Annotated in this window: 106 protein-coding genes and 1 pseudogene (1 of these 107 running past the window's edge); 55 read left to right on the plus strand and 52 right to left on the minus strand. The window is 60.9% G+C overall.

Going from position 1 to position 113474, the window contains the following annotated elements:
- Nucleotides 1-73: 73 nt before the first annotated feature.
- Both D8U70_RS21405 and glsB read right to left on the minus strand, forming a co-directional pair.
- Entirely contained in the window at nt 74-1576 is a 1503-nt protein-coding gene (locus D8U70_RS21405) for an aldehyde dehydrogenase family protein (protein ID WP_130929668.1), read from the minus strand.
- A gap of 180 nt (nt 1577-1756) precedes the next feature.
- A complete protein-coding gene (glsB, locus tag D8U70_RS21410; RefSeq protein WP_024013269.1) occupies nt 1757-2665 on the minus strand; it encodes a glutaminase B in 909 nt (302 codons plus the stop codon).
- A gap of 139 nt (nt 2666-2804) precedes the next feature.
- Between glsB and D8U70_RS21415 the strand changes: the two genes are divergently transcribed.
- Nucleotides 2805-3293: a GFA family protein gene (locus tag D8U70_RS21415; RefSeq protein ID WP_130929669.1), complete on the plus strand. Its 489-nt coding sequence runs from the start codon at nt 2805-2807 to the stop codon at nt 3291-3293.
- A 99-nt stretch (nt 3294-3392) separates the two neighbouring features.
- Here D8U70_RS21415 and D8U70_RS21420 read toward each other — a convergent pair whose 3' ends face one another.
- The 3 genes from D8U70_RS21420 to miaE form a co-directional block, all read right to left on the minus strand.
- Complete coding sequence (locus D8U70_RS21420) at nt 3393-4679, minus strand: ATP-binding protein (RefSeq protein ID WP_130929670.1); 1287 nt, start codon at nt 4677-4679, stop codon at nt 3393-3395.
- Nucleotides 4680-5387: a winged helix-turn-helix domain-containing protein gene (locus tag D8U70_RS21425; protein ID WP_110645593.1), complete on the minus strand. Its 708-nt coding sequence runs from the start codon at nt 5385-5387 to the stop codon at nt 4680-4682.
- Between the two features lie 141 nt (nt 5388-5528).
- Nucleotides 5529-6131 carry a tRNA isopentenyl-2-thiomethyl-A-37 hydroxylase MiaE gene (miaE, locus tag D8U70_RS21430; RefSeq protein ID WP_122507980.1) on the minus strand — a complete coding sequence of 201 codons (603 nt, stop codon included), beginning with the start codon at nt 6129-6131 and terminating at the stop codon, nt 5529-5531.
- Between the two features lie 159 nt (nt 6132-6290).
- Between miaE and D8U70_RS21435 the strand changes: the two genes are divergently transcribed.
- Nucleotides 6291-7154: a universal stress protein gene (locus tag D8U70_RS21435; protein WP_076562374.1), complete on the plus strand. Its 864-nt coding sequence runs from the start codon at nt 6291-6293 to the stop codon at nt 7152-7154.
- 100 nt (nt 7155-7254) lie between these two features.
- On the opposite strand, the gene D8U70_RS21440 is transcribed toward D8U70_RS21435, so the two are convergent.
- The gene (locus tag D8U70_RS21440) at nt 7255-7725 is read right to left on the minus strand and encodes a DUF1289 domain-containing protein (RefSeq protein ID WP_024013275.1); all 471 of its coding nucleotides are present in this window, start codon (nt 7723-7725) and stop codon (nt 7255-7257) included.
- A gap of 467 nt (nt 7726-8192) precedes the next feature.
- On the opposite strand from D8U70_RS21440, the gene acnB reads away from it, so the two are divergent.
- The gene (gene acnB, locus D8U70_RS21445) at nt 8193-10802 is read left to right on the plus strand and encodes a bifunctional aconitate hydratase 2/2-methylisocitrate dehydratase (RefSeq protein ID WP_024013276.1); all 2610 of its coding nucleotides are present in this window, start codon (nt 8193-8195) and stop codon (nt 10800-10802) included.
- Nucleotides 10803-10968: 166 nt separating this feature from the next.
- Here acnB and D8U70_RS21450 read toward each other — a convergent pair whose 3' ends face one another.
- The 3 genes from D8U70_RS21450 to D8U70_RS21455 all read right to left on the minus strand — a co-directional run bounded on the left by D8U70_RS21450 (nt 10969) and on the right by D8U70_RS21455 (nt 12918).
- Nucleotides 10969-12249, minus strand: coding sequence for an HAAAP family serine/threonine permease (locus D8U70_RS21450; RefSeq protein WP_024013278.1), 1281 nt, complete (start codon nt 12247-12249; stop codon nt 10969-10971).
- A gap of 254 nt (nt 12250-12503) precedes the next feature.
- Entirely contained in the window at nt 12504-12674 is a 171-nt protein-coding gene (locus D8U70_RS27790) for a hypothetical protein (RefSeq protein WP_163032915.1), read from the minus strand.
- Between the two features lie 49 nt (nt 12675-12723).
- On the minus strand, nt 12724-12918 hold the full coding sequence (locus tag D8U70_RS21455; protein ID WP_056789207.1) for a hypothetical protein: 195 nt from the start codon (nt 12916-12918) through the stop codon (nt 12724-12726).
- A gap of 249 nt (nt 12919-13167) precedes the next feature.
- On the opposite strand from D8U70_RS21455, the gene D8U70_RS21460 reads away from it, so the two are divergent.
- From D8U70_RS21460 to D8U70_RS21475, 4 genes are all read left to right on the plus strand, one after another.
- Nucleotides 13168-13551 carry a tautomerase family protein gene (locus D8U70_RS21460; RefSeq protein WP_110645592.1) on the plus strand — a complete coding sequence of 128 codons (384 nt, stop codon included), beginning with the start codon at nt 13168-13170 and terminating at the stop codon, nt 13549-13551.
- Between the two features lie 156 nt (nt 13552-13707).
- On the plus strand, nt 13708-14676 hold the full coding sequence (locus D8U70_RS21465) for a 2-hydroxyacid dehydrogenase (protein WP_071172790.1): 969 nt from the start codon (nt 13708-13710) through the stop codon (nt 14674-14676).
- A gap of 163 nt (nt 14677-14839) precedes the next feature.
- On the plus strand, nt 14840-15907 hold the full coding sequence (locus D8U70_RS21470) for a phosphotransferase family protein (protein ID WP_110645591.1): 1068 nt from the start codon (nt 14840-14842) through the stop codon (nt 15905-15907).
- Between the two features lie 37 nt (nt 15908-15944).
- Nucleotides 15945-16712, plus strand: a complete 768-nt coding sequence (locus tag D8U70_RS21475; RefSeq protein ID WP_024013283.1) for an SDR family oxidoreductase — start codon at nt 15945-15947, stop codon at nt 16710-16712.
- 1076 nt (nt 16713-17788) lie between these two features.
- Here D8U70_RS21475 and D8U70_RS21485 read toward each other — a convergent pair.
- The 5 genes from D8U70_RS21485 to D8U70_RS27795 form a co-directional block, all read right to left on the minus strand.
- A complete protein-coding gene (locus D8U70_RS21485; protein WP_024013284.1) occupies nt 17789-18046 on the minus strand; it encodes a DUF1652 domain-containing protein in 258 nt (85 codons plus the stop codon).
- A gap of 140 nt (nt 18047-18186) precedes the next feature.
- The gene (locus D8U70_RS21490) at nt 18187-19683 is read right to left on the minus strand and encodes a helix-turn-helix transcriptional regulator (protein ID WP_071172794.1); all 1497 of its coding nucleotides are present in this window, start codon (nt 19681-19683) and stop codon (nt 18187-18189) included.
- 201 nt (nt 19684-19884) lie between these two features.
- Nucleotides 19885-21168 (minus strand): Zn-dependent hydrolase, encoded by a 1284-nt coding sequence (locus tag D8U70_RS21495; protein WP_130929671.1) that lies wholly within the window; start codon nt 21166-21168, stop codon nt 19885-19887.
- Nucleotides 21169-21304: 136 nt separating this feature from the next.
- Nucleotides 21305-22789, minus strand: a complete 1485-nt coding sequence (locus tag D8U70_RS21500; protein ID WP_130929672.1) for an NCS1 family nucleobase:cation symporter-1 — start codon at nt 22787-22789, stop codon at nt 21305-21307.
- A 286-nt stretch (nt 22790-23075) separates the two neighbouring features.
- Nucleotides 23076-23228: a hypothetical protein gene (locus tag D8U70_RS27795; protein ID WP_163018901.1), complete on the minus strand. Its 153-nt coding sequence runs from the start codon at nt 23226-23228 to the stop codon at nt 23076-23078.
- 185 nt (nt 23229-23413) lie between these two features.
- On the opposite strand from D8U70_RS27795, the gene hydA reads away from it, so the two are divergent.
- The 3 genes from hydA (at nt 23414) to preA (ending at nt 27660) form a co-directional block, all read left to right on the plus strand.
- Nucleotides 23414-24853: a dihydropyrimidinase gene (hydA, locus tag D8U70_RS21505; protein ID WP_130929673.1), complete on the plus strand. Its 1440-nt coding sequence runs from the start codon at nt 23414-23416 to the stop codon at nt 24851-24853.
- Between the two features lie 164 nt (nt 24854-25017).
- Nucleotides 25018-26385, plus strand: a complete 1368-nt coding sequence (locus D8U70_RS21510) for an NAD(P)-dependent oxidoreductase (RefSeq protein WP_122612559.1) — start codon at nt 25018-25020, stop codon at nt 26383-26385.
- Nucleotides 26386-27660 carry an NAD-dependent dihydropyrimidine dehydrogenase subunit PreA gene (gene preA / locus D8U70_RS21515; RefSeq protein ID WP_110601010.1) on the plus strand — a complete coding sequence of 425 codons (1275 nt, stop codon included), beginning with the start codon at nt 26386-26388 and terminating at the stop codon, nt 27658-27660. It begins immediately after the preceding gene.
- A 221-nt stretch (nt 27661-27881) separates the two neighbouring features.
- On the opposite strand, the gene D8U70_RS21520 is transcribed toward preA, so the two are convergent.
- Nucleotides 27882-28502 carry a TetR/AcrR family transcriptional regulator gene (locus D8U70_RS21520; RefSeq protein WP_130929674.1) on the minus strand — a complete coding sequence of 207 codons (621 nt, stop codon included), beginning with the start codon at nt 28500-28502 and terminating at the stop codon, nt 27882-27884.
- A gap of 90 nt (nt 28503-28592) precedes the next feature.
- Nucleotides 28593-29615, minus strand: a complete 1023-nt coding sequence (locus D8U70_RS21525; RefSeq protein WP_130929675.1) for a hypothetical protein — start codon at nt 29613-29615, stop codon at nt 28593-28595.
- Between the two features lie 279 nt (nt 29616-29894).
- Between D8U70_RS21525 and D8U70_RS21530 the strand changes: the two genes are divergently transcribed.
- Nucleotides 29895-30176, plus strand: a complete 282-nt coding sequence (locus D8U70_RS21530) for a hypothetical protein (protein ID WP_110601006.1) — start codon at nt 29895-29897, stop codon at nt 30174-30176.
- A gap of 51 nt (nt 30177-30227) precedes the next feature.
- Here the strand turns inward: D8U70_RS21530 and D8U70_RS21535 are convergent, their stop codons facing one another.
- Nucleotides 30228-30434, minus strand: a complete 207-nt coding sequence (locus D8U70_RS21535) for a hypothetical protein (protein WP_016775135.1) — start codon at nt 30432-30434, stop codon at nt 30228-30230.
- A 244-nt stretch (nt 30435-30678) separates the two neighbouring features.
- On the opposite strand from D8U70_RS21535, the gene D8U70_RS21540 reads away from it, so the two are divergent.
- The 4 genes from D8U70_RS21540 to paoC all read left to right on the plus strand — a co-directional run bounded on the left by D8U70_RS21540 (nt 30679) and on the right by paoC (nt 36475).
- Entirely contained in the window at nt 30679-32433 is a 1755-nt protein-coding gene (locus D8U70_RS21540; RefSeq protein ID WP_125918696.1) for an L-lactate permease, read from the plus strand.
- A gap of 270 nt (nt 32434-32703) precedes the next feature.
- A complete protein-coding gene (paoA, locus tag D8U70_RS21545) occupies nt 32704-33327 on the plus strand; it encodes an aldehyde dehydrogenase iron-sulfur subunit PaoA (protein ID WP_130929676.1) in 624 nt (207 codons plus the stop codon).
- Nucleotides 33324-34280, plus strand: coding sequence for a xanthine dehydrogenase family protein subunit M (locus tag D8U70_RS21550; protein ID WP_130929677.1), 957 nt, complete (start codon nt 33324-33326; stop codon nt 34278-34280). Before paoA ends, D8U70_RS21550 begins: the two co-directional genes overlap by 4 nt.
- Entirely contained in the window at nt 34277-36475 is a 2199-nt protein-coding gene (paoC, locus tag D8U70_RS21555) for an aldehyde oxidoreductase molybdenum-binding subunit PaoC (RefSeq protein WP_130929678.1), read from the plus strand. The genes D8U70_RS21550 and paoC overlap by 4 nt, the downstream gene beginning before the upstream one ends.
- 338 nt (nt 36476-36813) lie before the next feature.
- On the opposite strand, the gene D8U70_RS21560 is transcribed toward paoC, so the two are convergent.
- Nucleotides 36814-37290 (minus strand): cupin domain-containing protein, encoded by a 477-nt coding sequence (locus tag D8U70_RS21560; RefSeq protein WP_130929679.1) that lies wholly within the window; start codon nt 37288-37290, stop codon nt 36814-36816.
- Between the two features lie 96 nt (nt 37291-37386).
- On the opposite strand from D8U70_RS21560, the gene D8U70_RS21565 reads away from it, so the two are divergent.
- Nucleotides 37387-38280, plus strand: a complete 894-nt coding sequence (locus D8U70_RS21565; RefSeq protein ID WP_071172803.1) for a LysR family transcriptional regulator — start codon at nt 37387-37389, stop codon at nt 38278-38280.
- Nucleotides 38281-38286: 6 nt separating this feature from the next.
- Here D8U70_RS21565 and D8U70_RS21570 read toward each other — a convergent pair whose 3' ends face one another.
- On the minus strand, nt 38287-39246 hold the full coding sequence (locus tag D8U70_RS21570; protein ID WP_177433990.1) for an aldo/keto reductase: 960 nt from the start codon (nt 39244-39246) through the stop codon (nt 38287-38289).
- Nucleotides 39247-39357: 111 nt separating this feature from the next.
- On the opposite strand from D8U70_RS21570, the gene D8U70_RS21575 reads away from it, so the two are divergent.
- Nucleotides 39358-40128 carry an alpha/beta fold hydrolase gene (locus D8U70_RS21575; RefSeq protein ID WP_130929680.1) on the plus strand — a complete coding sequence of 257 codons (771 nt, stop codon included), beginning with the start codon at nt 39358-39360 and terminating at the stop codon, nt 40126-40128.
- A 179-nt stretch (nt 40129-40307) separates the two neighbouring features.
- Here the strand turns inward: D8U70_RS21575 and D8U70_RS21580 are convergent, their stop codons facing one another.
- Complete coding sequence (locus D8U70_RS21580; RefSeq protein ID WP_241664678.1) at nt 40308-41072, minus strand: OBAP family protein; 765 nt, start codon at nt 41070-41072, stop codon at nt 40308-40310.
- A gap of 141 nt (nt 41073-41213) precedes the next feature.
- Nucleotides 41214-41381, minus strand: coding sequence for a hypothetical protein (locus D8U70_RS27800; RefSeq protein ID WP_024013301.1), 168 nt, complete (start codon nt 41379-41381; stop codon nt 41214-41216).
- Between the two features lie 177 nt (nt 41382-41558).
- Between D8U70_RS27800 and D8U70_RS21590 the strand changes: the two genes are divergently transcribed.
- The gene (locus D8U70_RS21590) at nt 41559-41987 is read left to right on the plus strand and encodes a nuclear transport factor 2 family protein (protein WP_110645576.1); all 429 of its coding nucleotides are present in this window, start codon (nt 41559-41561) and stop codon (nt 41985-41987) included.
- A gap of 68 nt (nt 41988-42055) precedes the next feature.
- Here D8U70_RS21590 and mqo read toward each other — a convergent pair whose 3' ends face one another.
- The gene (gene mqo, locus D8U70_RS21595; protein ID WP_130929682.1) at nt 42056-43702 is read right to left on the minus strand and encodes a malate dehydrogenase (quinone); all 1647 of its coding nucleotides are present in this window, start codon (nt 43700-43702) and stop codon (nt 42056-42058) included.
- A gap of 528 nt (nt 43703-44230) precedes the next feature.
- On the opposite strand from mqo, the gene D8U70_RS21600 reads away from it, so the two are divergent.
- Nucleotides 44231-44662, plus strand: a complete 432-nt coding sequence (locus tag D8U70_RS21600; RefSeq protein ID WP_130929683.1) for a nuclear transport factor 2 family protein — start codon at nt 44231-44233, stop codon at nt 44660-44662.
- Between the two features lie 167 nt (nt 44663-44829).
- Here D8U70_RS21600 and D8U70_RS21605 read toward each other — a convergent pair whose 3' ends face one another.
- The gene (locus tag D8U70_RS21605) at nt 44830-46443 is read right to left on the minus strand and encodes a methyl-accepting chemotaxis protein (protein ID WP_130929684.1); all 1614 of its coding nucleotides are present in this window, start codon (nt 46441-46443) and stop codon (nt 44830-44832) included.
- Nucleotides 46444-46686: 243 nt separating this feature from the next.
- Between D8U70_RS21605 and sodC the strand changes: the two genes are divergently transcribed.
- Nucleotides 46687-47208, plus strand: a complete 522-nt coding sequence (sodC, locus tag D8U70_RS21610; protein ID WP_016775149.1) for a superoxide dismutase family protein — start codon at nt 46687-46689, stop codon at nt 47206-47208.
- A 4-nt stretch (nt 47209-47212) separates the two neighbouring features.
- Here sodC and D8U70_RS21615 read toward each other — a convergent pair whose 3' ends face one another.
- On the minus strand, nt 47213-47866 hold the full coding sequence (locus tag D8U70_RS21615; RefSeq protein WP_073471213.1) for a DUF2238 domain-containing protein: 654 nt from the start codon (nt 47864-47866) through the stop codon (nt 47213-47215).
- A gap of 161 nt (nt 47867-48027) precedes the next feature.
- On the opposite strand from D8U70_RS21615, the gene D8U70_RS21620 reads away from it, so the two are divergent.
- Together D8U70_RS21620 and D8U70_RS21625 are read left to right on the plus strand one after the other, a co-directional pair.
- Nucleotides 48028-48342, plus strand: coding sequence for a DUF2388 domain-containing protein (locus D8U70_RS21620; RefSeq protein WP_071172812.1), 315 nt, complete (start codon nt 48028-48030; stop codon nt 48340-48342).
- 80 nt (nt 48343-48422) lie between these two features.
- A complete protein-coding gene (locus D8U70_RS21625) occupies nt 48423-48824 on the plus strand; it encodes a hypothetical protein (protein WP_071172813.1) in 402 nt (133 codons plus the stop codon).
- On the opposite strand, the gene ligD is transcribed toward D8U70_RS21625, so the two are convergent.
- Nucleotides 48825-51458, minus strand: coding sequence for a DNA ligase D (gene ligD, locus D8U70_RS21630; protein WP_130929685.1), 2634 nt, complete (start codon nt 51456-51458; stop codon nt 48825-48827).
- 195 nt (nt 51459-51653) lie between these two features.
- Here ligD and D8U70_RS21635 point away from each other — a divergent pair, with 195 nt between their 5' ends.
- Nucleotides 51654-52112, plus strand: a complete 459-nt coding sequence (locus tag D8U70_RS21635) for a transposase (RefSeq protein WP_130929686.1) — start codon at nt 51654-51656, stop codon at nt 52110-52112.
- A 92-nt stretch (nt 52113-52204) separates the two neighbouring features.
- Here the strand turns inward: D8U70_RS21635 and D8U70_RS21640 are convergent, their stop codons facing one another.
- A complete protein-coding gene (locus tag D8U70_RS21640; RefSeq protein ID WP_130929687.1) occupies nt 52205-52942 on the minus strand; it encodes a tellurite resistance TerB family protein in 738 nt (245 codons plus the stop codon).
- Between the two features lie 260 nt (nt 52943-53202).
- Here D8U70_RS21640 and pcsA point away from each other — a divergent pair, with 260 nt between their 5' ends.
- Entirely contained in the window at nt 53203-53925 is a 723-nt protein-coding gene (pcsA, locus tag D8U70_RS21645) for a phosphatidylcholine synthase (RefSeq protein ID WP_016775154.1), read from the plus strand.
- Nucleotides 53926-54058: 133 nt separating this feature from the next.
- Here the strand turns inward: pcsA and D8U70_RS21650 are convergent, their stop codons facing one another.
- From D8U70_RS21650 to D8U70_RS21665, 4 genes are all read right to left on the minus strand, one after another.
- Nucleotides 54059-54871 (minus strand): class I SAM-dependent methyltransferase, encoded by an 813-nt coding sequence (locus tag D8U70_RS21650; RefSeq protein WP_130929688.1) that lies wholly within the window; start codon nt 54869-54871, stop codon nt 54059-54061.
- Nucleotides 54872-55034: 163 nt separating this feature from the next.
- Nucleotides 55035-56246: a cytochrome c biogenesis protein DipZ gene (locus tag D8U70_RS21655; protein ID WP_130929689.1), complete on the minus strand. Its 1212-nt coding sequence runs from the start codon at nt 56244-56246 to the stop codon at nt 55035-55037.
- Nucleotides 56247-56334: 88 nt separating this feature from the next.
- Complete coding sequence (locus D8U70_RS21660; protein ID WP_110600975.1) at nt 56335-56715, minus strand: hypothetical protein; 381 nt, start codon at nt 56713-56715, stop codon at nt 56335-56337.
- Nucleotides 56716-56748: 33 nt separating this feature from the next.
- Nucleotides 56749-57012, minus strand: a complete 264-nt coding sequence (locus D8U70_RS21665; RefSeq protein WP_016775158.1) for a DUF2790 domain-containing protein — start codon at nt 57010-57012, stop codon at nt 56749-56751.
- Between the two features lie 296 nt (nt 57013-57308).
- On the opposite strand from D8U70_RS21665, the gene D8U70_RS21670 reads away from it, so the two are divergent.
- The 4 genes from D8U70_RS21670 (at nt 57309) to D8U70_RS21685 (ending at nt 61450) form a co-directional block, all read left to right on the plus strand.
- Entirely contained in the window at nt 57309-58049 is a 741-nt protein-coding gene (locus tag D8U70_RS21670) for a response regulator (RefSeq protein WP_039762337.1), read from the plus strand.
- A complete protein-coding gene (locus tag D8U70_RS21675) occupies nt 58046-59356 on the plus strand; it encodes an ATP-binding protein (protein WP_071172820.1) in 1311 nt (436 codons plus the stop codon). The genes D8U70_RS21670 and D8U70_RS21675 overlap by 4 nt, the downstream gene beginning before the upstream one ends.
- A gap of 150 nt (nt 59357-59506) precedes the next feature.
- Entirely contained in the window at nt 59507-60553 is a 1047-nt protein-coding gene (locus D8U70_RS21680) for a class I SAM-dependent methyltransferase (protein ID WP_130929690.1), read from the plus strand.
- A gap of 54 nt (nt 60554-60607) precedes the next feature.
- Entirely contained in the window at nt 60608-61450 is an 843-nt protein-coding gene (locus D8U70_RS21685) for an NAD-dependent protein deacetylase (protein ID WP_130929691.1), read from the plus strand.
- Nucleotides 61451-61600: 150 nt separating this feature from the next.
- On the opposite strand, the gene D8U70_RS21690 is transcribed toward D8U70_RS21685, so the two are convergent.
- The gene (locus D8U70_RS21690) at nt 61601-63217 is read right to left on the minus strand and encodes a L,D-transpeptidase family protein (RefSeq protein ID WP_130929692.1); all 1617 of its coding nucleotides are present in this window, start codon (nt 63215-63217) and stop codon (nt 61601-61603) included.
- Between the two features lie 152 nt (nt 63218-63369).
- Here D8U70_RS21690 and D8U70_RS21695 point away from each other — a divergent pair, with 152 nt between their 5' ends.
- The gene (locus D8U70_RS21695; protein WP_016775166.1) at nt 63370-64083 is read left to right on the plus strand and encodes a murein L,D-transpeptidase catalytic domain family protein; all 714 of its coding nucleotides are present in this window, start codon (nt 63370-63372) and stop codon (nt 64081-64083) included.
- Here the strand turns inward: D8U70_RS21695 and D8U70_RS21700 are convergent.
- Nucleotides 64080-64700, minus strand: a complete 621-nt coding sequence (locus D8U70_RS21700; protein ID WP_130929693.1) for a cell wall hydrolase — start codon at nt 64698-64700, stop codon at nt 64080-64082. The two genes, D8U70_RS21695 and D8U70_RS21700, sit on opposite strands and share 4 nt — an antisense overlap.
- A 198-nt stretch (nt 64701-64898) precedes the next feature.
- Here D8U70_RS21700 and D8U70_RS21705 point away from each other — a divergent pair, with 198 nt between their 5' ends.
- The 5 genes from D8U70_RS21705 (at nt 64899) to D8U70_RS21725 (ending at nt 71153) form a co-directional block, all read left to right on the plus strand.
- On the plus strand, nt 64899-65750 hold the full coding sequence (locus D8U70_RS21705) for a CAP domain-containing protein (protein WP_073471223.1): 852 nt from the start codon (nt 64899-64901) through the stop codon (nt 65748-65750).
- Nucleotides 65751-65869: 119 nt separating this feature from the next.
- Entirely contained in the window at nt 65870-66868 is a 999-nt protein-coding gene (moaA, locus tag D8U70_RS21710) for a GTP 3',8-cyclase MoaA (protein WP_016775169.1), read from the plus strand.
- Nucleotides 66869-66893: 25 nt separating this feature from the next.
- A complete protein-coding gene (locus tag D8U70_RS21715) occupies nt 66894-67793 on the plus strand; it encodes a bestrophin family protein (protein ID WP_122508013.1) in 900 nt (299 codons plus the stop codon).
- A gap of 563 nt (nt 67794-68356) precedes the next feature.
- Nucleotides 68357-69721, plus strand: a complete 1365-nt coding sequence (locus D8U70_RS21720) for a glutamine synthetase family protein (protein ID WP_122508014.1) — start codon at nt 68357-68359, stop codon at nt 69719-69721.
- Between the two features lie 148 nt (nt 69722-69869).
- A complete protein-coding gene (locus tag D8U70_RS21725) occupies nt 69870-71153 on the plus strand; it encodes an FAD-binding oxidoreductase (protein ID WP_130929694.1) in 1284 nt (427 codons plus the stop codon).
- A 111-nt stretch (nt 71154-71264) separates the two neighbouring features.
- On the opposite strand, the gene D8U70_RS21730 is transcribed toward D8U70_RS21725, so the two are convergent.
- The 3 genes from D8U70_RS21730 to D8U70_RS21740 form a co-directional block, all read right to left on the minus strand.
- Nucleotides 71265-72050: a DeoR/GlpR family DNA-binding transcription regulator gene (locus D8U70_RS21730; protein WP_130929695.1), complete on the minus strand. Its 786-nt coding sequence runs from the start codon at nt 72048-72050 to the stop codon at nt 71265-71267.
- Between the two features lie 186 nt (nt 72051-72236).
- Nucleotides 72237-73292, minus strand: coding sequence for an AbrB family transcriptional regulator (locus D8U70_RS21735; RefSeq protein ID WP_130929696.1), 1056 nt, complete (start codon nt 73290-73292; stop codon nt 72237-72239).
- A 167-nt stretch (nt 73293-73459) separates the two neighbouring features.
- On the minus strand, nt 73460-73882 hold the full coding sequence (locus tag D8U70_RS21740; protein WP_071172831.1) for an HD domain-containing protein: 423 nt from the start codon (nt 73880-73882) through the stop codon (nt 73460-73462).
- Nucleotides 73883-74041: 159 nt separating this feature from the next.
- Between D8U70_RS21740 and D8U70_RS21745 the strand changes: the two genes are divergently transcribed.
- Nucleotides 74042-74473 carry a hypothetical protein gene (locus tag D8U70_RS21745; RefSeq protein WP_076563430.1) on the plus strand — a complete coding sequence of 144 codons (432 nt, stop codon included), beginning with the start codon at nt 74042-74044 and terminating at the stop codon, nt 74471-74473.
- 70 nt (nt 74474-74543) lie between these two features.
- Here the strand turns inward: D8U70_RS21745 and D8U70_RS21750 are convergent, their stop codons facing one another.
- The 5 genes from D8U70_RS21750 to D8U70_RS21770 form a co-directional block, all read right to left on the minus strand.
- Nucleotides 74544-74828, minus strand: coding sequence for a hypothetical protein (locus D8U70_RS21750; protein WP_110645556.1), 285 nt, complete (start codon nt 74826-74828; stop codon nt 74544-74546).
- A gap of 143 nt (nt 74829-74971) precedes the next feature.
- Nucleotides 74972-75520, minus strand: a complete 549-nt coding sequence (locus D8U70_RS21755) for a cupin domain-containing protein (RefSeq protein WP_011333561.1) — start codon at nt 75518-75520, stop codon at nt 74972-74974.
- 341 nt (nt 75521-75861) lie between these two features.
- Nucleotides 75862-77145 carry an FAD-binding oxidoreductase gene (locus D8U70_RS21760; RefSeq protein WP_122508018.1) on the minus strand — a complete coding sequence of 428 codons (1284 nt, stop codon included), beginning with the start codon at nt 77143-77145 and terminating at the stop codon, nt 75862-75864.
- A 49-nt stretch (nt 77146-77194) separates the two neighbouring features.
- Nucleotides 77195-78685 carry an aldehyde dehydrogenase gene (locus tag D8U70_RS21765; protein ID WP_130929697.1) on the minus strand — a complete coding sequence of 497 codons (1491 nt, stop codon included), beginning with the start codon at nt 78683-78685 and terminating at the stop codon, nt 77195-77197.
- A 254-nt stretch (nt 78686-78939) separates the two neighbouring features.
- Nucleotides 78940-80316: a glutamine synthetase family protein gene (locus D8U70_RS21770; RefSeq protein ID WP_007918694.1), complete on the minus strand. Its 1377-nt coding sequence runs from the start codon at nt 80314-80316 to the stop codon at nt 78940-78942.
- A gap of 282 nt (nt 80317-80598) precedes the next feature.
- Here D8U70_RS21770 and D8U70_RS21775 point away from each other — a divergent pair, with 282 nt between their 5' ends.
- The 5 genes from D8U70_RS21775 (at nt 80599) to D8U70_RS21795 (ending at nt 85945) form a co-directional block, all read left to right on the plus strand.
- Nucleotides 80599-81360 (plus strand): gamma-glutamyl-gamma-aminobutyrate hydrolase family protein, encoded by a 762-nt coding sequence (locus D8U70_RS21775; RefSeq protein ID WP_130929698.1) that lies wholly within the window; start codon nt 80599-80601, stop codon nt 81358-81360.
- A 369-nt stretch (nt 81361-81729) separates the two neighbouring features.
- The gene (gene potA / locus D8U70_RS21780; RefSeq protein WP_024013333.1) at nt 81730-82872 is read left to right on the plus strand and encodes a polyamine ABC transporter ATP-binding protein; all 1143 of its coding nucleotides are present in this window, start codon (nt 81730-81732) and stop codon (nt 82870-82872) included.
- Nucleotides 82869-83783 (plus strand): ABC transporter permease subunit, encoded by a 915-nt coding sequence (locus D8U70_RS21785; RefSeq protein WP_024013334.1) that lies wholly within the window; start codon nt 82869-82871, stop codon nt 83781-83783. The genes potA and D8U70_RS21785 overlap by 4 nt, the downstream gene beginning before the upstream one ends.
- Nucleotides 83780-84652 carry an ABC transporter permease subunit gene (locus D8U70_RS21790; protein ID WP_071172836.1) on the plus strand — a complete coding sequence of 291 codons (873 nt, stop codon included), beginning with the start codon at nt 83780-83782 and terminating at the stop codon, nt 84650-84652. The genes D8U70_RS21785 and D8U70_RS21790 overlap by 4 nt, the downstream gene beginning before the upstream one ends.
- Nucleotides 84653-84847: 195 nt before the next feature.
- Nucleotides 84848-85945: a polyamine ABC transporter substrate-binding protein gene (locus D8U70_RS21795; protein ID WP_130929699.1), complete on the plus strand. Its 1098-nt coding sequence runs from the start codon at nt 84848-84850 to the stop codon at nt 85943-85945.
- 244 nt (nt 85946-86189) lie between these two features.
- On the opposite strand, the gene thpR is transcribed toward D8U70_RS21795, so the two are convergent.
- Nucleotides 86190-86729, minus strand: coding sequence for an RNA 2',3'-cyclic phosphodiesterase (gene thpR / locus D8U70_RS21800; RefSeq protein ID WP_130929700.1), 540 nt, complete (start codon nt 86727-86729; stop codon nt 86190-86192).
- 107 nt (nt 86730-86836) lie between these two features.
- Here thpR and D8U70_RS21805 point away from each other — a divergent pair, with 107 nt between their 5' ends.
- The gene (locus D8U70_RS21805) at nt 86837-87031 is read left to right on the plus strand and encodes a hypothetical protein (RefSeq protein WP_024013337.1); all 195 of its coding nucleotides are present in this window, start codon (nt 86837-86839) and stop codon (nt 87029-87031) included.
- Between the two features lie 63 nt (nt 87032-87094).
- On the opposite strand, the gene D8U70_RS21810 is transcribed toward D8U70_RS21805, so the two are convergent.
- The gene (locus D8U70_RS21810; RefSeq protein WP_071172839.1) at nt 87095-88237 is read right to left on the minus strand and encodes an HlyD family secretion protein; all 1143 of its coding nucleotides are present in this window, start codon (nt 88235-88237) and stop codon (nt 87095-87097) included.
- Nucleotides 88234-89889, minus strand: coding sequence for an MFS transporter (locus tag D8U70_RS21815; RefSeq protein ID WP_071172840.1), 1656 nt, complete (start codon nt 89887-89889; stop codon nt 88234-88236). Before D8U70_RS21815 ends, D8U70_RS21810 begins: the two co-directional genes overlap by 4 nt.
- A 309-nt stretch (nt 89890-90198) precedes the next feature.
- Between D8U70_RS21815 and D8U70_RS21820 the strand changes: the two genes are divergently transcribed.
- From D8U70_RS21820 to D8U70_RS21845, 6 genes are all read left to right on the plus strand, one after another.
- Nucleotides 90199-91494 carry an OprD family porin gene (locus D8U70_RS21820; RefSeq protein WP_024013340.1) on the plus strand — a complete coding sequence of 432 codons (1296 nt, stop codon included), beginning with the start codon at nt 90199-90201 and terminating at the stop codon, nt 91492-91494.
- Nucleotides 91495-91766: 272 nt separating this feature from the next.
- Entirely contained in the window at nt 91767-92591 is an 825-nt protein-coding gene (locus D8U70_RS21825; protein WP_130929701.1) for an NAD(P)-dependent oxidoreductase, read from the plus strand.
- Between the two features lie 43 nt (nt 92592-92634).
- Entirely contained in the window at nt 92635-93528 is an 894-nt protein-coding gene (locus tag D8U70_RS21830) for an SMP-30/gluconolactonase/LRE family protein (protein WP_130929702.1), read from the plus strand.
- Nucleotides 93529-93589: 61 nt separating this feature from the next.
- The gene (locus tag D8U70_RS21835; protein WP_024013342.1) at nt 93590-94561 is read left to right on the plus strand and encodes a TRAP transporter substrate-binding protein; all 972 of its coding nucleotides are present in this window, start codon (nt 93590-93592) and stop codon (nt 94559-94561) included.
- Nucleotides 94562-94636: 75 nt separating this feature from the next.
- Entirely contained in the window at nt 94637-95164 is a 528-nt protein-coding gene (locus D8U70_RS21840) for a TRAP transporter small permease (protein WP_130929703.1), read from the plus strand.
- Complete coding sequence (locus D8U70_RS21845) at nt 95164-96444, plus strand: TRAP transporter large permease (RefSeq protein ID WP_071172844.1); 1281 nt, start codon at nt 95164-95166, stop codon at nt 96442-96444. The genes D8U70_RS21840 and D8U70_RS21845 overlap by 1 nt, the downstream gene beginning before the upstream one ends.
- A gap of 93 nt (nt 96445-96537) precedes the next feature.
- Here D8U70_RS21845 and D8U70_RS21850 read toward each other — a convergent pair whose 3' ends face one another.
- The 3 genes from D8U70_RS21850 to D8U70_RS21865 form a co-directional block, all read right to left on the minus strand.
- Nucleotides 96538-97338, minus strand: a complete 801-nt coding sequence (locus D8U70_RS21850) for a sulfite exporter TauE/SafE family protein (protein WP_130929704.1) — start codon at nt 97336-97338, stop codon at nt 96538-96540.
- Nucleotides 97339-97348: 10 nt separating this feature from the next.
- Entirely contained in the window at nt 97349-98593 is a 1245-nt protein-coding gene (locus D8U70_RS21855) for an FAD/NAD(P)-binding oxidoreductase (RefSeq protein ID WP_130929705.1), read from the minus strand.
- Between the two features lie 166 nt (nt 98594-98759).
- The gene (locus tag D8U70_RS21865) at nt 98760-99101 is read right to left on the minus strand and encodes a metalloregulator ArsR/SmtB family transcription factor (protein ID WP_016775194.1); all 342 of its coding nucleotides are present in this window, start codon (nt 99099-99101) and stop codon (nt 98760-98762) included.
- A 92-nt stretch (nt 99102-99193) separates the two neighbouring features.
- Here D8U70_RS21865 and D8U70_RS21870 point away from each other — a divergent pair, with 92 nt between their 5' ends.
- Nucleotides 99194-100057: an MBL fold metallo-hydrolase gene (locus D8U70_RS21870; RefSeq protein WP_016775195.1), complete on the plus strand. Its 864-nt coding sequence runs from the start codon at nt 99194-99196 to the stop codon at nt 100055-100057.
- 177 nt (nt 100058-100234) lie between these two features.
- On the opposite strand, the gene bkdR is transcribed toward D8U70_RS21870, so the two are convergent.
- Nucleotides 100235-100723 carry a Bkd operon transcriptional regulator BkdR gene (gene bkdR / locus D8U70_RS21880; protein ID WP_039762201.1) on the minus strand — a complete coding sequence of 163 codons (489 nt, stop codon included), beginning with the start codon at nt 100721-100723 and terminating at the stop codon, nt 100235-100237.
- Between the two features lie 185 nt (nt 100724-100908).
- Here bkdR and D8U70_RS21885 point away from each other — a divergent pair, with 185 nt between their 5' ends.
- The 5 genes from D8U70_RS21885 (at nt 100909) to D8U70_RS21905 (ending at nt 107128) form a co-directional block, all read left to right on the plus strand.
- Nucleotides 100909-102144: a 3-methyl-2-oxobutanoate dehydrogenase (2-methylpropanoyl-transferring) subunit alpha gene (locus D8U70_RS21885; protein ID WP_071172847.1), complete on the plus strand. Its 1236-nt coding sequence runs from the start codon at nt 100909-100911 to the stop codon at nt 102142-102144.
- Nucleotide 102145: 1 nt separating this feature from the next.
- Nucleotides 102146-103204, plus strand: coding sequence for an alpha-ketoacid dehydrogenase subunit beta (locus tag D8U70_RS21890; protein WP_003224000.1), 1059 nt, complete (start codon nt 102146-102148; stop codon nt 103202-103204).
- Nucleotides 103205-104479 (plus strand): dihydrolipoamide acetyltransferase family protein, encoded by a 1275-nt coding sequence (locus D8U70_RS21895; protein ID WP_130929706.1) that lies wholly within the window; start codon nt 103205-103207, stop codon nt 104477-104479.
- Between the two features lie 4 nt (nt 104480-104483).
- Nucleotides 104484-105857 carry a dihydrolipoyl dehydrogenase gene (lpdA, locus tag D8U70_RS21900; RefSeq protein WP_130929707.1) on the plus strand — a complete coding sequence of 458 codons (1374 nt, stop codon included), beginning with the start codon at nt 104484-104486 and terminating at the stop codon, nt 105855-105857.
- A gap of 251 nt (nt 105858-106108) precedes the next feature.
- Entirely contained in the window at nt 106109-107128 is a 1020-nt protein-coding gene (locus D8U70_RS21905; RefSeq protein WP_016775201.1) for a branched-chain amino acid aminotransferase, read from the plus strand.
- Nucleotides 107129-107412: 284 nt separating this feature from the next.
- Here the strand turns inward: D8U70_RS21905 and D8U70_RS21910 are convergent.
- From D8U70_RS21910 to D8U70_RS21925, 4 genes and pseudogenes are all read right to left on the minus strand, one after another.
- Nucleotides 107413-108231, minus strand: a pseudogene (locus tag D8U70_RS21910) (TIGR03915 family putative DNA repair protein); the annotation flags it as partial.
- Nucleotides 108228-109448 carry a putative DNA modification/repair radical SAM protein gene (locus D8U70_RS21915; protein WP_130929708.1) on the minus strand — a complete coding sequence of 407 codons (1221 nt, stop codon included), beginning with the start codon at nt 109446-109448 and terminating at the stop codon, nt 108228-108230. The gene D8U70_RS21915 and the pseudogene D8U70_RS21910, both read right to left, overlap by 4 nt.
- A 166-nt stretch (nt 109449-109614) precedes the next feature.
- Nucleotides 109615-110934: an Nramp family divalent metal transporter gene (locus D8U70_RS21920; RefSeq protein WP_130929709.1), complete on the minus strand. Its 1320-nt coding sequence runs from the start codon at nt 110932-110934 to the stop codon at nt 109615-109617.
- An 80-nt stretch (nt 110935-111014) separates the two neighbouring features.
- Nucleotides 111015-111551 carry a chalcone isomerase family protein gene (locus D8U70_RS21925; protein ID WP_024013354.1) on the minus strand — a complete coding sequence of 179 codons (537 nt, stop codon included), beginning with the start codon at nt 111549-111551 and terminating at the stop codon, nt 111015-111017.
- A 146-nt stretch (nt 111552-111697) separates the two neighbouring features.
- On the opposite strand from D8U70_RS21925, the gene D8U70_RS21930 reads away from it, so the two are divergent.
- Both D8U70_RS21930 and D8U70_RS21935 read left to right on the plus strand, forming a co-directional pair.
- Nucleotides 111698-112471: a hypothetical protein gene (locus D8U70_RS21930; protein WP_122508030.1), complete on the plus strand. Its 774-nt coding sequence runs from the start codon at nt 111698-111700 to the stop codon at nt 112469-112471.
- Between the two features lie 85 nt (nt 112472-112556).
- Nucleotides 112557-113114, plus strand: a complete 558-nt coding sequence (locus D8U70_RS21935) for a hypothetical protein (RefSeq protein WP_122508031.1) — start codon at nt 112557-112559, stop codon at nt 113112-113114.
- Here the strand turns inward: D8U70_RS21935 and D8U70_RS21940 are convergent.
- Nucleotides 113104-113474: the 3' portion of a dienelactone hydrolase family protein gene (locus D8U70_RS21940; protein ID WP_122508032.1), read on the minus strand. 346 nt of this gene lie beyond the right edge of the window; the window shows 371 of its 717 coding nt (coding positions 347-717); its start codon lies beyond the right edge, outside the window; the stop codon is at nt 113104-113106. The two genes, D8U70_RS21935 and D8U70_RS21940, sit on opposite strands and share 11 nt — an antisense overlap.

Below are 113474 nucleotides of genomic sequence, written 5' to 3' on the forward strand. Positions count from 1 at the left end.
GGACGCTCTGCGTCCAGTGACGCGGAGCGTCACGGGCTGCATTCCCACGCGGAGCGTGGGAACGATCAACAGATCAGCGTTTCACCGTGAGATCAACCTGAGTCATCCGGCTACGCACGGTAAACACGCCATCCCCGGAAAGAATCGCACTGCGCGCAAACAGGCGCCCGCTCTCCCAGTTCGAAAGACCCAGCTCAGGCTTGTTCAACGCGTACTGACCATCGACCCATCGGGTGATGCCGTTGCCTACGAACGGCGCATTCACTGCGTTGTAGAAACGTTCCTGAACCGCCGCCGCCTCGCTGATCAACGACACGGTGAATTGCGGGCTGTAACGGTTGAAGAGCACAATCGCCTGATCCAGATCGTCGACAATCATCAGGCTGACTTCCGGGGTTTCTTCCCATTCCCACTCGCGGCCCAGCTCCGACTCGGGCAAAGACTCGGCCAGCGCTTCGGTCTGGTAACCCTCGGCGCGATAAACCTCGACTGTTGCGTTCTGCCATTCGCTTGGCAGGCAACTTTCACTGCCCGCGACGATGTGCAATTTGCAGCCTTGGCCGCGCGCAGTACCGGCGTCTTTCAAAGCTTCAAGGAACAGCGGCACCAGCTCATCGGCACGTTCGCGCTGAATCAGGCAGACGTTCAGGGTATTGCAGACCTTGCGGTCCAGCGAGTTGCGCACCACTGCCGCGAAGCGAGTGGCGTCGGCGTCACGGTCGGCGATCAGCCACGCGCCGCCGGTGCCGTGCAGGCTGACGGCAGTGCCGGCCTGCTGGGCGATGCTGCCCAACTGACTGACCGCACGGCCCGAGCCGCGCGCCACCGCCAGCGACAGACGCCGATCGGCAAACATCGCCCAGCCGGCAGCATGATTGACACTTTCGACCAACGACACCGCTCCAACCGGCAAGCCGGCTTCGGCCAGTGCCGGGTTCAAGGCGTGAGTGACGATGGTTTGCGCAGTGCCCAACGCATCGCTGCCGATGCGCAGCACAGCCGTATTACCAGTGCGCAACACCCCGGCGGCGTCGGCAAATACGTTGGGCCGGCCTTCGAAGACAAACGCGACGATGCCCAGCGGCGAGACCACTTGCTCAACCTTCCAGCCATCGTGCTCGACACTGCTGATCACTTTGCCCCGGGTCGGTGGCGCATCACGCCAGGCGCGCAGCCCGGCGATCATGTCGCGGCGCATGCGTTCATCAGCGAGCAAGCGTGTGGTCGAGCGGCCGCGCGCCTTGGCCCGTTCGATGTCGGCGCGGTTGGCGGCTTCGATCTGCGTCCAGCATTCAGGACTTTCCAGGCGCTGAGCGAATAGATCGAAGAACCGGCTGATGGCTTCATCGGACACCGCCGACAACGCGGTGAATGCCGCAGCCGCACGCTCGATTGCCACCGAGGCGGCCTGTTGATCGGCCACGGGGATCAGCAACAACTCGCCACTGACCTGCTCGACCAGCAAATGGTCACCGGGCTGAAACCGCGCGGCCAGTTCGGGGCTGACCACAGTGACGCGGTTACCGGCGAAAGGGATCGGCGTGCCAGCGACTAGACGTTCGAGCGCAAGAGACATGAAGCGGATTCACCATGCAGAGGGCGGCCGGAAAATGTATAGAACACGATCCTGCAAAGCAACACTGCACCCGGTGGGAGCGAGCCTGCTCGAAAGCGTCCGACCAGACGACATCGATGCTGAAGGTGCCGACCTCTTCGCGAGCAGGCTCGCTCCCACACTGGAAATCGTGGTGTGTCTTCAGAAGACGGACCAGCCAATCCGCGAGCTCAGCAGTTCCAGCGCCGCCATCCCCGCCAGCGAGTTACCGGCGGCATTTAGCTCGGGCGACCACACGCACACGCTGAACTGCCCCGGCACCACCGCAACGATGCCGCCGCCGACCCCGCTCTTGCCCGGCAGGCCGACGCGATAAGCGAAGTTGCCCGCCTCGTCATACAGACCGCTGGTGGCCATGATCGAGTTGACCTGTTGGGTCTGGCGGCGCGTCAGGATCTGCTCGCCGCTGTGCTTGCAGAACCCGTCATTGGCCAGAAAGCAGAACGCCCGGGCCAGATCGATGCAGTTCATGCGCAGCGCGCAGTGGCTGAAATAGCTGCGCAGCACCGCTTCGACATCGTTGTGGAAATTGCCGAACGACTGCATCAGATAGGCCATCGCCGCATTGCGCGCGCGGTGCTGGTATTCGGAGTCGGCGACCTTGCCGTCGATCATGATTTGCGGATTGCCGGACAGACGTCGGACGAAGTCGCGCATCGACAGTGTCGGCGCAGCGAATCGCGACTGGTTGATGTCGCAGATCACCAGCGCCCCAGCATTGATGAACGGATTGCGCGGGCGGCCGCGCTCGAATTCCAGTTGCACCAGCGAATTGAACGGCTGGCCGGACGGCTCGTGGCCAAGCCGTTCCCAGATCGCTTCGCCGGAGTGATCGATGGCCTGCACCAGGCTGAATACCTTGGAAATACTCTGCACCGAGAACGGCGTTTCAGCGTCGCCGGCGCAATACATTTCGCCGTCGTTACTGTACACGGCGATGCCCAACTGGTTGGCCGGCACCGTGCCGAGGGCGGGAATATAGTCAGCAACTTTGCCCTGCCCGATCAGGGGCCGGACGGCGTCAAGGATCTCGTTCAACAGCGCTTGCATGCCGGGTTCCGAAAGTCTCGCCCCATGGGATCGCGGGGACACTGGGGCTAGACGCTGCGCCCGCCGGTCGCATCACACCGGCAAGCATCAGGCAGAATGTTCTAGGCTGAAGCGGACCATTCAGACACAGGAGAGCACCATGCACCTCGAAGGCTCCTGCCATTGCGGCGAAGTCACGTTCAGCCTCGACAGCGCCCATCCTTATCCCTATCAACGCTGCTATTGCTCGATCTGCCGCAAGACCCAGGGCGGCGGCGGTTATGCGATCAACCTTGGCGGCGACGCGACCACTCTCAAGGTTCGCGGACGCAAAAACATCAGCATCTATCACGCGAAGATGAAAGCTGACGGCGATAAGCGCGCCCATCGCAGCAGCGCCGAACGCCACTTCTGTGCGCTGTGCGGCAGCGGCCTTTGGCTGTTCAGCCCGGAGTGGCCAGAGCTGATTCATCCATTCGCCTCGGCGATCGACACGCCACTGCCGGTGCCGCCGGAACACACGCACCTGATGCTTGGTTCGAAAGCGCCGTGGGTTGAGGTCGAGGCGAAGCCGAAGGATCAGCAGTTTGATGAATATCCCGAAGAATCAATCGCCCAGTGGCATGAGCGACTCGGTGTAACTCGCTGAACACCGCGCCCTTCGCGAGCAGGCTCGCTCCCACATTTGGAATGCCATCACCTGTGGGAGCGAGCCTGCTCGCGAAGGGGCCGGGTCAGGCAATATCAATCAGTCCAGATGCGCCCAGGTCATCCTGAACAACGCCCCGCCCCACACCGATTCGCCAACCTCAACCTGCCCGCCATGGGACTGCGAAACCCGCCGCACCAGCGCCAGGCCCAGTCCGAAACCCCCGGTGCGCCGGTCGCGGCTGGCATCCAGTCGCGAAAACGGCTCGAAGATTTTCTCCCGTCCCTCCAGCGGCACACCCGGGCCGTCATCGCTGACCCGCACTTCATAGTCATCGCCATTGCGCAGCAGCGACACCTCGACGCGCTGCTCGGCGTAGCGAATGGCATTGCGTAAAAGGTTGATCACCGCCCGCGCCATGAAGCGCGGTTCGATGCTTACAGTGTCGACCTGGCAATCGGTGATCGACAGCTGCACGCCCACTGCTTCGGCCTCAAGCGCCACACTGCCGACAACGCTGTCGAGCCAATCGGCTGCGTGAATATTCTCCCGTTTGATCACTGTCGCGCCGTGTTCAAGGCTGGCGTACGTCAGCAGCTCCGAGACCATCTCCTCCAGCTCACCGAGGTCGGCGTACATGTCGGCGATCAGCTCGCGATTCTGGCTCGCGTCCGGTTGCTGTTTGAGCTGATCGAGCTCAAAAGAAAGCCGCGCAATCGGTGTGCGCAATTCGTGGGACACCGCGTTGGTCAGTTCGCGCTGGTTGGCGATCAAGCCCTCGATGCGCGCCGCCATCAGATTGAAGTGCTCGGCCAGATCGCGGATGTTCGAGCGCCGCGACAACTGAATGCGCACCGACAGATCGTTGTCGCCGAAACGCTCGGCCGCCAGCCGCAGCTTTTCCAGGTCGCGCCAGTGTGGACGCACCCAAAAAAACAGAACGATGCCGATCAACACCGCGAGCATCATGTACGCCGCGGTGATGTAGAACGGCATCAGGCTCGGCTCTGGCGGCAGCTTGATGCTGAGCAACTGCGAGCCGCCATCGATGTTGCTGATGAACTGCGTGTAATCGTCGCGGATCACCAACAGATTCCGCGCGAGCTCGGCTTTTTCCTGCGGTGTGAGGGCCAGTTGATCGGCCTCGACCAGACTCAGCGACAGACCATAGTGCGCGCGCAATGAATCGAGTTTCTGTTCACGCTCGGCGCCCTGGCGGCCTTGCAGATGATCGACCAGCGACCACGCCTGACCACGCACGGCTTCACGGTTGTAATCCTGCGTCTGGCTGTCGAGCAAGGCGTTGAAGGTGTGCTCGACCGCCTGCAAGGCCAGCACCAGACCCACCGTCATCACCAGAAACAGGCCGAGGAACAAGCGCAGCATCTACAACTCCCACGCGAACGGATTGAACAGATAGCCCTTGCCCCACACGGTCTTGATGCACACCGGCTCGCGAGGGTTGTCCTTGAGTTTGTTGCGCAACTTGCTGATGTAGACGTCAACGCTGCGATTGAGGCCGTCGAAGGCAATGCCGCGCATGCGATTGAGAATGTCATCGCGGGAAAGAATCTTGCCTGCCGCGCTGGCGAGCAACCAGAGCAATTCGAACTCCATGGTGGTCAGCTCGATCAGCTCACCGGTCAGGCGCACTTCCCGGCAACTGCGGTCGATGCTCAATTGCCCGAACTCGAGAAAACTCACCACGCTGCTGTCCGGCGTCTGCCGCCGTTGCAACGCCCGCAGCCGCGCGAGCAGTACCGGCGGCTTGATCGGTTTGATCACGTAATCGTCAGCGCCGGACTCCAGACCGAGAATGTGATCGAGATCATCTTCCTTGGCCGTGAGGATCACGATCGGCGTGTCCGAGACACTGCGAATTTCCCGGCAGACCTGCAAACCGCTCTGCCCCGGCAACATCAGGTCGAGCACCAGCACTTTCGGCTTGAATTCCAGGAACGCAGCCATGGCCAGATCACCGCGATGCACCGTGCGCACCTCGTAGCCGTGCTGTTCTAGAAAGTGTGCGATCAGTGCGGCGAGACGCTCATCGTCTTCGACCAGCAGAACTTTGCCGAAACCCAGGTTATCCATAACAACCGTTGCCAAGCCAAACGTGGAAGGGCCGATATTATGCTGGCATTCATCGAACAGGCGATGACGGCGGACAGCAAAAACCGGCCACTCGGGCCGGTTTTCGGTGATGTTTCATACTCTTAAGAGTTTTTAACAAATTCAGGCGGGCACACCGCTGTGGAAGCGGAATTCCTCGTCCGGCGATTCGATCAGTTCCTGCTCGGCCGCACGGACGCGCTCGATCACCTGCGCGACATCCTTGGCATCACCATACTGATAGGCCAGTTTCAGATAACCCTGAAAGTGCCGCGCCTCGCTTTTCAGCAAACCGAAATAGAACTTGCCCAGTTCTTCGTCCAGATGCGGCACCAATGCTTCAAAGCGTTCGCAACTGCGCGCTTCGATGAAAGCGCCAACCACCAGCGTATCCACCAGTTTCACCGGTTCGTGGCTGCGCACCACCTTGCGCAGGCCCGAGGCGTAGCGGCCGGCGTGCAGCTGACGCAACTCGATCTTGCGCCGCTTCATGATGCGCATGACTTGCTCGTGGTGCACCAGTTCTTCCCGGGCCAGGCGCGACATCATGTTGATCAGATCGACATGGGCGTGGTACTTGGCAATCAGGCTCAGCGCCGTGCTGGCGGCCTTGAACTCGCAGTTCTTGTGATCGATCAGCAGGGTTTCCTGGTCGACCAGTGCCGCCTGGACCCAGGCGTCGGGCGTGCGGCAGCCAAGGAATTCGTGGATTTCGGGAAGGATCATGGGGCTCACGGTAAAAGGTGTTCGAGCGAAGGGCGCCGATTATACCGGCCTGCCCGCAGACCACCAGCGGCGGCTGTTGATATGCATCAAGTCGCAGACGTTCGGGTAGCAACTATAGTTGTGCAACGCCGTGCCTTTTCTTTGCTGGAGACTCCGCTCATGCAAGCCATTCGCAGCATTCTGGTGGTCATCGAACCTGAACATGCAGAAAGCCTGGCGCTCAAGCGCGCCAAGCTGATCGCCGGTGTCACCCAGGCCCATCTGCATCTACTGGTGTGTGACAAGAAGCATGACCACGCCGGCCTGCTCAGCGTGCTCAAGGCGGCATTGCTCGCCGAAGGCTACAGCGTGACCACCGAACAGGCGTGGAACGAGAGCCTGCACGAAACCATCATCGATGTGCAGCAGGCCGAGGGTTGCGGCCTGGTGATCAAACAGCATTTCCCCGACAGTTCCCTGAAAAAAGCCCTGCTGACCCCGGCCGACTGGAAGCTCCTGCGCCACTGCCCTACCCCGGTGCTGCTGGTAAAAACCGCCGGTTCGTGGAAGGACAAAGTGATCCTGGCTGCGGTCGATGTCGGCAATGCCGACGGTGAGCATCGGCATTTGCACAGCACCATCATCGATCACGGCTATGACATCGCCAGTCTGGCCAAAGCGCACCTGCATGTAATTACCGCGCATCCGTCGCCGATGCTCTCGGCGGCGGACCCGACGTTTCAGCTGAAATCGACCATAGAAGCCAAATACCGCGAGCAGTGCCGGGCGTTTCAGGCGGAGTTCGATGTCGATGACGAGCACCTGCACATCGAGGAAGGCCCGGCAGATGTGCTGATCCCGTTCATGGCGCACAAGCTCCAGGCGGCAGTAACGGTAATTGGCACGGTGGCGCGCAGTGGTCTGTCAGGCGCGTTGATCGGCAATACCGCTGAAGCGGTGCTGGATACGCTGGAAAGCGATGTGCTGGTACTCAAGCCGCAGGAGGTTGAGGATCATCTGGTGGAATTGACGGCAAAACACTGAGGATTGCCATGTCTGACTGGCGCTTTCGCGAGCAGGCTCGCTCCCACATCTGGAATGCATTTCCCTGTGGGAGCGAGCCTGCTCGCGAAGCTTTTGCTGTTCAGGCGCCGAAGGCGTCTTTCAGAAAGCCCGGGGCGATGTAGCGCTGATAATGCGCTTCCGACAGCAGGAAGAATTCCCGATCAATGGCATCGCGCAGTTCCGGCAGGTTCCAGTCGCGGAACTCCGGCAGCAATACCATCCCGTACGCCTCAAGATTAATGATCACCCGCGCGCCCCGGGCAATCAGCTGATAGGCCCAGCAATATTCCGACTGATGCGGTACGAAGCGGATCTTGCGCTGTTCGAGCTGCTCGCGCAGGCGCGCCGGATCGAAGATCTCGACTTTGCTCGCCATCACTTGTGACAGCAATTGCTCCAGACGCAGCCACACCGCACGCTTTTCCTCCTCGTTGTACCCGTTCCAATGGATCACCTCGTGGTGAAAACGCTTGCAGCCACGGCACACCAGGTCACCGTAAACGGTGGAGCAGAGGCCGACGCAGGGGGTCTTGATGGTCTGATTGGGCATAAATGGGCAGAACACTGAAACGCGGAACAGGCCGGCATGTTAGCCCTTTGTCGGGCATTGATCACCCCTCAAACAGCAAGGTCTCGCCAGCGTCGCAGGTTTGCTCCGGCCGCGCTGATTGCCACGAAAGTCCAATAGAGCGCGACTTACCTTTAAATTTTTTTTGCCGTAGAATCAGCCAGCCTTTTAAGGCGCCAATGTCCGTTAGAAGCTGTTTTCAAAGCGTCACGAGCACAGTCGTTCCTTCAGAGCGGTGTTGGCGAAGGGTTTTTCCAGCGGGGAAAAGCCCAACGCCAACCCTCATCAGCTCCCCGTTCTGCAGGCGTAAAACTTTGAAAGCAGCTTCTGTAAGGAATTGCCGGTAATTCTGGCCGAACGACCCACAACGTCGTGAGGCGCATGAGTACGGCAATTTCGGGATGAGCGTCCCGGACACCCATTTGGGACCACTGATGAGGGTAATAACTGTGCTTGAAGCCTACCGCAAACATATCGAAGAGCGTGCAGCCCTGGGTATCGTTCCCCAGCCGCTTAACGCCGAACAAACAGCAGGCCTGATCGAGCTGCTGAAGAACCCTCCGGCTGGCGAAGAAGCTTTCCTCGTTGACCTGATCACCAATCGCGTACCACCTGGAGTGGACGAAGCCGCCTACGTCAAGGCCGGCTTCCTGTCTGCCCTGGCCAAGGGCGAAGCCACCTCCCCTCTGCTGGACAAGAAACGCGCTGTAGAACTGCTCGGCACCATGCAGGGCGGCTACAACATCGTCACCCTCGTTGAACTGCTGGACGACGCCGAACTGGCGCCAGTCGCCGCCGAAGAACTCAAGCACACCCTGCTGATGTTCGATGCCTTCCACGACGTCGCTGAAAAAGCCAAGAACGGCAACGTTCACGCCAAGGCCGTGCTGCAATCCTGGGCTGACGGCGAGTGGTTCAAGAAGCGCCCGGTGCTGGCCGACAAGATCAGCCTGCGCGTATTCAAGGTTACCGGCGAAACCAACACCGACGACCTCTCCCCTGCGCCAGACGCCTGGTCGCGTCCTGACATCCCGCTGCACGCCCTGGCCATGCTGAAAATGGCCCGTGACGGCATCGTTCCGGACGAGCAAGGCAAGACCGGCCCGATGAAGCAGATCGAAGAAATGCGCGGCCAGGGTTTCCCGATCGCCTACGTCGGTGACGTGGTCGGTACCGGTTCCTCGCGTAAATCGGCGACCAACTCGGTGCTGTGGTTCTTCGGCGACGACATCCCGTACGTGCCGAACAAGCGCGCTGGCGGTTTCTGCTTCGGCAGCAAGATCGCTCCGATCTTCTACAACACCATGGAAGATGCCGGCGCCCTGCCGATCGAGTTCGACGTGTCGAACATGAACATGGGCGACGTGATCGACCTGTACCCGCACGCCGGCAAAGTCTGCAAGCACGGTACCGACGAAGTCATCACCACTTTCGAAATGAAAACCCCGGTGCTGCTGGACGAAGTCCGTGCCGGCGGTCGTATCCCGCTGATCATCGGCCGTGGCCTGACCGAGAAGGCTCGCGCCGAATTGGGTCTGCCAGCGTTCGATCTGTTCAAGAAGCCGGAAGCTCCGGCTGAAAGCACCAAGGGTTTCACCCTGGCGCAGAAAATGGTCGGCAAGGCTTGCGGTCTGGCAGAAGGCCAGGGCGTGCGTCCCGGCACCTACTGCGAACCGAAGATGACCACCGTGGGCTCTCAGGACACCACCGGTCCAATGACCCGTGACGAACTGAAAGACCTGGCGTGCCTGGGCTTCTCCGCTGATCTGGTGATGCAGTCGTTCTGCCACACCGCGGCCTATCCAAAGCCGATCGACGTGACCACCCACCACACCCTGCCTGACTTCATCATGACCCGCGGCGGCGTTTCCCTGCGTCCGGGCGACGGCATCATCCACTCGTGGCTGAACCGCATGCTGCTGCCGGACACCGTCGGTACCGGTGGTGACTCGCACACCCGTTTCCCGATGGGCATCTCGTTCCCGGCCGGTTCCGGTCTGGTCGCGTTCGCTGCGGCCACTGGTGTAATGCCACTGGACATGCCGGAATCGATCCTGGTGCGCTTCAAAGGCAAGATGAAACCTGGCATCACCCTGCGTGACCTGGTTCATGCCATTCCGTACTTCGCTATCCAGAACGGTCTGCTGACCGTCGAGAAGAAAGGCAAGAAAAACGCCTTCTCCGGCCGCATCCTGGAAATCGAAGGCCTGGAAGGTCTGACCCTGGAGCAGGCGTTCGAGCTGTCCGACGCCTCGGCCGAACGTTCGGCTGCCGGTTGCACCATCAAGCTGTCGAAAGAGTCGATCACCGAGTACCTGCAGTCCAACATCACCCTGCTGCGCTGGATGATCGGCGAAGGCTACGGCGATGCGCGCACCCTGGAACGCCGCGCTCAAGCGATGGAAGCCTGGATCGCCAATCCTGAGCTGATGGAAGCCGATGCCGACGCCGAATACGCCGAAGTCATCGAAATCGATCTGGCCGAGATCAACGAGCCTGTGCTCTGCGCGCCGAACGATCCGGACGACGCCCGTCTGCTGTCCAGCGTTGCTGGCGAGAAGATCGACGAAGTGTTCATCGGTTCGTGCATGACCAACATTGGTCACTTCCGCGCTGCCGGTAAACTGCTGGATCAGGTCAAGGGTCAGCTGCCAACCCGTCTGTGGCTGTCGCCGCCGACCAAGATGGACGCTCACCAACTGACCGAAGAAGGCTACTACGGCATCTACGGCAAGGCTGGCGCTCGCATGGAAATGCCAGGCTGCTCGCTGTGCATGGGTAACCAGGCACGCGTTGAGCCGAACAGCACCGTGGTCTCCACGTCGACCCGTAACTTCCCGAACCGTCTGGGCGACGGCGCGAACGTCTACCTGGCCTCGGCCGAGCTGGCGTCCGTTGCTTCGATCCTGGGTCGCCTGCCGACCGTCGAGGAGTACATGGAATACGCTGGCAAGATCGACAGCATGGCGGCCGATGTCTACCGCTACCTGTCCTTCGACCAGATCGCCGAGTTCCGTGAAGCTGCTGCGAACGCCAAGATCCCGGTCGTTCAAGCCTAACGCTGCAAGGCAATAAAAAACGCCGCCCATCGTGAGATGAGCGGCGTTTTTTTTGATCGTTCCCACGCTCCGCGTGGGAATGCAGCCCCGGACGCTCTGCGTCCCCAAGCGTGACGCAGAGCGTCACAAGAGGCGTTCCCACGCAGAGCGTGGGAACGATCAGTCATTACACAGCCAGCTTGTAAACCAGCGCCGAAATCGCCACCAGACCCACCGCTGTAACAAACACGTTCGACGCCTGACCGCGATAGCGCGCCATCGCTGGCACTTTGCGAATCGCGTACATGGGCATCAGGAACAGGATTGCCGCAATCACCGGCCCACCGACGGTTTCGATCATGCCCAGGATGCTCGGATCAAGCGTTGCGACGATCCAGCAGATCACCAGCATGAACGCCGCCACGATGCGATCCAGCGCCTTGGCGCCCGGACGTCTGCCGCTTTTGACGATCAGACCCTTGAGGCCTTCGCTGGCCCCGATGTAATGACCGAGGAACGACTTGGAGATCGCCACAAATGCAATCAACGGCGCCGCAAACTCGATGGTCGGGTTGCTGAAGTGGTTGGCCAGGTACGACAGGATCGAAAGATTCTGCTCTTTCGCCTCAGCCAGTTGCTCCGGCGACAGGGTCAGCACGCAACTGAATACGAAGAACAGCACCAAAATGACCATCAATGCATGAGCGCGCGCGAGGATCTGTGAGCTGCGCTCGTCGGCGTGCACACCGTAACGACGCTTCTGGTCCATCGCGAACGCCGAGATGATCGGCGAATGGTTGAACGAGAACACCATCACCGTAATCGCCAGCCACAGCGTGTGCAGCAACGCTGACGGCGCCGGCACTTGCGAGGCGGTGGCGAGGATGCCGCCGTTCCAGTGCGGAATCAGGTACACGGCGAGGAACAGCAGCGCAACGATGAACGGATAGACCATCAGGCTCATGGCCTTGACGATCGCCTGCTCACCGCAACGAACCACGGCCAGCAGGCCGAGAATCAGCACGAACGACAGCAATGCGCGCGGTGGCGGCGTGATGTGCAGTTGGTGTTCGAGGAAACTGGCGACCGTGTTGGTCAGGCCGACGCTGTAGATCAGCAGGATCGGGAAGATGGCAAAGAAGTACAGCAGCGTGATCAAGGCACCGGCCTTGATACCGAAATGCTGCTCGACCACTTCGGTGATATCGGCGCCTTCGCGACCGGACAGCACAAAACGGGTCAGGCCACGGTGCGCGTAAAACGTCATCGGAAATGCCAGCAGCGCGAGGATCACCAGCGGCCAGAAGCCACCCAATCCTGCGTTGATCGGCAAAAACAGGGTGCCGGCGCCAATGGCCGTCCCAAACAGTCCCAGCATCCAGGTGGTGTCCTGGCGATTCCAGCTCGAAAGTTCAGCGGGTGCTGCTGCGTCGAAGCGCTTTTCGAGGCTATTGGCCTGATCATTCATCCGGTCGGATCTCCGCATTCCGGTCACTTGCCACTCGGTCAGGACGCGTCGGAAAAAACCGACAGACATGCTCCGGCCGAAACAGGGGCGCGATTCTCCGTGATAAATCAATGCAAGCAAAGACTTAGCTGAGGAATGGTTGTGCGGAGCAGATCCAAGGATGGTCGTTTATGGAAAAAACAAGGTCGTTTACGGATACGTCAGATGCCGCAAACGGATACGTTTTGCACCCACCCATGCGTCATCGAATGCGCCTAGAGCGATATGCCGAGCATGAAACCCAATAAAACGCAGTACAGCCCGAAGCCGAAGAGCAACCAGAGCTTGCCATTTTCGCGCTTGTCTCTATTGCGCACCGCTTCGTCATATTCTGCGAACTCTCGCTCAATTTGCTCCAGTCGTGCCTTACGGTCATATGTGCTCATACTGATTAACCTTTGAATAATGCGCCTGACGGTCGTGAAGCATGAAGACTCACAACTTGAAGAAAAACCCTGCCACTGCGGTGATTGCAGTCAAGACTCCACCAAACACTGCAATTGGATAGAGCTTCGTCTCCCTTGATAACTTTTTCTCTTCAGCCTGAAGCTTTTTCCATTCAGCCACGAGTTTCCTTGATTCGTTTTCCAGCCTGTCGAGCTCCAGATTTTCGCGATCGTTATGGAACATTTTGCCCTCCTTGGCTGCTGGCGGATCGGTGTCAGCATTTGCATGCACATCGACGGCTATCGTCATGCCCTTATCATCAAACTGTTCCATTCACGCTGACCAGCAGACGCATCTGCCATTCCCGTAGGCAAAATCCGCGAGTCACGTAAGCCGCCTCATACACGGAATTTGCGATATTCCAGACCAATTACCTGCCAGAACCCTGCCCTTGATCTAGCGTGTGAGAAGCCATAACCCAAGGAGCCTCCCATGCCACTGGTCCGCGTCGACATCCAGCAAAATCCCGATCCCACTTTCGCCAGGCGCATCGGCGCACAGATCTACGCCGCCCTGCGCAGCTGTATCGATGTCCCCGAACACGACAACTTCCAGATTCTCAATGAGCACGATGGCCAGCACTTCGTGTACGACCCTCAATACCTCGGCATCCAGCGCAGCGACGGCGTGGTGTTCATCCAGATCACCATCAGCGAAGGGCGCAGCGTGGAAAAGAAACAATTGCTGTTCAAAACCATTGCCGAGCGACTGCATGCGCAACTGGGCATTCGCCTGGAGGATGTGTTCATCAATCTGCTGGAGGTGAAGAAAGAGAACTGGTCGTTCGGTAATGGTGTTGCGCAATACGTCAGCTGATGGGTCGTGCGCCATGCCTGCGTACTTGCTTGTTCCACGAACCCGTCCAGAATCAAAGCACCACTGCGTGAATGCAACGATTGCCAAGCCGCTGCGGATTCAGCACTCTGAGTCGACTTTCGCGACCCACCCGCCGCCAATCACAGGAGCCGCGCAATGCCCGCAACCGTTCTGGTACTGGTTGAAACGATCAATGACTATCTGCCGATTCTCGAGCATCAGGGTTTCCACCTGATTCTTGCACCAACGCCAGCCGAACGCGCGCAAGCCATCGCCACTCATGGTAGTCGCATCGATGCCGTGCTTACTCGCGGCCCACTGGGCCTGACTGCGCAAGAGATCAGCGCCCTGCCCGCCCTGAAAATCATCACGGTGATCGGCGCCGGTTATGAACAGGTCGATCTGCAAGCAGCCAGTGACCGTGGCATCACCGTCACCAATGGCGCCGGAGTCAACGCCTCGTCAGTGGCCGATCATGCGATGGCATTGCTGCTGGCATTGGTCCGCGACATCCCGCGCTGCGATGCCGCCGTGCGCCGCGGTGAATGGCCGAAAATCATGCGCCCGTCGCTGGCCGGCAAGCGTCTGGGCATCCTCGGACTGGGCGCGGTGGGCATGGCGATTGCCAAGCGTGCGGAGCTGGGTTTCGACATGCAGATCAGCTACCACAACCGCCAGGTGCGCAGCGACGTCGCTTATGCGTTCTGCTCGACACCGACCGATCTGGCGCGAGCCTCGGACTTTCTGGTCGTTGCCACGCCCGGTGGCATTGCTACTCAACATCTGGTGACGCGAGCCGTGCTCGATGCCCTCGGCCCCAAGGGATTTATCGTCAACATCGCCCGCGCCAGTGTTATCGCAACGGCAGACCTGATCACTGCACTCGAACAACGTCGTATCGCCGGCGCAGCGCTGGACGTGTTCGATCACGAACCGGAAGTGCCCGACGCCCTGAAACACCTCAGCAACGTTGTGCTGACTCCCCACGTCGCCGGGCTTTCCCCCGAAGCCACCCAAGGCACCGTTGAACTGGTGGGGAAAAACCTGATGGCGTTTTTCTCCGGACAACCGGTGCTGACGCCTGTCGCCCTGCCGCCCAAGTTGAACAACCAACGCGTGCATTAACTCGCACGGGATCCTCGGTCTGCGCCGATCTTTGTCCCATTCTCAAAGTTGATTATCCAGCAACACGCTAACCTATAAGACCGACTCGCGCTTGTGAGCACCCGAGCGCACCATTAGATTAGCCAATGATGTCTGGCCTCCAAAATAAGCAGAAGGGATAAGCATGGCGCTTACTGACCAGTCCACCCGGATCCGCGCGGGCGAAGAACTCGATGCCAGCCTGATCGATCCGTACCTCAAGGCGCACATTCCCGGCCTGACCGGCACGCCGCAGATCAGCCAGTTTCCCGGCGGCGCGTCGAACCTGACCTACCTGCTGGAATACCCCGAGCAAGAGTTCGTTCTGCGCCGTCCGCCGTTCGGCCACAAGGCCAAATCCGCCCACGACATGGGCCGTGAGTTCCGCATTCTCAACCAACTGCGCGACGGCTTTCCGTATTGCCCGAAGGCCTACGTGCATTGCACTGACGAAGCCGTCATCGGCGCCGAGTTCTATGTGATGGAACGGGTCAAGGGCATCATCCTGCGCGCCGAACTGCCGCCGGAACTGGGCCTTGATTCGGCGAAAACCGAAGCGCTGTGCAAAAGCTTCATCGACCGGTTCGTCGAACTGCATCGGGTCGATTACAACGCCTGCGGCCTCGGCGATCTGGGCAAGCCTGAAGGCTACGTCGCCCGGCAGATCAAGGGCTGGAGCGAGCGCTACGAAAAAGCCCTGACCCCGGACGCGCCGCACTGGGAAGCAGTCAAAGCCTGGCTCAACGACAAGATGCCGGCCGACCACCCGACCTCGAGCATCGTCCACAACGACTATCGCTTCGACAACGTCATCCTCGACCCGGCCAATCCGATGCAGATCATCGGTGTGCTCGACTGGGAACTGACCACTCTCGGCGACCCGCTGATGGACCTGGGCAACACACTCGCCTACTGGATCGAAGCCGGCGACCCGGCACCGGTGCAACTGATGCGCCGCCAGCCAAGCCACGCACCGGGCATGCTGACCCGCCGCGAATTCGTCGACTACTACGCCGAGCGCTCGGGCATCCGCATCGACAATTTCGACTTCTACTACACCTACGGCCTGTTCCGCCTGGCCGGCATCGTGCAGCAGATCTACTACCGCTTCTACCATGGCCAGACGCAGGACAAACGCTTCGCGCAGTTCATTCACATGAACAAACTGCTGGAGCAGATGAGCCTGCAGGTCATCGAGAAATCCAGCCTCTGATCCGGGCCAATAACAAGACTTCCAACAAGGGAAACCCATGTCCAAGACTCAGTTGTTCGACCTCGACGGCAAAATCGCTTTCGTCTCCGGTGCCAGCCGTGGCATCGGTGAAGCCATCGCCAAACTGCTGGCCCAGCAAGGCGCCCATGTAATTGTTTCGAGCCGCAAGCTCGAAGGCTGCCAACACGTCGCCGACGCCATCACCGCCGCCGGCGGCAAGGCGACAGCCGTAGCCTGCCACATCGGTGAGATGGAGCAGATCAGCCAGGTCTTCGCCGGGATCAAGGAACAATTCGGCCGCCTCGACATCCTGGTCAACAACGCCGCGACCAACCCGCAATTCTGCAACGTGCTCGACACCGATCTCGGTGCGTTCCAGAAGACCGTCGATGTGAACATTCGTGGCTACTTCTTCATGTCGGTCGAAGCCGGCAAGCTCATGCGCGAAAACGGTGGCGGCAGCATCATCAACGTCGCCTCGATCAACGGCATCTCGCCGGGCATTTTCCAGGGCATCTATTCGGTAACCAAAGCGGCGGTCATCAACATGACCAAAGTCTTCGCCAAGGAATGCGCGCAATTCGGCATCCGCTGCAACGCCCTGCTCCCTGGCCTGACCGACACCAAATTCGCCTCGGCGCTGGTCAAGAACGATGCGATTCTGAAACAGGCATTGACCCAGATCCCGCTCAAACGCGTAGCCGACCCAAGCGAAATGGCCGGCGCGGTGCTGTACCTGGCCAGCGATGCGTCGAGCTACACCACTGGCGTTGCGCTGAATGTGGATGGCGGATTCCTGTCCTGATTTCCAGGGCAAATTGCTCACCCGTGTGGGAGCGAGCCTGCTCGCGAAGGCGTTGTGTCAGTCAGCTATGTTTTGACTGATACCACGCATTCGCGAGCAGGCTCGCTCCCACAGGGTCACTGCTGGGTTTCAGGCTTCGTGCAATCGAGGAATCGAGGAATCGCGAATCTTATTGGGTTATGCAACGGGTAGTGGTGATGTGGCGCGTTACTTGCCCATCGACATACATATCCCCGGCAACCTCAGTATTCTCCAACACCTCACACCGACGTTCCGGCGGTGGCGGCGGCGCGACAGGCGCAGGCGGTGGAGGACTGGAACAACCGGCCAACAGCACAGCAAGAAAAGCCAACGGCAATACGCGTTTCCCAGGATTATTCATAGGACGACCCGCGGTAAAGGGAGACAAACTCCCGCAACCCAACCGGCCGCGGAAGACCTGACCACTCATTCTTTATAGCTGAGCGCCTTGTTAGCGCCAGTGGATTGGGGAGATTGGGTGGGATTGGCTGTCGGTTTTGCGGGGTGTTTCCGGTAGAGGGCTGGATTGGGATTATGGTCGTCGGCGAGGGCCTCATCGCGAGCAGGCTCACTCCTACAGTTTTGATCGAGTGAGTTCGGTAACAACCAGGTCGGCTGTCAGGCCGCCTTCGCGAGCAAGCTCGCTCCCACAGAAAAGCAAAAAGCAAAGCTCATCCGCTTTTCATCACTCAAAACAATGAGCGTTAGCTCGAGTACCGCTTTTGATCTTGATTCACAGGCGACGTCGGAAGGCTGAGTGGAGGGATTGATCCGGGCGTGGGAGCGCAGCGACCGTACGACGCAGTCGTACACAGCGGAAGGAGGTGCAGCGAAGCAAACCGTAGCCGCTGCGCCCGGATCAGTCCCGGAGCGAAGGAACCCGAGCCTGCGAGGGCCGAACGCAGGAGCAAGCCTTTTCGGTTACCTTTTCGGCGTTTGGAAAAGGTGACTCGCCGTAAGGGCGAAACCGCCAGCCGCAACACCCGCAGAAACGGATATTCACCCCAACCACCCAGAGCATGGCCGGCCCAAAGGCCGCCAAGACCAAAGCGCGCTTAAGCCAAATCCGGATCCCGCGAAGAACGCAAGGAATTGCTCTCAAGCTCATACCGCAACTCATCCACCAACGCCTCGACCGCCCCAGGCGTACGCAGCGAAGCCAGATCCAGCCCGCTGATCACCAGATCCACCTGCCCCGAATCCCGGTGATACAACTTGACCGTCAGCGAATGATCACCATCCACCGAACACTCACAAGCCAGCGGCGCAAAACTGTGCTCGAGCCGAGCGCGCAACTGCGCAAGATTCATCATTGACGTTGTTCCTATGACTGTTTCAAAAGGGGCACGATCGCAAACCCGAAATGGTCTACACCGCACCCCACCAGCCTAAGAACACAACGCCTTGGCCAATACATGAATTTGCACCCTTGTAACTAGTGCATTTGCACCCCTCAACGCTGGCCCTTGGTGCCCCACTCTCCCGAAAACAAACCGCGCTCCCGAGCCCAGACGATCGCCTCGCTGCGGCTATGCACATCGATTTTCGAGTACACGGTGGCCACATGATTGCGCACGGTATTGGGCGCCAGCTTCAACCGCGCAGCGATCTCCTTGTCTGCCAGACCTTCACAGATCAAGCCCAGGACATCGCGCTCACGGGCCGTCAGGTCAGTGAATGAGGCACTGGGCAGCTGCGGCGAGTTGATCTTCTTCACGTTGGCCAGCTTCTCGATCAGCGTTCGGCTGAACCACGACGCATCCTTCATCACCTCTTCAATCGCCGCGACCAGCTCCAGCTCCGTGCGCTTGCGCTCGGTCATGTCCATCAACACCAGCAAATAGCAGGACGTGTCGTGAATGTTCACGGTGTCGGCCGAGACCGCACACTCCAGCAACTCCTCGTCCTTCTTGCGCACCGGCACGTCGACCCGATCGACCCGACCGTTCTTCGCCAACGCCGACAATAACCGGGTGCGCGCGCCGTCATCGTGGATGAAGCTCAATTGCGTCACGGTTTTGCCGAGTACGTCATCGCTGTCATAGGCCAGGGTATCGAGGAACGCCTGATTGACGTCGATGACCTCCTGCTTTTCCGCGGTGCAGATCAGAATCGGTACCGGAGTCAGACGAAAAGCCTTGGCAAAGCGCTCCTCGCTCTGACGCAAGGCCACTTCGACCCGGCGCCGAGGCTCCATGTCGACGAAAGAGAACAGCATGCAATTCTCGTCATTGAGCAGCAGCGGCTGACCGGCAACGATCACCTGTTTACTGCCACCGTCGGGGAGGCGCAACTCCGCCTGCATCTGCGGAATGGTCGCGACATCGCGCAAGCGCTGAACGGCCAGATCGCGCTGATCGGCCTGTTCGAAAATATCGATTTCATACGCCGAGGTGCCGATCACCTGATCGCGGGTATAGCCGGTCATTTCCAGAAAGCCCGGGTTGACCTTGATGTAACGCAAATCGCTGAGACGACAGATCACTGCCGGCGCAGGGTTGGCGTTGAAGGTTTTTTCGAAACGCAGCTCGGCGTTGGCCCAGTCGGTAACGTCGCTCATGATCAGCACCAGCGACTCGGGCTGGCCGACGCGGTCGGTCAGCACCATGCTGCGCACGCTGTGCACCCAGACCCGCTCCGGGTCGTCCACGGACGAAACTTCGATCAGCACATCATTGAACGCCTCGCAGCGGGCGACGCGGCTGATCGGGTAGTTGTCCGGCGGCAAGACATGATTGTTGCGATAGCGCAGCGTGAAGCGTTTGGCATACTCGTCGGCGTTGCTGCCCAGATCACCGATGGTGCTGACACCGTGCATGGTCAGCGCCGCTTCGTTGGCCCAGAGAATGCTTTTGTCGAGTTCCAGCAGAATCACCCCGTCCGACAGCCCGGCAATGATCTGCTGCAACTGGCGACGGTTGGTTTCGGTGGTCAGGACTTCCTGGCTCATTGGATCTCCACACTGTGATGCGGCTAGGTGAAGAGTACGACCGCAGCGGCTCGGGATCGTGCCACAGCGTCAAAATCGCCAAAAATCCCCTGTGGGAGCGAGCCTGCTGGCGAAAGCGCTGGCTCAGATGGACCATTCGGTGACTGACCCGGCGCATTCGCGAGCAGGCTCGCTTCCAAAGGTTTGCTTGGTGTGTTTACCTTAGGCGGCACGCTCGCTGGCCGCCACCATCGCCGAAGCCGCGAGCATCGCCCTTAGTAACACCGCACACCCTGCCGCGAGATCATCCGGTGCGGCATTCTCGATTTCGTTGTGGCTGATCCCACCCTCGCACGGCACGAAGATCATCCCGGCCGGACCGAGCTCGGCGAGAAAGATCGCGTCATGCCCGGCGCCACTGACAATGTCCATGTGCGACAGACCCAGCCCTTTCGCGGCGCCGCGCACCGCCTCCACACAGCCCTTTTCGAAGTACAGCGGCGGGAAGTCGGCGGTCGGGGTCAATTCGTAGGTAAGGCCGTGCTCTTCGCAGGTCGCCTCGATCACTTGTTTCACTTCGGCAATCATCGAATCCAGCCGCGCCGGCTCCAGATGCCGGAAGTCGAGGGTCATGCGCACTTCGCCGGGGATCACGTTGCGCGAGCCGGGATAGGCTTGCAGGCAGCCGACCGTGCCGCAGGCGTGGGGCTGATGGCCGAGGGCGGCGCGGTTGACGGCGCCGACGATCACCGAGGCACCGACCAGGGCGTCCTTGCGCAGGTGCATCGGCGTCGGGCCGGCGTGGGCTTCGACGCCGCGCAATTTCAGGTCGAACCACTTCTGCCCGAGCGCGCCGAGTACCACGCCGATGGTTTTCTCTTCGTCCTCGAGAATCGGGCCTTGTTCGATGTGCGCTTCGAAATACGCGCCAACCGCATGCCCGCTGACCTTGCGCGGGCCGGCGTAGCCGATGGCGTTCAGCGCCTCGCCAACGGTGACGCCGTCGGCATCGACCTTAGCGAGGGTTTCTTCGAGGGTGAATTTCTCGGCGAAGACTCCGGAGCCCATCATGCACGGGGCGAAGCGCGAGCCCTCTTCGTTGGTCCAGACCACCACTTCCAGCGGCGCTTCGGTTTCCACGCCGAGGTCGTTGAGGGTACGCAGCACTTCGACGCCGGCGAGCACGCCGAAGCAACCGTCGAACTTGCCACCGGTGGGCTGGGTGTCGATGTGGCTGCCGGTCATCACCGGCGGCAGGCTCGGGTTGCGCCCGGCGCGGCGGGCGAAAATGTTGCCGACGGCATCGACCGTGACGTTGCAACCGGCGTCCTTGCACCACTGCACGAACAGGTCGCGGGCCTGGCGGTCGAGGTCGGTCAGGGCCAGGCGACAGACGCCGCCCTTGATCGTGGCGCCGAGTTTCGCCAGTTCCATGAGCGAGGCCCAGAGGCGATCGCGGTTGATGTGCTGATGGGTGGACTTCAGAACGTCTACGGCTGCGTTCATGGGGATCTCCTCAATGCTGATGCCGATAGTGCCCATGCTCTGCGTGGGCATTCATCCACGGACGCTCTGCGTCCGCTGTTGGGACGCGGAGCGTCCCGGGCTGCATTCCCACGCAGAGCGTGGGAACGATCATGTGTTACACCGCTGTTTTCACGGCAGAAGGCTGCGCCCGCATCACGCACAACCCGTAATAAATAATCCCGCCCAGCGCCGAGCCGGTGAACCAGCCATAGATGTAGAACCAGCTGAACGCGTCGCTGCCCAGCGACAGCAAGGTCAGCGCCACCGGCACGCCAAAGGCGAGAAAACCGGCCCAGTTCCACGCCGGATACACGTCATCGCGGTACAGCCCGGCGAGGTCCAGTCGCTGTTTCTTGATCAGGAAATAATCCACCACCATGATCCCGGCGATCGGCCCGAGCAGGCTTGAGTAGCCCAGCAGCCAGTTCGAATACACGGTTTCCAGGCTGATGTCGGAAACGATCAGGCCAAGCTTTTTCATCAGTTCATGGCCCATCAGCACCAGCCCGACCAGACCGGTGAGCAACACCGCTTTGGTGCGGTTGATCACCTTCGGCGCGATGTTCTGGAAGTCATTGGTTGGCGAGACGATATTGGCGGCGGTGTTGGTCGACAGTGTGGCAACGATGATCAGCGCCATGGCCACAGCGACCCACACCGGGCTCTGGATATGGCCGATCAGCGTGACCGGGTCGGACACGGTGACGCCGACCAGTTTCACCGATGCGGCGGTCATCACCACGCCCAGCGCGGCGAAGAGGAACATGGTCAGCGGCAGGCCGAAAATCTGCCCGAGGATCTGATCCTTCTGGCTCTTGGCGTAGCGGCTGAAGTCGGGAATGTTCAGCGACAGCGTGGCCCAGAACCCGACCATCGCCGTCAGCCCTGCCGCGAAGTAACTGACCACGCTGGCGCCTTCCGGACGCTTGGGCGGGATCGCCAGCAACTCAGTCATCGACACATTGGGCATCGCCCACACCAGCAGGCCGATGCCCACCGCCACCAGCAACGGCGCCGACAAGGTTTCCAGCCATTTGATCGACTCGGCACCGCGAATCACCACCCACAGATTCAGCGCCCAGAACACCATGAAACCGATCACCTCGCCGGTGCCGCCGAGGGATTTCCAGCCCTCGAACACCGAGCCGAGAAACAGGTGAATCGCCAGTCCGCCGAACATGGTCTGAATGCCGAACCAGCCACACGCCACCAACGCGCGGATCAGGCACGGCACGTTGGAACCGAGAATGCCGAACGACGAGCGCAGCAGCACCGGAAACGGAATGCCGTACTTGGTGCCGGGGAAGGCATTCAGGGTCAGCGGAATCAACACGATGACGTTGGCAAACAGAATCGCCAGCAGCGCTTCGCCAACGCTCAAGCCGAAATAGGCGGTGAGCACGCCGCCGAGGGTGTAGGTCGGCACGCAAATCGACATCCCGACCCACAGCGCGGTGATGTGCCATTTGTTCCAGGTGCGTTCGCGCACCTTGGTCGGTGCCATGTCGTGGTTGTAGCGGGGACTGTCGAGGACATCACTGCCCGCTTCGAGCTCGTACAAGCCGTCGCGCTCGGTCACTTGTGATCTGGTCTGTTGCATGGCCGCTCCACTGTTCTTCTGATTATTTTTTGCTCATCAGGCGGCTGGCGCATACGGCGCCAGCCGGACGATGGCCGGAGGAACTGACAACTTTCATGCACCGGCCATGGTGTCAGCGGCGGCATCAATAAACGTGCCGGGTCTGGCGCTTAACGCTTGGGCGGTGCACTGCACGCTTTGCAACTTTCTGATATTCATCAGTTTTAATTGAATATTCGATGAGTCCGGGAAAACTTGTCTGAACGCTCAGGCTAAACGTCGGGCAAGTTGTCCGAAGTGTCAGGACTCAAACTGGTGCACTGCATTTATTTTTGTCGGTGAACCCGCAACCGCAGCACAACTTCAAGCGGCTGATTTCACATAGGAAATCTTGCTCATATTTCCATCCTGTCAAGTGCGTCAAAATGGTGAGCAGCCTCACCATTTTGGTGATTTTCATTATTTATCCTTATTTATCAATAGCTTGAAAGAGCTATAAGCTTATAAAAAATATTCTTGATCATTCTTGAAATCGCGACTAGTTTCTATTCCTGACAGCGATGACAGGAATAAGAACTGCGCCGCTGTACTTCAATAAAACATCTAGAACCGACACAAGTCGGTCATGCCTGCGAGGAATCCGGAATGTCTCTGTTGATCCGTGGCGCCACCGTTGTTACCCATGATGAAAGTTACCGCGCCGACGTCTATTGCGCTGACGGCTTGATCAAAGCCATTGGTGAAAACCTCGACATTCCCGCCGGCGCAGAAATGCTCGACGGCAGTGGCCAGTACCTGATGCCCGGCGGCATCGATCCGCATACGCATATGCAACTGCCGTTCATGGGCACCGTTGCCAGCGAGGATTTTTACAGCGGCACCGCTGCCGGCCTGGCCGGCGGCACCACCTCGATTATCGATTTCGTGATTCCCAATCCGCAGCAATCGCTGATGGAAGCGTTTCATCAGTGGCGCGGCTGGGCGCAAAAGTCTGCGTCGGACTATGGCTTCCACGTCGCGATCACTTGGTGGAGCGAGCAGGTGCGCGAGGAAATGGCCGAGCTGGTCAGCCACCACGGCATCAACAGCTTCAAGCATTTCATGGCCTACAAGAACGCGATCATGGCCGCCGACGACACTCTGGTGGCGAGTTTCGAGCGCTGCCTGGAACTTGGTGCGGTGCCGACCGTGCACGCGGAAAATGGCGAGCTGGTCTATCACCTGCAACGCAAGCTGATGGCCCAGGGCATTACCGGGCCGGAAGCGCATCCGCTGTCGCGGCCTTCGCAGGTCGAAGGTGAAGCCGCGAGCCGGGCGATCCGCATTGCCGAAACCATCGGCACGCCGTTGTATCTGGTGCACGTTTCCACCAAGGAAGCTCTGGACGAAATCACCTACGCACGCAGCAAGGGCCAGCCGGTTTACGGCGAGGTGCTGGCCGGGCACTTGCTGCTCGACGACAGCGTCTATCAACACCCGGACTGGCAGACCGCCGCCGGCTACGTGATGAGCCCGCCGTTCCGTCCGCGCGGCCATCAGGAGGCGCTGTGGCACGGGCTGCAGAACGGCAATCTGCACACCACCGCCACCGACCACTGCTGCTTCTGCGCCGAGCAGAAAGCCGCCGGCCGCGACGACTTCAGCAAGATTCCCAACGGCACCGCCGGTATCGAAGACCGCATGGCAGTGTTGTGGGATGAAGGCGTCAACTCCGGACGATTGTCGATGCAGGATTTCGTCGCGCTGACCTCCACCAACACCGCGAAGATATTCAATCTCTATCCACGCAAAGGTGCGATCCGCGTGGGCGCCGATGCCGATCTGGTGCTGTGGGATCCGCAAGGCACTCGGACCATTTCCGCCAAGACCCACCATCAGCAGGTGGACTTCAACATCTTCGAAGGCAAGACCGTGCGCGGCGTGCCGAGCCACACCGTCAGCCAGGGCCGCGTGGTCTGGGCCGACGGCGACCTGCGCGCCGAACGCGGCGCCGGACGCTACATCGAACGGCCGGCCTACCCGGCGGTGTTTGATTTGTTGAGCAAGCGGGCGGAGTTGCATAAGCCGACTGCCGTCAAACGCTGACCCCTAGTGATCGTTCCCATGCTCTGCATGGGAATGCAGCCCGGGACGCTCTGCGTCCCATTGGAACGCAGAGCGTCCCTTGAGGCATTCCCACGCAGAGCGTGGGAACGATCAACCACTGCCCACCAGAGGCAGCACCTCAATTAGCCATGAGGCCATAAACCGTGATCGAGACCCTGAACCACCTTCCCCACCCGCACGAAAGCGCGGCCGCCCTCGCCGGCCATTTCACTGATCTGGCGCCGCCGCTCAATGCCCGGCAGGCGCATCTGGAAGCCTCGCGCTGCCTGTATTGCTACGACGCGCCTTGCGTCAACGCATGCCCCAGCGAAATCGATATCCCGTCGTTCATCCGCAACATCCATCAGGACAACGTTCAGGGCGCGGCGCAAAAGATCCTCTCGGCAAACATCCTCGGCGGCAGTTGCGCGCGGGTCTGTCCGACGGAAATCCTCTGCCAGCAGGCCTGCGTGCGCAACAACGCGCAGGAATGCGCGCCGGTGCTGATTGGTCTGCTGCAACGTTATGCCGTGGACAACGCGCATTTCGCCGAGCATCCGTTCCAGCGCGCCCCGGCCACAGGCAAACGTATCGCCGTGGTCGGCGCCGGGCCGGCCGGGTTGTCCTGCGCCCATCGCAGCGCGATGCACGGGCATGACGTGGTGATTTTCGAAGCACGGGAAAAGGCCGGCGGGCTCAACGAGTACGGCATCGCCAAGTACAAACTGGTCGATGACTACGCGCAGAAGGAGCTGGACTTTCTCCTGCAGATTGGCGGGATAGAAATCCGCCACGGCCAGAAACTCGGTGCAAATCTTACTCTCAGCGAACTGCATCAACAGTTTGACGCGGTATTCCTCGGCCTCGGCCTGAATGCCAGCAAGCAACTCGGTCTGGCCCACGAAGACGCGCCGGGCCTGCTCGCCGCCACCGACTACATCCGCGAACTGCGCCAGGCCGATGACCTCACGCAACTGCCCTTGGCCGAACGCTGCATCGTTCTCGGCGCCGGCAACACCGCGATCGACATGGCCGTGCAAATGGCCCGCCTCGGCGCGCGCGACGTTAATCTGGTGTATCGCCGTGGTGCGGCAGACATGGGCGCCACCCACCATGAGCAGGACATCGCCAAAGCCAATCAGGTGCGATTGCTGACCTGGGCCCAGCCGGAGCAAGTGTTGCTCGATGATCAGGGCCGCGTGCGCGGCATGCGTTTCGCCCGCACCGATCTGGTTGAAGGCCGTCTGCAAACCACCGGAGAAACCTTCGAGCTGGCTGCCGATGCGATCTTCAAAGCCATCGGCCAGAGCTTCGATGACAGCGCTCTCAGCGATCCGTTGGCGCGCGAGCTCAAACGTCAGGGCGAACGCATCGAGGTCGATGAACACCTGCGCACCAGCGTCCCCGGCGTGTATGCCGGCGGCGACTGCACCAGCCTCGATCAGGACCTCACCGTGCAAGCAGTGCAGCACGGCAAACGCGCCGCCGAGGCGATCAACGCTCAACTGATGCTCAACGTGGAGGCTGCGTAAATGGCCGATCTCTCGATAGTCTTCGCCGGTATCAAAGCGCCCAACCCGTTCTGGCTGGCTTCCGCGCCGCCCACCGACAAGGCCTACAACGTGGTCCGCGCGTTCGAAGCGGGCTGGGGTGGCGTGGTCTGGAAAACCCTGGGTGAGGATCCGGCGGCGGTCAACGTTTCCTCGCGTTATTCGGCGCATTACGGTGCCAATCGCGAAGTGCTGGGCATCAACAACATCGAACTGATCACCGACCGCTCGCTGGAAATCAACCTGCGCGAAATCACCCAGGTGAAGAAGGACTGGCCGGATCGCGCGCTGATCGTGTCGCTGATGGTGCCGTGTGTCGAGGAGTCGTGGAAACACATTCTGCCGCTGGTCGAAGCCACCGGCGCCGACGGCATCGAACTCAACTTCGGCTGCCCCCACGGCATGCCCGAACGCGGCATGGGCGCGGCGGTCGGCCAGGTGCCGGAGTATGTCGAACAGGTGACGCGCTGGTGCAAGACGTACTGCTCGCTGCCGGTGATCGTCAAACTCACCCCGAACATCACCGACATCCGCGTCGCTGCCCGGGCGGCGCATCGTGGTGGCGCCGATGCGGTGTCGCTGATCAACACGATCAACTCGATCACCAGCGTCGACCTGGACCACATGGTCGCCCTGCCCACCGTCGGCAGCAAAAGCACCCACGGCGGTTATTGCGGTTCGGCGGTCAAGCCAATTGCGCTGAACATGGTCGCGGAAATCGCCCGTGATCCGCAGACCCAGGGCTTGCCGATCTGCGGCATCGGCGGCATCGGCAGCTGGCGCGACGCGGCGGAGTTCATGGCGCTGGGCAGCGGCGCGGTGCAGGTGTGCACGGCGGCGATGCTGCATGGTTTTCGCATTGTCGACGAGATGAAGGACGGCTTGTCGCGGTGGATGGACAGCCAGGGTTACGCCAATATCGCCGAGTTTTCCGGGCGCGCCGTGGGCAACACCACGGATTGGAAGTACCTCGATATCAACTACCAGGTGATCGCGAAGATCGACCAAGAGGCGTGCATCGGTTGCGGGCGTTGCCACATTGCTTGCGAAGACACGTCACACCAGGCGATCGGCAGTTTGAAACAGGCCGACGGTACGCATAAATATGAAGTGATCGATGAGGAATGTGTGGGCTGCAATCTGTGCCAGATCACCTGCCCCGTGGCCGACTGCATCGAGATGGTGCCGATGGACACGGGCAAGCCGTTTCTGGACTGGAATCATGATCCGCGCAATCCCTATCACGTCGCGGTTTAATTGATCGTTCCCACGCTCCTGCGTGGGAATGCAGCCCGGGACGCTCTGCGTCCCATTGGAACGCGGAGCGTCCCTGGAAGCATTCCCACGCGGAGCGTGGGACCGATCAAATCCATAATCGACACGGTCTTTCAGGTCGATGTACCTTTCAATACACCTCGGTCGGCCCCCTCTCCCTCTGGGAGAGGGCTGGGGTGAGGGTAAGCCCTTGATGGTGCTCTTCAAGGCTCCAGCCCGATCCCGCGCAAAATCACAGCTGTCACGGTCTGCACCGCACGCTCGAACTGCATATCCGACAACGGCTGGTGATCATTGAGAATATTCACCTGATGATCAAAGTCGGCGTAGTGCTGGGTCGACGCCCAGATCATGTACAGCAAACCCGACGGCTCCACCGGCAGGATCCGCTTGTCCTCGACCCACTGGCGAATCTTCGCCTCCTTCATCTTCGCCCAGTCATACAGGCTCGCATCCAGCGCTTCGCCCAGGGTCGGCGCGCCGTGGATGATCTCGTTGGCCCAGACTTTCGAGCCATAGGGCCGGCTGCGCGAATGATTCATCTTGGCGCGGATGTAACTGCTCAGCACCACGCGCGGGTCGTCGAACATCTCGAAGCACAGCGCGTCCTGCTTCCACACTTCCAGCAGATCGAACAGCACTGCGCTGTACAGCTCGCTCTTGGTGCTGAAGTAGTAATGCAGATTGGAACGCGGCAACTGCACTTCGGCAGCGATGTCCGCCATGGCGGTGCTGCCGAAGCCTTTTTCGGCGAAAACCTTTTCCGCCGCCAGCAGGATTTTCTCGACGTTACTGCGGCGAATCTCGATCTTGTGATTGCCCATGTGGGCTCCCTGACAACAGCGTTGCGCAAGACTAGCATCCGCTCTGATCCGGGCGCGACCGCCGCCAACAAAACTTCACAGGTGCAGGCGCTATGGCACAGCGCTCACACCGATAGGCGTTGGTTCACTCACGCCCAAATTGCCTTCGACCTGCCCGGCCATGTGCAACGTGCCGGCCATTACCCCCGTGGTCGGATTTTGCAGCAGCTTCTGCCAGGCCTTGTCGAAGGTGTTGCCCAGGCTGCTGCGAATCAGCGCTTCACTGTCGGGGCGGTCGTTGGCCTGGATGATTGCGCGTATGCCGGCCACGCCGACCGAAATCATCGCCCCGGCCAGTTTCCCGGCTGCTGCCGCCACCGCACTGGCGGCGCCGCGCGGGGCCATTTCGGCTTCGATGCGCTGGCTGGCGCGCTTGGCCACCGGGGCCATGGCTGCTTCGGTGGAAGAGATGCCCTTGGCGCCGCCGTCGGTGTGGATCTTATCGATCAGCGCGGCGTACGCCGGGAGGGTGTTCAGCGGCTCGGTGCTGATGACTTTGAACAGCGAAGCATCCCGCGCCGGCGGCGGGCCGAGGGCGATGGCCGGGATCTTCTGCAAACGCCCGTTGAGCTGCGCCATCGGCACACCGTGACGCTGGGCGATGAGCGGCATCTGCTGCGCCATCAACTGCGCGTAGAACGCCGTGGCCTGCGCCAGGATCGCATCCGGATCGATCTCCACTGCTACCGGCGCGAGGACTTTTTCCTGATATTGCTCAAGCAGATACGCCGCCAGCCGTTTCGCCGAAGCATCCTGCTCACCGCCGGCGCTGATCGTGTACCAACTGACCTTCATCGACAGCCATTCCTGGGTCCAGTAGCTGCTGAACCAAGGGATGAAATTTTCTTCAGTTTGCTGATAGACCCGAGTGCGCCAATGTTCCATCGAGCCACGGGCGAACAGCTTGACCTGCTCGGTGGCCTGTTGCGATGCGCTGAGGATCTCGCGGTCGATCTGCTGCCAGGTTTGCGCCGACACCACCACCGCCTGCGGCGCGCTCACCGGCGCCCGAGCCGAGGAGGCGCAGCCGGCCAGCAGAAACAGTGCGGCGACGACCAGCGCGCGTGGGTTCACGGTGGTGGTGTCCTTTGGCTTGGGGAGGTGCAGGTTTGAGTATAGGCAGGTCAGTCGATTTCGATGCTGAAGGTTCCGGCCTCTTCGCGAGCAGGCTCGCTCCCACATCTGAATGCCTTGCACCTGTGGGAGCGAGCCTGCTCGCGAAGGCGCCAACAGCAGCACCACAAACCTCAACCATCACCACCATCGATATCCACCATCGCCACGATTGCCTTCCGCCCTCCCATGATGAAAGGCACGATTGACTCATCCGAAACACAACGAGGCGTTCACACCATGATCCACACCCAAGTCACCCTCTCCGTGAGTTTCCCGGTGTTCGGCAGCAACTACTACCAACAGCACGTCGTGCCGCGCAAGGCGCAGACGCTGGTGTTCAACAAGGATTTCGACGATCTGCTGATGCCCGCCGCCAGCAACCATTTCAGCAATGAAGTGGTCGGCCTCAACGATCAGTTCCGTTTTCTGAGCGACATACTCGCCACCCATTTGCTCGATCACGAGGCCTCGGTGCCTGCGCGATCCCGCGTCCAGGCGAACGCTCGTTTTTTCAACTGAAGGCTGATGCACAGAGGGCGTTCCTTTAACGGGAACGCCCTCTTCATTCAATCAGTCATCATCGCGATCACGGTGATAACGACGGCCATCGCGGCGGTCGTCATCGCGGTCATCCCAGCGCCGGTCATGGTCGTAATAGCGGCCATGGTCGCGGTCGTAGTGCCGGCCATGGCGGTGGTCATCATCAAAATCCGCAATACAGCCGCTCAGCAATACGGCGGCGGTCACAGTGAGCAGCATGGTTGTCGCTTGCTTCATTCAACACTTCCCTAAAACCCAAGGTCTTGACGACGGAAATCGCCACGCTGCCCGCGTCTTCGGGACGCAGTGCGCGCAGCCGCAGATACGACCGGGCAAAAGCGCGTTGATTCAGTGGCCACTATCGACCGTTTGTCGGCTTGTTCGTCGCAGCCAAACAGCGGCGTAACGCCACCTATACTGCTTGCAACCTACCCCCATGCAATGGATCTGCGCCCTCAATAACAATAAGCAGAGGTGGATCATGGTCTGGCAGCAAATCTACGACCCGTTCGGCAACCCGGTACTCTCCACGCTGATGGCCGCAGTGCCGGTGGTGGTGATGCTCGCGGCGCTGGCGTTCTTTCACGTCAAGGCGCATCTGGCGGCGCTGTTGGCGCTGGCGTCGGCCCTGCTGATCTCGATTTTCGCCTTCGACATGCCGGCGGGCATGGCCGGTTCGGCGGCGTTGTTCGGCGCGGCGAACGGCTTGCTGCCGATCGGCTGGATTGTGCTCAACATCATCTTTCTGCATCGCCTGACCACCGAAAACGGTTCGTTCAAAGTGCTGCAGGATTCTCTAGCGCGCATCACCGATGACCGACGTTTGCAATTGCTGCTGATCGCCTTCTGTTTCGGTGCGTTCTTCGAAGGTGCGGCAGGCTTTGGCACGCCGGTAGCGGTGACCGGGGCGATTCTGATCGGCCTGGGTTTTTCGCCATTGGCCGCATCGGGTCTGGCGCTCATCGCCAATACCGCGCCCGTCGCTTTCGGTGCGCTGGGCACACCGATCATCACCTTGGCCAAAGTCACCGGGCTGGATGAGATGGAGCTGTCGATGATGGTCGGCCGGCAGTTGCCGTTCTTCTCGGTGCTGGTGCCGTTCTGGTTGATCTGGGCGTTTGCCGGGTGGCGCAAGATGCTGGAGGTGTGGCCGGCGATTCTGGTGGCTGGGGTGAGTTTCGCCATCCCGCAATTTCTCGTGTCGAACTACCACGGGCCGATGCTTGTTGACGTGATCGCTGCGCTGATTTCCATGGCGTGTCTGACGCTGTTCCTCAAGGTATGGAAACCGGCGACCATCCACACCTCGGCAGCGCTGTCCGGGCGCGTCGACAACTCGAAAGTCGATGAAGAAACAGTCACCGCCAGCGCTGCGTTCAGCGATCAGGCGCGCCCGGCAGTGATGCGTGCGTGGATGCCGTGGATCATTCTCACGGTGTTCGTGTTTGCCTGGGGCACCCAGGGTTTCAAGAACATGTTCGATACGCGCCCAGTGATCGACCCGGTCACGCAATCGGCCAAGCTCGACCCGCAAGGCAAACCGATGCGCGAGGCCAATCCGATCTTCGCCCCGGCGGTGACCTTCACCGGTCTGCATCTGCAAATAGAAAAAGTGCCGCCCGTGGTCGCGGCGCCGAAAGCCGAGGAAGCGATTTACAAGTTCACCTGGCTGACCGCGACCGGCAGCGGGATTTTGCTGGCGGCGATTGTTGGCGGTCTGCTGATGGGGTATTCGATCCCGCAACTGATCAAGCAGTACCTGCGCACGTTGTGGGTGGTGCGATTTTCGTTGATCACGATTGCGGCGATGCTCGCGCTGGGCTTCCTCACGCGCTATTCGGGGCTGGATGCGACCATGGGCCTGGCGTTCGCGGCGACGGGGATTTTCTATCCGATGTTCGGCACGCTGCTCGGCTGGCTGGGGGTGGCGCTGACCGGCTCGGACACCGCTTCGAACGTGCTGTTTGGCGGCTTGCAACGGGTGACCTCGGAACAGCTGGGTATCAGTCCGGTGCTGATGGCGGCAGCGAACAGTTCCGGTGGGGTGATGGGCAAGATGGTCGACGCGCAGTCGATCGTCGTCGCCTCCACCGCGACCCGTTGGTATGGGCATGAGGGCGAGATTCTGCGTTATGTGTTCTTCCACTCGATCGTGCTGGCGATCCTGGTCGGCGGGCTGGTGACGTTGCAGGCGTATGTCGCACCGTTTACCTCGATGGTGGTGGGTGGGCCATAACTGCAAAACACAGCTCCACTGTGGGAGCGAGCCTGCTCGCGAAGAGGTCGGCACATCCAGCAGCGGCTGGGTCTGACCCGACGCTTTCGCGAGCAGGCTCGCTCCCACAGGTCAATTGATGAGCTCAGCACATAACTCTTTAGCGCAAATCCGACAAAACCTTTTCCCTCCCGCTGCGGTCACTCCTTTTACGAGACTGGCATGCATGCCGGCGCGCCCGTTTGGGCCTTTTGCAATCCTGCCGCCCGATGAGAGAAAAGGAATCGAACCATGCCGATTTCCCGACGCAATTTCATGATCCTCGGCGCCGTAACCGCGACGGCGTTCGCCATGCCCCCCTTTATCAGCCTCAAGGCCTACGCGGCCAGTCTGGAGCAACCGGCCATGAGTCAAGTGACCCTGCAAGTCAACGGTAAACCGCAAACCCTCGAAGTAGACACCCGCACTACCCTGCTCGACGCCCTGCGCGAACACCTGCACCTGACCGGCACCAAAAAAGGCTGCGACCACGGCCAGTGCGGCGCCTGCACGGTGATCGCCGACGGTCGGCGGATCAATTCCTGCCTGACCCTCGCAGTCATGCACGACGGCAGTGACGTGACCACCATCGAAGGCCTCGGCATGCCGGACAAGCTGCACCCGATGCAGGCCGCGTTCATCAAGCACGACGGTTACCAGTGTGGCTATTGCACTCCAGGGCAGATCTGCTCGGCGGTCGCCGTGCTCAAGGAAATCCGCGACGGCATTCCCAGCCACGTCAGCCCGAGCCTGACCGAGCCGCCGAAACTGATCGCCGCCGAACTGCAGGAGCGCATGAGCGGCAATATCTGCCGTTGCGGCGCTTACTCGAACATCATCGAAGCCATCACTGAAGTTGCGGAGGTGCCGGCATGAGAGCCTTCAATTACAGCCGCGCCGACTCACCTGCGGCAGCCGCTTCCCAGGCTGCGCACGTCGAAGGCGCCAAGTTCATCGCCGGCGGCACCAACCTGCTCGACCTGATGAAACTCGACATCGAAACCCCAGTCCACCTGATCGACATCAACCACCTCGGCCTGGACCAGATCGAAGCCACACCCGAAGGCGGACTGCGCATCGGCGCGCTGGTGCGCAACACCGATCTGGCCGCCGACGCGCGCGTGCGCAAGGACTACGCCCTGCTCTCCCGCGCCTTGCTCGCCGGGGCTTCCGGGCAGTTGCGCAACATGGCGACCACCGCCGGTAACCTGCTGCAACGCACCCGCTGCCCGTACTTCTACGACACCCACCAGGCCTGCAACAAACGCAATCCGGGCAGCGGCTGCGCGGCGATCGGCGGGGTCACCCGGCAGCTGGGGATCATCGGCATCAGCGACGCTTGCATCGCCACCCACCCGAGCGACATGGCCATCGCCATGCGCGCGCTGGATGCGCAGATCGAAACGGTCAAGCCTGACGGCAGCACGCGCAGCATTGCCATGGCCGATTTCCATCAGTTGCCGGGCAGCACGCCGCACATCGAAACCAGCCTCACGCCCGGCGAATTCATTACCGCCGTGACCCTGCCGGCGCCGGTTGGCGGCACGCACATTTATCACAAGGTGCGGGATCGCTCGTCTTACGCGTTTGCCCTGGTCTCGGTCGGTCTGATCCTGCAAAAGGACGGCACGGGTCGCGTCGCTGTCGGCGGCGTTGCGCCGAAACCGTGGCGGGTCGAAGCCGCTGAAGCGTTGCTGCCCAAGGGTGCCAAAGCAGTCAGTGAACGCCTGCTTGAAGGCGCGACGCCCACCGATGACAACCAATTCAAACTGACACTGGTCGAGCGCACACTGGCCTCGGTGTTGGCGCAAGCGAGGGAAACCGCATGAAATTCGACACGCCCGCCACCACCAATCCCATCGACCGCCTGAAGGTCGTCGGCCAGCCCACCGAGCGCGTCGAAGGCCCGCTGAAAACCAGCGGCCAGGCCACTTACGCCTACGAACAACATGAAGCGGCGGCCAATCAGGCCTACGGCTTCATGGTCGATTCGGCGATCGCCAAAGGCCGGATCAAAGCCATTCATCTGGGCGAGGCCAAAGCGGCGCCCGGCGTGCTCGCGATCGTTACTGCCGAGAATGCCGGCAAGCTCGACAAGGGTGATTACAACGCTGCGCATCTGCTCGCTGGTCCCGAAGTGCAGCATTACCAGCAAGCCGTTGCATTGGTGGTTGCCGAGACCTTCGAACAGGCCCGCGCCGCCGCGCAATTGGTCAAGGTCGATTACGAAACCACCGAGGGCAAGTTCGATCTGGCCAGCGTCAAAGACCTCGGCGTCGAGCCGAAAGACGAGCTGCCCGACGTCAATCACGGCGACTTCGACAAGGCCTTCACCGCCGCACCGGTGCAGTTCGATCAGACCTACACCACGCCAGACCAGTCCCACGCGATGATGGAACCGCACGCCACACTGGCCGCGTGGAAAGGCGATCAGCTGACCGTGTGGACCTCGAACCAGATGGTCGCCTGGAGTGTCGGCGACATTGCGAAAACCCTCGGCCTGCCGAAGGAAAAAGTCCGCTTGATCTCGCCGTACATCGGCGGTGGTTTCGGCGGCAAGCTGTTTATTCGCGCCGACGTGATCCTCGCCGCTCTCGGCGCGCGCATGGCGGGGCGGCCGGTGAAAGTCGCCCTCGCCCGCCCGCAGATGGCCAACAACACCACCCATCGCCCGGCTACGATTCAGCGCATCCGCATGGCCGCCACGGCGGACGGCAAGCTGACCGCCATCGCCCATGAAGGCTGGTCAGGCAACCTTGCTGACGGCAAGGTCGAACTGGCCGCGCAACCGAGCCAGTTGCTCTATGCCGCAGAAAACCGCCGCGTCAGCATGCGCCTCGCCCCGCTCGACCTGCCCGAAGGCAACGCCATGCGCGCGCCGGGTGAAGCGCCGGGGCTGATGGTGCTGGAAATTGCCATGGACGAAATGGCCGAACAACTGAAGATGGACCCGGTACTGTTCCGCATCGCTAACGACACTCAAGTCGACCCGGTGAAAACCGAGCGGCCGTTCTCCCAACGCCAACTGGTCAAATGCCTGCAGATCGGCGCCGAGAAATTCGGCTGGGATCAGCGCAAGACGCAACCGGGCACCCGTCGTGAAGGCCGCTGGCTGATCGGCATGGGCGTGGCGGCGGCGTTTCGCAACAATTTGCTGGTCAAGTCCGGCGCCCGCGTGCGCCTGGAGCGTGACGGCAAGGTCGTTGTAGAAACGGACATGACCGATATCGGCACCGGCAGCTACACGATCATCGCGCAGACCGCTGCCGAGATGATGGGCGTTGGTCTCAATGATGTGGTGGTGCGTCTGGGCGATTCGGACTTCCCGGTCTCGGCCGGTTCCGGTGGCCAGTTCGGCGGCAACTGCTCGACCGCCGGGGTCTACGCTGCGTGCGTGAAATTGCGCGAAGCGGTGGCGGCCAAGCTCGGGCTGGCGGCGGATCAGGCGGAGTTCGCCGATGGACAGGTGCGGGTCGGCAGCAAGAGCCTGCCGCTGCGCAACGCGGCTGAAGGCGGCGCGCTGGTCGGCGAGGACAGCATCGAGTTCGGTGATCTGGCCGAGAAATATCAGCAATCGACCTTCGGCGCGCACTTCGTCGAAGTCGCCGTCGATGCCGCCACTGGCGAAGTTCGCGTACGGCGCATGTTGGCGGTTTGCGCTGCGGGGCGAATTCTCAACCCGACGTCGGCGCGCAGTCAGGTGATCGGCGCGATGACCATGGGCGTCGGCGCGGCGTTGATGGAAGAACTGGCGGTGGATAAGCGTCTGGGCTTTTTCGTCAACCATGACCTCGCCGGGTATGAGGTGCCGGTGCACGCCGACATCCCGCATCAGGAAGTGATTTTCCTCGAAGAAACCGATCCGATTTCATCGCCGATGAAGGCCAAGGGCGTGGGTGAATTGGGGATTTGCGGCGTGAGTGCAGCGGTGGCCAATGCGATCTACAACGCCACCGGCGCGAGGGTGCGGGAGTATCCGATTACGCTGGACAAGATTCTTGATTCGTTGCCGGAGATGATCTGAAGCGAAAAGCCCCTCATCGGAACGCCGCCCGCCTAGCCCTCTCTCAAAGGGAGAGGGGACCGATCCGGGTATATTCAGGATGTGCAGCGACGTGAAAGTCTTTCTGTGTATCCATAATCGCAACGGCAAGTTCAGGTCGATGCACATCGCAAGACACCTCGGTCGGCTCCCACTCCCCCGGGAGACGCTTGGGGTGAGTCGCATGCTGTTAGCGCACCTGCATGGGGTGCTAGGGGTCGAGTGGATTCACCACCACGTTTGCAGAATGCCGAACGTCTCGAGCATCCCCCAATCGGCTCCCTCTCCCTCGGGAGAGGGCTGGGGTGAGGGGAACGGTTTCACTCGGTCTTCGGATATTGCTCATCACCGACCTGCTCCATCCAGTCCACCACCTTGCCATCCAGCACTTCGGCAATCGCGATGTGACTCATCGCCGTCGTCGGCGTTGCCCCGTGCCAATGCTTGGCGCCCGGAGCAATCCACACGGTATCGCCCGGCCGGATTTCCCGCACTGGCTGACCCCACTCCTGCACGAAGCCTGCCCCCGAGGTAACGATCAATGTCTGCCCCAGCGGATGGGTATGCCATGCAGTGCGCGCGCCCGGCTCGAACGTTACGGTCGCACCACTGACCCGCGCCTCATCGGTGCCTTTGAACGGCGCATCCACCCGCACCGTGCCGGTAAACCAGTCAGCCGGGCCTTTGGCCGACGGTTGCGAGCCATTCGGTGTGACCGTGACACGGGGATTTTCGGTGGCCTGCACCTCACCAGCCAGCAGCGAGAGCGTCAGTGCGGAAGCAGCAATCGGGTTCATGGCATTTCCTCCAATAAATGATGCAACCACTGTAGCGATCCGCACTCTTTGGATAATCGACTAGAATCCGAAAAAACTTATGCAGGACAATCATCAATGCTTCGGGAAAACGCCACCGACCTGCTCGCCTTTCTCGCCGTCGCCCGTGAACGCAGTTTCACCAAGGCTGCGGCCAAACTCGGCGTGTCGCAATCGGCGCTCAGCCACACCATTCGCAGCCTCGAGGCGCGACTCGGCCTGCGCCTGCTGACCCGCACCACGCGCAGCGTGTCGCCGACCGAGGCCGGCGAACACTTGCTGCAAACCATCGGCCCGCGCTTCGAGGAGATCGAGGTGGAACTGGCCGCCCTGAGCAACCTGCGTGAAACCCCGGCGGGCAAGATCCGCATCAGCGCCACCGACCATTCGCTGAACTGGATCCTGCGTCCGGTGTTGCAGGATTTCCTGCCGCAATACCCGGATGTGTCCGTCGAGGTTTGCTGTGACTATGGTTTCGTCGACATCGCCGGCCAGGGCTTCGATGCCGGTGTGCGCCTGGGCGAGGACGTCGCCCAAGGCATGATCGCCACCCGTATCGGTCCGGACATGCGCATGGCGGTGGTCGGCTCCCCCGCCTATTTCGCCCGGCGCCCTGCGCCGCAAACCCCGCGCGACCTGACCGACCACGCCTGTAACAACCTGCGCCTGCCAACCAATGGCGGACTGTATTCGTGGGAGTTCGAAAAGGACGGTGAAAGCCTGAAAGTGCGCGTTGCCGGGCAGGTCACCCTGAATGGCGTGTATCCATTGCTCGACGCTGCGCTGGACGGTTTCGGGCTGAGCTACATCCCGGAAAACGTCGTTGCGCCGTTTCTGGCGGACGGTCGCCTGGTCCAGGTGCTGGGTGACTGGTGCCCGGCATTTTCCGGTTATCACCTGTACTACCCGAGCCGGCGCCAGGCAGCGCCAGCGTTTGCGTTGTTGCTGGAGGCGTTGCGCTATCGCGATTGACCCGGTTCAACCCAGCAACGCAATCAACTGATGCCGCTGCGCATCGGTCAGCATCGGCCCAAAACCGGCTCCGGCGTTGTCAGCCATGTAGCGCGGATTGCTGGTCCCGGGAATCACACAGGTCACCGCCGGGTGCGCCAAGAGAAATTTCAGTGCCAGTTGCGGCCAACTGTTGACCTGTACATCCGAGACCCACGCCGGCAGCGGCTTGCCTTTGAGCCGGGCGAGCAAATCGCCGCCGCCAAACGGCCGATTACAAATCACCGCGACCCCACGCTCGCGGCACAGCGGCAGGATGCGTTTCTCGACCGCACGATCATCCAGAGCGTAGTTGATCTGCAGAAAATCCAGCTTCTCGGCTTTCAGCACGGCCTCGACATCGTCATAGGCCGACGAGGTGTAATGGGTGATGCCGATGTAGCGAATCCGCCCCTGCTCCTGCCATTCGCGCAGGGTCGGCAAGTGGGTTTGCCAGTCGAGCAGGTTGTGAATCTGCATCAGGTCGATGCGCTCGGTTTGCAGCAGTCTGAACGACTGCTCCATCTGCGCGATGCCCTCTTTGCGCCCGCGCGTCCACACCTTGGTGGCGAGAAACGCCGGCGAGCGCGGTTCGTGGATCGACAGCAGTTCACCGGTGGTTTGCTCGGCGCGGCCGTACATGGGTGAGCTGTCGATCAGCGTGCCGCCCTTCCTGAACAGCGCTTCGAGGACGGCGGGCAACTGACGGTAAACCGGATCGCCCGGGGCGACGTCGAAACCACGATAGGTGCCCAACCCGACCATGGGCAGTGCCTCGGAGCTGGAAGGGATGGCGCGAGTCTGCATGGTCTGGTCTCCTGCCGTGGGCGGCGCAGTGGCGGTCGGCGCTACGCTGCCGGCCAACGCCCGATCAATGGTGAGCAGCGCCGCAGCCTGGGCAGCCAGCGTGAGCAAGCGGCGACGTGAGTAACCCTCAGTGTGGCGCATGCGAGCCCTCCTGCTGCGCGGATCTGTTGCACGGTGTGTGCGCCGGCTGTCAGGAGCAGTCGCTGAACTACACTGCCACAGCCAACCTCTCTCCCCGTTAAAAGTAGCCGAATGTCTCGAACCCTGATGTCACTCGTCGTTTTCATCATTGCCGTGTACCTGGTGCTGTGCGCCGCGCTGTTCGTGTTTCAGCGCTCGCTGATCTGGTTTCCCCAGCCTGCCGCCGTGGTTACAGCGGACTCGCGAATGAAACTGTCGATGCCGGATGCCGAGGTCTGGGTGACAACTCGAGAGCGCAGCGGAACGCGCGCACTGATTTATTTCGGCGGCAATGCCGAGGACGTATCGCGAAATCTGCCGGAATTCACTGAGGCGTTTCCTGGCTACGCGCTGTATTTCCTGCATTACCGGGGTTTTGCTGACAGCACTGGCTCGCCATCGGAAGCCGCGATTGCCGAAGATGCGCTGGCGCTGTTCGATCAGGTCTATGCCAGCCATCCGCAAGTCGCTGTGGTTGGTCGCAGCCTCGGTTCGGGCGTGGCGGTGCGCCTGGCCAGTCAGCGGCCGGTGCAGAATCTGATTCTGGTGACCCCGTTCAACAGCCTCGAGGAAATCGCCGAACGGCAATACCCATGGGTGCCGGTGAAATGGTTGCTCAAGGATCGTTTTGAATCGGGCAAATACGCGGCGCATATTCGCGCACCGACGTTGCTGTTGGCGGCCAGTGATGACGAAGTGATAGGACGCAGCAGTACGCAGCGACTGTTCGAGCGTTTTCCTGCGGGCGTGGCGACGCTGAAGGTGGTGCCGGATTCGGGGCACAACTCGATATCCGAGCGGGGGGAGTATTTGCGGTGGATGGGGGATGTGTTGAATCGCTGAAAGGTTTAGCGAGCAGGCTCACTCCCACATGGGTTTTCTGCAGTTGCCAGGACTCTGGTCCAACACCGAACCCTGTGGGAGTGAGCTTGCTCACGAAAGCGCCGAGTCAGCCAATTCTTCCATGGCTGGCACACTGCCTTCGCGAGCAAGCTCGCTCCCACATGAGTGAGTGCTTGAGGCTATGGCAGGCTGCCGCTTCGCGCATTCTCATCACTTGGCGTAGCCGGACGCGGCATGACGTGTTGATGGCCGGTCGGGTCGTTGAGCTGGATGACATTACCCTTCTGCCACGCATCAGCCCCCGTTGCGACAGGCGCCGGTTTGATCTCGGCGCGGGCCTTTTTCTTCTCCGCGCTATCAATGCCCAGACGCTGATCGCGCTGGCGGACCATTTGTGCATCGGCCTGACCGTCAGCGGTAAAGCCCATCATCAACTGCGGCACGCCCAGCGGCAGTTGCTTGTCCTGATCGGTGTGCCAGGTGTGCCAGGTCTTGCCGTAGGTATTGGCGAGCTTTTCCATCAAGCGCGTTTCTGCCACTTGCGGGATGCCCGGCGCGACCAACTGGCCGGAAGTCACTTCGTGGGCATGGCTGTGCCACAAGGCTTTTTCTTGTGCCGGCAATTGCGTAAACAGGCGCTGACTGATGATGTATTCCACGCCCATCAACTTCGCTTCAGCCGTGTTGCCGTCGTAGATCACGCACTGGAACACTTCTTCGTTGAGCGCCGAGCAGTAATGGTGTGCTTCCATCTGCGCGCCGGGATGACCGTTGTAAAAATGAAAGCCATCAAGGTACATGTTCAACGCGCGGATCGGCGGCTTGTCCTGCAACCACTGCGCGCCGACTTCGAGCATCTCGGTGTCGGAGGCCTTGGCCTGGCCGGGTGTCTGCACCGGCGAATCGGTGTTGCTCATGGCGCAACCGGTCAATGCGGCGACCATCAAACCGATAGGAACCCAACGTCCCTGTGAGGTTGTCGTACGCATGTTTCACTCCTCGAACTTTCAGTGACGGGCGCGTGCTGGCCCTGTTCTGCAACTGAAAGCAGGAGAACGGCAGAGTTCGAAAAAGCTGCGTGCGGATCAGACTGGAGAGATCGTCGCCAGCACGCCGATCAGAATGGTCAAGGTCAGAAAGCCGCCGAGAAAAATCGCCATCTTGTACATGTTGCGCTCCTTGAGGCTGGGTGTGCGGTGCACCGGACGCTGCGGGATGAGGTCGGAGGGTGACTGGCCGCACTGCCGGGGCATTCTGAGCCTGTGGCTGTACTGAATACAGAGGCAGATGAAACAGAAAAATACGGATCAGATGCGCATCTGATCCGCTTCGGGCATGAAGCGGTATTCAGGCTGAGACTTGAGGATCCACTTTCGGCGCGGTTGATCTACAGTCATTGCCGACCGACAACAAGAAAAACCGGAGTGACCATGCCCGACCTCGCCTTGCAGCCCAACGTCGCCGCGTCCCTCGAGCGCTGGCACGAGATGATCCGCAGCGGCAATCTCAAAGCCCTGCCCGAACTGCTCGATCCGCAAGCTGTGTTCCGCTCGCCCATGGCCCACACGCCCTACCCCGGCGCGCCGGTGGTGGCGATGATCCTCAACACCGTGTTCGAAGTCTTCGAAGATTTCGTCTATCACCGCGAATTGGCGACGGCGGATGGCCTGAATGTGATTCTCGAATTCAGCGCCAGAGTCGGCAGCAAGGAACTCAAAGGTATCGACATGATTCGCTTCGATGAGCACGGCAAGATTGTCGAGTTCGAAGTGATGGTGCGGCCGCTGAGCGGGTTGCAGGCACTGGGCGAAGAAATGGGTCGGCGACTCGGTGCTTATCTCGCGTCCGCAAAAGCCTGAATCCACCCCGCATAAAAAAACCCACTGACCGTCGCCGGTTCAGTGGGTTTTGTGTGTCAGGGGTCTGCTTACAGAGCCATGTCACGTGCAGCGTTTTCCTTCGGCGCTACGGCTTTGTCAGCCGCAGGTGCCGCCGGAGCAGCTACCTGACCGATCACTGGAGGCGTCGGCAGTTCGAGGATTTTCGCGGTGTAAGCCCACTCAGCAGCCACTTTGGCCGGATCGCTGTTCAGCTGGGTGCCGTAGCTTGGCACGATCTGGTGCAGCTTGGTCTGCCACTCAGGGGTTGCGACTTTGTCTTTGAAGACTTTCTGCAGCACGCTCAGCATGATCGGTGCAGCGGTCGACGCGCCTGGCGATGCGCCCAGCAGGCCGGCGATCGAGCCGTCTTGCGAAGCAACGATCTCGGTGCCCAGTTTCAGCACGCCGCCAGCGGCTTCATCACGCTTGATGATTTGCACGCGCTGGCCGGCTTGCCACAGGCGCCAGTCTTCGGCTTTGGCGTTCGGGAAGTATTCCTTCAGCGCGTTCAGACGGTCTTCATCCGACAGCATCAACTGACCGGCAAGGTACTCGACCAGCGGGTATTCCTTGATGCCGACCTTGGTCATTGGCCAGATGTTGTGGGTGGTGGTGCTGGTCAGCAAGTCGAAGTACGAACCTTCCTTGAGGAACTTGGTGCTGAAGGTCGCGAACGGGCCAAACAGAATGCCGCGCTTGCCATCCAGAACACGGGTGTCCAGGTGCGGAACCGACATCGGTGGCGCGCCAACCGAAGCCTTGCCGTAGGCCTTGGCCAGGTGTTGCTCGGCAATCGTCGGGTTCTCGGTCACCAGGAACGAACCGCCAACCGGGAAGCCTGCGTATTCCTTGGCTTCAGGAATGCCCGACTTCTGCAGCAGGTGCAGGGCACCGCCGCCAGCGCCGATGAACACGAACTTGGCGTCGGTTTCGGTCTTGCTGCCGTCTTTGAGGTTTTTGTAGCTCACACGCCAGGTGCCGTCGGCGTTCTTGGTGATGTCTTCGACTTCGCTCGACAGTTTCAGATCGAAGTTTGGTTTGGTTTGCAGGTGAGCGGCGAACTGGCGGGTGATTTCGCCGAAGTTCATGTCCGTACCCAGCGGGCTCCAGGTAGCCGCGATTTTCTGGTTCGGGTCACGCCCTTCCATCATCAGCGGTACCCACTTCTTGATCACAGCCGGATCTTCGGAGTACTGCATGCCGGCGAACAGCGGGCTCGCCTGCAGGGCTTCGTAGCGCTTTTTCAGGAACTTGATGTTGTCATCGCCCCACACGAAGCTCATGTGCGGTGTGGTGTTGATGAACGAGCGAGGGTTCTTCAGCACGCCCTGCTGAACCTGCCAGGCCCAGAACTGACGGGAAACCTGGAACGCTTCGTTGATCTCGACAGCTTTCGGGATCGTTACGTTGCCCTTGTCGTCTTCCGGGGTGTAGTTCAGCTCGGCAAGAGCCGAGTGACCGGTACCGGCGTTGTTCCAGCCGTTGGAGCTTTCCAGGGCGACGCCATCGAGGCGCTCGACCATTTCCATCGACCAGGTCGGTTCCAGCTCATTGATCCACACACCCAGGGTGGTGCTCATGATGCCGCCGCCGATCAGCAGGACGTCAACTTTCTTGGCTTCGGCAGCATTGGCAGACGACATCCCCATCGCCAAAGCCAGACCGAGCAAGGCTGTGTTCACTTTCTTAAACATCTGTTGCACCTATGATAAAACGCCTTCCGCCCGTCGTTGTTATCAGTCTGCGTTGCGCTTTGCTGACGCTCAGGCTGGCGTCGCGCAATCCGGCACACTTCAATATTGACGGGTGGGCACACAAGGCCGACATGTGGCATCGACCTCAGTTAATGTCCCTTCTGAACTGACTTCTTATCGTTATTGGCTTCAGCTGCTTGAGCGACAGGGATCCCGTCGGCCCGCCCAAAGGCCAGCCAACCGAATTAAGTCAAAGAAAATTTGGCGCGGAGAATATCACGTCAGGGCGAACCCGCGCGTCTGTTCCCGACTTGAAAGTCTTTTTCCGCTCAGAGACTTATCGGCCATCGGCAACCAAACATGACTGCGATCAGGCATTGGCCTGCAAAGTTTTTTGCGCGATACGCATCGCAAGTTGATAAATCATCGCCAACGGCTCGTTGTTCATGGAGAAAATAACCTGCTAAGTTGTACGATGACTGACGAACAAAGCCAGTCATCCCAACCCAATAACAACAAGGAAACAACATGACCAAATCCCGCCTCCTCATCGGTTTATTCTGCGCCTTCAGCGCCTGCGCCATGGCCGCCCCTGCCCCGGCGGAAAGAGAAGTCGCCGAAGCAGTTGATCACCTAACTCAGGCGATGCTGCATAAAGACATCGCCGAGTTGAACGCTCTGACCGCGCCGAACCTGACCTACGGCCACTCCAGCGGGAAGATTCAGGACAAGCAGGAATTCATCGCCGACATCGAAACCGGCCGCAGCGCATTCAAGACCCTGGAGATGCAGAAGCAGACCATCACGATGTCCGGCGATACCGCATTGGTGCGCCACCACTTCTCCGCGCAGGCGTTGAAGGGGACTGAGGTGATTCCGACCGAGATCGAAAATTTCCAGATCTGGCAGAAACAGGGTGGGAAATGGTTGTTGGTGGGACGACAGGCGTTCAGGTTTTGATTAAGGGAACATTGGCCTGATTCAGTGTTGCCCGAGCTGGCCTCATCGCGGGCAAGCGCGCTCCCACAGTGGATGATGGTGTACACACCGTTGCATTCACAACATCAGACCTTGTGGGAGCTGGCTTGCCAGCGATAAGGCCGTGATAGACACCAGTCCTACCGCTATCACAACCGAAACCGATCCACCGACTGCGCCAACTGTCCCGCCAGATTCGATAATTCATCGGTAGTCGTCGCCGTCTGCCCGATCACCCGGCTATTGCCCTCGCTCATCCCCGCAATCATTTCCACCTGATGGGCGATTTCGTTGCTGGCCATACTCTGTTCGCCAATCGTGCGGGTGATGTCGTTGACCAGTTGCGTGGTGTTCAGCGTGGCGTCGAGGATCTCGCGAATCGCCCGCTCGACTTCCGCCGTCACCGCCATGCCCTTGTCGACCTGCGCCACGCCGGCCTCCATGCTGGTGACCGCCTCGCGCGTGCTGCTCTGGATGCGCGCGACCATGGCGGCGATTTCCTGGGTCGAGGCGCTGGTGCGTGCCGCCAGACTGCGCACTTCATCGGCGACCACGGCAAAACCACGGCCCTGTTCACCCGCCCGCGCTGCCTCGATCGCGGCGTTGAGCGCCAGCAGGTTGGTCTGGTCGGCGATGCTCTTGATCACCTGAATGATGTTGAAGATTGCCTCGGATTCCTGATCCAGCGTGCGGATCACCTGCGCCGACTGCTGTGCCGAGCGGGCGATGTCGTCCATGTCGCTGACCACTTGATGAATCACCCCGCCACCCTCCTTGGCCAGGTTTTCGGCCTGATTGGCCATGCTCAGGGCACGTTCGGCGTGGCGGGTGATCTCTTCGATGCTCGCAGTCATCTGGCTGGCGGCGGCCGCCATGGTGCCGGCGGCAACGCTTTGCTGCTGGCTGCTGTCGGCGACCTGATGGCAGCCGTGGCTGAGCTGCTCGCTCATGCCACTGACGCCGTGAGCGTTGCGCCGGACCACGTCGATCATGTTGCGCAGATCACGCTGCATGGTCGCCAACGTGCGGATCAAAACGCTGGCTTCGTCCTTGCCGGCGGGCTCGATAATCGGTTCGCTGAGATTGCCATGGGCAATGCTTTCGGCGATGCGGCTGGCGGACTGCAGCGGCCCGAGGATGCTGCGCATCACCCAGCGGCCCTGGACCAGCAGCAACAACAGGCTGGCGATCAGCACCACACCAAGGGCCAGATTGGCATTGCGAATGGCTGCTTCGGTGCCTTCGCTGGTCTGTCGGGTGTTGCTTTCGATCAACTCGCTGAGCGCCGCCATCTGTTCTTCGAGCTGGCTGAACGCGGTATTGAACGTGCCAAGCTGTTGCTGGGCGGCATCCGGATTGTCCAGCGCCACGCCGACGATCTGCTCGGCGGATTTGATGTAGGTATCGAGGCTCGGCTTGATCTGCTCCAGCGCCGTGCGCAACTGCGGGTTGATCGGCAGCTTCAGGTTGTCATCCAGCACTTCACGAAAATGCCCGGCGTGCTCGGTGAGCGAATCGCGCACCTCGGTGGCGGTGGCGGTGCTTTTGCCCAGGCCGACCAGCATCGCCGAATAGACATCGGCGCGCAGGGCGTCGTGCATCATGTCCGCTTCCATGTGATTGCGCAGCGCGCTCATGCTCACAGTGTTATCGCCGACCGCCGTGGCCATCCGCAGATTGCCCACGTAGCTGACCAGACTCACGATCAGCGCCGTCAGCAGGCTGGTCGCAATCAGCAACACCAAACGCAGTTTGATCGACACCGTGGAATCTCCCGTGGGCACGCTGGATTGCGCTTGTCGGATTTCAGTTAAGCCTATGTGCAGGGAACTGCCGACACAGAGCGTATCGGCTGATGTCAGCGGCGACTTGAATCCGGCAAAACTTTTCAAACGCGAACCCGGTCACACATTGCAGCGCCGCTGGATAATGCCTTCATCGCCGGTTAACCCCGGCAGGCTATCAATCCAGCGCTTCGAACATTCATGCAGCTGAAGGAAACGCTTATGAAACGCGCACTGTGGTTTGGTCTGCTCGGCACGTTGGCAATCGGCACCGCACAGGCAGCAACGGAGAAAGTCGCAATCAATCTGGTCAGCGCCGACGGCGCGCCGCAGGCGATCGGCTCGGTAACAGTCAGTGAGACGCCATATGGCCTGCTGTTCACACCCGACCTGAAATCGTTGCCGGCCGGCATTCACGGTTTCCATGTCCATGAAAACGGCAGCTGCGAAGCGGGCACGAAGGATGGCGTCAAAGGCGCCGCACTGGCGGCTGGCGGACACTTCGATCCGGCGAAAACCGGCAAGCACCTTGGCCCTTACGCCGATGGGCATCTGGGCGATCTGCCGGCGGTGTATGTGACGGCTGATGGTGTCGCCAACTACCCGGTGCTGGCGCCGCGCCTGAAGAAAATTTCCGAGATCAAGGGCCACGCCCTGATGATTCACGCTGGCGGCGACAACCATTCCGACATGCCCAAGCCACTGGGCGGTGGCGGCGACCGCATGGCCTGCGGCGTGATCTGATCCTTCAGCGCGGCGCTCGACGCCAGCGCGTCAACACCAGCAAGGACAGCCCGGCGCCGAACAGCGCCAGGGCCATGTCCTTCTGCGAATCCCACGGATCATTCTGCGCACCGACGAAGGCTTGGCCAGTGTCGTCGCCCAGGTAAGCGCCGCCGACCCATTCGATCAATTCGTACAACGCCGACGTCGCCAGCACTACATTCAGGGTCAACAGCGCCAGCCACGCGCCGCGCAACGGCGTCAGACGCAGCAGCACTTCGCGAATCGGCCAGACCAGCAGCAATCCATAGCTAAGGTGCACCAGCCGATCATAGTGATTGCGTTCAAGACCCAGCACTTTGTTGACGCTGACCCCGGTCAACAGCGTGCCCCACTGATCGTACGGCACCCGCGAATAGGTGTAATGCGCGCCGACTTCATGAATGCACAGAAAGGCGAAGAGCATCCCCAGCGACAGCGTCGATAGGCGAAAACGCCGATGCGCCAGCAGCAGGGTCAAGACCAGCGCCAACGCCAGGACATTTTCCAATAGCCAGTCGACGCGGCTGCGCGGAAACAGGCCGAGCGCGATGGTCAGGCAGACAAATCCAGCGAGCAAAAGCGCTTCGATTCGCGTATCTGCCGGTTGGGCGAAGTTGTCGCTGACTCTGACGAGCATGGGTCGATTCTCGGCAATACAGGCAAGCGGTAGACCCTTGCCGGTTTTGCCCGGTTCCTCGCCGCTACGTTTTTGCGGCCTACGGAACTCCCGCGCGCCGTTCACCTCTGAGGTTATGTAGTCCCTTCCCTTTTTGCTTAGCGCTTGTGGAGGAACACGTCATGCGCAAGTTAGTCCTGATTACTTCTTTAATGCTTTGCCTGCCGGTCGGTTCGGCGCTGGCCCGCGTTGACGCGGGTGACGTCGCCACCTCGGCAGGTGTCTCCGCGTCGCTGTACTCGACCTTCAAGGACGACAAAATGGTCATTCCGGCCCGTGACGACGTGTCTGCGTTCGTTGCCAGCGGCGGGGCCATTCGTGGGGTTTATCTTGAGTCGGTACTGCAACAGGTGCGTCAGGCCAACCCTGGCTTGAACGCCAGTGATGAAGACCTGGCTAACGCCATTCTCGTGCAATACGAAGGCGTGCAGCAGTAGTCACGAGGGACGCAGCGGCCGATGGACGGCCGCTGAGTGCGCATAGGCAAACATGTCCGACGGCCTCTATGATGGAGGCCATGACGACGACCGTGCCCTTGCGCTCACCCTGCCCTCCCGGCGCCTGCATCTGCGGGCGCGATCCGTTGCTGGAAACGCCCGGCGCGGATTTGCGCATCCTGCGCCTGACTCGTGCCGAGGAAAAAATCCTCCTGGCGCGCCTGGAACAACTCAAAGACCTCGCCGACCTCAAACGCCTGCAACAGCGCATGTACGAGCAGTTGGGCATTCGCGTCGACGTAGCCCCCGGTTTCAACGAAGTACGCACCATGCGCGGCATCGCCATTCAAATCGACGAGCTGCCAGGCCTGTGTCGCAAGACTCGCGCGGCAATTCCGGCGGCGATTCGCAAGGGCCTGGAAAACCACCCGCAAATCGCCTTCGAACTGCTCAACGCCCACGACTTGCTGCGCGACACCTGATCACTTTTTCATGCCGACGCGTTTGCGCATCTCGGCGGTGATGGTCTGACGGGTTTTCTTCATGTCCGCCCAAGGCTCATCACCGACTTCGGTCAGACGCTCGTGAACGTTGTAGATGTTCCAGTGATTACCGCCCTTGATTTCAGCGACTTCCTCTCGGTACAGCGGCACCGACACCGGCATGCCTTCCCGCGCGCGTGCGGCGTAGGCGCAAATGGTGGTGGCGCCGAGGCCGTTGCGCAGGTAATCGATGAAGATCCGCCCGACGCGGTTTTTCGGCCCGGACACCGCTGAAATACGATCCGGCAGCAACTTGGCCATGTGGCTGACGATGGCGTGGCTGAAGTCCTTCACTTCGTCCCAGCCATGCTTGCGGGTCAATGGCACCACTAGGTGAATGCCTTTGCCGCCGCTGGTTTTCAGGAAGGCTTTGAGGCCCAGCTCATCTAGCACAGTGAGGGTCAGCGCGGTGGCTTCAACCATGCTCTTCCATGGCAGCGCCGGATCCGGGTCGAGGTCGAGGACGAAGCGATCAGGCTTGTCCAGATCCACCTTCGTCGCGTTCCAGGTGTGCAGCTCGACGGTACTCATCTGCACCGCGCCGACCAGCGCTTCGGGATTGTTGATCATCATCACTGGCTGGCCGGTGATGTCCTTGTCTAGTGCAGTAATCCCCGGGATAGCCAAGCGTTCGGCGTTCTTTTGGAAAAACAATTCGCCGGCAATACCGTCCGGTGCACGCACCAACGCCACGGGGCGATCCTTGAGTTGCGGCAGGATGTATTCAGCGACACTGGCGTAGTACTGCGCCAGTTGCATTTTGGTCGTGCCGCTGACCGCGTCAATCACCCGATCCGGGTGGGTAATGCGTACTTTGCCGCCGGCCAGTCCTGATTGCGACGGCGCGGTCTCGGCTTTTTTGCTGGCGGCGGTTTTCTTTGCCGGCTGCTTGTCGGCGGTTTTGGTCTTTTCGGTTTTTTCGTTTTTTTCGGTCTTTTCGGACTTGGCAGCTTTCACAGGCTTCGCTCGCTCCTCGGTAATGTCCTTGGCCGGTTTGTCATCGCGCAAACCATGGAACACGGCGTGGCGCACCGAGCCGTCCTTGGTCATCTCGGCGAATGCCACTTCGGCCAGCAGTTTGGGTTTGAGCCAGTGCACGCCTTTGGCCTCGAAACCGCTGGGCGGATTGACCACTGCGGCGCTTTTGGTCTGCAACGGCTTGAGTTGGGCGAGGATGCTTTTCAATGTGGTTTCGTTGAACCCGGTGCCGACCTTGCCGGCATAGAGCAACTCGCCGCTGTCACGGTCGTGCAGGCCGAGCAGCAAGGCACCGAAAGCACTGCGCGCACCTTTCGGATCGGTGTAGCCGACGATGACGAATTCCTGGCGATGCTTGCATTTGAGCTTGATCCAGTCGCCGCTGCGCCGCGATACATATGGCGAACCGAGGCGTTTGCCGATCAGGCCTTCCATCTGCATCTGGCAAGCGCTGTTGAGCAGCGCGTCCGGGGTTTCTTCGAAGGCTTCGGAGAAGCGCAGCGTTGAGGATTCTTTCTGCGCGCCGAGGATGGTGCTCAGCGCGGCGCGGCGTTCTTCCACCGGCACATCGCGCAGGTCGACGCCATTCAGATACGGCACGTCGAACAGGTAATAAACAATGTTGCCGCTGCGCCCGGCATCGAAGGCATTCTGCAACGCCTGAAAATCCGGCACGCCTTGCTCATTGGCCACGACCATTTCACCGTCGAGCCATGCCGATTCCAGACCCAACGCCGCCAGTGCCTTGGCCTGCTGCGGGAGTTTGTGCGTCCAGTCGTGGCCATTGCGGGTGAACAGCTGCACCTCATCGTGATCGATCCGCGCCATGATCCGGTAGCCGTCGAACTTGATCTCGTAGCTCCACTGCCCTTCGGGTGCGCTGTCGACCAGCGTCGCCAGTTCCGGCTTGATCAGTGCCGGCAACTTGGCCTTGCGCGCGCCGGTGAGCTGCCCGGACGCCTGCTTGCGCGGCTTGGCCGGGGCCTTTTTCACCGGTTTGGCCTTATCGGCGGCAGCCGCCGATTTGCCAACAATCGTGCGCTCGCTGAGCACGCTGTCGGGCTCGGCGACCAGCACGTCGAAATCATCCTGCGGTCGCGCGGCGTTGTCCTGATGCTTGATCAGGAACCATTGTTCTTTCTTGCCCGGCATGTGCGTGCGCACCAGATTCCACACGCCGCCGAGCTTCTCGCCCTGCAGCTCGAACTTCAGTCGGCCCTTGGCATAGGCCTTGTGCGGATCCTCCAGCGGAATCCACACGCCGCGATCCCAGACAATCACATCACCGGCGCCGTAATGCCCCTCGGGAATGCTGCCTTCGAACGTCGCGTAATCGAGCGGATGATCCTCGACATGAATCGCCAGACGCTTGACCGACGGGTCCAGCGACGGCCCCTTCGGCACCGCCCAGCTCTTCAGGGCGCCGTCGAGCTCGAGGCGAAAGTCGTAATGCAGGTGCGAAGCGTCGTGCTTCTGGATGCAGAACTGCAAGGCATGATCCTTGGCCGACTTTCGGCCCGAGCGCTTGACTGCGGCCGGCTCCGACGTCGCGGAAAAATCACGCATGCGGTTGTAATCGTCGAGGTTCCTGTTCATGAGCACACCGATGGCAGACGGGTTCTGTTATGCAGAAGAGCAACTCGGCGGCGGAAAAATTCAATCGAGGTAAAAAAGCCCCGGACGGATGGAGCGGCCGGGGCTTGTAACGACACATCCAGTAATTGGCTGGGGCTGGCTAAACAGAGTGCAGACGCTAAGGTTTTTTCAAGTTCTTGAAAGGGAGGCAATGGAATGCCTGCTGCTGCAAAAGCCTGTCGTCTGAGAACGGGCCGATACTCTGAAACCGGAAGAATTTATTTACTGACCGCTGTGGTTAACCGACGTGAGCGTGTTTTTACCAGTTGGCACGACGGGAGGCTGGTGGTCAACGAGCTGAGACGTTGCAGTGAAGCCGGGTTAGCCACCTCTCTGGCTTGGGTCGTAATGCCAGACCATCTGCATTGGCTAGTTGAGCTCAACGAGGGCTCGCTTGCAGATTTGATGTGCCGCGTTAAATCCCGAAGTTGCCAGGCATACAATCGAAGGCATGGTCGCCAGGGACAATTATGGCAGCGAGGCTATTACGACCGCGCCTTGAGGCGGGATGAGGATCTTAGAGCCGCTGCGCTCTATGTAGTCAAGAATCCTGTAAGAGCCGGTCTGGTGGCGCGCCTTGGGGACTACCCTTTGTGGGATGCCATTTGGCTCTGAAAATCAAAAGATCGCAGCCTTCGGCAGCTCCTACAGGTGCACCGTATTTCAAAGGTAGGAGCTGCCGAAGGCTGCGATCTTTTGACGTTGCTTCAAGCTTGCCCTTTCGCCTGCTGTTCCAGATGCACCTGCAGATCCGGATCGATCTGTAAGGCTGCGGCCAGCTCATCGAGATAGCTGCGTTCGGCGTCCTGTTGGTCGTCCACCAGCATGACGCTGGCCAGGTACATTTCGGCGGCTACGGCAGGATCGCCGTCAGCGGATTGCGCCACTTCCCGGGGATCCAGCGGCTTGGCGACTTCGGCGTCGAGCCATTGTTGCAACTGCGGGTCGGCGGTGTGTTTGCCGATTTCGCTGCTGATGAGGTGTTTTTCCGCTTCATCGATGCGGCCGTCAGCCTTGGCGGCGGCGATCAGGGCGCGCAGCACCGCGTGGCTGTGGGTTTCGATTTGCGGGCCGGCGAGCAGGTCGGCGGTTTGTGGCAGTTCTTGCGGCGCGTTGCTGGCCTGGCTGCGTTGCCAGGCTTGGTACGCCTGGTAGGCCATCATGCCCAGCGAAGCGAGTGCGGCGTAATTGGTCCCGCCGGTACGGCTTCGGCTGCCGCCACCGAGGGCGCTTCCCAAGCCGCCACCGCCGAGCAAGCCACCGAGCAAACCACCCAGGCCGCCGAGGCCACCCGAAGCAGTCGCACCACCCGCTCCAGTCTGACTGCCGCCGCCCAACAGGCCACCGAGCAATCCGCCCAGACCGTCACCGGCCGAAGCGCCACGCTGTTGTCCCGCCGAGGCCTGGCCTCGCAGCAGTTGTTCAAGCAAATCGCTGGTGTTCATGACGTTGTCCTCCGAGGCCCCGGCCTGATTGCGTCAGGCAACGATAGACCGACGCAGCCATAGCGCCAGCACCGTTGGGCTGACGCCGGCTCACCGATGAAATCGCACCCGAGAAATTTTCCGCGAGCCAGCTAAGATTCATGGGTGGTGAACCTTATCCCGGCCAAACCGGTCGATAGCTGCAACCCGACCCGGTTTGCCGACGCCCTTTCTGACGATGGGCGATACCCGGCTTGCTTCACTTTCTGGAGAACGCCCCCGTGATATCCACCGTACACATCGCCAGGCTGAAAGCATGGGGCGCCCATGGTTTTACCGCGACTGGCGTGGTCACCGCCTTCCTCGCCACCCTCGCCCTGCTGGAAAACCAGCCGATTCATTGCCTGATGTGGCTGGGCGTGGCGCTGATCGTCGACGGCCTCGATGGCGCACTGGCGCGCAAGGTCAATGTGCAATCGGTGCTGCCGAGTTTCGACGGTTCGATCCTTGATCTGGTCATCGATTACCTGACTTATGTATTCATCCCGGCACTGTTTATCTACCGCTACATTCCCTTGCCCGATTACACCCTGTTGCTGACGGTGTCGGTGATTCTGGTGTCGTCGCTGTTCTGTTTCTGCAACGTCAACATGAAGAGCAAGGACAACTATTTTGTCGGCTTCCCGGCGGCCTGGAACGTGGTTGCGTTGTGTTTGTACATCATTGGTCCGGGGCCCTGGATTACCTTTCTCACCGTGATCGGGCTGGCGCTGCTGACGGTGACGCGGATGAAGTTCCTGCACCCGTTTCGCGTGCGGCGTTTCATGCCAATCAATATCGCGGTGACGGCGATCTGGCTGTTGTGCAGTCTGTCGCTGGTGCTCAATCACCCGGTGATCAATCCGCTGGTAATGGGCTTGTGGTTGCTGATGTCGGCTTATTTCCTGGGGATCTGCATCTGGCGCACGGCGCTGGAGTGGTTTGATCGCAGCCATTTGAAATAAGCACATCCCCTGTGGGAGCGAGCCTGCTCGCGAATGCGGTGGTTCCATCAACATAAAGGTTGGCTGGCACACCGCTTTCGCGAGCAGGCTCGCTCCCACAGAGATCTTCATCGACCAGGAAATCCGATGTGGACTAGCGCTTGGTAATCACCACCTCCAGATACTCACTCGGCACCACCAGCGACGCCTCCCCCGCCCGATTCGATCGGTTGAGCAAATCCGTCAGATCATCCTCCAGCGCCTGTCCGACCTCCGCCGACAACACCGCAAAAGCCTTGTGCACCGGCCCGTACCAGTGGCGAAAGATGTCAATGAAATGCGCCGCCGAGCGGTAGCGGAAGTTGAAGTGGCTGCGGGTCACGCGCACGACAAAATCGCGATCATCGAAATGCTTGTGCAGCCACGCATCCGAGCCCCAGTTCGATGGCGGCTGAGCAATCGCGGGCGGTGGCAGATGCTGGCCGAGAATCTTGAACATCTGCCCGACGAAGCCCTCCGGCGTCCAGTTCGCCATACCGATCCGCCCGCCCCGACGACAGACCCGCCCCAGCTCATTAGCGGCGGTGACCTGGTCAGGCGCGAACATCACGCCGAACGTCGACAACACGGCGTCATAGCTTTCATCGGGAAAAGGCAAAGCCTCGGCATCGGCCACCTGAAAAATCACCTCCAGATGTTCGGCCCGGGCGCGATCCTGACCACGCTCCAGCAGTGCCGCGACGTAATCGGTCGAGGTCACCACACAACCGCGCCGCGCCGCTGCCAGGGTGGCGTTGCCGTTACCGGCGGCAACATCCAGCACCTGTTCATCACAGCGCAGATCGCAGGCCTCGGCGAGGTTTTCCCCAACGATTTGCAATGTGGTGCCGATCACGGCGTAGTCGCCACTGGCCCAAGCGACTTTCTGACGTTCCTTCAGGGCAGTGAGATCAAGCGGGGTACTCATGACAGCGAGCTCCGTGGCAGAGAGAATGCACAGTCGGCGGCGCAGACTGCGCTTGCTCACTATCGCGCCGAGGCTGCCCGGCGTCCCTGTCAATCGTCCGGCAACCCCGTAAACCGGGCACTTTGCCGATGAGTGGTGAAGATTTGTCAAGCGCATGAAACACTCAAGCGGCCGGTGCCTTGGCCTCTTCCAGCAACTGCTTGATCATTTGCTCCTGCTCCGCATAGCGACCTTCGCCAAAGTGGCTGTAACGCATCTGGCCCTTGGCGTCGATCAGGTAATGCGCCGGCCAGTATTGATTGTCGTAGTTGCGCCAGATCGCATAGTCGTTGTCGATGGCGACCGGGTAGGTGATGCCGAGTTTTTTCACCTGATCCTTGACGTTGTTGATGATGCGTTCGTAGCCGTATTCGGGGGTGTGCACGCCGATCACTACCAGGCCGTCCTTCTCGTATTTCTTCGCCCAGTCTTTGACGTACGGCAGGGTGTGCTGGCAGTTGATGCAGTCGTAGGTCCAGAAGTCCACCAGCACCACTTTGCCGCGCAGGGATTCGGCACTGAGCTCTGGTGAATTGAGCCATTGCACAGCGCCCGACAGCGACGGCATCGAGCCCCGCGCCTCGTCCATCATCGAATCGGCGCGGACCTTGCTGACGAAGTAGTCGACCACTTTCGGCACGTTTTCCAGGACGTTTTTCTCGACGCTGGCCACGCCCTCGGAAGAGGTATTGGCGAGCAGGGTTTTGTCGGCGCCCGTCGAGATCACCGCGACCGTAGCAAGTACCGCAACCCCGGCACCGCGACGCAACCAGCCGCTGAACGGGATCGACGGTTTCAGCCGATTGACCAGACCGCGCCCGGCGAAGATCAACGTGCCCAGCGACAAGGCACTGCCGACGCCGTAAGCCAGCAGCAACAGGCTGGTCTGCGCATTGGCGCCTTGCAACATTGCGCCGGTCAGAATCACCCCAAGGATCGGCCCGGCACAGGGCGCCCACAACAGGCCGGTGGCGACGCCGAGCATGATCGAGCCCATCGGTCCGGCACGTTTACGCGTGTCCTGATCGAGACGATTGCCGAGCGCGACAAACGGCCTGGTCAGCCAGTCACCGACGCGGGCCGAGATCAGCGACAGGGCGAACAGCGCCATGACCAGCAAGGCAACGTGGCGGCCGGTGTTGCTGGCCTGAATCACCCACTCGCTGCTGACCACGGCAAGGCTGGAGATCAGCGCGAAGGTCAGCGCCATTCCGGCGAGAGTCAGGAAGATCGAGGAACGGGTACGGTTGGCGCCAGCGAACAGAAACGGCACCACCGGCAGGATGCACGGACTGAGAACGGTCAGCAGACCGCCGAGAAATGCGATGAGGTACATAAGGGGTCACCTTGGAATGGGGGCTGGGCACACAACCGGGCAGCGAGGGAAACGTCCCCTCGCTAGCTCGCTTTATTTACACCGTGGCTCATGCAGTCTGGCCGTCGAGCAACTGCCCTTGAGGCGTACGACTGGCACCGTTTTCCGCGACCAGTTGGCCTTGCGGTGTACGGCTGGAACCATCAGCGGCGACCATCTGGCCTTGCGGCGTGCGGCTCGATCCGTCAGCGGCAACCATCTGCCCCTGCGGCGTGCGGCTGGAGCCGTCAGCGGCAACCATCTGCCCCTGCGGTGTGCGGCTGGAGCCATCAGCGGCAATCAATGCATCGCTGCCCTCCTTCGCCACGGTGGTCAGCTGGAAGCAGGTGCTGCTGGCGCAACTGCTCTGCTCCACAGCACTGTTGGCGTGGGCGGCGGCACCGGTGAAGGCGAAGGCTGCTGCGGTCAGAAAGCGCGAGACGTTGTTCATGGCAAAACTCCTTGCAGAAAAAGTAGGGATGACTCAGTTCTGGTTGTTGCAGCCGTCAGCGAATTTGCTGTAATCCAGCTCGCGGGTTTTGCCAGCGGAATCGAGGTAGGTCATGCGCGCCTCGGTGATGCCGCAGGTCACCGAGGTGTCTTCGGTCATCGACAGCACTTTCTGGATATCCAGATGGGTGCCGTAGGTGTAGGTTTGCCGGCTGACGTCAGCTTCGGCGTGGGCCGACAGGGTGCAGATGTTCAGAGCGGCGAACAGGCAGGCGGCGAATACGGATTTGTTGTTCATGGTGTAGTCCTCAAGGCTTCAGTGGGTTTGAGCCGAGGCGGTCTGTGTGTGCCTCGATGGAGCCTATTTGAGGCCTTCGAGGTATCGCGTCTGTGTCAGGAAAGGACGAGAATCACTCGTTGTGTATCCATGCAGCGTGTAGATACAGAGCGATACAAAACCGCGAAAAAATCGTGATTTTGCGTCGGTGTGTATCCGCCGCTGCGGCAGATACACTGCAATACAAAGGCAGGCAGGCGTGCGGTCTACGGCGCTATAGACTGCACGGCATTCCCCTTTGACAGAGGCTTGAACCGATGGAACATGTCGATCACATTCTCATCGTCGACGACGACCGCGAGATCCGTGAACTGGTAGGCAACTACCTGAAGAAGAACGGCCTGCGCACAACAGTGGTCGCCGATGGCCGGCAGATGCGCAGCTTCCTTGATGCCAACACCGTCGACCTGATCGTGCTCGACATCATGATGCCCGGCGACGATGGCCTGCAGCTGTGCCGCGAATTGCGTGTGGGCAAACACAAGGCGACGCCGGTGCTGATGCTCACCGCGCGCAACGATGAGACCGACCGCATCATCGGCCTGGAAATGGGCGCCGACGATTACCTGACCAAACCCTTCGCCGCCCGCGAACTGCTGGCGCGGATCAACGCCGTGTTGCGCCGCACGCGCATGCTGCCACCGAATCTGGTGGTCACCGAAGCCGGACGCCTGCTGGCGTTCGGTCGTTGGCAGCTGGACACCTCGGCCCGCCACCTGCTCGACAGCGACGGCACCATGGTTGCCCTCAGCGGTGCCGAATACCGCCTGCTGCGGGTGTTCCTCGACCATCCGCAACGGGTGCTCAGCCGCGATCAACTGCTCAACCTGACCCAGGGCCGCGAGGCCGATCTGTTCGACCGCTCCATCGATCTGCTGGTCAGTCGCCTGCGTCAACGCCTGCTGGACGATGCTCGCGAGCCGGCCTATATCAAGACCGTGCGCAGTGAAGGTTATGTGTTTTCGCTGCCGGTCGAACTGCTCGGGGCGTCGGCATGAAACTCAAGCTGCAATGGCCGCGCACCCTCGCCTCGCGCCTGTCGCTGATCTTCCTGATCGGGCTGATTCTGGCGCAGGGCCTGTCGTTCGGCGCGCAGTATTACGAGCGTTACCAGAGCGCGAAAAGCACCATGCTCGGCAACCTCGAAACCGACGTCTCGACGTCGATGGCGATCCTCGATCGCCTGCCCGCCGCCGAACGCGAGGCCTGGCTGCCGCGTCTGGCCCGGCGCAATTACGGCTACCTGCTCAACGAGGGCGAACCGGGCATGCCGGTGACCTCGGCTGAAAAGTCCGTCGCGATCGCCTCGATTACGGCGGCCATCGGCGACACTTATCCCATCGTGTTTACCGAAGTTCCCGGTGGTCCGAGACAACATTTCCAGGGCCACTTGCGCCTGAGCGACGGCAGCCCGGTGACCATCGATATCCGTCCGGCGATGGTGCCGCTTTCACCGTGGCTGCCGGTGGTGCTGCTCGGGCAACTGGCGTTGCTGATCCTCTGCACCTGGCTCGCAGTGCGCATCGCCATCCGTCCCCTCACCCGCCTCGCCAACGCCGTGGAAACCCTCGACCCCAACGCGCACCCGATCAAACTCGACGAGCAAGGGCCGACCGAAGTCGTCCACGCGGCACGGGCGTTCAACGCCATGCAGACGCGCATTGCCGCCTACCTGAAAGAACGCATGCAACTGCTCGCGGCGATTTCCCACGACCTGCAAACGCCGATCACCCGGATGAAACTGCGCGCAGAATTCATGGACGACTCGGTCGAGAAAGACAAACTGAGCAGCGACCTGGGCGAGATCGAGCATCTGGTGCGCGAAGGCGTGGCCTACGCCCGCAGCGTTCACGGCGCCACCGAAGAAAGCCGGCGTACTGATCTCGACTCGTTCCTCGACAGCCTGGTCTTCGACTATCAGGACATGGGCAAGGACGTGCAGCTCGGCGGCAAAAGCAAAGCGGTAATCGAAACCCGTCCGCAGGCCCTGCGCCGGGTGCTGGTGAACCTGACCGACAACGCCCTGAAGTTCGCCGGCGCCGCGCAATTGCAGGTCGAAGCGCAGGGCAACAGCCTGTCGGTGAAAGTCCTCGATCGCGGCCCGGGCATCGCCGAGGCCGAGTTGGCGCAGGTGCTGGAACCGTTCTACCGCGTGGAAAACTCGCGCAATCGTGACACCGGCGGCACCGGGCTCGGACTGGCGATCGCCCAGCAATTGGCGTTGGCGCTCGGTGGCTCGCTGCTGTTGAGCAATCGTGAAGGTGGCGGGTTGTGCGCTGAACTGAAGTTGCCGCTGCCACGCTGAGAAAAACACCGACTAGACTCATTCATTACCCAGTCGAGGGGGCCGCAGGACGTCTGCTGTGCCCTGCCCCAATCCGTGACCACCGCCCGGTGGCGCCTGCCTCGACATTCAACGCCGCCGGACGGTGATCCTGTTTCAGGAGCACACGTGATGAATGAGGCGAAGCTCAACGAATTCATGGGCAAACTGGTCAACGACATGGGCGGCGCGGCGATGCTGGCCAATGTCATTGTCGGCGAAGAACTCGGTCTGTACCGGGCAATGGCCGACAGCCAACCAATCAGCCCCGAAGCCCTCGCAGCAAAAACCACCTGCAATCCGCGCCTGGTACGCGAATGGCTCAGCGCCCATGCCGCATCGGGCTATATGGAACACGTTGACGGTCAATTTCGCTTGCCTGAAGAACAGGCACTGGCGCTGGCCGTGGAGGATTCGCCGGTGTACGTCGCTGGCGGTCTCGGCGTGGTGGCGTCGTTTTTCCATGACAAGGACAAACTGGTCAAGGCCATGCGCGGCAATGGCGCCTTGTCGTGGGGCGATCACCATCCGTGCATGTTCAGCGGCACCGAACGCTTCTTCCGCCCCGGCTACAAAGGTCACCTGATTGCCGAATGGCTTCCGGCTCTGGACGGCGTGGTGGCGAGGCTGGAACGCGGCGCCAAAGTTGCCGACATCGGCTGCGGTCACGGCGCCTCGACGGTGATCATGGCTCAGGCGTTTCCGAAATCGCAGTTTGTCGGTTTTGACTTCCATGCGCCGTCAGTCACCGTCGCCACGCAACGGGCCGAAGAAGGCGGCGTGGGCAACCGCGCCAGATTCTTCGAGGGCACGGCGAAAAACTATCCCGGCGGCGACTACGACCTGATCTGCTTTTTCGACTGCCTTCACGACATGGGCGACCCGGTCGGCGCCGCTCGCCACGCTCATGAGTCGCTGAAAGACGACGGCACGGTGTTGCTGGTCGAACCGTTCGCCAACGACAAACTGGACGACAATCTCAACGCGGTCGGGCGCCTGTTCTACGCCGCCTCGACGTTTATCTGCACGCCCAATTCGCTGTCCCAGGAAGTCGGCCTCGGGCTCGGTGCGCAGGCCGGGGAAATGCGCCTGCGCAAAGTCTTTGTCGAGGCCGGGTTCAAGCAGTTCCGCCGCGCCACGCAAACGCCGTTCAATCTGATTCTGGAGGCGCGCAAGTAACCCGTGCGGATCGCGTGCTAACCTGCGGGCACTGCCCATTCTGGAGTGCTGAGCATGCTCGATAGCCCGATCCGCGAACATCTCGATACGCTGTTGCAGGCCATGGTCGACGATAAATTCCTGATATTGACCGGCGCCGGCATCAGCACGCCTTCGGGCATTCCGGACTATCGCGACAGCGACGGTGTGCGTCGTGGGCGGCAGCCGATGATGTATCAGGAGTTTCTCGCCGCCCCGGAATCACGCCGGCGTTATTGGGCGCGAGCGATGCTCGGCTGGCCGCGCGTGCGTCAGGCCCGACCGAATGCCGCGCATGAGGCGCTGGCGACGTTGCAGCAGCGTGACCGGATCAGCGCTTTGATCACGCAGAACGTCGATACCTTGCACGATCAGGCCGGCAGCCACGATGTGATCGAACTGCACGGCAGCCTGCATCGAGTGCTGTGCCTGGATTGCGGGCAGCGCAGCGAGCGCGACGCGATCCAGCAGCAGATGGAGACACACAATCCCTACCTGAGTGGTGTTGATGCGGTGCAGGCGCCGGATGGCGATACCTTGCTGGATCCGTCGTTTGAAGCGCGGTTTCAAGTGCCCAGGTGCCCGCATTGCGCGGGTGAGCGGATGAAACCGGATGTGGTGTTCTTCGGCGAGAACGTGGCGCCGACGACAGCGGCACGCGCGCTGGCCGCCGCCGAGAATGCGGCGGGGTTGCTGGTGGTGGGATCTTCGTTGATGGCGTATTCGGCGTTTCGCTTGTGTCGGGTGATTGCCGAGCGTGGCAAGCCGTTGATGGCGATCAATCTGGGCAAGACCCGGGCGGATGATCTGCTCGATTTGAAGATTGAAGGCTCGTGTGAGGAGCTTTTGCCGTGGTTGGTGGAGGAGCTGGGGCGGTGAGATTTTGAGTAATGGGTTCGGCTTGAAATCGGCCCCTCACCCTAGCCCTCTCCCGAGGGAGAGGGGACTGACCGAGGTGTTTGTACGGGATTCGTCGACCTGAAATCACTCATCGAACTCAGATCTTTGACTGCCGTGCTGGTGCCGGACTCAATGCGCCCGATCCAGCCCCGCCAGCAATGCGCTGTCGTGGCTGTAGATGTCCGGCGCATAACGCACCTGGCCGCTGCTGTCGACTTGCGCCGTCCAGTAGGTCATCAGGATCGGCACCGGCGCCGACAGGCGAAATTCATGGGTGGTGCCGGTTGCCAGCAAAGTCTCGGTGCGAGCTTTTTCCGCCGGGGACAACAGCAGATCGCGCAGTTGCAGCGGGTGCTCGACGCGCACGCAACCGGAGCTGAACGCCCGTGGGCCTTTTTCAAACAGCGCCTTGCTCGGCGTGTCGTGCAGGTACACCGAGAACGGGTTGGGGAAACGGATGACCATTTGCCCCAACGGATTGCGCGGGCCGGCGTCCTGACGCAGGAGGATGTTGCCCGGGTTGTCCCAGTCGATATCGGCCGCTGCCAGAGGCTGGCCGTTGGCATCGAGCACTTGCAGGTTCTGACGGCTGAGGAACGTCTGATCCTTGCGGATTTCCGGCAGCTTGTCTTCTTTCCAGATGGTCGGCGGTACGGTCCAGGTCGGATTCAGCGTCAGGCGGGTGACGCGGGATTTGAGCAGCGGCGTCTGGCGTTCGGCGCGGCCGACCTGGGTGCGGGTCTGCCACACCGGTTGACCGCCCTGATACAGCGTAAGCTCAGCGGCCGCGACATTCACCACCAGACCACTGGGCTCCATGTCCTGGGCCATCCAGCGGAAACGTTCCAGATTGACGCGCAACTGATCGCGGCGGGTCAGCGGGCTGATGTTCAGCTCGGCAATCGTGCCCGGCCCGACCACGCCGTCAGCCTGCAACGAATGGCTGGCCTGAAAGTGCTTCACTGCCTCCACCAGCACGTCATCGTAGGCGTTGTCCGGCGGCACCAGTGCGTGTGCCAGATAACCTTCGCTGTACAAACGTCGGGCCAGTTCCGGCACGCGCGGGTCTTCCATCGCCGGGCGGAGCAACGGGCCGTTGCCCACCGGCTGCCATTGCGGCAAGGCTTGCAAGCGTTGCGCGGCATACAGCTGACGCAGGCTTTGATATTGCGGCAGATGCGGACGGGCCAGGTCGAACGCCGCAGCAATATCGTTCATGCCCGGCACGGCAATGCTGAGCAGTTGCGCCTGACGATCGGTCGGCGGGCCGTCGACACGCCACAGCGGTTCGAAATGCGATTGCAACAGACGGCCGTAATGCAGATCCTGCAAGGCCTGCAGGTAGTTGCGGCTGATGTCGATGTCGGCGCACAGCTCGCCATCCTGCGGCGGTGTCGTCGCGACCGCATAGCGATTCGGATTCAACCCATCATCGGCCAACTGTTGCAATTGCGCGCGCAATGCCGGCAAGCGTGCCGACTCACTCGCCCACACCGGCATCCAGTCCTGCTGTTCATAAAACGCCTGCAATTGGCTCAACGCCGGGCCACTGAGGCGCGGAGCAATGGCCGGGCACGACTGCGCCAGGCTGATCAAAACCGCCTGCAACGGGCTGCGCGGCTCGACCGGCAATTGCGTTTCCGGCGTCGGCAGGGTTTCGAGCGGGGGCAGCGGCTCATCGGCGCAAGCGACAAACGGCGCAGCGAGCAAACAAATGCTCAAGTAGCATGCGTACTTTTTGAACAACTGCTTTACTCCAATCCATGGCCGTCCAGATGACGGTCAACCTTACATCAGGTGCGCTGAACAGTCAGGCTCGAACCGCGAGCCTGCGGGTATTGACTGGGAGTCAGGAGCCAAAGTGCCGTTTATGTAGCAAGTTGAGGACACTTTATAAAATGTTGACGTTTTTGCGCCGACTTCTGTTGAGCACCGCGACCCTTGTCGCCGTGACCAGCCCAGTATTTGCCGCCGGCAAGCCATCGCCGGTTCTCTACAACAGCCTCGCCCACGCCGCGCCGGAACTCAATCCCCAGGCGCTCAAAGGTGCATTGAACGCCATGCAATGCGCGGTCAACAACGGCGCGAAACCCTCGCGGCATCTGGCGATCATCGATTATTCGCAACCGTCCACCGAACGCCGCCTGTGGATCTTCGATCTGAGCAAAAAGAAACTGGTGCTGCGTGATCTGGTTGCCCACGGTTCCAACTCCGGGGAAAACTTCGCCACGCAGTTTTCCAATCGCGAAGGCAGCTATCAGTCCAGCCTCGGTCTGTTCCGCACTCAGGAAAGCTACGAAGGTACTCACGGCTATTCGCTGCGCATGGATGGTCTGGAGCCCGGTTTCAATGATCTGGCCCGTGATCGCGCGATCGTGATTCATGCCGCCAGTTACGTGAACCCGCTGTGGAGCAAGCGTCAGGGGCGCATCGGCCGCAGTCAGGGTTGCCCCGCCGTACGGCCGCAGATCGCCAAACAGGTGATCGATCGCCTGAAGAACGGCCAGTTCATGTTTTCCTGGTATCCGGATCAGCGCTGGCTGCAAAAGTCACCGTATCTGAACTGCCAGCCGCAACAGGTGGCGAGCATTCTCAATACCCACGCCAGTTAACGCGCGTCGCCTCCGGCGGGTTTGTAGAACAGGAACCTGCCGGTCTGCGCCGTGTTGCGATAGGCCTTGGCCCAGCTCGGATGCACGCCGCGATCATGAAAATACAGGGCACCGCGCGTGCGGTCCTTGAGCTGACGGTTCAACGCCTTGCCGGCGATTTCCTTGGCCAGCGCGTATTCGGCGTCTTCCTTGACCTGATCGGGCCTGCCATCGCACCACCAGGAAAACTGGCAATTGCCGCTTTCAGATCCTTGCTTGACCACCGCGCACACCGTGTCGGGAAAGCCGTCGTGGCCGAGGCGATTCATCACCACACTGGCGACGGCTTCCATTTCCGGGGTGTCCTTGCCCTTGGCTTCCCAATAGATACTGCGCGCCAGACAGGTCAGCGGATCGTCCAGCGGCGCGGCGCCGGCAGGGTCTACCGCCTGCGCTTCGGTGGGGGTGATGGCCTCGGATTTCGGCGCCGGAGCAGCGCTGACTTTATCCGCCGCTTTCTCCTCCAGCACCTCGGCTTTCTGTTCGGCCTTGGCCTCGATCGGCGCCTGCGCCCCGGCCCATGCCGCGCCGGTCAAAAAGATCCACAACAAACCGCCCGCCAAGCCTTTCGATCCCATGTCGGTTCTTCCGTCAGCGCCCGCCCGGGGCAAGATGTTACGTCGGTGAGACGCCCGGTTTGCGGGGTCTTCGCAGAGTGTAGCGAGCAAATGCGCGGGCACACCAGCGCAGAAAAACATCCGCCGCAAAGAAAAACACATTCACTCACCGGGGGCCTTTCGCGCATCATGGGCGCATTCAGCTCAAGGGAGATTTCCATGCGCTTCATGCCGTCCGTTTTGCGTTGTGCCGCACTGTCGCTGGGCGTGGTGTTCGCCACCTCGGCGCTGGCTGCCGATGAACTGCAATTGATCGAGTCGATCAACAGCTATCGCAGCCAGCCGCAGCGTTGCGGCACGCAGGCATCGAACGAGTTGCCACCGCTGTCGGCCGATCCACGTCTGCGCCTGCCCGCCAGCGGCGCGGTCGATCTGCAGCAGGCCATGACCAGCGCCCAGTACCCGATGGTCAACGTGCAGGCGATCACCCTCAACGGCCCGCGCGATGCAGCGGCGGCGATGCAGGCGATCAAGGAAAGCTTCTGTAAGGTGGTGCTCGATCCGCAGTTCGTCGATATCGGCGTCAACCGTGTCGACCGCGACTGGCGCATCGTTCTCGCGCGGCCGTTGCTGAGGGCGAAACTCGGCGATGCACAAAGCGAAGGGCAAAAGCTGCTGGCGCAACTCAATACCGCGCGCGGCCAGGCGCGCCAGTGCGGCGGCCAGTCCTTCGCGGCGGCAGCACCGCTGGCGTGGAATGCCACGCTGGGCACGGTCGCTCAGGATCACAGCCGCGACATGGCCAACAACAATTACCTCGACCACAAGGACCGCGACGGCCGCACGCCTGGCGACCGCGCCGAACTGTCCGGTTACAGCGGGCAACTGGTCGGTGAAAACATCGCCGCCGGGCAAGACACCGTCGGCAAGGTCGTTGACGGCTGGCTCGCCAGCCCAGGCCATTGCGCCAATCTGATGAATCCGCAATATCAGGAACTGGGCGCCGCGTACGCGACCGATCCGAAAAGCAACGCCGGCATTTACTGGACGGCAATGTTTGGCGCACCGTAAGGCATCATCGACGCCGTCAATCACTCGGTCAGCCAGAGTGATTGGACGGCATGGCGAGTGCAGCCTACCCTGCGCGATCTGCGCCCGCTGACGGCGCTCCACATCCACGAGGCGAGCCCATGACACAGCGTGAATTGATCGATGGTCACAACCGCCGCGTGGATTATCTGCGCCTGTCGGTCACCGACCGCTGCGATTTTCGCTGCGTCTATTGCATGGCCGAGGACATGCAGTTCCTGCCGCGCCAGCAGATCCTCACCCTCGAAGAGCTGTTCCAGGTGGCGCAAAGCTTCGTTGCCCTCGGCACGCGCAAGATCCGCCTCACGGGTGGCGAGCCGCTGATCCGGCCTGGTGTCGTGCAACTTTGCGAACAGATCGCCGCCCTGCCCGGCCTGCGCGAACTGTGCCTGACCACCAACGGCTCACAATTGGGCCGACTGGCCCAGCCGCTGTTCGACGCCGGGGTCAAGCGCCTCAACATCAGCCTCGACAGTCTCGATCCGCAGCGCTTCAAAGAGCTGACCCGTACCGGCGATCTGGCGCAGGTCATCGACGGCATCGATGCCGCGCGTGCGGCCGGTTTCACCCGTACCAAGCTCAATTGCGTGGTGATGCAGGGCCGCAACGATCACGAGATCAACGATCTGGTCAGTTTCGCCATCGAGCGTGATCTGGATATTTCCTTCATCGAAGAGATGCCGCTGGGCGCGATCGCCGAACACAGCCGCGCCGAATCCTTCTACTCCAGCGCGCAAGTACGCGAACGCATCGCCGAACGTTTTACCCTGATCGACTCGACCGAATCGACGCAAGGGCCGTCGCGCTACTGGCGCGTGGCCGAAGCGCCGAACATTCGCCTGGGCTTCATTTCACCGCACAGCCACAACTTCTGCGGTACCTGCAACCGCGTGCGCCTGACCGTCGAAGGTCGCTTGCTGCTGTGCCTGGGCAACGAGCATTCGATGGACCTCAAAGCGGTGTTGCGCGCCCATCCGGGCCACCCGGAACGTCTGGAGAACGCGATCATCGAGGCGATGAAACTCAAGCCGTATCGACACAACTTCGAAGTCAACGACGACGTGCAAGTGGTGCGTTTCATGAACATGACCGGCGGCTGATCCGCCGCGCAACCGGGACCGCGAGATGATCGTCAGACCGAGACCCAATCAGTTCGCCGTGCTGTTCACCCTCCGAGGCTCGATCGCCAAACGCATCGCCGTGCGCACCTTGATGCTGACACTGCTGGCGGCGGCGATTGTGCTGATCGAACTTCTGGTGCCGAGCTACTTCGCCCAGATCAATTCGACGCCGTTCACCCTGCTCGGCCTGTCGCTGTCGATCTTCCTGAGCTTTCGCAACAACGCCTGTTACGACCGTTGGTACGAAGGACGCAAGGCCTGGGGCGAGGTGCTGTTGCGGGTGCGCGCGGTGATGCGCGAAACCCAAGGCATCGATGACACGCGCCTGCGTGGACAACTGTTGCGCAACCTGTGCGGTTTCGCCCACGCGTTGAATGCGCGGTTGCGTGGAGACAGTGAGGAGCAGGCCAGTGCCGACTGGGTCAGCCCGCCGATCGATGGGGCGGCGCCGGATCACTGCGGCCAGATCCTTCATCAGGTCGGGCGCCAGTGTTCCGAGCTGGAAACGGCCGGTGTGCTGTCGCCATGGCGTTATCAATTGCTGGCCAATCACCTGACCTGCCTGAGCCAGGCCCAGGCCGTGTGCGACAGGATCAAGAACACGCCTCTGCCCTTCCCTTACACCCTGCTGCTGCACCGCACCATCTACCTGTTCTGCCTGCTGCTGCCGTTCGCCATGGCGCAATCGCTGGGTTGGTTGACGCCGCTGTTCACGGCGATTGTCAGCTACACCTTTTTCGGCTTCGACGCGATTGCCGATGAACTCGAAGACCCGTTCGGCCGCGATGAAAACGATCTGCCGACCGATGCGCTAGTGCGTACCCTGGAGCGCGATGTGCTTTACGAACTCGGCGTCTCGCCGTTGCCGCCCGCGCCGGAGCCGGACGATTACGTGCTGCGCTGAATGGCGCAGCGGCGGGCTCGGCGTGTTGACTCTGGATCGAGGTGCTGCCATTCGCGAGCAGGCTCGCTCCCACAGTTGAAATGCACTCTCCTGTGGGAGCGAGCCTGCTCGCGAAAAAGGCAACTCGGTCAAGCAGCCCAAACGCCGGAACGCGCCACCGACGAATCTTCCATTTACACGCGCGCAAATTCCCCCTTACTATCTGGGCACACCGGTCGCCGGGCCTGCCCTGCCGCCGACGCTTTCCGCCAACGGAAACACGCGTTATGAGTACGTCACCACAACAACCGCAAAGGTTGCACGTCTCTGCTGTACGCGCCCACTGCAACAGGGGCCGCGTATGAACCGCATCGTCAATCTGCCCATGGCCCTGCGCCGCTCCAAGCTGCGTCACTCCGCACGCCCGCCGGATATCGCCGTTCCTGCCTGATCGCGTGAGCTGAAACCGCGACAGTCAATTTCCCGATTTTCCTGATATCCCTGCCGGGACACTTACGCCTTTTTGTCGCGTCGTGTCCGGCCGAATCTGCGCGCCTGTGCGGCGCCACCGTGAGTGATTTGCCATGAAATTCGCAGCCATCGAAGACGCACGCCTGTTCCTCGAACAGAACCCCGATATCGACATGATCGAACTGTTCATCCTCGACGCCAACGGCGTGCCGCGCGGCAAGCTGTTGCATCGCGAAGAACTGCTCGCCGTGTACGAAAGCGGCCGACCGCTGCCGAGCACCATCCTTGGTCTGACTGTACAAGGCGAGGACGTCGAGAACTCCGGGCTGGTGTGGGACGTCGGCGACATCGACTGCCGCGCCTATCCGCTGCAAGGCAGTCTGGTACGCCTGCCGTGGCGACAGATTCCGACCGCTGCGGTGCAGGTCAGCATGCACCCGAGCGAGGGCATGCCGGCGAGCATCGCTGACCCTCGGCACCTGCTGATCAAGGTGATCGACGGGCTCAAGGCCGAGGGCTATCACCCGATCATGGCCTGCGAGCTGGAGTTCTATCTGCTCGACGCCAAACGCGACCACAACGGCCGCCCGCAACCGGCGCGGGACGCTGACGGCGGGCGACCGCGACACACGCAAGTCTACGGTTTGCGCGAGCTGGAACAGATCGAGCCGTTTCTCGCCGACCTTTACAGCGCCTGCAAACTGCACGGCATTCCGGCGCGCACGGCGATCTCCGAATACGCCCCGGGGCAAGTGGAAATCACCCTCGAACACGGCGATGCGCTGGAGGCGATGGATCAGGCGGTGCGCTACAAACGTCTGGTCAAAGGCGTGGCGCACAAGCACGGCATGCAGGCGACGTTCATGGCCAAGCCGTTCGATGATCTGGCCGGCACCGGCATGCACATGCACGTCAGCCTGGCCGATGCCGAGGGGCGTAATTTGTTCGCTTCTGAAGACCCGGCCGGCACACCACTGTTGCGCACGGCGATTGGCGGCATGCTCGCCTCGCTGCTCGATTCGCTGCTGCTGTTCTGCCCCAACGCCAACTCCTACCGGCGTTTCCAGGCCAACAGCTACGCGCCACTGGCGCCGACCTGGGGCGTCGACAACCGCACCGTCAGCCTGCGTGTACCCGGCGGCCCGGCGCCGACACGACACATCGAACACCGCATCTGCGGCGCCGACGCCAACCCGTATCTGGCAGCGGCAGCGATCCTCGCCGGCATTCATCGCGGCATCCGTGAAGAGCTGGATCCGGGGGCACCGGTCGAGGGCAATGGTTATGCCCAGGCGAAAGAACTGCTGCCGACCGATTGGCTGACGTCGTTGCAGGCGCTGGAAAATTCCGCGTGGGCACGGGAGGCGTTGGGGCAGGAATTCCTTGGGGTGTATCTGGCGGTGAAGCGTGCCGAGTATCGGCAGTTCATGGCTGAAGTGGGTGAGCAGGATTGGCGGTGGTACCTGACCGAGGCTTAACGATCCGACACCGAACCTGTGGGAGCGAGCCTGCTCGCGAAGGCGTCATCACATTCAACATTTTGGGTGACTGACACACCGCTTTCGCGAGCAGGATCGCTCCCACAGGGAATGCACTTCGAACCTGGAATTTTTTGTGGACCCTGACATGACCATTCGCTGCAATTCCTACTACACCGCCACCCTCAACCACGACACCGACTACCCGACCCTGCAAGGCCGGCACAAGGTCGATGTGGTGATCATCGGCGGCGGTTTCACTGGCGTCGCCACTGCCGTCGAACTGGCGGAAAAAGGCCTGAAAGTCGCCATCGTCGAAAGCCACAAGATCGGCTGGGGCGCCACCGGGCGCAATGGCGGGCAAGTTACCGGCAGCCTTTCCGGCGACGGCGCGATGCGCAAGCAGATGCGTGCAAAACTGGGCGATGACGTGGACGATTTCATCTGGCATCTGCGCTGGCGCGGGCATGAAATCATCCGCGAGCGCGTCGAGAAATATGCGATCCAGTGCGACCTCAAACACGGCCATTTGCACGCGGCGTACAAGCCGAGCCATATGGTCGATCTGCGCAAGGATTACGACGAAGCCGTGCGTCGCGGATTGGGCGATGAAGTGAGCCTGCTCGACCGCAGCCAGGTTCGCGACCTGCTGCAAAGCGAGCTCTACCACGGCGCCATCAAGAACACCCGCAACATGCACCTGCACCCGCTCAACCTGTGCATTGGCGAAGCACGCGCAGCCGAAAGCCTGGGCGCGCAGATCTTCGAAAACAGTGAAGTGCTGGAGATCATTCACGGCGACACACCTGGCGTGCGCACCGCTCACGGTCAGATCGACGCCAATCAGGTGATGCTCGCCGGTGACGTCTATCACAAGCTCGAACCGGGTCAGCTCAAGGGCAAGATCTTCCCGGCCATGGGCGGCATCGTCACCACCGCGCCGCTCGGTGATCTGGCGCAACAGATCAACCCCGAAGACCTCGCCGTGTACGACTGCCGCTTCGTCCTCGATTACTACCGGCTCACCGCCGACGGCCGTTTGCTGTTCGGCGGCGGCGCCAACTACAGCGGCAAGGATTCGCGCGACATCGCTGCGGAACTGCGCCCGTGTATCGAACGCACGTTCCCGGCGCTAAAAGGCGTGCCGATCGATTACCAGTGGAGCTGCGCGATGGGCATCGTCATCAACCGCATCCCGCAACTGGGCAAGCTCTCGGACAACGTCTGGTATTGCCAGGGCTACTCGGGACATGGCATCGCCACCACGCACATCATGGGCGAGATCATGAGCCGGGCGATCACCGGGCAAATGGAGCAATTCGATACCTTCGCCGCGTGCCAGCACATTCGCGTGCCAGTGGGCGACCTGCTGGGCAACCCGTTGCTGGCGGCGGGGATGTGGTATTACCAGATGCTCGAGCGGTTGCGCTGAATTTACTGGCCCTATCGCGAGCAGGCTCGCTCCCACATTGGATTTGTGCACGACACAACATCCTGTGGGAGCGAGCCTGCTCGCGAAGAGGCCCTCAAACCCCACACAAACTCAATCCGGCAACTGCTCCACGACAATCCCCAACCGCCGATAATCCTCGACATTCCCCGACCCCGGATGCCGCTCGGTAATCAACGTATGCAGGCGCGTACACGGCGCCACTATAAACGGCTCCACCGCGCCCAGCTTGTCCGCCGTGGTCACCGCAATCACCCGCGTTGCACTGTCGAGCATCGCCTGTTTGATCGGCACTTCATCGAAATGCAGCGAGGTGATCCCCACTTCGGGATGAATCGCACACACCCCGGTAATCGCCAGATCCGCCTTGATCCCCGCCAGCAGTCGCAGCGCTTCCTGACCACTGGCCGACATCGAATGCGGATTCAATTCACCACCCGCCAGAATCACTTTCACGCCTTTGTATTCCGACAGGGCAATCGCAGTCAGCGGTGAGGCGGTCACGGCAGTGATGCGGATGTCGGCGGGTAACGCGCGCGCCACCTGCAAGGTGGTCGAGCCGGAATCGAACAGCACAATCTGCCCGTCCTCGATGTGCTGCGCCGCCAATTGCGCCAGACGTACTTTGACCTCGTCGGTCTCATCCAGGCGGGTGAAGTAATCTTTGCCCGAGTCCTTCGGTCGCGGCAGCGCCCCGCCATGCACCCGCTGCACCAGTCCGGCGCTGTCCAGCTCGGCGAGGTCGCGGCGGATGGTGTCTTCGGACACTGCGAAATGCTGGCTCAGCTCGGAGGCCATGACCTTGCCGTCACGTTCGAGAAGCAAAAGGATTTTCTGCCGGCGCAGGGACGGCAATTCGGCGATGGAGTGGTCGTGCATGGTTATGCCTGTTTGTGCCTGTAGTTGCAGGTTTCAGCGACACTAGCGAAAGTCTCAGGCAAATACAAACGCAACGGCTATCAATGCTTTCGATCATTGGAATCAACACGGCGAATTTTTTCTTTGCGCTGCGCCTGTTCACAATGGCCCCACTCTCAAAAGCTCAGGATGAACAGCCCATGAATCTCAACTTCGCCTTCGCCTGCATGATTGTCGTGTCGTTCGCGATTGCTTTGGGCCACGCCTGACCTGCACCAACAACGCCGGGGCAAAATGCAGCAGCACCATCCGGCTCAGATGATGCGTCAGGATAAACACCACATTCAGCCCGCCGCCAAACGCGACAATCGCAATCGTCTCGATCGCGCCCGGCATGTACGCCAGCCACAGCGACAGCGGATCATTGCCCAGCCAGCGCGCAGCCACCTCGGCAAACGCCGCTGCAACGACGATCATCAAACCTACCGAAACCAAAGCGGTGCGCCCATGCCGCGCCAGTTCTGCGATGCCGAGGCCCTGAAAACGTGAGCCGATGCGCACGCCAAGAATCAGTGCGGCCAAGTTCAAACTCCACTCCGGCATGTGAAAGCCGTGCAGCCATCCCGTCTTCACAAACACAGCAGTGATGATGATCGCGGTGAGCATGAACGGCGCCGGGACGCCGATCAGCAACAGCAGGCGGCCGAGCAATACGCTCAGCGCGATGACAGCGATTGCGGTCAGCGCCATGCCGGTGGTCAACGGATCGCTGACCACTTCAGCCACCGCTGCTTGCCCGGGAATGAGCAAACTCACCAGCACGGTGATCAACAGCAGCCGCATCAGATGCACGATGATGACTTTGCTCGAAGCCTTTTCCGACTCAAGCAAATCGAACACTGCGGCCAATGCGCCGGGATACACCGCCAGCAGTGCATCGGTGCGGTTCCAACCGGCGCCGCGTGTCAGCCACCATCCGGCGAGTGCGATTTGTACGGTCAGGCAGATCAGCAATACGCCGAGGCTGGGCACCATCGTCGTCGCCGTTTCGCTGTCCCATGCTTCGAACATCAGCCCGGTGGCGATGCCCAGCGTGACCTGGATGTAGCCCAAGCCATAAGGAGTTGCCGGGGCGATGCCGGTTTTACTGGCAAACAATGCGGTAACGACAATCGAGCCCAGCAGCAAGCCGTGGGGCACGCCTTCAAACTGCAACAACGCGCCGAAACCGGCAGCAAGCAACAAGCACACAATGGATTTCATGGTTCGCCTTCCTGGCTATTTATCTGACACACCACCAGTCCCTGGTAGGAGCTGCCGAAGGCTGCGATCTTTTGGGACGCAGAGCGTCCCCGGCTGCATTCCCACGCAGAGCGTGGGGAACGATCAGATCGCAGCCTTCGGCAGCTCCTACAGGGGGATTGGCATTTCTATGCGCGAAGGCGCGCAATCGCCCGCCGATATTTCTCGATCCGCTCCAGATCCTCCCAACTCGGCGAGGCAATCCGCGAGATATCGCTGTTCTCCTCCAGATCCGCCAGCTTCACCACCCGCCCGATCGGGTTTTGCGCGGCACGATCAACAAAGTCCTCGTAGGACTCGCCGGGCACTTTGGTCACCGCCGCAATCGCCGCCAGCACCTCTTCGCTGAATCCTTCCCCGCGCAAATCATCCAGACTCACCCCGCAATCCTCGACCACATCGTGCAGCACAGCGACGATGCGTTCTTCCAGCGTGTGCATGCGCAACATGACTTTCAGCGGATGCAGAATGTACGGCGCCCCGCCCTTGTCCACCTGCCCGGTGTGGGCCGTGGCGGCAATGGCGATAGCGCGTTCGAGGGTTTGGGCCATGGGAATCGAATCCTGCGCTGAATGTTTCTGATTGTTGCGCAGTGTACGCGAAGATCGCGCAGCGCAAAGCCGATTGAACCTTGCCCGCCCTCGCCGCCTCGAAACCAGACAAGCGCCAAATCACCGATCAGACGCGGCGCCATTGGAGAGGAATTGCCGATGAAAACCCGACTGCTGCTCCTGATCGCCACGTTCGCCATCATCCCCACCTGCGTCATGGCTGAAGGCTGCGACGTGCAGACCCGCTCCTCCAGCGCCTCGGTGCCAGCGGTGGAAACCCACAGCTGCTACGAATACGAAGGCATGCCCGTGGACTCCATCAACTGGTCCTGCAGCAACGAAAGCAAGGACACCCTCAACGCCACCAAGAAAAAAGTCGATCGCTGCGACGACCACTACCAGGCCACCTGCACCGCCCGCCTCACCCAGGAGTCCCTGGCCAACCCGCACTCGACCAGCAAAGACAAAAGCGCCAAACCGCTGAACATGCCCGACAACGCCAAAGTCACCACGTATTACTACGACGGCGAGCACCTGGCGCAGGCAAAGATTGATTGTGAGAACAGCGGCGGGAACTGGAAGGCTAAGTAACCTCGGTCATCGAGGATTGCCTGATAGAGAGCCCGGCTTGATGCCGGGCTTGCTGCATCTGCAAACAGCTTCAACCCTCACCAGCACCGCTGCTGGTGCCGCTGTCGTTCGATTGCTTCGAACCACTGGGCTTGGAACCCGCAGGTGTCGAGCCGTCATTGTTGGTGGTATTGCCCTGCGTGCCTTTGGGCACGGTGGCACCATTGGAATGAATGTCTTCCGGCGCACTCGGATTGGTTTGGCTATTGCCGTCGTTAGCGGTGGGTGCCGGGGTGTCGCTGGCGGCTGTTGCGTAGAGCGAAGTGGCGGATAGCAGCGTGGCTAGGGTGAATGCTGCGAGACTGGATTTATGCATGTCGGCGGTTCCTTTGCGGGGGTGAGTTATGCATTGGAAGCGCGTGCGCGGGGAAAATGCGGGAGGGCTGACGAATGGCAGGAACAAACAACCCGACACCTCCTAAAAGATACCGGGTCAACAGAAAATAATGCGCTATCCGATCAGAAGTTCGCCGGCGTATTCGCGCTGATTATCTCTGCCTCATCCGCGCCAATATTCCGAAACTTATGCGGCAACGTCGTCGGAAAGTAATACCCGTCCCCCGCACTCAGCACACTCACCTGCCCGTCCACGGTCAATTCCACCGTGCCGCGCGTGACCAAGCCGCACTCTTCGCCTTCGGCATGCACGATCGGTTCTTCGCCGGAGCTGGCGCCGGGGGCGTATTGTTCGCGGAGCAGGCGCATCTGGCGGCTGGGCACGGAGGCGCCGATGAGCAGCAGGCGCAGGCCGTGGCGGCCGAGGTCGGGTTGTTCGTTGGCGCGGAACACGTATTGGTGTTCGCGCGGGGGCTGGTCGAAGGTGAAGAAGTCGGCCAGGGACATCGGTATGCCTTCGAGCAGCTTTTTCAGCGAGCTGACGGAGGGGCTGACGCGGTTCTGTTCGATCAGCGAGATGGTCGCGTTGGTCACGCCGCTACGCCGGGCGAGCTCGCGCTGGGAGAGTTTGTAGCTTTCGCGTACTAGTTTGAGTCGAGAACCCGTATCCATGACTGCCTTATGTAAAAGGGGCGATGGGGGTGGGTGGCGGGTGACGCGCAGGTCGCGCGGATCACGTTGCTCCCGTGTCCCGGAACCGTGAAAGGCGGCTATTAAATCACGTTTGCCGGTGTTGCTCAGCAGGTTCGATGGATGGTGCGGCAAAAGTGCTGTTGGCCTTGGCAATACAGTCACTGTGGGAGCGAGCCTGCTCGCGAAAGCGTAGTGTCTGGCGAATCGATGTCGCCTGATATGGCCTCTTCGCGAGCAGGCTCGCTCCCACAGTGGACATCAGTGGTTTTGCATAAGTGAAAAACCGGCGGGGTCTTTCAGACCGTCGCCGGTGAGGTAAGTCAGACGCCGAAGCGGTCGCGCAGGGAGTAGTAGACCGCGCCCAGAGCGGTAAGCGGTGCGGAGAAGGTGCGGCCGCCGAGCATCGGCATGTGCGGTAGCGAGGCGAAGGCGTTGAAGCGTTCGGCGTCGCCGCGGATCATTTCCGAGATCAGTTTGCCGGCCAGGTGCGAGCAGGTGACGCCGTGGCCGCTGTAGCCCTGCATGTAGTAGGCGTTCTTTTCGATGCGGCCGAATTGCGGCATGCGCGACATGGTCAGCAGGAAATTGCCGGTCCAGCGGTAGTCGATTTTCACGTCCTTGAGCTGCGGAAAGGTCTTGAGGATCTTCGGCCGGATCAATTGTTCGATATCGTCCGGTTCCCGCGCACCGTAGACCACGCCACCACCGTAAAGCAGACGGTTGTCAGCGGTGAGACGGTAGTAATCCAGCAGGTAGTTGCAGTCTTCGACGCAATAGTTGTTGGTGATCAGGCTGCGCGCCTGCTGCTCGGTCAGCGGTTCGGTGACGACGATCTGCGAGCCGCACGGCATGCTTTTCGCGGTGACGCGGTTGTCGAGGCCTTGCGGCAGGTAGGCGTTGCCGGCGATCAGCAGGTATTTGGCGCGGACCAGCCCCTTGGCGGTGCGCACGGTGATCGGCTCGCCGTAGGTAATTTCGACCGCCGCCGACTGTTCGTAGATCTTGCCGCCCAAACGCACGATGGCAGCGGCCTCTCCTAGCGCCAGATTCAACGGATGAACGTGGCCGCCCTGCATGTCCAGCAAGCCGCCAACGTAAGCATCGGAGCCGACTTCGCGACGAATGTCCGCTGCATCCAGCATCTTCAGATTGCGGTTGCCGTAGCGTTCCCAATTGCGTTTCTGCTCGGCCAGGCCGTTGAGCTGTTTCTTGTTCATCGCCGCGAAAATACCGCCCGGGCGGTAGTCGCACTTGATGTCGTAATCCTTGATGCGCGAGCGAATGATGTCGGCGCCTTCGAAGATCATGCTGCCGAGGATTTCTGCAGTCTTGTCGCCGTAGCGCTCTTCGATGACATCGACGTCGCGGCTGTAGGAATTGACCAGTTGCCCGCCATTGCGACCGCTGGCGCCGTAGCCGACTTTCGCCGCTTCCAGCACGGTGACTTTGTAGCCGGCTTCGCTGAGGAACAGCGCCGAGGACAGACCGGTATAACCGGCGCCGATGATGCAGACGTCGCAGTCCAGCGCTTCTTCGAGAATCGGGAAGTCGATGGCTTCGTTGCGGGTGGCGGCGTAGTAGCTGTTTACGTGTTGCTGTTTCATAGGTTTCTCCGAGGGCCGCCAATCAGGGGCGACCGCCGCTGTAAAAGAATCAGAGCTTGATCCAGGTCGCTTTCAGTTCGGTGTACTTGTCGAACGCATGCAGCGATTTGTCGCGGCCGTTGCCCGACTGTTTGAAGCCACCGAACGGCGCAGTCATGTCGCCGCCGTCGTACTGGTTGACCCAGACGCTGCCGGCGCGCAGGCCGCGGGCGAAGGTGTGCGCCTTGCTCAGATTGCTGGTCCACACCCCGGCGGCGAGGCCGAAGATGCTGTCGTTGGCGATTTGCAGGGCTTCTTCGGCAGTGTCGAAGGTGATCAGCGACAGCACCGGGCCGAAGATTTCTTCCCTGGCGATGGTCATCGCGTTGGTCACGCCGTCGAAAATCGCTGGCTGCACGTAGAGGCCGCCGGTTTCTTCGAGGGTGCGTTGGCCGCCGGCAATCAACTCGGCGCCCTGCTCGCGGCCGATGCTGATGTAGCGCAGCACATTGTCCAGTTGACGCTGGTCGACCACGGCGCCGACGGTGGTCGCCGGATCAAGCGCGTGCCCCGGTTTCCACGCTTGCAGCGCTTCCACCAGCAGCGGGATGAACTGCTCGCGAATCGAGCGCTCGACCAGCAGACGCGAGCCGGCAGTGCAGACTTCGCCCTGGTTGAAGGCGATGGCACTGGCTGCTGCCTGGGCTGCCGCGCGCAGGTCCGGGGCGTCGGCGAACACCACGTTCGGGCTCTTGCCGCCAGCCTCGAGCCAGACGCGTTTCATGTTGCTCTGCCCGGCATAGATCATCAGTTGCTTGGCGATCGCCGTGGAACCGGTGAAGGCCAGCACGTCGACGTCCATGTGCAACGCCAGCGCCTTGCCGACGGTGTGGCCGTAGCCCGGCAGCACGTTGAACACGCCCTTCGGAATACCCGCCTCCAGCGCCAGTTGCGCGATGCGGATAGCGGTCAGCGGTGATTTTTCCGAAGGCTTGAGGATGAACGAGTTACCCGCCGCCAGCGCCGGGGCGAATTTCCAGCTGGCCATGATCAGCGGAAAATTCCACGGCACGATCGCCGCGACCACACCCGAGGGCTCGCGGGTAACGAGGCCGAGTTGATCGTGCGGCGTGGCGGCGACTTCGTCGTAGATCTTGTCGATGGCCTCGGCGCTCCAGCGGATCGCGTTGGCGGTCGCCGGGATGTCGATGCTCATCGAATCGCTGATCGGTTTGCCCATATCGAGGGTTTCCAGCAGCGCCAGTTCTTCCTGGTGTTGCAGGATCAGATCGGCGAAGCGGATCAGCACGCGCTTGCGCTCGGCCGGGGCTTTTTTCGCCCAGATGCCGGAGTTGAAGGACTGGCGCGCGGCTTCGACGGCCAGGTTGGCGTCGGCTTCATCGGTGCTGGCGACGGCGGCAAGAAAGCGGCCATCGACCGGGCTCAGGCATTCGAAGGTGTCGCCACTGAGTGCCGGGCGATATTCACCGTTAATGAAGGCGCGGGATTCGATGGACAGAGACTGGAAGCGTTGTTCCCAGTCGTTGCGGGTTGTGGTCATTGTTTTGAGCTCGACAAGGGGGAATTCGGGGGTTGGTCTGGTTGCTTTGTCTGGCCGGGAATCGCTGCCCTCACCCTAGCCCTCTCCCAGAGGGAGAGGGGACCGATCGGGGGATGCCTGGTAACTGCGCCGACCTGAAAAATCTTTGCCGAATCCATCATCGACTGGATCGTTCAGGTCGCCGGATATCTCCAGACGACGCGGTCAGTCCCCTCTCCCTCCGGGAGAGGGTTAGGGTGAGGGGCTTTTGATCTTCAGACCGTATGCAGATACCAGTTGTACTCAAGGTCAGAAATCGAGTTCTCGAACTCGGCCAGCTCGCTTTCCTTGCACGCGACGAACACGTCGATGTACATCGGGTCGATGTAGCGCGCCATGACTTCGCTGTCGTCGAGCTCGCGCAAGGCGTCGCGCAGGTTGTTCGGCAGGCTCTGCTCGTTCTGCTCGTAGCTGTTGCCTTCGACCGGGGCGCCGGGCTCGATCTGGTTGGTCAGGCCGTGGTGAATGCCGGCCAGCACCGACGCCATCAGCAGGTACGGGTTGGCATCGGCACCGGCGACACGGTGTTCGATGCGCACGGCGTCCGCTGAACCTGTCGGCACGCGCACGGCCACGGTGCGGTTGTCGATGCCCCAGCTCGGCGAGTTCGGCACATAGAATTGCGCGCCAAAGCGGCGGTACGAGTTGACGTTCGGGCAGAGGAATGCCATTTGCGCCGGCAGGGTCTCGAGCACACCGCCGATCGCGTGACGCAGTGCGGCGTTCTGCTCGGGATCCTCGCTGGCGAAGATGTTGTTGCCTTCTTTGTCCAGAATCGAAATGTGCACATGCAAACCATTGCCGGCCTGGCCCGGATACGGCTTGGCCATGAAAGTCGTGTCCATCTCGTGGTCGTAGGCGATGTTCTTCACCAGACGCTTGAGCAGGACCGCGTAATCGCAGGCCTTGATCGGGTCGGAGACGTGATGCAGGTTGACTTCGAACTGCGCCGGGGCGCTTTCCTTGACGATCGCGTCAGCCGGGATGCCCTGCTCTTTCGCGCCTTCGAGGATGTCTTGCAGGCAGTCGACGTATTCGTCGAGGTCGTCGATCAGGTACACCTGAGTCGACACCGGACGCTTGCCGGATACCGGTGAACGTGGCGATTGCGGACGGCCATTCACGTTGTCCTGATCAATCAGGTAGAACTCGAGTTCGAACGCCGCGCAGATGGTCAGGCCAAGGTCGTCGAATTTGCGCACAACGTTGGCCAGCACTTCACGCGGGTCGGCGAAGAACGGCTGGCCTTCGATCTCGTGCATGGTCATCAGCAGTTGAGCGGTCGGGCGTTTTTGCCACGGCTCGATGCTCAGGGTGCCGGGGATCGGGTAACAGATGCGATCGGCATCGCCGATATCCAGGCCCAGGCCGGTGCTTTCCACCGTCGAGCCGTTGATGTCCAGCGCGAACAGCGACGCCGGCAGGTTGATGCCTTTTTCGTACACCTTATGAAGACTGGTGCGTTCGATGCGCTTGCCGCGCACCACACCGTTCATATCCGCAATCAGAAGGTCGACGTACAAAACCTCAGGATATTTCTTAAGGAATGCGTTGGCTTCGTTGAGTTGAACGGTACGCAGAGGGACCGACATGATGCACCTATTTAGCTGTTAATTATTATGTTCACCACCGTGTTGCGCAGCCAGTCAATCCGAAAGGCAAAGTGAAGTCAATAGCGAACACCCTGCCCTGCAGCCTTTATTTTTCGGGCTTTTCTTAACACTCTCGTGCTATATCCGCCGGCAAACCCCGGTAAACCTGAGCAATATGATGAACGGCGTTTAGAATTTTTTACATGGCAGTTGTTAATTAAAATCAACGAGGCTAAGCTCCGGAAAAGCTCGTTCAAGTGACAGACTTCGAGGTGAATAAAAATGGCATTCAAGCCATTGATCGGCGTTACTGCGTGCGTCAAACAGATTGGCCTGCACCCCTATCACATCAGCGGCGACAAGTACGTACGTGCTGTCAGCGTTGGCGCTGAAGGGTTGCCAGTGGTCATTCCTTCCCTCGGCAACCTGACTGAAATCGAAGACCTGCTCGGTCAGCTCGACGGTCTGTTGCTCACCGGCTCTCCCTCGAACGTGGAGCCCTTCCACTATCAAGGCCCGGCCAGCGCCCCCGGCACGGATCATGATCCGGCCCGCGACGCCACCACCCTTCCTTTATTGCGTGCAGCCATCGCGGCGGGCGTTCCGGTGCTCGGTATCTGCCGTGGCTTCCAGGAAATGAACGTGGCCTTCGGCGGCAGCCTGCATCAGAAGGTGCACGAGCTGCCCGGCATGCTCGACCACCGTGAAGCCGACAGCCCGGATGTGGCCGTGCAATACGCACCAGCCCATGCGGTCAGCGTGATCGCTGGCGGCGTGTTCGAAGCGCTGGAGCTGCCCGACGAATTTCAGGTCAATTCGATTCACAGCCAAGGCATCGACCGCCTCGCTCCCGGCCTGCGTGCTGAAGCCGTGGCACCGGACGGTTTGATCGAAGCGATCTCGGTCGAGCACAGCCTGACCTTCGCCCTCGGCGTGCAATGGCATCCGGAATGGCAGGTGCTGGACAACCCGAACTACCTGAAGATTTTCCAGGCGTTCGGCGCAGCGTGCCGGCAACGGGCGGCGAAGCGCAGTCAGCGCTGACGCAATCCCAGACTCGATAACGATTTACTGCCCCCACGGCTGGCGGGTGTGCGTTTGCACATCTGCCAGTCGTGAACCGCAACACCCGTGATAACAACAAGTACGACCCAGGCAGCCAGGACGGCGGCGCCGAACAAGCCGGATCGGTACGGACAAAGGCCACTCAGGTCAACGCATATCCCCTGTGGGAGCGAGCCTGCTCGCGAAAGCGGTGTATCAGCAAACGATGATGTCGACTGACACTCCGTATTCGCGAGCAGGCTCGCTCCCACAGGTTCTGCGCCAGCTGACAGGCATTCCGGACCGCTCCGCAATCCACTTAAGCCCGGCCACGTTGGCCAGGCACACGACACCTGTTGGGAGTTTCACATGGCAAACGCCTCCAGCACTTACCGCAAGGCACTCGAGGGTCAGCAGCAACCGAAAAAGGTGCTGGTGAAAGTCGATCGTGTCACCAAGAAGTTCGACGAAACCGTGGCCGTGGACGATGTGTCCCTGGAGATCCATCAGGGCGAGATTTTCGCGCTGCTGGGCGGTTCCGGTTCGGGCAAATCGACTCTGCTGCGCATGCTCGCCGGTTTCGAGCGGCCGACCGAGGGGCGGATTCTGCTCGATGGCGTGGACATCACCGACATGCCGCCTTACGAGCGGCCGATCAACATGATGTTCCAGTCCTACGCGCTGTTCCCGCACATGACCGTGGCACAGAACATCGCCTTCGGCCTCAAACAGGACCGTTTGCCTGCCAGCGAAATCGATGCTCGCGTCGAAGAAATGCTGCGCCTTGTGCACATGACCCAATACGCCAAGCGCCGCCCGCACCAGTTGTCCGGCGGCCAGCGGCAGCGCGTCGCCCTCGCCCGCTCGTTGGCCAAACGGCCGAAACTCTTGCTGCTCGACGAGCCGATGGGTGCGCTGGATAAAAAGCTGCGTTCGCAGATGCAGCTTGAGTTGGTCGAGATCATCGAGCGCGTCGGCGTGACTTGCGTGATGGTGACCCACGACCAGGAAGAAGCCATGACCATGGCCCAGCGCATCGCGATCATGCACCTGGGCTGGATCGCGCAGATCGGCAGCCCGGTGGACATTTATGAAGCGCCGGTCAGCCGCATGGTCTGCGAATTCATCGGCAACGTGAACGCCTTCGACGGCACCGTGGTGGAAGATCTGGAAGGCCACGCGATCATTCACAGCCCCGACTTGCAGCAGAAGATCTATGTCGGTCACGGCGTCAGCACCTCGGTGCAGGACAAGTCGATCACCTACGCCATCCGCCCGGAAAAAATGCTCGTCAGCACCACCCAACCGGAGTTCCGCTACAACTGGTCCGAAGGCAAGGTCCACGACATCGCTTACCTCGGCGGCCACTCTGTGTTTTACGTCGAGCTGCCCGGCGGCAAGATCGTCCAGTCGTTCATGGCCAATGCCGAACGCCGTGGCGCGCGGCCGACCTGGGACGACAAGGTCTACGTCTGGTGGGAAGACGACAGCGGCGTGGTGCTGCGCTCATGAGAACTTTCAATCAGCAATTCTTGCGCCTGGTGCCCAGCGGACGAAAACTGGTGATCGGCATTCCGTTCATCTGGCTGTTCCTGTTCTTCATGCTGCCGTTCTTTCTGGTGATGAAGATCAGCTTTTCGGAAGCCGCGCTGTCGATCCCGCCGTACTCGGAGATCTACACCTTCGCCGAACAGAAATTCCAGCTGCTGCTGAACATCGGCAACTACACCCTGCTCGGCGAAGACGAACTGTACCTGTCGGCGTATCTCGGCTCGCTGAAGGTCGCGGCATTGAGCACGCTGATGTGCCTGGTGATCGGTTTTCCGATGGCTTACGCGATCACCAAGACCGGCAAGGAAACGCAAAACGTCCTGCTGCTGTTGATCATGATGCCGACCTGGACGGCGATCCTGATCCGCGTGTATGCGTGGATGGGCATCCTCAGCAACAACGGTCTGCTCAACGGGTTCCTGATGTGGACCGGGCTCACCGACCACCCGATCGAGATCCTCAACACCAACACTGCCGTCTATATCGGTGTGGTTTACGCGTATCTGCCGTTCATGGTTCTGCCGCTCTATGCCAACCTGGTCAAGCACGACAACAGCCTGCTGGAAGCCGCGCAGGATCTGGGTTCGAGCAACTTCAACAACTTCTGGAAGATCACCGTGCCGCTGGCCAAGAACGGCATCATTGCCGGCTGCATGCTGGTGTTCATTCCGGTGGTCGGCGAGTTCGTGATTCCGGAACTGCTGGGTGGCCCGGAGACGCTGATGATCGGTCGCGTGCTGTGGCAGGAGTTCTTCAATAACCGCGACTGGCCGGTGGCTTCCGCGCTGGCGGTGGTGATGCTGTTGATCCTGATTGTGCCGATTCTGCTGTTCAACCGCAGCCAGGCCAAAGAGATGGAGGCACGGGGATGAAACGCTTCAACTTTTCCAAATTCATGCTGATCTTCGGCTTGATGTTCATTTATCTGCCGATGCTGATTCTGGTGATCTACTCGTTCAACGCCTCGAAACTGGTGACGGTGTGGGGCGGCTGGTCGATCAAGTGGTATGTCGGCCTGCTCGACAACACGCAACTGATGGGCTCGGTGGTGCGCTCGCTGGAAATCGCCTGCTACACCGCGATTGCCGCTGTGGCACTGGGCACCCTCGCCGCGTTCGTCCTGACGCGGGTGACGCGCTTCAAGGGTCGCACGCTGTTTGGTGGCCTGGTGACCGCGCCGTTGGTAATGCCGGAAGTGATCACCGGTCTGTCGCTGTTGCTGCTGTTCGTGGCGATGGCGCAGCTGATCGGCTGGCCGCAGGAGCGCGGCATCGTCACCATCTGGATCGCCCACACCACCTTTTGTGCCGCTTATGTGGCGGTGGTAGTCTCCGCGCGCCTGCGGGAACTGGATCTGTCGATCGAAGAAGCGGCGATGGACCTCGGCGCCAAACCATTCAAAGTGTTTTTCCTCATCACCATTCCAATGATCGCGCCGTCGCTGGCCGCCGGCGGGATGATGTCGTTCGCCTTGTCGCTGGATGATCTGGTGCTGGCGAGTTTTGTCTCCGGGCCGGGCTCGACCACGCTACCGATGGAAGTGTTCTCGGCGGTGCGTCTGGGCGTGAAACCCGAGATCAACGCTGTGGCCAGCCTGATTCTGCTGGCAGTGTCGCTGGTGACTTTCCTCGTCTGGTATTTCGGCCGTAAGGCAGAGGCCAACCGCAAACGGGCGATTCAGGAAGCGATGGATCAGACCGCGAATGAGTCGTGGCAACAGCCGGCAGCGGCGACTGCCTGAGCAACACCGATGAACCACTGTGGCGAGGGGATTTATCCCCGTTGGGCTGCGAAGCGGCCCCTGCAGTTCTACCTGAAGACTCCGTATTCAGGTTTTGCGACTGCTTCGCAGCCGAGCGGGGATAAATCCCCTCGCCACAAGGTTCAAGTGCACCGAGCTTTTGTTTTGTTGAATAAGAAGAAGGGAGTTGTACCGATGAAAATGTTTGGCAGGACTCTGCTGACACTGTCCTTCATGGGCGCAATGGTCATGGGCGCCCAGGCCAACGACAAGGTGCTGCGTGTTTACAACTGGTCCGATTACATCGCGCCGGACACCGTGAAAAAGTTCGAAGACGAGACTGGCATTCGCGTGACCTACGACATCTTCGACAGCAACGAAACCCTGGAAGCGCGCCTGCTCGCAGGCAAATCCGGCTACGACATCGTCGTGCCGTCGAACAGTTTCCTGGCCAAACAGATCAAGGCTGGCGTCTATCAACCACTGGACAAATCGAAGCTGCCGAACTGGAAGAATCTCAACCCGGTACTGTTGAAAAACGCTTCCGCCAGTGATCCGGACAACGCGCATGCGTTCCCGTACATGTGGGGCTCGATCGGCATCGGTTTCAATCCGGCGAAGGTCAAGGAAGTTCTCGGCGCCAACGCCCCGACCAACTCCTGGGACTTACTGTTCAAACCGGAGAACGCGGAAAAGCTCAAAGCCTGCGGCATCAGTTTCCTCGATTCGCCGACCGAAATGCTCCCGGCCGCCCTGCACTATCTGGGCTATCCGGTGAACGACAAGGACAAGGCGCACATCGCCGAAGCCGAAGCGCTGTTCATGAAAATCCGCCCGTACGTGGCGTATTTCCATTCCTCGAAGTACATCTCCGATCTGGCCAACGGCAACATCTGCGTGGCGGTCGGTTACTCCGGCGACGTCCTGCAGGCCAAGGCCCGCGCAGTGGAATCGGGCAACAAGGTGGTGATCGACTACAGCATTCCCAAGGAAGGCGCCGGCAGCTTCTACGACATGGTCGCCATCCCCCGTGATGCGGCAAACGTCGACAACGCCTACCTGTTCATGGACTTCCTGATGCGCCCGGACATCATTGCCGAAGTCACCAACAGCATCGGCTACAGCAACGCCAACGCAGCGGCCACGCCACTGGTGGACGAAGCGATCCGCAACGAACCGGGCTCGTATCCGTCGCAAGCGGTGATGGCGACCTTGTATGCAGTGCCGGATCAGCCGATTGCCACGCAGCGGATCATGACCCGTGGCTGGACGCGGGTGAAGCTCGGTAAATAAAAACACCGATGATCAAAATGTGGGAGCGAGCCTGCTCGCGAAGGCGGTGGGACAGGCGACGAAAATATTGGATGTGCCGACGCTTTCGCGAGCAGGCTCGCTCCCACAATGAAGCAATACAGTGCTGAAAATTTTCCGTTCACGCAGCGCCTTACCACCGCTGCACCCTGATCTGAACGGCCTCACCCGGCTCCCTCGGCTCGGGTGAATTTGCAGGCGCCTTCGGGCGCCTTTTTTTGTCCGTTCAGATCAGCGGCCAGTCCTGCAAAACCCGATAGCGACCCTTGTGCGATTCGAACAGAGCGAAGCGTTCAGCACGCAGAAAGAACTCCGGCGGCGTGCGCGATTCCGGCTCCGGCGCGCGGTACTCCCGCGCCAGTGTCAGGTGCGGGCGGAACTCGTGGGTGGGCTCGTCAAAACCGAACGGCAGCATCGCCTGCTCCAGCGCGTAGACCAGGCGCAACAACGCGGGCGGCGCCTGTTCCGGTGCCAGCGATAGCACACCGGGGCGATGCCAGACCTGCAAGCGATCCAGCGCAATGCGCAACGTTTCGCCGGGAATACGCACACTGCCCGCTGCTTCGCAGACGCCGTGAATCTGCGCCAGCGGCACCGCACCGAGAAACATCAGGGTCAGATGAAAATTATCCGCCGGCACCGGTTTGCCGCTGCGCAGGCCCAGTTCCGCGCGCCACTGGGCGATTGCCTTGCGCTGCGCCGGCGGGCAGTCCAAAGCGAAAAACAGCCGTTTCGACGGTTCATCCCTGCGCACTTCATCCATCATCGCCCTGCCCCCCATATCGTCATGATCGCGCCGATTCTACACAGCCTGTTCTGACGACTCGCGACAGGAAGCTATAGTTCAAGGATTGCCATCAACCGGAGGCTGCCATGCGCGAGATCCTCAGCAAAGAACCCTGGTGGGCCCGGCCACCGCATCCCGGACAGGACGAAAGCGAACTGGAATGGGGCTGGCTGGTGCATTACAGCGAAGGCGAACCGCGCTTCGAATTCGTTCGTGAGAGGCCCAGCGACGAGCAGATCCGCAACCGCAAAAGTTGCCGGGTCACCCCCTCGCCCGAATGAATAGAGCCCGTGAGCACTAATCCTGTGGGAGCGAGCAGGCTCGCTCCTTGGGTCATGCATTGATCAGTGGGGTTGGGTGTCGCCGGCGGCGGTGTCGATGCTGACAACCACTGACATCCCCGGCCGCAAGCGTTCTTCTTCCTGCTGATCGGGATCGATGGTGATGCGCACCGGCACGCGCTGGGCGATCTTGACGAAGTTACCGGTGGCGTTGTCGGCCTGCAGCAAGGCAAATTCCGAGCCGGTGCCCGGCGAAATATGCTGCACATGGCCAGTGAATCTGCGGTGGTTCAAGGCGTCGACGGTGAAGCGCACCGGTTGCCCGACACGTACGTTGGCCATCTGGGTTTCCTTCATGTTGGCGATCACCCATTTCTGGTCCGGGACCAGCGCCATCAATTGCGCGCCGGAGTTGACGTAGGCGCCGAGGCGCACGCCAATCTGCCCGAGCTGGCCGTCGCGCGGAGCCACGATCCGCGTGTTCGACAGATCGATGCGCGCCAGTTGCACCGCTGCTTCGGCACTGGCCACGGCGGCCTCCAGCGAGCCGCGATTGACGATCACCGTTTGCAGATCCTGCCGGGCGATTTCCAGATTGGCCTTGGCCTGCGCCACAGAAGCCGTGCTCTGCGCGTTGGCAGCGAGAGTCACGTCGAATTCGCGCTTGGACACCGAGCCGTCGCGCACCAGTTCCTGATTACGCCGCAGATCCGCCTCGCTCTTGCGCAACTGCGCCTGGCTGTCGGCGAGCACTGCCTGGCGCAATTTGATCGTCGCTTCAGCGCTGTTGCGCTGCTGCACGACGTTGGCCAGTCCGGCCTTCTGCACCGCCAGTTGTGCCAGAGACTGGTCGAGGCGTTGCTGATAAATGCGGTCGTCCAGACGCACCAGCAGATCCCCGGCCTTGACGTACTGGAAGTCCTGCACCGGCACCTCGAACACATAGCCGCTGAGCTGCGGGCCGATGATCGTCACCTGCCCGCGCACCAAGGCGTTTTCGGTGGTTTCGACTGCACTGCTGAACGGCGGCAGTTGCCACGCATACAGCACGATCAGCACGCCGACGATGGCGATTGCGGCAAAGCCCAGCGAAGAGATGATCCGCACCCGCAGCGAACGCGGCGCGGTATTCGGTGACGATGGCGGCGCCTCCCCTTCAGGTGTGGCGGCGATGGCGTTGGTGGTTGTGGTGGTCGGTTCGGTCATGAAGAAGTGGCACCGCTGGGTGGTACGGAAGGTGTCGGTTCAATGGCTTTGGTGGTGCTCATCAGCCACAACGCGCGTATCGAAAGCCAGATCATGGTCAGGACGGCAATGACCGCGATCAGCATGAAGACATCGTTATAGGCCAGCACGTTCGCTTCGCGTGTCGCCGCATTGGCGAGGCTGCGAATGCCGGCCAGATTGCGCAGGCTCGGGTCCGCCAGCAAACCGCCGAAGGCCGAGCCGCCGCTCTGCACCCGCGCGGCCACCAACGGGTCGGACATCACCAGATGATCGACGATGTGGCTGGAATGGTACTTCTCCCGCACGATCTGAAAAGTGCCGAGCAACGCCGCGCCGAGCAGTCCGCCGAGGTTATTGCAGATCCCGAACAGCACGGAAAAACTCACCAGGTTGCGCGGATTGGTCAGCACGTTACGCGTGCCGAAGACCATGGTCGGGCCGAGAAAAAACGTACTGCCGAACGCCAGCAGGAACTGACTGAAATACATGTTTTCGGGGCGGGTCAGGTTGTTCGAGAAGCTGTCCATCACCGAACCGGTGGCCATCAGCGCCAAGGAAATGATCAACGGCATCAGCAAATGTTTGGGGTCGATGGTCAGTGCGCTGGTGGCAAGCCCGGCGATACTGCCGATCAGCATCACCACATACAGACTGTGCAACTGCTCATAGCCCATGTTGAGGTTCTGCATGAACCCCACGGCGCCGGTGGATTGCTCCGAGGTGACCATGCGGATCAGAGTCACCGCCAGCGCCAGGCGGATCATCGTTCCGCTGCCCAGCCAGCGGGTCATCAACATCGGGTTGCTGCGGTTGTGCTCGATGGCCAGGCCCATGATGATCAGCGCGATCGAACAGGCCAGCGCCACGCCGATCCAGTCCGCCTCCAGCCACCAGTCGATCCGCCCCAGCGACAACACCGCGCACAACAACGCTACACCAGTGGCGAGGATGGCGAAGGTGAGGAAATCGAGTTTTTCAAAGGTTTTGAAGCGGTCACCGGGCGGCAACTTCAGCAGTAAGACACAGCCAAGTGACAGCAGGGCCATGCCCAATTCGAACAGGTACAGACCGCGCCATTCGGCGATCTGCAACAGGTCTTCGGAAAACAGCCGCGCCAGCGGTAACGCCAATTGCGACGTGCCGAGGCCGAGCACCAACGCTTTGAGCCGCCACTTCGCCGGGAATGCCTGGACCATGTAATACAGACCCAGCGAGCTCAGCGCCGCACCGACCATGCCGTGGGCAGCCCGCACCGCCACTGCCGAGTTGAGATCGTTGACGAACAAATGGCCGAAGGTCACCAGTGCATACAGCACCAGAAACACTTCGGTGAACGCGCGCAAGCCGAACTGCTGGCGAAACTTCACCAGCAGCAGGTTCATCGATACGTTGGTCATCACATACGCCGCCGGCAGCCAGGCCATCTCCGCCGTGGTCGCGCCGAGCGAGCCTTGCAGGTAAGGCAGGTTGGCAACCACCAGCGAGTTGCCCAACCCACCAGTCACCGCCACCAGCACGCCAACCGCCGCATAAGCCAGGCGCTTGGGCGTGGAGTGCAACGGGGTCGATGGGGAACCGGGCAGGCTGGGCTTTTCGTGGGGTTGCCAGTTGCGCGGGGCGTATTTATCCATGGATCGGCCTGGTGCTGGGGGTAGAGGAAGTTTGCCGCAATTTGACAGGCAATACACGACTCGACGGACACCAAGGAACCCGGTGGGAGCGAGCCTGCTCGCGAAAGCGCTGTGTCAGTCGACAACTTCATTGAAGGAAAGTCCGCATTCGCAAGCAGCCTCGCTCCCACAGGGGTTCGGCGTCGCATGGGAGGTCATCGCATAACTTCCAGTTGACAATCCCCGTAAATCTGGGAAATATCCGCATCGATGTTGTACGACGACGTATGACAAATAATAAAAACAACAAACGATCCAGGGAGCGTCACAGTGAGCCCACTCGCCCGCAATTCCGTCCGCCCTTCACGTTTTGCCCATTTCAAACCGCGTTCGACCCTGAGCCTGATCGGTTGCAGCAGCCTCGCTCTGGCCCTGCCGATGAGCGCCGATGCCGAAGGCTTTCTTGACGACAGCAAAGCCACGCTGAACCTGCGCAACGCCTACTTCAACCGCAACTTCGTCAACCCGGCCAATCCGCAGGGCAAGGCTGAAGAATGGACGCAGAACTTCATTCTCGACGCCAAATCCGGCTTCACCCAGGGCACCGTCGGCTTCGGCCTCGACATCCTTGGCATGTACTCGCAGAAGCTCGATGGTGGCAAAGGCACTGGCGGTACGCAGTTGTTGCCGATTCATGATGACGGTCGCCCGGCCGACAATTTCGGTCGCCTCGGCGTGGCGCTGAAAGCCAAAGTCTCGAAGACCGAATTGAAAGTCGGTGAATGGATGCCGGTGCTGCCGATCCTGCGCTCCGACGACGGCCGCTCCCTGCCGCAGACCTTTCGCGGTGGCCAGATTACGTCCACCGAGATCAACGGCCTGACCGTTTACGGCGGCCAGTTCCGTGGCAACAGCCCGCGCAACGACGCGAGCATGGAAGACATGTCGATGAACGGCCGCGGTGCATTCACCTCCGATCGCTTCAACTTCGGCGGCGGCGAATACAGCTTCAACGAAAAACGCACGATGGTCGGCGTGTGGTACGCCGAGCTCACCGACATCTACCAGCAGCAGTATTTCAACCTCAGCCACAGCCAGCCGATGGGCGACTGGACGCTGGGCGCCAACCTCGGTTTCTTCACCGGCAAGGAAGACGGCAGCGCTCAGGCCGGCGACCTCGACAACAAGACCGCGTTCGCCCTGCTCTCGGCCAAGTATGGCGGCAACACCTTCTACGTCGGCCTGCAGAAACTCACCGGCGACGATGCGTGGATGCGCGTCAACGGCACCAGCGGCGGCACCCTGGCCAACGACAGTTACAACGCCAGTTATGACAACGCCAAAGAGCGCTCCTGGCAGGTGCGTCACGACTACAACTTCGTTGCGCTGGGCGTGCCTGGCCTGACCCTGATGAACCGCTACATCAGCGGCGATAACGTACACACCGCCACCACCAATGACGGCAAGGAATGGGGCCGCGAATCGGAACTGGCCTACACCGTGCAGAGCGGCCCGCTGAAGAACCTCAACGTGAAATGGCGCAACGCGACCATTCGCCGGGACTTCAGCACCAACGAATTTGACGAGAACCGGATTTTTATCAGCTATCCGATTTCGTTGTTGTAACGGTTGGCGGTTTACCCTGTGGGAGCGAGCCTGCTCGCGAAAGCGCCGGACCAGTCGATTTGTTCTGACTGGCACACGGCATTCGCGAGCAGGCTCGCTCCCACAAGGGAATTGCATTGCAAGGCAGGTATCGGGTCTTGAGAAAATGAATCGTCCCTTCCGTCATCTACACCAAAAGTCGCGTTGACAAGATCCGGAAACCCTACCGATACTTCAGCGCAGTCATACGACAACCTACAACAAACCTAATAACAATGTGTTCAGGGATTGCCATGACGTCTACCTCTACCCCCCGCGCTCCTTTCAACCGCCTGCTGCTGACCGGTGCCGCCGGCGGCCTGGGCAAAGTGTTGCGCGAACGCCTGCGCCCTTACGCCAATGTGCTGCGCCTGTCCGACATCGCCGCCCTCGCCCCGGCCGTCGATGACCACGAAGAAGTCGTGCTCTGCGACCTCGCCGACAAGCAAGCCGTGCATCAACTGGTCGAAGGGGTCGATGCGATCCTGCATTTCGGCGGCGTTTCGGTCGAGCGCCCGTTCGAAGAAATCCTCGGTGCCAACATCAGCGGCGTGTTCCACATTTACGAAGCGGCGCGCAAGCACGGTGTGAAGCGGGTGATCTTCGCCAGTTCCAACCACGTCATCGGTTTCTACAAACAGGACCAACAGCTCGACGCCACCTCGGCGCGTCGTCCCGATGGTTACTACGGTCTGTCCAAGTCCTACGGCGAAGACATGGCCAGTTTCTACTTCGATCGCTACGGCATCGAAACCGTCAGCATCCGCATCGGCTCCTCGTTCCCCGAACCGCAGAACCGCCGGATGATGCACACCTGGCTGAGCTTCGACGATCTCACGCAACTGCTCGAACGCTCGCTGTACACACCGAACGTCGGCCACACCGTGGTCTACGGCATGTCCGCCAACAAAGACGTCTGGTGGGACAATCGCTACGCCAGCCACCTCGGTTTCGAAGCCAAGGACACCTCGGAAATCTTCCGCGACAAGGTCGAAGCGCAACCGATGCCAGCCGACGATGATCCGGCGCGGATCTACCAAGGCGGCGCCTTCGCCGCAGCAGGCCCGTTCGGCGACTGACCGTTCGACTTGATCCCCTCCAATAAAAACCATGGGAATGAGTATGCAAGCCGAATTGATCGTCGACGCCCGCAACGCGGTCGGTGAAAGCCCGGTCTGGGTGCCGCAGGAAAACGCTCTGTACTGGGTCGATATTCCCAACGGCGGGCTGCAACGCTGGAGCGCTGACAGCGGGCATGTTGCCTCGTGGAAGGCCCCGGAAATGCTCGCCTGCATCACCCGCCACCGCAGTGGCGGCTGGGTCGCTGGCATGGAAAGCGGATTCTTTCGACTGCACCCGCACAGCGACGGCAGCCTCGACAGTGAGTTGCTCGCTACCGTCGAGCACAGCCGCGCCGACATGCGCCTCAATGACGGTCGCTGTGATCGCCAAGGGCGTTTCTGGGCGGGCAGCATGGTGCTGAACATGGGCCTGAACGCGTCTGAAGGCCGGCTCTATCGCTACGGCGCCGGGCAGACGGGCGTGATCGAAGCGCAGCTGGATGGCTTCATCGTGCCCAACGGCCTCGCTTTCAGCCCTGACGGCAAAACCATGTACCTGTCGGATTCGCACCCCAATGTGCAACTGATCTGGGCCTTCGATTACGACACCGAGACCGGCACGCCATCGAATCGCCGAATCTTCGTCGACATGAATCATTTCCCCGGCCGCCCCGATGGCGCCGCCGTGGATGCCGAAGGCTGCTACTGGATCTGCGCCAACGACGCCGGCCTGATCCACCGCTTCGCCCCGGACGGCCGACTGGATTTCTCGCTTGAAGTACCGGTGAAGAAACCGACCATGTGCGCCTTCGGCGGCAGCAACCTGGACACCTTGTTTGTCGCCTCGATTCGCCCCGGCGATGACCACGACCCGCAATCGCTGGCCGGCGGCGTGTTCGCCCTGAAGCCAGGCGTCAAAGGCCTCGCCGAACCGCAATTCAACGATTTGCTTTAGACCCTCTGCTGCACCGCTGCGCCTTGAACACAAAAATAACAAGACTGGAGACTCACCCCTCATGAACTTCAAACGCACCTTGCTCGCCGCTGCACTCCCGCTGATGTTCACCTTCGCTGGTGCCGCTCAGGCACTGGAACTTAAAGTCGCCGACATCCACCCCAAGGGTTATCCCACCGTGGAAGCCGAAGAAAGCATGGGCAAGACCCTGACCAAGGAAACCAACGGCGAGCTGACCTTCAAGTACTTCCCGGGCGGCGTGCTCGGTTCGGAAAAAGAAGTCATCGAGCAGATGCAATTCGGCGCGATACAGATGTCTCGCGTCAGCCTGGGTATCGTCGGCCCTGTGGTGCCGGATGTGAACGTGTTCAACATGCCGTTCATTTTCCGCGACCAGCAACATATGCGTAACGTCATCGATGGCCCGGTGGGCGATGAGATTCTCGACAAGATCACCAACTCCGAATTCAAATTGGTGGCCCTGGCGTGGATGGACGGCGGTACACGCAACATCTACACCAAAAAACCGGTGCGCAAGCTCGAAGACCTCAAGGGCATGAAAATTCGCGTGCAAGGCAACCCGATGTTCATCGACATGATGAACGCCATGGGTGCCAACGGTATCGCCATGGACACCGGCGAAATCTTCAGCGCCCTGCAGACTGGCGTGATCGACGGTGCGGAAAACAACCCGCCGACCCTGCTCGAACACAACCACTTCCAGAACGCCAAGTTCTACAGCCTGACCGGTCACCTGATCCTGCCGGAGCCAATCGTGATGTCGAAAATCACTTGGGAAAAACTCACTCCGGATCAACAGCAACTGGTGAAAAAAGCTGCCAAGGCTGCCCAGGCTGAAGAGCGCGTACTGTGGGACAAGAAGTCCGCCGCCAGTGAAGAAAAACTCAAGGCCGCCGGCGTCGAGTTCATCACCGTTGACAAGAAACCTTTCTACGAAGCTACCGCCTCGGTTCGCGAGAAATACGGCGCGCCTTATGCCGATCTGATCAAAAAGATCGAAGCCGTTCAGTAACGCCTCCCGCTCCGTACTCATGAACAAGGCCCGGCGCGCCAGCGGTTCAGGCGCGCCCGGTTACGGTGGAACCCGATGAAGAATCTGCTGCTGCGTATCAACGACAAGATCTACATGACGTGCATCTGGGTCGCCGGCCTTTCTGTCCTGGCGATTTCCCTGATGATCCCTTGGGGCGTGTTCGCCCGCTATGTACTCGGCACCGGTTCGAGCTGGCCTGAGCCGACGGCGATCCTGCTGATGATGGTGTTCACCTTCATCGGCGCCGCCGCCAGTTACCGCGCCGGTGCGCACATGGCCGTGGCCATGCTCACCGACCGCATGCCTGCGCAAATGAAAGCCGCAGCGGCGATTTTTTCGCAACTGTTGATGGCGGCCATCTGCATCTTCATGACCATCTGGGGCACCAAGCTGTGCATGTCCACCTGGAACCAGTTCATGGCAGCCCTGCCCGATCTGCGGGTTGGCGTGACCTATCTGCCGATTCCCGTGGGCGGTTTGCTGACGCTGATTTTTGTCGTGGAAAAACTTTTGCTCGGTGACCAGAGCAAACGTCGGGTCGTGCAGTTCGACCTGGTTGAAGAAAGTGAAGGTGCCGCTTAATGGACGCTCTGATTCTGCTGGGCAGTTTTATCGTATTGATTCTGATCGGCATGCCGGTCGCTTACGCGTTGGGCGCCGCTGCGCTGATCGGCGCTTGGTGGATCGACATTCCATTCCAGGCGGTGATGATCCAGGTCGCCTCGGGGGTGAACAAATTCTCGCTGCTGGCCATTCCGTTCTTCGTCCTCGCCGGTGCGATCATGGCCGAGGGCGGCATGTCGCGCCGTCTAGTGGCGTGTGCCGGCGTGCTGGTAGGTTTCGTCCGTGGTGGCCTGTCACTGGTCAACATCGTCGCCTCGACGTTCTTCGGCGCGATCTCCGGTTCGTCGGTGGCCGACACCGCGTCGGTAGGCTCGGTGCTGATTCCGGAAATGGAACGCAAGGGCTATCCACGGGACTTCTCCACCGCCGTGACCGTCAGCGGTTCGGTGCAAGCCCTGCTGACTCCGCCAAGCCACAACTCGGTGCTCTACTCGCTGGCCGCTGGCGGTACGGTGTCGATCGCTTCGCTGTTCATGGCCGGCATCGTCCCAGGCCTGATGATGAGCGCCTGCCTGATGGTGCTGTGCCTGATCTTCGCGAAAAAGCGCAACTACCCCAAGGGCGAAGTGATTCCGATGCGCCAGGCGCTGAAGATCGTCGGCGAAGCCCTGTGGGGCATGATGGCGATGGTGATCATCCTCGGCGGCATTCTCTCGGGGATTTTCACCGCCACTGAATCGGCGGCCATCGCCGTGCTGTGGTCATTCTTCGTGACCATGTTCATCTACCGCGACTACAAATGGAGCGAACTGCCCAAGCTGATGCACCGCACGGTGCGCACCATCTCCATTGTGATGATCCTGATCGGTTTCGCCGCCAGCTTCGGCTACATCATGACCCTGATGCAGATCCCGGCGAAGATCACCACGCTGTTCCTGACCCTGTCGGACAACCGCTACGTGATCCTCATGTGCATCAACGTCATGCTGCTGTTGCTTGGCACGGTGATGGACATGGCGCCGCTGATTCTGATCCTCACGCCGATCCTGATGCCAGTGATCATGGGCATCGGTGTCGATCCCGTGCAGTTCGGCATGATCATGCTGGTCAACCTGGGGATCGGATTGATAACACCGCCGGTGGGCGCCGTGCTCTTCGTCGGCTCGGCGGTGGGCAAGGTCAGTATCGAAAGCACCGTAAAAGCGCTGCTGCCATTCTATGGCGTGCTGTTCCTGGTGTTGCTGCTGGTGACCTACGTTCCGGCGATTTCGCTGTGGCTGCCGCACCTGGTGTTGTAACCCGCTGAGAAGATCGCAGCCTTCGGCAGCTCCTACAGGAACGCAATCTCTTGTAGGAGCTGTCGAGTGCAACGAGGCTGCGATCTTTGCTCTTCACGCCCGCAATAACATGTACCCCGCCACCACCAGACAGACACTGGCAAACCCCACCTGCAACGCCCGCGCCGGCACCTGCGCGCACAGCCTGCGACCGATGAGCATGCCAACGATGCTGGCGACAATGAACGCCGCGCCCTGGCTGTCGATACGCACCCCCGCATGAAACGCGCCGATCACCCCGATCGCGGAAATCAGACTGATCACCATCAACGACGTCGCAACGATGCCGCGCATCTGCACATCGGTCAGTTGCTTGAACGCCGGCACAATCAGAAAGCCGCCGCCGACGCCCAGTAAACCCGAAACCACGCCAGTAACCGCTCCCAGTGCAGCCAGGGTGGCGGTGCATTTGGCGGTCCAGTCGAAGCGCCCGGTCTGCTCGTTGAGCATGCAGTTTTTCTGCCCCCAACTGGCATGGCCGTGATCGCTCGGCCCCGCTTGCTGACGGTCCTTTCTGAACATTCGCCAGGCGACCAGGACCATCAGCAGGCTGAACAGAATCATCAGAATCTTTTCCGGCAACTGATGCGCGAAGTAGATCCCCAGCGGCGAAAACACCGCGCCCAATGCCGCGATCAACAGCGCTGCGCGGTAACGCACCAGACCATGGCGCAAACCATCGATCGCCCCGACCGCTGCCGCGCTGCCGACCGCAAACAAGGCTACCGGCGCCGCTTGCGTCATCGTCCAGCCGAGCCCGAGCACCAGCGCCGGCACCGCGAGAATCCCGCCGCCCGCGCCGGTCAGGCCGAGGACCAACCCCATCACCACGCCAAACAGACTTGCCAGCAACATAGGAGTTTTCTCAGTCGACTCTGGACAGACGCGTCAGCCATTCGCGGCCCTTGAGCATGCCGTGCCAGTAGAACCACGGCAGCAGCGTCGCTTTCAGCCACCATGCCGAACGGCGGGCCACGGTCGGGTCCAGCGGGAAAGTCGGCAGCAGTTTGCCGCCATAGCCGAACTCGGCGAGGATCACCTTGCCCTTCTCCACCGTCAGCGGGCACGAGCCGTAGCCGTCGTACTTGAGCGGCAGCGGCTGTTGTTTGCGCGCGGCCAGCAGGTTCTGCGCAACGACGACCACCTGCTTGCGCACCGCTGCGGCGGTTTTCGCGTTGCTGGTGCCGCAGATATCGCCCAGTGCGAACACCTCGGGATAGCGCGGATGCTGCAGGCTGTGCGGATCGACCTCGCACCAACCGCCGGCATCGGCCAGCGGACTCTGTGCGATGAAATCCGGCGCGACTTGTGGCGGCACGACGTGCAGCAGATCGAAAGTTTTCGCGACCCGGCTGACATTGCCATCGGCGTCCTTGACTTCAAACCACGCGGTTTTTGCCGGGCCGTCGACCTTGACCAGATTCGAGTTGAACGCCAGTTGCGCGTCGTACTGTTCGATGTACTTCATCAACGGCGGCACGAAGGTCGGCACGCCAAACAGCGCAGCGCCAGCGAGATTGAATTCGACATTGATGTCTTTCAGCACGGCGGATTTGCGCCAGTAATCGCAAGACAGATACAGGGCCTTCTGCGGTGCGCCGGCGCATTTGATCGGCATCGCTGGCTGGGTGAACAGCGCCCGGCCGTCGCGCAGTTTCTGCACTTGATCCCAGGTGTACTGGGCGTGTTGATAGCTGTAGTTGGAGGTGACGCCGTGCTGACCGAGGCTTTCCTGCAAACCTTCGATTTTCTCCCAGGCCAGGCGCAGGCCGGGGCAGACGATCAGGTTCTGATAGCTGACGGTGCGCTGGTCGTCGAGGGTGAGTTGGCGGCTTTGCGGGTCGATGGCGCTGACACTGGCCTGAATCCACGTCGCCTGACGCGGCATGACTTTGCTCATCGGCCTGACGGTGTCTTTCATATCAAACGCACCACCGCCGACCAGCGTCCACGCCGGTTGGTAGTAGTGCTGTGAACTCGGCTCGATCACGGTGATTTTGAGTTGCGGGTCACGCTTGAGCAGGCTGGCGACAAAACCGATGCCGGCCGTGCCGCCGCCGATGACCACGATGTCCGCACTGATGGATGGGCCCCAGTGTTGATCGTTCATTGCTTGTTCCTTTTGCTGCACGCAAGGATTTGTTCGGGTCAAACCAAAGAACCTGTGGGAGCGAGCCTGCTCGCGAAAGCGGTGGCTCAGTCAACTATTCGTCGGCTGACACGCCGCCTTCGCGAGCAGGCTCGCTCCCACAGGAGATGTTTGTGAGGGCTGGCATTTATGGCTGTTCCCAGCTCTTGAGTACCGCTCCGCAATACAGCCCCGACAGGGTCTTCATCACCTGGATCACTTCGTGACTGGCCAGGCCGTAGAAAATGTATTTGCCTTCGCGGCGGGTCGCGACCAGGCCTTCATCGCGCAAGATGCCCAGTTGTTGGGACAGCGTCGGCTGGCGTACGCCGGTCATTTTTTCCAGCTCGCCGACGTTGCGTTCGCCCTGGGTCAGTTGACAGAGGATCAACAGACGATCCTCATTGGCCAGGGCTTTGAGCAAGGCGCAGGCTTTGGACGCCGAGGCGCGCAGTTGGGCGACTTCACATTCGGTCAGACTGGATTGCATTTGCACGAGGCCTTGAAGGTCACTTAAGCTGCGAACATTATGTTTTTACATAAAGTGTTGCAACCCGAAATTCCCCAGCACAGGTTTTCGCCATGCCCGCCCTGATTGAAGCGTTCCTCGACCCTGCCTCCTCGACCTACAGCTACGTGGTCTATGAAGCCGACGGCGGCCAGTGCGCGATCGTCGACCCGGTGCTCGACTATGATGGCGCCGCCGGGCGCACCGGCACGGCGCAGGCGGACAAGATCATCGCTTTCGTGCGTGCGCATCGGCTGCAAGTGCAATGGCTGCTGGAAACCCACGCCCACGCCGATCACCTGTCTGCCGCGCCGTACCTGCGTCGTGAACTGGGCGGCAAGATCGCCATCGGCGAATCGATCAGCAAAGTGCAGAATGTGTTCAAGGCGCTGTTCAATCTGGAGCCGGAATTTTGCGTCGATGGCTCGCAGTTCGATCACCTGTTCGCGCCGAACGAGTCGTTCATGATCGGCAATCTCAAGGCCACCGCCCTGCACGTCCCCGGCCATACGCCAGCGGACATGGCGTACCTGATCGACGGCGAGCAGATCCTGGTGGGTGACACGCTGTTCATGCCCGATGTCGGCACCGCGCGCTGTGATTTCCCTGGCGGCAATGCGCAGCAATTGTTCAAGTCGATCCAGAAGCTGCTGGCGTTTCCGGCCAGCGTGAAGCTTTACGTCTGCCACGATTACCCGCCCGAGGGCCGCGCCTCGCAGTGCCAGACCACTGTCGGCGAACAGCGCAAAAGCAATATTCATGTGCATGACGGGATCGATGAAGCGGCGTTCGTGGAGATGCGCACGACACGTGACGCTGGGTTAGGCATGCCGACGTTGCTGCTGCCGGCGATTCAGGTGAACGTGCGGGCGGGGAATCTGCCGGCGCCTGAGGACAACGGCGTGGTTTACCTGAAGATCCCGCTCAACAAACTCTGACCGCGCTGATTCACGCGCGAAGCCAACTGATCGTTCCCACGCGCAGCAAAGGAATGCCGCCAGGGACGCTCCGCGTTCCGCCTCAAGAAGTGACGCAGAGCGTCACGGGATGCATTCCCACGCGGAGCGTGGGAACGATCGGCGAATGGAGCTGCCGTGGCTGCGATGTTTTGATCTTCACGTCCCCAACGTCAAACCGTTCGCAGGCAACGGCAACGCGGTCTTATAACGCACCTGCTTGAGCGCAAAGCTGGAGCGGATGTTCGCCACCCCCGGCACCTTGGTCAGAAAATCCATCATGAAGCGTTCCAGCGACTGAATGCTCGGCACCAGCACGCGGATCAGATAGTCCGGGTCGCCCGCCATCAGATAGCACTCCATCACCTCAGGCCGATCAGAAATCGCTTCCTCGAAATGCTGCAACGCCTCCTCTACCTGCTTTTCCAGACTGACGTGAATGAACACATTCACATGCAGCCCCAGCAGATCGGCATCCAGCAGCGTGACCTGCTCGCGAATCAGACCCAACTCTTCCATGGCCTTGACCCGGTTGAAGCATGGCGTCGGCGACAGGTTCACCGAACGGGCGAGGTCGGCGTTGGTGATGCGCGCGTTCTCCTGAAGGCTGTTGAGAATGCCGATGTCGGTACGGTCCAGTTTGCGCATGAGACAAAACCACCTGTTTTTTATGTTTATGCAGAATTTCTATCTGCAAATGGTCGCCAGCGCAACGAAACACAGAGAAATATTCTTCTTGGCCACGCCTATGATTGTTGTAGGACAAGATTTCCCCTACCCGGGAATGACTGCCAGCTCACTACAAGAAATTCACAAGATCGAGCGTAGAAGCCATGACCCAAGCGTATGAACCGCTGCGCCTGCACGTCCCTGAACCCTCGGGCCGTCCCGGCTGCAAAACCGATTTTTCCTACCTGCATCTGACCGATGCCGGTACGGTGCGCAAACCTCCTGTTGATGTAGAACCTGCCGATACCGCCGACCTCGCCCGTGGCCTGATTCGCGTGCTTGACGATCAGGGCAACGCCCTCGGCCCGTGGGCCGAAAACGTGCCGGTCGAGATCCTGCGCAAAGGCATGCGCGCGATGCTCAAGACGCGCATCTACGACAACCGCATGGTTGTCGCCCAGCGGCAGAAAAAGATGTCGTTCTACATGCAGAGCCTTGGCGAAGAAGCCATCGGCAGCGCCCAGGCGTTGGCGCTGAACATCGACGACATGTGCTTCCCGACCTATCGCCAGCAGAGCATCCTGATGGCCCGCGATGTGCCGCTGGTCGACCTGATCTGCCAACTGCTGTCCAACGAGCGCGATCCGCTCAAGGGCCGCCAGCTGCCGATCATGTACTCGGTCAAGGACGCCGGTTTCTTCACCATCTCCGGCAACCTCGCCACCCAATTCATTCAGGGCGTTGGCTGGGGCATGGCCTCGGCGATCAAGGGCGATACGAAAATCGCTTCGGCGTGGATCGGTGACGGTGCCACCGCCGAATCGGACTTCCACACCGCCCTCACCTTCGCCCACGTTTATCGCGCGCCGGTGATCCTCAATGTCGTGAATAACCAATGGGCAATTTCCACCTTCCAGGCCATCGCCGGCGGTGAAGCCACGACTTTCGCCGGACGCGGCGTCGGTTGCGGCATCGCCTCGCTGCGGGTCGACGGCAACGATTTCTACGCGGTCTACGCCGCTTCCGCTTGGGCTGCCGAACGCGCCCGGCGCAACCTCGGCCCGACCATGATCGAATGGGTCACCTACCGCGCCGGCCCGCACTCGACCTCCGACGACCCTTCGAAATACCGCCCTGCCGATGACTGGAGCCACTTCCCGCTCGGCGATCCGATCGCGCGTCTGAAACAGCACCTGATCAAGGTCGGTCACTGGTCAGAGGAAGAGCACGCCGCCGTCAGCGCCGAACTCGAAGCCGAAGTGATTGCCGCGCAGAAACAGGCCGAACAGTACGGCACCCTCGCCGGCGGGCAGATTCCGAGCGCCGCGACCATGTTCGAAGACGTCTACAAAGAGATGCCGGAGCACTTGAAGCGCCAGCGTCAGCAGTTGGGGATCTGACATGAACGATCACAACAACAATATTCAGTTGGAAACCGCCATGACCACGACCACCATGACCATGATCCAGGCCCTGCGCTCGGCCATGGATGTGATGCTTGAGCGTGATGACAACGTCGTCGTCTTCGGTCAGGACGTCGGCTACTTCGGCGGTGTGTTCCGCTGCACCGAAGGCCTGCAGACCAAGTACGGCACCTCGCGGGTGTTCGACGCACCGATTTCGGAAAGCGGCATCGTCGGTGTCGCCGTCGGCATGGGCGCCTACGGTTTGCGTCCGGTTGCCGAAATCCAGTTCGCCGACTACGTCTACCCCGCCTCCGACCAGATCATCTCCGAAGCGGCGCGCCTGCGTTATCGCTCGGCTGGCGAATTCACCGCACCGATGACCCTGCGCATGCCTTGCGGCGGCGGCATCTACGGCGGCCAGACCCACAGCCAGAGCATCGAGGCGATGTTCACTCAGGTCTGCGGTCTGCGCACGGTCATGCCGTCCAACCCCTACGACGCCAAAGGCCTGCTGATCGCCTCCATCGAAAACGATGACCCGGTGATCTTTCTTGAGCCGAAACGCCTGTACAACGGCCCGTTCGATGGCCATCACGACCGCCCGGTAACTCCGTGGTCGAAACACCCGCAAGCCCAGGTGCCGGACGGTTACTACACCGTGCCGCTGGACGTTGCCGCGATCACTCGCCCGGGCAAGGACGTGACCGTGCTGACCTACGGCACCACCGTATACGTCTCGCAAGTCGCTGCCGAAGAATCCGGTGTCGATGCCGAAGTCATCGACCTGCGCAGCCTGTGGCCGCTGGACCTGGAAACCATCGTCAAGTCGGTGAAGAAAACCGGCCGCTGCGTGGTGGTTCACGAAGCTACCCGCACCTGCGGTTTCGGCGCCGAGCTGGTATCGCTGGTGCAAGAGCATTGCTTCCATCACCTGGAAGCGCCGATCGAGCGCGTCACCGGTTGGGACACTCCCTACCCGCACGCGCAGGAGTGGGCGTATTTCCCAGGGCCGTCCCGCGTGGGCGCGGCGTTGAAACGGGTCATGGAGGTCTGAATGGGCACGCACGTTATCAAGATGCCGGACATCGGCGAAGGCATCGCAGAAGTAGAACTGTCGCAGTGGCACGTCAAGGTTGGCGATCTGGTGGTTGAAGACCAGGTGCTGGCGGATGTGATGACCGACAAGGCGATGGTCGATATTCCGTCGCCGGTGCATGGCAAGGTGATTGCCCTTGGTGGTCAGCCGGGTGAAGTGATGGCGGTCGGCAGTGTGCTGATCAGCATCGAAGTCGAAGGGGCTGGCAACCTTAAAGAGTCCGCCGCACCCGCGGCTGTCAAAGAAGCACCGGTTGCGCCGAAAGTTGAAGCCGCTGTCGAAAGCAAACCCGCCGCAGCCGCCGCACCACGTCCGGCGACCGTTTGCCAGGGTCCGATGGTTGCTCGCGAAGCGGATGAACGCCCGCTCGCATCGCCGGCCGTGCGCAAACATGCGCTGGATCTGGGCATTCAATTGCGTCTGGTGCGCGGCAGCGGCCCGGCCGGTCGCGTGTTGCATGAGGATCTTGAGGCCTATCTGGCGCAAGGTCAGTCGAACGCTTCGGCGCCGGCCGCTGCCGCTTATGCCCAGCGCCACGACGAAGAACAGATTCAAGTGATCGGCATGCGCCGCAAGATCGCCCAGCGCATGCAGGACGCCACTCAGCGTGCCGCGCACTTCAGTTATGTGGAAGAAATCGACGTCACCGCGATCGAAGAACTGCGTGCGCATCTGAATGAAAAGCATGGCGCCAGCCGTGGCAAGTTGACCTTGCTGCCGTTCCTCGTTCGCGCGCTGGTGGTGGCCCTGCGCGACTTCCCGCAGATGAACGCCCGTTACGACGACGAAGCGCAAGTCATCACCCGCCTCGGTGCGGTGCATGTCGGCGTCGCCACGCAAAGCGATGTCGGCCTGATGGTGCCCGTGGTGCGTCACGCCGAAGCGCGCAGCCTGTGGGACAGCGCCGCGGAAATTTCGCGTTTGGCCAACGCCGCGCGCAATGGCAAGGCCAGCCGCGATGAGCTGTCCGGTTCGACCATTACTCTGACCAGCCTCGGTGCGCTGGGCGGCATTGTCAGCACGCCGGTGCTGAACCTGCCGGAAGTGGCCATTGTCGGCGTGAACAAAATCGTCGAGCGGCCAATGGTGGTCAAAGGCCAGGTGGTGATCCGCAAGATGATGAACCTCTCCAGCTCCTTCGATCACCGCGTGGTCGACGGCATGGATGCGGCGCTTTTCATTCAGGCCATCCGTGGCTTGCTCGAACAACCCGCTACCTTGTTTGTGGAGTAATGGAATGCAGACTTTGAACACCACGCTGCTGATTATCGGCGGCGGCCCCGGCGGTTACGTCACGGCGATCCGCGCCGGGCAATTGGGTATTCCGACCATTTTGGTCGAAGGCCAATCGTTGGGCGGTACCTGCCTGAATATCGGCTGCATTCCGTCGAAAGCGCTGATTCATGTGGCTGAGCAGTTTCATCAGACGCAGCATCACAGCCAGCATTCGGCGTTGGGCATCAGCGTTGCCGCGCCGACCCTGGATATCAGCAAAAGCGTCGAGTGGAAGGACGGCATCGTTGATCGCCTGACCACTGGCGTCGCCGCGCTGTTGAAGAAAAACAAGATTCAGGTCATCAACGGCTGGGCGAAAATCATCGACGGCAAAACCGTGGAAGTCGGCGAAACGCGCATCCAGTGCGAACATCTGGTGCTGGCCACCGGTTCGACCAGCGTCAACCTGCCGATCCTGCCGATTGGCGGGCCGATTATCTCCTCCACCGAAGCGCTGGCGCCAACATCTGTGCCGAAACGTCTGGTGGTGGTCGGCGGTGGTTACATCGGCCTGGAGCTGGGCATCGCCTATCGCAAGCTCGGCGCCGAAGTCAGCGTGGTCGAGGCGCAGGACCGCATCCTGCCGGCTTACGACGCAGAACTGACGCAACCGGTGCATGAAGCGCTGAAGCAGCTGGGCGTGAAACTGTACCTCAAGCACAGCGTGCTCGGTTTCGACGGCACGTTGCAGGTGCGCGATCCTGAAGGCGAAACCCTCAATCTGGAAACCGATCAGGTACTGGTCGCGGTCGGACGCAAACCCAATACGCAGGGCTTCAATCTCGAAGCGTTGAATCTGGACATGAATGGTTCGGCGATCAGGATCGACAGCGGTTGCCAGACCAGCATGCGCAACGTCTACGCCATTGGCGACGTGAGCGGCGAACCGATGCTGGCCCACCGCGCCATGGCTCAGGGCGAAATGGTTGCCGAGCTGATCAGTGGCAAGCGCCGCGAATTCAACCCGACCGCCATCGCCGCCGTGTGCTTTACCGACCCGGAACTGGTGGTGGTCGGCAAAACTCCGGACGAGGCCAAGGCTGCCGGACTGGACTGCATCGTTGCAAGCTTCCCGTTCGCCGCCAACGGCCGCGCAATGACCCTGGAATCGAAAAGCGGCTTCGTCCGCGTGGTCGCACGTCGCGACAATCATTTGATTGTTGGCTGGCAAGCGGTGGGGGTCGGTGTCTCCGAATTGTCGACGGCTTTTGCGCAGAGCCTGGAAATGGGCGCGAGACTGGAAGACATCGGCGGCACCATTCATGCCCACCCCACCTTGGGCGAAGCGGTGCAGGAAGCGGCGTTGCGGGCGCTGGGGCATGCGCTGCACCTGTAAATCCGTCAAATTGATCGTTCCCACGCTCCGCGTGGGAATGCAGCCCGGGACGCTCTGCGTCCCAACAGCCGAACGCGGAGCGTCCGATGAGGCATTCCCACGCAGAGCGTGGGAACGATCAGTCGAGGGAACGATCAGCGGAGCGAATTCCGGCTGCGAAACCGCTCAAGAATGAAGTATTGTTGTGCCCATCCAAAAAAACGTCAGAAGCCTTGAACCGTTTCGGCGGTTGTTCAGTGATAGAGGGTGTCATGGGTAACGAAAGCATCAATTGGGACAAGCTGGGTTTTGACTACATCAAGACCGACAAGCGCTATCTGTCGTACTTCCGCGATGGCGAGTGGGACAAAGGCACCCTGACCGAAGATAACGTCCTGCACATCAGCGAAGGCTCCACCGCCCTTCACTATGGTCAGCAGTGCTTCGAAGGCATGAAGGCCTATCGCTGCAAGGACGGCTCGATCAACCTGTTCCGCCCGGACCAGAACGCCCTGCGCATGCAACGCAGCTGCGCGCGTCTGCTGATGCCGACGGTCGATACCGAGCAGTTCATCGAAGCCTGCAAAGCCGTGGTCCGCGCCAACGAGCGTTTCATCCCGCCTTACGGCACTGGCGGCGCGCTGTACCTGCGCCCGTTCGTGATCGGCGTCGGTGACAACATCGGCGTACGCACCGCGCCCGAATTCATTTTCTCGATTTTCTGCATCCCGGTCGGCGCCTACTTCAAGGGTGGCCTGACCCCGCACAACTTCCAGATCTCCAGCTACGACCGCGCGGCCCCGCAAGGCACCGGTGCGGCCAAGGTCGGTGGCAACTACGCCGCCAGCCTGATGCCGGGCTCGAAAGCCAAGAAAGCCAACTTCGCCGACGCGATCTACCTCGATCCGATGACCCACACCAAGATCGAGGAAGTCGGTTCGGCCAACTTCTTCGGGATCACCCACGACAACAAGTTCGTCACCCCGAACTCGCCATCGGTTCTGCCAGGCATCACCCGCCTGTCGCTGATCGAACTGGCCAAATCGCGTCTGGGCCTGGAAGTGGTTGAAGGCGACGTGCTGATCGACAAGCTGTCGGACTTCAAGGAAGCCGGTGCCTGCGGTACCGCTGCGGTGATCACGCCGATTGGCGGCATCAGCTACAACGACCACCTGCATGTGTTCCATAGCGAAACCGAGGTAGGCCCGGTAACCCAGCAGCTCTACAAAGAGCTGACTGGCGTGCAGACCGGCGACATCGAAGCGCCAGCGGGCTGGATCGTCAAGGTTTGATCTGACGACCGCTGATGCTCAAAAGCCCTCCACCGAGCGATTGGTGGGGGGCTTTTTTGTAGGGCTGGGCTCTGGTGTCGTATTGAAGAACGTCACCCCCTCACCCCAGCCCTCCCGAAACGTCGGACCGCCCCCAAGGGGGCGAGGGGGAAAGGGAGCCGACTTGTGCGCTTTTCAAAAATCGCGTTCGCCTCGGCCATTCAGGTCGATGGAGTTCGCAAGAACACCTCGGTCGGCTCCCTCTCCCTCCGGGAGAGGGCTGGGGTGAGGGTAGGCTTTTCGCTCTTCAAGGCAATCCGTTTACCAAGTCGATCAGCAATCCCGCTCGCCTGCCCATTCTGTTGCTTGCCCATCCGCGCCTGGGTGATCAATCCCGGTATCAACTCACCCTCCGGCAGATTCTTCCAGAACCGCACCGGCAGATGCCCTTGCATGACCTTCGGGTTCAACCGCGCCGGGTTGAAGATGTGGCTGTAGTAGGTCAACCACAAATCGCCGTGGGGATCGTCGACGTTCTGCGCCAGTTGCTGCCATTCAATCGGGCACTGCCGCTCGTGAATCAATTGCTCACCGTCGTAATAAACGCCGTCACGCGGTGTGGCGATCAACCAGCGATGCTGGCCCATGCGCCCGATGAAATGCTCGCTGGCGCTGTGCAGGATGTCATGGGCCGGTTCGTGCCACGCCACGTATTGTGGACCAGGCAGATCCTTGGGCCGCTCGATGAAACGCACGAATGCATGCAGATGATGGGCCTCGCGGCTGACCTGCTTGATGCGGCGCTGCAACTCGCTGCCGAGTTTGTCGCCGGCCATCATCGCCGTGCGGTCGCCGTGACTGACCCGCCAGAGCACTTCATACAACAGGCTCCAGCGCTGTTCGCCGCGATAGCGCGCCGCTTGTTCGAGGGTGGCAAGCAGCGCACGGGGAATACGCGCCTGAAACGGCCCCTGCCCTTCGGGCATGTGATCATCACTGGCAAACAGATCGCCAACGCCTTCCGCCGCCCAGCTCACCAGACTCGGATCGATCTCATGGCTGAGCAACCAGCGCGCCTGCTGGCGCCAGGTGTCGAACAGATCGTCACAATCGAGACTGATCATCCCCACAACCCCATCTGCTGCGGCATCGGCCGGTCGCGCAATTGCTGGTAGAGCATGTGGCTGGTGACTTCCGCCTGTTGCGGGTGGTAATCGCTGGTGATGATGAACGGCTTGGCCTTGGCCAGCACACAGCGCATCCGCGCGACGTCTTCGTAACGGATGCGGCGCTGACGGCGCAGCTCGACCAGGCGCTCGGTGGTGCGCAAGCCGATGCCCGGGATGCGTGCGATCAACGTCGCGTCGGCACGATTGAGGTCCAGCGGGAACACTTCGCGATTTTCCAGCGCCCAGGCCAGCTTCGGGTCGATATCGAGCGCCAGATTGCCCGGGCCTTTGAGCAATTCGTCAGCGCTGTAGCCGTAGCTGCGCAGGAGGAAATCAGCCTGATACAAACGGTGCTCGCGCATCAGCGGTGGCGCGGCGAGCGGCACGCTTTTCGGGCTGTCGGGGATCGGACTGAATGCCGAGTAATAGACCCGGCGCAAACGGAAGTTGCCATACAGGGATTGAGCGCTGTGGAGGATGGTGCTGTCATCGGTGTCATCGGCACCGACGATCAGTTGCGTGCTCTGCCCGGCCGGGGCGAATTTTGCCGAGCGCGGTTCGTTCAATACCGTCTGCACGCCGGTGTAGATGGTGTTCATCGCTTGCTTGATCGAGGTGATGTCCTTCTCCGGCGCCAGTGTCTGCAGGCTGGCGTCGGTGGGCAGTTCGATGTTGACGCTGAGGCGGTCGGCGTAACGCCCAGCCTCCTCGATCAAGGTCGGATCGGCTTCCGGAATGGTCTTCAAATGGATGTAGCCGCGAAATTCGTGCTCTTCACGGAGCAGCTTCGCCACGCGCACCAGTTGCTCCATGGTGTAGTCCGCCGAGCGAATGATCCCGGAACTGAGAAACAGGCCGCTGACGCAGTTGCGGCGGTAGAAATCAATGGTCAGCGTCACGACTTCTTCCGGGGTGAAGCGCGCACGTGGCACATCGCTGGAACGGCGGTTGACGCAGTACTGGCAATCGTAAAGACAGAAGTTGGTCAGCAGGATTTTCAGCAACGACACACAGCGCCCGTCCGGCGTGTAGCTGTGGCAAATGCCCATGCCGTCCGTCGAACCGAGCCCGCTCTTGCCCTCGGAGCTGCGCTTGGGCGCACCACTGCTGGCGCAGGAGGCGTCGTACTTGGCGGCGTCGGCGAGGATGCTGAGCTTGTCGATGATTTGCATGGCGCGGGCTCTTTACTGTGTGCATATACAGTATAGGCTCGCCCGCCGCGAAACAAGTTGATGGATGACCCCTCGTCGGCTGATCACCTGAATTGCCATCACCCGCGCAACCAGTGGGAACGAGCCTGCTCGCGAACAGGCCCTGCCAGTCACCGCAACACAGTGATCAAACCGCCCACTGCAATATCAACCAACTGTTCGCCCCGCTGATCAACACAAACAGCCCCCAGGCCAGCACCCGCGTGGGCCAGCGATTGACGAACGGCCCCATCAACTGCCGGTCGTTGGTCATGCGAATCAGCGGGTACAAAGCAAACGGCAGTTGCAGGCTGAGCACTACCTGGCTCAACACCAGCAGCTTGCCGATAGCGCCATCACCGAGCAGCCATACGCCGATGAACGCCGGAATCAGCGCCAGCCCGCGGGTGATCAAACGCCGCTGCCAGCACGGGATGCGCAGGTTCAGATAGCCTTCCATGATGACCTGCCCGGCGATGGTCCCGGTGAAGGTCGAACTCTGCCCCGACGCGAGCAGCGCCACGCCGAACAACACACTGGCCAGCGCACCGCCCACCAGCGGATCGAGCAGATGATAAGCGTCCTGAATGTCGACCACATCGGTGTGCCCGGACTGGTGAAACGCCGCCGCCGCGAGGATCAGGATCGCCGCGTTGACCAGCAGCGCCAGGGCCAGCGAACCGATGGTGTCGATGCGTGCCAGTTTCACCGCGTCCTGTTTGCTCGCCAGGTCCTTGCCGATCATCCGCGTTTGCACGATCGAGGTGTGTAGATAAAGGTTGTGCGGCATGACGGTGGCGCCGAGGATGCCGATGGCCAGATACAGCGGCGCCGCATCGCTGATCGCGGACAGCGAGGGTTTAAAGCCCAGCGCCACGTCTGGCCAGTACGGTTTGATCAACAACAATTCGACGAAAAAACACACACCGATGGTCGCGACCAGCACCAGCATGATCGCGTCGAGCCGGCGGAACCCCCGGTTCTGCAGGGCCAGCACCAGCAACGTGTCGAACGCCGTCAGAGCGATACCGAAGGTCAGCGAGCAACCGAGCAGCAAGTGAAACGCGAGAGCGCAGCCAAGCACTTCGGCGAGGTCGGTGGCGATGATCGAGATTTCCGCCAGCAGCCATTGCAGGCGCGCGGTCGGCGTGCTGTAGCGCTCGCGGGACAACTGCGCCAGATCGCGACCAGTGGCGATGCCCAGCCGCGAGCACAGACATTGCACGACCATGCCGGCCAGGCTCGCCAGCAGCACCACGAACAACAGGCTGTAGCCAAAACGCGAACCGGCCTCGATCGCGGTCGCCCAGTTGCCCGGATCCATGTAGCCGATCGACACCAGCAAACCGGGACCGGCGAAACGCAGCACACGTTTGAAGAACGAGGCAGTCGGATCAACCGCAACACTGCCGGCCACTTCCGGCGGGCAAAACGGCGCGGTGGCGATTTTGGGCAAACTGAATTTCACGCACACATCCAGAAACAAAAACGGGAGCCCGGCAGCTTAGTCGTTTCGCCTGATGCCTTGAAGCTCAAAGATCACTGAACCTATGGGTTCACCCCCAGCAACTGCTCGCGCAACTCGGGACTGCGTGTTCGCGGATCCAGCCAGATATCGAAAAACGCCTTGGCAAACTGCGGATCCTCGATCTCATGCTGGAGCTTCTGCCCGACAAAAAACCGCGCGCCCTGCCCCGGCAGATACACGCCGGTAATCCGCGTGCCGGCCTGGACGTCGACAAAGGATTGCTGCATCTGCGCCTGCCAGCCGGCCAATTGCGCTGAAGTGACCCGGGGACCGGCCAGGCGTTTGATCTCATCGACGCTGGTGCTGACCAGATCGTCTCGCGAGATGTTGCGCCGGTAGATCAGCTCCAGAGCAAACGGCTGGCCGTCCGCCAGAGGCCGCGCGGCACTCCACAACCGCGCGCTGTAAACATCGAAGCCGAACACGCTGAAATCGCCACTGCCGATGATTTGCGCCCCTGGCACAGCGTCCTGCCAATTGGCCCACGTCGGCGTCAGCAACAGTGCCCACAAGCCGATGCCACAACAGCCACGTACGAGCTTGGGTGTTCTGTTCATCGCCGTATCGTCTCCGCTGCATTGTGATGATCAAAGCATAGCCGGATTCGCGCCTGAATTTTTGTATACAAAAATTGCGAACATAGGCAGCAATCTTTAATCGGCAGTGCTAACGTGGCTCATCCTGACCCGATGGAGACACCCGCGTGCTGATCCTCAAACTGCTGCTGATTCCCGGTTTTCTCCTGCTGATTTCCCTGGCAGGCAAACGTTGGGGGCCGAGCGTGGCCGGGTGGCTGTCAGGATTGCCGGTAGTGGTCGGGCCGATTCTGTTCTTTCTGGCGATTGACCAAGGGCCGCAGTTTGCCGCGCAATCGGCGGTGGCGGCGCTGTCGGCAATGTTCGCGATGATCGCTTTCTGCATCACTTATGCGCAGGTGGCGCAGCGGGCGAACTGGCCGTGGGCGTTGACCATTTCACTGGTGGTGTGGGCCGCGCTGGCGACGGTGTTGTCGGTGATTCCGGCGTCCTTGCCGTTCTCTATGATTGCGGCAGCGGTAGCACTGCTCGCTTCGCCTTATCTGTTCCCCGAAGTGCAGCCGGTGTTGAACGGGCCAGCACCGAAGTCGGACAAACTGATCTGGCGGATGATCGCCGGTGCGGCGCTGACGCTGGTGGTGACGATGCTCGCCAGCACCGTCGGCGAACGCTGGAGCGGCCTGCTCGCGGTGTTCCCGGTGCTTGGCAGCGTCATGGCGGTATTCTCGCAACAAACCCGCGGCCCGGCGTTTACCGCTGCGTTATTGCGCGCAACGGCAACCGGCATGTATTCGTTCTCGGCGTTCTGCCTGGTGTCGGCCCTGACGCTGCCAAGCATGGGCCTCAGCGGTTTTGTCGTAGGCGTGGCAGTGTCGGTGGCAATGCTCGGGGTGACCCGGCGTCTGCTGGCGCGGCCATTGGCCAAGGCGCAAGCGCAATAACCGCCCGGACGAATCGCGCTGGAACGGCCGGCACGCTCCGTGGGATGATCGCCCGCCTCGCGCGACCATTTCCCGGAGATTTCAGATGTCATTGTTGAGCAAAAAAGCCGTCGTCCTGATGCTGGCGGCCATCGCCGGTTTCGCCGCGATCAACGCACACGCCGCCAAGGAAAAGGTCAAAACCGAGAGGGTTACGCTGCTCGACGGCAAATTCGCCTTCGTCCTGCCCAAAGGCTTTGTCGCTGACCCGCTGCCCGCCAGCCCGAGCGGGGCCAAGGGCACGATGTACACCAACCAGACCACCAAGACCGTGGTCATCGCCGCCGAAAACCAGATCCCGGCTGGGCAGAACGTCAAGGACAACGACGGTGAGTTTCTCGACGGCAGCGTGTCGAGTTTCATCGACGATCAGCGCAAGGCTCTGCCGGACTTCAACAAACTCAGCGAGAAAAGCCTGACCCAGAAAGGCACCGGCCTCGGACTGCGTCAGGTTGACAGCACCGCCACCCAGGGCGGTGGCCAGACGCTGAACACCACATTGCTGGCCGGCTCGGGGACGAAGATGGCGTTGGTGCAGGTGATTTCCCGCGCCAGCGACAAAAAAGGTCACGATGCCCTGGTCAAAGCCATCGTCAAGGATTGAGCCGCTGCAACCAGCCATTCAGGTCACGCAACTCGGCAGCACTGATGCTGTGGCCAACGCCCGGATACGCGTGAAACTCGGGCTGGTAATCGAGCTTGTGCAATAGCGCGTTGGCCTCGGTGCCGTGACGGTAAGGCACCGGATCATCAGCGGTGCCGTGGCCGATAAAAATGCTCAGCGGCAGTGGCGCTTGCCCGGGCTTGAGTTCGGCTTTGAGCACCGGCAACAAGCGCCCGCTCAACGCGGCAAACCCGCCCACGACCACCGGCGGGCGCAGGCCCACTTCGTAGCTCATCATCGCGCCCTGGCTGAAGCCGATCAGGTACACCTTGTCCGGCGTGGCGTGATATTTCTTCGCCG

This window comes from Pseudomonas sp. Sample_20 (assembly GCF_004307585.1).
GTDB classification, from domain to species: domain Bacteria; phylum Pseudomonadota; class Gammaproteobacteria; order Pseudomonadales; family Pseudomonadaceae; genus Aquipseudomonas; species Aquipseudomonas atacamensis.

Bases quoted from the DNA above. Each gene is read 5' to 3' on its own strand.
- D8U70_RS21405 (WP_130929668.1), bottom strand. From the start codon at position 1,576: ATGTCTCTTGCGCTCGAACGTCTAGTCGCTGGCACGCCGATCCCTTTC.
- glsB (WP_024013269.1), bottom strand. From the start codon at position 2,665: ATGCAAGCGCTGTTGAACGAGATCCTTGACGCCGTCCGGCCCCTGATC.
- D8U70_RS21415 (WP_130929669.1), top strand. From the start codon at position 2,805: ATGCACCTCGAAGGCTCCTGCCATTGCGGCGAAGTCACGTTCAGCCTC.
- D8U70_RS21420 (WP_130929670.1), bottom strand. From the start codon at position 4,679: ATGCTGCGCTTGTTCCTCGGCCTGTTTCTGGTGATGACGGTGGGTCTG.
- D8U70_RS21425 (WP_110645593.1), bottom strand. From the start codon at position 5,387: ATGGATAACCTGGGTTTCGGCAAAGTTCTGCTGGTCGAAGACGATGAG.
- miaE (WP_122507980.1), bottom strand. From the start codon at position 6,131: ATGATCCTTCCCGAAATCCACGAATTCCTTGGCTGCCGCACGCCCGAC.
- D8U70_RS21435 (WP_076562374.1), top strand. From the start codon at position 6,291: ATGCAAGCCATTCGCAGCATTCTGGTGGTCATCGAACCTGAACATGCA.
- D8U70_RS21440 (WP_024013275.1), bottom strand. From the start codon at position 7,725: ATGCCCAATCAGACCATCAAGACCCCCTGCGTCGGCCTCTGCTCCACC.
- D8U70_RS21450 (WP_024013278.1), bottom strand. From the start codon at position 12,249: ATGAATGATCAGGCCAATAGCCTCGAAAAGCGCTTCGACGCAGCAGCA.
- D8U70_RS27790 (WP_163032915.1), bottom strand. From the start codon at position 12,674: ATGAGCACATATGACCGTAAGGCACGACTGGAGCAAATTGAGCGAGAG.
- D8U70_RS21455 (WP_056789207.1), bottom strand. From the start codon at position 12,918: ATGTTCCATAACGATCGCGAAAATCTGGAGCTCGACAGGCTGGAAAAC.
- D8U70_RS21460 (WP_110645592.1), top strand. From the start codon at position 13,168: ATGCCACTGGTCCGCGTCGACATCCAGCAAAATCCCGATCCCACTTTC.
- D8U70_RS21465 (WP_071172790.1), top strand. From the start codon at position 13,708: ATGCCCGCAACCGTTCTGGTACTGGTTGAAACGATCAATGACTATCTG.
- D8U70_RS21470 (WP_110645591.1), top strand. From the start codon at position 14,840: ATGGCGCTTACTGACCAGTCCACCCGGATCCGCGCGGGCGAAGAACTC.
- D8U70_RS21475 (WP_024013283.1), top strand. From the start codon at position 15,945: ATGTCCAAGACTCAGTTGTTCGACCTCGACGGCAAAATCGCTTTCGTC.
- D8U70_RS21485 (WP_024013284.1), bottom strand. From the start codon at position 18,046: ATGATGAATCTTGCGCAGTTGCGCGCTCGGCTCGAGCACAGTTTTGCG.
- D8U70_RS21490 (WP_071172794.1), bottom strand. From the start codon at position 19,683: ATGAGCCAGGAAGTCCTGACCACCGAAACCAACCGTCGCCAGTTGCAG.
- D8U70_RS21495 (WP_130929671.1), bottom strand. From the start codon at position 21,168: ATGAACGCAGCCGTAGACGTTCTGAAGTCCACCCATCAGCACATCAAC.
- D8U70_RS21500 (WP_130929672.1), bottom strand. From the start codon at position 22,789: ATGCAACAGACCAGATCACAAGTGACCGAGCGCGACGGCTTGTACGAG.
- D8U70_RS27795 (WP_163018901.1), bottom strand. From the start codon at position 23,228: ATGAAAATCACCAAAATGGTGAGGCTGCTCACCATTTTGACGCACTTG.
- hydA (WP_130929673.1), top strand. From the start codon at position 23,414: ATGTCTCTGTTGATCCGTGGCGCCACCGTTGTTACCCATGATGAAAGT.
- preA (WP_110601010.1), top strand. From the start codon at position 26,386: ATGGCCGATCTCTCGATAGTCTTCGCCGGTATCAAAGCGCCCAACCCG.
- D8U70_RS21520 (WP_130929674.1), bottom strand. From the start codon at position 28,502: ATGGGCAATCACAAGATCGAGATTCGCCGCAGTAACGTCGAGAAAATC.
- D8U70_RS21530 (WP_110601006.1), top strand. From the start codon at position 29,895: ATGATCCACACCCAAGTCACCCTCTCCGTGAGTTTCCCGGTGTTCGGC.
- D8U70_RS21535 (WP_016775135.1), bottom strand. From the start codon at position 30,434: ATGAAGCAAGCGACAACCATGCTGCTCACTGTGACCGCCGCCGTATTG.
- D8U70_RS21540 (WP_125918696.1), top strand. From the start codon at position 30,679: ATGGTCTGGCAGCAAATCTACGACCCGTTCGGCAACCCGGTACTCTCC.
- paoA (WP_130929676.1), top strand. From the start codon at position 32,704: ATGCCGATTTCCCGACGCAATTTCATGATCCTCGGCGCCGTAACCGCG.
- D8U70_RS21550 (WP_130929677.1), top strand. From the start codon at position 33,324: ATGAGAGCCTTCAATTACAGCCGCGCCGACTCACCTGCGGCAGCCGCT.
- paoC (WP_130929678.1), top strand. From the start codon at position 34,277: ATGAAATTCGACACGCCCGCCACCACCAATCCCATCGACCGCCTGAAG.
- D8U70_RS21560 (WP_130929679.1), bottom strand. From the start codon at position 37,290: ATGAACCCGATTGCTGCTTCCGCACTGACGCTCTCGCTGCTGGCTGGT.
- D8U70_RS21565 (WP_071172803.1), top strand. From the start codon at position 37,387: ATGCTTCGGGAAAACGCCACCGACCTGCTCGCCTTTCTCGCCGTCGCC.
- D8U70_RS21570 (WP_177433990.1), bottom strand. From the start codon at position 39,246: ATGCGCCACACTGAGGGTTACTCACGTCGCCGCTTGCTCACGCTGGCT.
- D8U70_RS21575 (WP_130929680.1), top strand. From the start codon at position 39,358: ATGTCTCGAACCCTGATGTCACTCGTCGTTTTCATCATTGCCGTGTAC.
- D8U70_RS21580 (WP_241664678.1), bottom strand. From the start codon at position 41,072: ATGGTCGCCGCATTGACCGGTTGCGCCATGAGCAACACCGATTCGCCG.
- D8U70_RS27800 (WP_024013301.1), bottom strand. From the start codon at position 41,381: ATGCCCCGGCAGTGCGGCCAGTCACCCTCCGACCTCATCCCGCAGCGT.
- D8U70_RS21590 (WP_110645576.1), top strand. From the start codon at position 41,559: ATGCCCGACCTCGCCTTGCAGCCCAACGTCGCCGCGTCCCTCGAGCGC.
- mqo (WP_130929682.1), bottom strand. From the start codon at position 43,702: ATGTTTAAGAAAGTGAACACAGCCTTGCTCGGTCTGGCTTTGGCGATG.
- D8U70_RS21600 (WP_130929683.1), top strand. From the start codon at position 44,231: ATGACCAAATCCCGCCTCCTCATCGGTTTATTCTGCGCCTTCAGCGCC.
- sodC (WP_016775149.1), top strand. From the start codon at position 46,687: ATGAAACGCGCACTGTGGTTTGGTCTGCTCGGCACGTTGGCAATCGGC.
- D8U70_RS21615 (WP_073471213.1), bottom strand. From the start codon at position 47,866: ATGCTCGTCAGAGTCAGCGACAACTTCGCCCAACCGGCAGATACGCGA.
- D8U70_RS21620 (WP_071172812.1), top strand. From the start codon at position 48,028: ATGCGCAAGTTAGTCCTGATTACTTCTTTAATGCTTTGCCTGCCGGTC.
- D8U70_RS21625 (WP_071172813.1), top strand. From the start codon at position 48,423: ATGACGACGACCGTGCCCTTGCGCTCACCCTGCCCTCCCGGCGCCTGC.
- ligD (WP_130929685.1), bottom strand. From the start codon at position 51,458: ATGAACAGGAACCTCGACGATTACAACCGCATGCGTGATTTTTCCGCG.
- D8U70_RS21635 (WP_130929686.1), top strand. From the start codon at position 51,654: ATGCCTGCTGCTGCAAAAGCCTGTCGTCTGAGAACGGGCCGATACTCT.
- D8U70_RS21640 (WP_130929687.1), bottom strand. From the start codon at position 52,942: ATGAACACCAGCGATTTGCTTGAACAACTGCTGCGAGGCCAGGCCTCG.
- D8U70_RS21650 (WP_130929688.1), bottom strand. From the start codon at position 54,871: ATGAGTACCCCGCTTGATCTCACTGCCCTGAAGGAACGTCAGAAAGTC.
- D8U70_RS21655 (WP_130929689.1), bottom strand. From the start codon at position 56,246: ATGTACCTCATCGCATTTCTCGGCGGTCTGCTGACCGTTCTCAGTCCG.
- D8U70_RS21660 (WP_110600975.1), bottom strand. From the start codon at position 56,715: ATGAACAACGTCTCGCGCTTTCTGACCGCAGCAGCCTTCGCCTTCACC.
- D8U70_RS21665 (WP_016775158.1), bottom strand. From the start codon at position 57,012: ATGAACAACAAATCCGTATTCGCCGCCTGCCTGTTCGCCGCTCTGAAC.
- D8U70_RS21670 (WP_039762337.1), top strand. From the start codon at position 57,309: ATGGAACATGTCGATCACATTCTCATCGTCGACGACGACCGCGAGATC.
- D8U70_RS21675 (WP_071172820.1), top strand. From the start codon at position 58,046: ATGAAACTCAAGCTGCAATGGCCGCGCACCCTCGCCTCGCGCCTGTCG.
- D8U70_RS21680 (WP_130929690.1), top strand. From the start codon at position 59,507: ATGAATGAGGCGAAGCTCAACGAATTCATGGGCAAACTGGTCAACGAC.
- D8U70_RS21685 (WP_130929691.1), top strand. From the start codon at position 60,608: ATGCTCGATAGCCCGATCCGCGAACATCTCGATACGCTGTTGCAGGCC.
- D8U70_RS21695 (WP_016775166.1), top strand. From the start codon at position 63,370: ATGTTGACGTTTTTGCGCCGACTTCTGTTGAGCACCGCGACCCTTGTC.
- D8U70_RS21700 (WP_130929693.1), bottom strand. From the start codon at position 64,700: ATGGGATCGAAAGGCTTGGCGGGCGGTTTGTTGTGGATCTTTTTGACC.
- D8U70_RS21705 (WP_073471223.1), top strand. From the start codon at position 64,899: ATGCGCTTCATGCCGTCCGTTTTGCGTTGTGCCGCACTGTCGCTGGGC.
- moaA (WP_016775169.1), top strand. From the start codon at position 65,870: ATGACACAGCGTGAATTGATCGATGGTCACAACCGCCGCGTGGATTAT.
- D8U70_RS21715 (WP_122508013.1), top strand. From the start codon at position 66,894: ATGATCGTCAGACCGAGACCCAATCAGTTCGCCGTGCTGTTCACCCTC.
- D8U70_RS21720 (WP_122508014.1), top strand. From the start codon at position 68,357: ATGAAATTCGCAGCCATCGAAGACGCACGCCTGTTCCTCGAACAGAAC.
- D8U70_RS21725 (WP_130929694.1), top strand. From the start codon at position 69,870: ATGACCATTCGCTGCAATTCCTACTACACCGCCACCCTCAACCACGAC.
- D8U70_RS21730 (WP_130929695.1), bottom strand. From the start codon at position 72,050: ATGCACGACCACTCCATCGCCGAATTGCCGTCCCTGCGCCGGCAGAAA.
- D8U70_RS21735 (WP_130929696.1), bottom strand. From the start codon at position 73,292: ATGAAATCCATTGTGTGCTTGTTGCTTGCTGCCGGTTTCGGCGCGTTG.
- D8U70_RS21740 (WP_071172831.1), bottom strand. From the start codon at position 73,882: ATGGCCCAAACCCTCGAACGCGCTATCGCCATTGCCGCCACGGCCCAC.
- D8U70_RS21745 (WP_076563430.1), top strand. From the start codon at position 74,042: ATGAAAACCCGACTGCTGCTCCTGATCGCCACGTTCGCCATCATCCCC.
- D8U70_RS21750 (WP_110645556.1), bottom strand. From the start codon at position 74,828: ATGCATAAATCCAGTCTCGCAGCATTCACCCTAGCCACGCTGCTATCC.
- D8U70_RS21755 (WP_011333561.1), bottom strand. From the start codon at position 75,520: ATGGATACGGGTTCTCGACTCAAACTAGTACGCGAAAGCTACAAACTC.
- D8U70_RS21760 (WP_122508018.1), bottom strand. From the start codon at position 77,145: ATGAAACAGCAACACGTAAACAGCTACTACGCCGCCACCCGCAACGAA.
- D8U70_RS21765 (WP_130929697.1), bottom strand. From the start codon at position 78,685: ATGACCACAACCCGCAACGACTGGGAACAACGCTTCCAGTCTCTGTCC.
- D8U70_RS21770 (WP_007918694.1), bottom strand. From the start codon at position 80,316: ATGTCGGTCCCTCTGCGTACCGTTCAACTCAACGAAGCCAACGCATTC.
- D8U70_RS21775 (WP_130929698.1), top strand. From the start codon at position 80,599: ATGGCATTCAAGCCATTGATCGGCGTTACTGCGTGCGTCAAACAGATT.
- potA (WP_024013333.1), top strand. From the start codon at position 81,730: ATGGCAAACGCCTCCAGCACTTACCGCAAGGCACTCGAGGGTCAGCAG.
- D8U70_RS21785 (WP_024013334.1), top strand. From the start codon at position 82,869: ATGAGAACTTTCAATCAGCAATTCTTGCGCCTGGTGCCCAGCGGACGA.
- D8U70_RS21790 (WP_071172836.1), top strand. From the start codon at position 83,780: ATGAAACGCTTCAACTTTTCCAAATTCATGCTGATCTTCGGCTTGATG.
- D8U70_RS21795 (WP_130929699.1), top strand. From the start codon at position 84,848: ATGAAAATGTTTGGCAGGACTCTGCTGACACTGTCCTTCATGGGCGCA.
- thpR (WP_130929700.1), bottom strand. From the start codon at position 86,729: ATGATGGATGAAGTGCGCAGGGATGAACCGTCGAAACGGCTGTTTTTC.
- D8U70_RS21805 (WP_024013337.1), top strand. From the start codon at position 86,837: ATGCGCGAGATCCTCAGCAAAGAACCCTGGTGGGCCCGGCCACCGCAT.
- D8U70_RS21810 (WP_071172839.1), bottom strand. From the start codon at position 88,237: ATGACCGAACCGACCACCACAACCACCAACGCCATCGCCGCCACACCT.
- D8U70_RS21815 (WP_071172840.1), bottom strand. From the start codon at position 89,889: ATGGATAAATACGCCCCGCGCAACTGGCAACCCCACGAAAAGCCCAGC.
- D8U70_RS21825 (WP_130929701.1), top strand. From the start codon at position 91,767: ATGACGTCTACCTCTACCCCCCGCGCTCCTTTCAACCGCCTGCTGCTG.
- D8U70_RS21830 (WP_130929702.1), top strand. From the start codon at position 92,635: ATGCAAGCCGAATTGATCGTCGACGCCCGCAACGCGGTCGGTGAAAGC.
- D8U70_RS21835 (WP_024013342.1), top strand. From the start codon at position 93,590: ATGAACTTCAAACGCACCTTGCTCGCCGCTGCACTCCCGCTGATGTTC.
- D8U70_RS21840 (WP_130929703.1), top strand. From the start codon at position 94,637: ATGAAGAATCTGCTGCTGCGTATCAACGACAAGATCTACATGACGTGC.
- D8U70_RS21845 (WP_071172844.1), top strand. From the start codon at position 95,164: ATGGACGCTCTGATTCTGCTGGGCAGTTTTATCGTATTGATTCTGATC.
- D8U70_RS21850 (WP_130929704.1), bottom strand. From the start codon at position 97,338: ATGTTGCTGGCAAGTCTGTTTGGCGTGGTGATGGGGTTGGTCCTCGGC.
- D8U70_RS21855 (WP_130929705.1), bottom strand. From the start codon at position 98,593: ATGAACGATCAACACTGGGGCCCATCCATCAGTGCGGACATCGTGGTC.
- D8U70_RS21865 (WP_016775194.1), bottom strand. From the start codon at position 99,101: ATGCAATCCAGTCTGACCGAATGTGAAGTCGCCCAACTGCGCGCCTCG.
- D8U70_RS21870 (WP_016775195.1), top strand. From the start codon at position 99,194: ATGCCCGCCCTGATTGAAGCGTTCCTCGACCCTGCCTCCTCGACCTAC.
- bkdR (WP_039762201.1), bottom strand. From the start codon at position 100,723: ATGCGCAAACTGGACCGTACCGACATCGGCATTCTCAACAGCCTTCAG.
- D8U70_RS21885 (WP_071172847.1), top strand. From the start codon at position 100,909: ATGACCCAAGCGTATGAACCGCTGCGCCTGCACGTCCCTGAACCCTCG.
- D8U70_RS21890 (WP_003224000.1), top strand. From the start codon at position 102,146: ATGAACGATCACAACAACAATATTCAGTTGGAAACCGCCATGACCACG.
- D8U70_RS21895 (WP_130929706.1), top strand. From the start codon at position 103,205: ATGGGCACGCACGTTATCAAGATGCCGGACATCGGCGAAGGCATCGCA.
- lpdA (WP_130929707.1), top strand. From the start codon at position 104,484: ATGCAGACTTTGAACACCACGCTGCTGATTATCGGCGGCGGCCCCGGC.
- D8U70_RS21905 (WP_016775201.1), top strand. From the start codon at position 106,109: ATGGGTAACGAAAGCATCAATTGGGACAAGCTGGGTTTTGACTACATC.
- D8U70_RS21915 (WP_130929708.1), bottom strand. From the start codon at position 109,448: ATGCAAATCATCGACAAGCTCAGCATCCTCGCCGACGCCGCCAAGTAC.
- D8U70_RS21925 (WP_024013354.1), bottom strand. From the start codon at position 111,551: ATGAACAGAACACCCAAGCTCGTACGTGGCTGTTGTGGCATCGGCTTG.
- D8U70_RS21935 (WP_122508031.1), top strand. From the start codon at position 112,557: ATGTCATTGTTGAGCAAAAAAGCCGTCGTCCTGATGCTGGCGGCCATC.